This window comes from Rhizobium freirei PRF 81 (assembly GCF_000359745.1).
GTDB lineage: Bacteria > Pseudomonadota > Alphaproteobacteria > Rhizobiales > Rhizobiaceae > Rhizobium > Rhizobium freirei.
Window position 1 is genome coordinate 56,868 of the sequence record NZ_AQHN01000054.1, and the last position, 114,420, is coordinate 171,287.

101 protein-coding genes and 1 riboswitch (2 of these 102 running past the window's edge) are annotated in these 114,420 nt (G+C 60.4%); of the genes, 49 read left to right on the forward strand and 52 right to left on the reverse strand.

Annotation, left to right across the window (positions count from 1 at the left end; translation table 11 throughout):
- Positions 1-2,017, forward strand: the 3' portion of a protein-coding gene (locus RHSP_RS08985; RefSeq protein ID WP_004115152.1) for a fimbria/pilus outer membrane usher protein. It extends 398 nt beyond the left edge of the window; only the last 2,017 of its 2,415 coding nucleotides appear in the window; its start codon lies beyond the left edge, outside the window; it ends in the stop codon at positions 2,015-2,017.
- A gap of 15 nt (positions 2,018-2,032) precedes the next feature.
- Entirely contained in the window at positions 2,033-2,995 is a 963-nt protein-coding gene (locus RHSP_RS08990) for a Csu type fimbrial protein (RefSeq protein WP_004115154.1), read from the forward strand.
- A gap of 80 nt (positions 2,996-3,075) precedes the next feature.
- Here the strand turns inward: RHSP_RS08990 and RHSP_RS08995 are convergent, their stop codons facing one another.
- From RHSP_RS08995 to RHSP_RS09005, 3 genes are all read right to left on the reverse strand, one after another.
- The gene (locus RHSP_RS08995; protein ID WP_081615302.1) at positions 3,076-4,797 is read right to left on the reverse strand and encodes a diguanylate cyclase; all 1,722 of its coding nucleotides are present in this window, start codon (positions 4,795-4,797) and stop codon (positions 3,076-3,078) included.
- 384 nt (positions 4,798-5,181) lie between these two features.
- Positions 5,182-5,418 carry a hypothetical protein gene (locus RHSP_RS09000; protein WP_004115157.1) on the reverse strand — a complete coding sequence of 79 codons (237 nt, stop codon included), beginning with the start codon at positions 5,416-5,418 and terminating at the stop codon, positions 5,182-5,184.
- A gap of 96 nt (positions 5,419-5,514) precedes the next feature.
- Entirely contained in the window at positions 5,515-5,793 is a 279-nt protein-coding gene (locus RHSP_RS09005; RefSeq protein ID WP_004115159.1) for a hypothetical protein, read from the reverse strand.
- A gap of 256 nt (positions 5,794-6,049) precedes the next feature.
- On the opposite strand from RHSP_RS09005, the gene RHSP_RS09010 reads away from it, so the two are divergent.
- The 3 genes from RHSP_RS09010 to RHSP_RS09020 all read left to right on the forward strand — a co-directional run bounded on the left by RHSP_RS09010 (position 6,050) and on the right by RHSP_RS09020 (position 8,348).
- A complete protein-coding gene (locus RHSP_RS09010; protein WP_004115161.1) occupies positions 6,050-6,595 on the forward strand; it encodes a GNAT family N-acetyltransferase in 546 nt (181 codons plus the stop codon).
- Between the two features lie 68 nt (positions 6,596-6,663).
- A complete protein-coding gene (locus RHSP_RS09015) occupies positions 6,664-7,623 on the forward strand; it encodes an acetylxylan esterase (RefSeq protein ID WP_004115164.1) in 960 nt (319 codons plus the stop codon).
- Positions 7,620-8,348 (forward strand): esterase family protein, encoded by a 729-nt coding sequence (locus RHSP_RS09020; RefSeq protein ID WP_004115167.1) that lies wholly within the window; start codon positions 7,620-7,622, stop codon positions 8,346-8,348. Before RHSP_RS09015 ends, RHSP_RS09020 begins: the two co-directional genes overlap by 4 nt.
- Before the next feature lie 39 nt (positions 8,349-8,387).
- Here RHSP_RS09020 and RHSP_RS09025 read toward each other — a convergent pair whose 3' ends face one another.
- From RHSP_RS09025 to RHSP_RS09035, 3 genes are all read right to left on the reverse strand, one after another.
- Complete coding sequence (locus RHSP_RS09025) at positions 8,388-8,576, reverse strand: hypothetical protein (RefSeq protein WP_037150750.1); 189 nt, start codon at positions 8,574-8,576, stop codon at positions 8,388-8,390.
- A 265-nt stretch (positions 8,577-8,841) separates the two neighbouring features.
- Entirely contained in the window at positions 8,842-10,128 is a 1,287-nt protein-coding gene (locus RHSP_RS09030; RefSeq protein ID WP_037150911.1) for a DUF763 domain-containing protein, read from the reverse strand.
- Between the two features lie 102 nt (positions 10,129-10,230).
- Positions 10,231-11,367 carry an aminotransferase class I/II-fold pyridoxal phosphate-dependent enzyme gene (locus RHSP_RS09035; protein ID WP_004115171.1) on the reverse strand — a complete coding sequence of 379 codons (1,137 nt, stop codon included), beginning with the start codon at positions 11,365-11,367 and terminating at the stop codon, positions 10,231-10,233.
- Between the two features lie 172 nt (positions 11,368-11,539).
- Here RHSP_RS09035 and RHSP_RS09040 point away from each other — a divergent pair, with 172 nt between their 5' ends.
- Positions 11,540-12,163: a helix-turn-helix transcriptional regulator gene (locus RHSP_RS09040; RefSeq protein WP_037150922.1), complete on the forward strand. Its 624-nt coding sequence runs from the start codon at positions 11,540-11,542 to the stop codon at positions 12,161-12,163.
- Positions 12,164-12,196: 33 nt separating this feature from the next.
- On the opposite strand, the gene RHSP_RS35095 is transcribed toward RHSP_RS09040, so the two are convergent.
- Positions 12,197-12,337, reverse strand: coding sequence for a hypothetical protein (locus tag RHSP_RS35095; RefSeq protein WP_167332647.1), 141 nt, complete (start codon positions 12,335-12,337; stop codon positions 12,197-12,199).
- A gap of 429 nt (positions 12,338-12,766) precedes the next feature.
- The gene (locus tag RHSP_RS36015) at positions 12,767-13,021 is read right to left on the reverse strand and encodes a hypothetical protein (RefSeq protein ID WP_004115177.1); all 255 of its coding nucleotides are present in this window, start codon (positions 13,019-13,021) and stop codon (positions 12,767-12,769) included.
- A 204-nt stretch (positions 13,022-13,225) separates the two neighbouring features.
- Here RHSP_RS36015 and RHSP_RS09050 point away from each other — a divergent pair, with 204 nt between their 5' ends.
- The 7 genes from RHSP_RS09050 to RHSP_RS09080 all read left to right on the forward strand — a co-directional run bounded on the left by RHSP_RS09050 (position 13,226) and on the right by RHSP_RS09080 (position 20,492).
- Positions 13,226-13,921, forward strand: coding sequence for a FadR/GntR family transcriptional regulator (locus RHSP_RS09050; RefSeq protein ID WP_004115179.1), 696 nt, complete (start codon positions 13,226-13,228; stop codon positions 13,919-13,921).
- Entirely contained in the window at positions 13,918-15,084 is a 1,167-nt protein-coding gene (locus tag RHSP_RS09055; protein ID WP_037150752.1) for a PLP-dependent transferase, read from the forward strand. Before RHSP_RS09050 ends, RHSP_RS09055 begins: the two co-directional genes overlap by 4 nt.
- A gap of 39 nt (positions 15,085-15,123) precedes the next feature.
- Positions 15,124-16,383: an ABC transporter substrate-binding protein gene (locus tag RHSP_RS09060; protein WP_004115185.1), complete on the forward strand. Its 1,260-nt coding sequence runs from the start codon at positions 15,124-15,126 to the stop codon at positions 16,381-16,383.
- Between the two features lie 88 nt (positions 16,384-16,471).
- Positions 16,472-17,404, forward strand: coding sequence for a carbohydrate ABC transporter permease (locus RHSP_RS09065; RefSeq protein WP_004115187.1), 933 nt, complete (start codon positions 16,472-16,474; stop codon positions 17,402-17,404).
- A gap of 3 nt (positions 17,405-17,407) precedes the next feature.
- A complete protein-coding gene (locus RHSP_RS09070; RefSeq protein ID WP_004115191.1) occupies positions 17,408-18,238 on the forward strand; it encodes a carbohydrate ABC transporter permease in 831 nt (276 codons plus the stop codon).
- Positions 18,239-18,242: 4 nt separating this feature from the next.
- Positions 18,243-19,301, forward strand: coding sequence for an ABC transporter ATP-binding protein (locus RHSP_RS09075; RefSeq protein WP_004115200.1), 1,059 nt, complete (start codon positions 18,243-18,245; stop codon positions 19,299-19,301).
- 141 nt (positions 19,302-19,442) lie between these two features.
- Positions 19,443-20,492 (forward strand): DUF2278 family protein, encoded by a 1,050-nt coding sequence (locus tag RHSP_RS09080; RefSeq protein WP_004115203.1) that lies wholly within the window; start codon positions 19,443-19,445, stop codon positions 20,490-20,492.
- Between the two features lie 68 nt (positions 20,493-20,560).
- Here RHSP_RS09080 and RHSP_RS09085 read toward each other — a convergent pair whose 3' ends face one another.
- Positions 20,561-21,700 carry a M24 family metallopeptidase gene (locus RHSP_RS09085; RefSeq protein ID WP_004115207.1) on the reverse strand — a complete coding sequence of 380 codons (1,140 nt, stop codon included), beginning with the start codon at positions 21,698-21,700 and terminating at the stop codon, positions 20,561-20,563.
- Positions 21,701-22,165: 465 nt separating this feature from the next.
- On the opposite strand from RHSP_RS09085, the gene RHSP_RS09090 reads away from it, so the two are divergent.
- Positions 22,166-22,804, forward strand: coding sequence for a hypothetical protein (locus RHSP_RS09090; protein ID WP_037150924.1), 639 nt, complete (start codon positions 22,166-22,168; stop codon positions 22,802-22,804).
- 869 nt (positions 22,805-23,673) lie between these two features.
- Here the strand turns inward: RHSP_RS09090 and RHSP_RS09095 are convergent.
- From RHSP_RS09095 to RHSP_RS09115, 5 genes are all read right to left on the reverse strand, one after another.
- The gene (locus tag RHSP_RS09095; protein ID WP_037150757.1) at positions 23,674-24,939 is read right to left on the reverse strand and encodes an ATP-binding protein; all 1,266 of its coding nucleotides are present in this window, start codon (positions 24,937-24,939) and stop codon (positions 23,674-23,676) included.
- Positions 24,936-25,667 carry a response regulator gene (locus RHSP_RS09100; RefSeq protein ID WP_004115226.1) on the reverse strand — a complete coding sequence of 244 codons (732 nt, stop codon included), beginning with the start codon at positions 25,665-25,667 and terminating at the stop codon, positions 24,936-24,938. Before RHSP_RS09100 ends, RHSP_RS09095 begins: the two co-directional genes overlap by 4 nt.
- Positions 25,668-26,164: 497 nt before the next feature.
- Positions 26,165-26,410: a helix-turn-helix domain-containing protein gene (locus RHSP_RS09105; protein WP_004115228.1), complete on the reverse strand. Its 246-nt coding sequence runs from the start codon at positions 26,408-26,410 to the stop codon at positions 26,165-26,167.
- Between the two features lie 309 nt (positions 26,411-26,719).
- Entirely contained in the window at positions 26,720-27,220 is a 501-nt protein-coding gene (locus RHSP_RS09110) for an NUDIX hydrolase (RefSeq protein ID WP_338059889.1), read from the reverse strand.
- Between the two features lie 324 nt (positions 27,221-27,544).
- Positions 27,545-28,873 carry a dicarboxylate/amino acid:cation symporter gene (locus RHSP_RS09115; RefSeq protein ID WP_004115231.1) on the reverse strand — a complete coding sequence of 443 codons (1,329 nt, stop codon included), beginning with the start codon at positions 28,871-28,873 and terminating at the stop codon, positions 27,545-27,547.
- Between the two features lie 233 nt (positions 28,874-29,106).
- Between RHSP_RS09115 and RHSP_RS09120 the strand changes: the two genes are divergently transcribed.
- Together RHSP_RS09120 and RHSP_RS09125 are read left to right on the forward strand one after the other, a co-directional pair.
- Positions 29,107-30,969, forward strand: a complete 1,863-nt coding sequence (locus RHSP_RS09120) for a sensor histidine kinase (RefSeq protein ID WP_157385329.1) — start codon at positions 29,107-29,109, stop codon at positions 30,967-30,969.
- Positions 30,966-32,342 (forward strand): sigma-54-dependent transcriptional regulator, encoded by a 1,377-nt coding sequence (locus RHSP_RS09125; protein ID WP_004115239.1) that lies wholly within the window; start codon positions 30,966-30,968, stop codon positions 32,340-32,342. The genes RHSP_RS09120 and RHSP_RS09125 overlap by 4 nt, the downstream gene beginning before the upstream one ends.
- Positions 32,343-32,414: 72 nt before the next feature.
- Here RHSP_RS09125 and yghU read toward each other — a convergent pair whose 3' ends face one another.
- Positions 32,415-33,290, reverse strand: coding sequence for a glutathione-dependent disulfide-bond oxidoreductase (gene yghU, locus RHSP_RS09130; protein WP_037150930.1), 876 nt, complete (start codon positions 33,288-33,290; stop codon positions 32,415-32,417).
- A 493-nt stretch (positions 33,291-33,783) separates the two neighbouring features.
- The gene (locus RHSP_RS33525) at positions 33,784-33,930 is read right to left on the reverse strand and encodes a DUF1127 domain-containing protein (protein WP_081615303.1); all 147 of its coding nucleotides are present in this window, start codon (positions 33,928-33,930) and stop codon (positions 33,784-33,786) included.
- A 235-nt stretch (positions 33,931-34,165) separates the two neighbouring features.
- A riboswitch (TPP riboswitch) is annotated at positions 34,166-34,262 on the forward strand.
- Between the two features lie 44 nt (positions 34,263-34,306).
- On the opposite strand from RHSP_RS33525, the gene thiM reads away from it, so the two are divergent.
- From thiM to RHSP_RS09150, 4 genes are read left to right on the forward strand one after another with little or no spacing between them, the layout of a single operon-like run.
- Complete coding sequence (gene thiM, locus RHSP_RS09135; RefSeq protein ID WP_004115245.1) at positions 34,307-35,110, forward strand: hydroxyethylthiazole kinase; 804 nt, start codon at positions 34,307-34,309, stop codon at positions 35,108-35,110.
- Positions 35,107-35,742, forward strand: coding sequence for a thiamine phosphate synthase (thiE, locus tag RHSP_RS09140; RefSeq protein WP_004115248.1), 636 nt, complete (start codon positions 35,107-35,109; stop codon positions 35,740-35,742). Before thiM ends, thiE begins: the two co-directional genes overlap by 4 nt.
- Complete coding sequence (thiD, locus tag RHSP_RS09145; protein ID WP_004115250.1) at positions 35,739-36,560, forward strand: bifunctional hydroxymethylpyrimidine kinase/phosphomethylpyrimidine kinase; 822 nt, start codon at positions 35,739-35,741, stop codon at positions 36,558-36,560. Before thiE ends, thiD begins: the two co-directional genes overlap by 4 nt.
- Positions 36,557-37,321, forward strand: coding sequence for a 3-oxoacyl-ACP reductase (locus tag RHSP_RS09150; RefSeq protein WP_004115252.1), 765 nt, complete (start codon positions 36,557-36,559; stop codon positions 37,319-37,321). Before thiD ends, RHSP_RS09150 begins: the two co-directional genes overlap by 4 nt.
- A 176-nt stretch (positions 37,322-37,497) precedes the next feature.
- On the opposite strand, the gene RHSP_RS09155 is transcribed toward RHSP_RS09150, so the two are convergent.
- From RHSP_RS09155 to RHSP_RS09170, 4 genes are all read right to left on the reverse strand, one after another.
- Positions 37,498-38,370 (reverse strand): undecaprenyl-diphosphate phosphatase, encoded by an 873-nt coding sequence (locus RHSP_RS09155; RefSeq protein WP_004115257.1) that lies wholly within the window; start codon positions 38,368-38,370, stop codon positions 37,498-37,500.
- A gap of 542 nt (positions 38,371-38,912) precedes the next feature.
- On the reverse strand, positions 38,913-39,290 hold the full coding sequence (locus tag RHSP_RS09160) for a hypothetical protein (RefSeq protein ID WP_004115265.1): 378 nt from the start codon (positions 39,288-39,290) through the stop codon (positions 38,913-38,915).
- Positions 39,291-39,637: 347 nt separating this feature from the next.
- Positions 39,638-41,680, reverse strand: coding sequence for an NADH:flavin oxidoreductase (locus RHSP_RS09165; protein ID WP_004115267.1), 2,043 nt, complete (start codon positions 41,678-41,680; stop codon positions 39,638-39,640).
- Between the two features lie 181 nt (positions 41,681-41,861).
- Positions 41,862-42,770 carry a DMT family transporter gene (locus RHSP_RS09170; RefSeq protein ID WP_037150762.1) on the reverse strand — a complete coding sequence of 303 codons (909 nt, stop codon included), beginning with the start codon at positions 42,768-42,770 and terminating at the stop codon, positions 41,862-41,864.
- 115 nt (positions 42,771-42,885) lie between these two features.
- Between RHSP_RS09170 and RHSP_RS09175 the strand changes: the two genes are divergently transcribed.
- Entirely contained in the window at positions 42,886-43,761 is an 876-nt protein-coding gene (locus RHSP_RS09175; protein WP_037150932.1) for a LysR substrate-binding domain-containing protein, read from the forward strand.
- Positions 43,762-43,856: 95 nt separating this feature from the next.
- Here the strand turns inward: RHSP_RS09175 and RHSP_RS09180 are convergent, their stop codons facing one another.
- The 14 genes from RHSP_RS09180 to cydD form a co-directional block, all read right to left on the reverse strand.
- On the reverse strand, positions 43,857-44,255 hold the full coding sequence (locus tag RHSP_RS09180; RefSeq protein WP_004115273.1) for a (R)-mandelonitrile lyase: 399 nt from the start codon (positions 44,253-44,255) through the stop codon (positions 43,857-43,859).
- 242 nt (positions 44,256-44,497) lie between these two features.
- Complete coding sequence (locus tag RHSP_RS09185) at positions 44,498-46,129, reverse strand: FGGY-family carbohydrate kinase (protein WP_004115274.1); 1,632 nt, start codon at positions 46,127-46,129, stop codon at positions 44,498-44,500.
- Positions 46,129-46,857, reverse strand: a complete 729-nt coding sequence (locus RHSP_RS09190) for an SDR family oxidoreductase (protein WP_004115275.1) — start codon at positions 46,855-46,857, stop codon at positions 46,129-46,131. Before RHSP_RS09190 ends, RHSP_RS09185 begins: the two co-directional genes overlap by 1 nt.
- Positions 46,858-46,882: 25 nt before the next feature.
- On the reverse strand, positions 46,883-48,133 hold the full coding sequence (locus RHSP_RS09195) for a sugar ABC transporter permease (protein ID WP_004115277.1): 1,251 nt from the start codon (positions 48,131-48,133) through the stop codon (positions 46,883-46,885).
- Positions 48,130-48,951: an ATP-binding cassette domain-containing protein gene (locus RHSP_RS09200; RefSeq protein WP_037150766.1), complete on the reverse strand. Its 822-nt coding sequence runs from the start codon at positions 48,949-48,951 to the stop codon at positions 48,130-48,132. The genes RHSP_RS09195 and RHSP_RS09200 overlap by 4 nt, the downstream gene beginning before the upstream one ends.
- Before the next feature lie 87 nt (positions 48,952-49,038).
- Positions 49,039-50,124: an ABC transporter substrate-binding protein gene (locus RHSP_RS09205; RefSeq protein WP_037150769.1), complete on the reverse strand. Its 1,086-nt coding sequence runs from the start codon at positions 50,122-50,124 to the stop codon at positions 49,039-49,041.
- A 205-nt stretch (positions 50,125-50,329) separates the two neighbouring features.
- Positions 50,330-51,214: an AraC family transcriptional regulator gene (locus tag RHSP_RS09210; RefSeq protein ID WP_004115285.1), complete on the reverse strand. Its 885-nt coding sequence runs from the start codon at positions 51,212-51,214 to the stop codon at positions 50,330-50,332.
- Between the two features lie 619 nt (positions 51,215-51,833).
- Complete coding sequence (locus RHSP_RS09215) at positions 51,834-52,238, reverse strand: DUF983 domain-containing protein (protein ID WP_004115288.1); 405 nt, start codon at positions 52,236-52,238, stop codon at positions 51,834-51,836.
- A 190-nt stretch (positions 52,239-52,428) separates the two neighbouring features.
- A complete protein-coding gene (locus tag RHSP_RS09220; protein ID WP_004115290.1) occupies positions 52,429-53,832 on the reverse strand; it encodes an aminotransferase-like domain-containing protein in 1,404 nt (467 codons plus the stop codon).
- A 259-nt stretch (positions 53,833-54,091) separates the two neighbouring features.
- Positions 54,092-54,217, reverse strand: coding sequence for a cytochrome bd-I oxidase subunit CydX (cydX, locus tag RHSP_RS33530; protein WP_004115294.1), 126 nt, complete (start codon positions 54,215-54,217; stop codon positions 54,092-54,094).
- Between the two features lie 18 nt (positions 54,218-54,235).
- On the reverse strand, positions 54,236-55,390 hold the full coding sequence (cydB, locus tag RHSP_RS09230; protein ID WP_004115296.1) for a cytochrome d ubiquinol oxidase subunit II: 1,155 nt from the start codon (positions 55,388-55,390) through the stop codon (positions 54,236-54,238).
- Positions 55,391-55,395: 5 nt separating this feature from the next.
- Positions 55,396-56,994 carry a cytochrome ubiquinol oxidase subunit I gene (locus RHSP_RS09235; protein ID WP_037150773.1) on the reverse strand — a complete coding sequence of 533 codons (1,599 nt, stop codon included), beginning with the start codon at positions 56,992-56,994 and terminating at the stop codon, positions 55,396-55,398.
- A 78-nt stretch (positions 56,995-57,072) separates the two neighbouring features.
- Positions 57,073-58,764: a thiol reductant ABC exporter subunit CydC gene (gene cydC, locus RHSP_RS09240; RefSeq protein ID WP_004115301.1), complete on the reverse strand. Its 1,692-nt coding sequence runs from the start codon at positions 58,762-58,764 to the stop codon at positions 57,073-57,075.
- Positions 58,761-60,485, reverse strand: a complete 1,725-nt coding sequence (gene cydD / locus RHSP_RS09245) for a thiol reductant ABC exporter subunit CydD (protein ID WP_081615304.1) — start codon at positions 60,483-60,485, stop codon at positions 58,761-58,763. The genes cydC and cydD overlap by 4 nt, the downstream gene beginning before the upstream one ends.
- A 756-nt stretch (positions 60,486-61,241) precedes the next feature.
- Between cydD and RHSP_RS09250 the strand changes: the two genes are divergently transcribed.
- The 6 genes from RHSP_RS09250 to RHSP_RS09275 all read left to right on the forward strand — a co-directional run bounded on the left by RHSP_RS09250 (position 61,242) and on the right by RHSP_RS09275 (position 68,535).
- The gene (locus tag RHSP_RS09250) at positions 61,242-61,676 is read left to right on the forward strand and encodes a universal stress protein (protein ID WP_004115305.1); all 435 of its coding nucleotides are present in this window, start codon (positions 61,242-61,244) and stop codon (positions 61,674-61,676) included.
- A 95-nt stretch (positions 61,677-61,771) separates the two neighbouring features.
- The gene (locus RHSP_RS09255; RefSeq protein WP_004115307.1) at positions 61,772-63,028 is read left to right on the forward strand and encodes an arsenic transporter; all 1,257 of its coding nucleotides are present in this window, start codon (positions 61,772-61,774) and stop codon (positions 63,026-63,028) included.
- A gap of 56 nt (positions 63,029-63,084) precedes the next feature.
- On the forward strand, positions 63,085-63,687 hold the full coding sequence (locus tag RHSP_RS09260) for a TetR/AcrR family transcriptional regulator (protein WP_037150775.1): 603 nt from the start codon (positions 63,085-63,087) through the stop codon (positions 63,685-63,687).
- 42 nt (positions 63,688-63,729) lie between these two features.
- A complete protein-coding gene (locus RHSP_RS09265) occupies positions 63,730-64,707 on the forward strand; it encodes a zinc-binding dehydrogenase (RefSeq protein WP_004115310.1) in 978 nt (325 codons plus the stop codon).
- 190 nt (positions 64,708-64,897) lie between these two features.
- Entirely contained in the window at positions 64,898-66,094 is a 1,197-nt protein-coding gene (locus tag RHSP_RS09270) for a GGDEF domain-containing protein (RefSeq protein WP_004115312.1), read from the forward strand.
- A gap of 125 nt (positions 66,095-66,219) precedes the next feature.
- Entirely contained in the window at positions 66,220-68,535 is a 2,316-nt protein-coding gene (locus RHSP_RS09275; protein WP_004115313.1) for a heavy metal translocating P-type ATPase, read from the forward strand.
- Between the two features lie 83 nt (positions 68,536-68,618).
- On the opposite strand, the gene RHSP_RS09280 is transcribed toward RHSP_RS09275, so the two are convergent.
- The gene (locus tag RHSP_RS09280; protein ID WP_004115315.1) at positions 68,619-69,413 is read right to left on the reverse strand and encodes an AraC family transcriptional regulator; all 795 of its coding nucleotides are present in this window, start codon (positions 69,411-69,413) and stop codon (positions 68,619-68,621) included.
- A gap of 118 nt (positions 69,414-69,531) precedes the next feature.
- Here RHSP_RS09280 and RHSP_RS09285 point away from each other — a divergent pair, with 118 nt between their 5' ends.
- Both RHSP_RS09285 and RHSP_RS09290 read left to right on the forward strand, forming a co-directional pair.
- Positions 69,532-70,704, forward strand: a complete 1,173-nt coding sequence (locus tag RHSP_RS09285; RefSeq protein ID WP_037150778.1) for an FAD-dependent oxidoreductase — start codon at positions 69,532-69,534, stop codon at positions 70,702-70,704.
- A gap of 10 nt (positions 70,705-70,714) precedes the next feature.
- Complete coding sequence (locus RHSP_RS09290) at positions 70,715-71,134, forward strand: hypothetical protein (protein ID WP_004115318.1); 420 nt, start codon at positions 70,715-70,717, stop codon at positions 71,132-71,134.
- Positions 71,135-71,189: 55 nt separating this feature from the next.
- Here the strand turns inward: RHSP_RS09290 and RHSP_RS09295 are convergent, their stop codons facing one another.
- From RHSP_RS09295 to RHSP_RS09345, 9 genes are all read right to left on the reverse strand, one after another.
- Positions 71,190-72,230, reverse strand: a complete 1,041-nt coding sequence (locus RHSP_RS09295; RefSeq protein WP_004115321.1) for an LLM class flavin-dependent oxidoreductase — start codon at positions 72,228-72,230, stop codon at positions 71,190-71,192.
- Positions 72,231-72,242: 12 nt separating this feature from the next.
- The gene (locus RHSP_RS09300) at positions 72,243-73,181 is read right to left on the reverse strand and encodes an ABC transporter substrate-binding protein (protein ID WP_037150781.1); all 939 of its coding nucleotides are present in this window, start codon (positions 73,179-73,181) and stop codon (positions 72,243-72,245) included.
- Between the two features lie 77 nt (positions 73,182-73,258).
- Positions 73,259-74,203, reverse strand: coding sequence for an ABC transporter substrate-binding protein (locus tag RHSP_RS09305; protein WP_004115330.1), 945 nt, complete (start codon positions 74,201-74,203; stop codon positions 73,259-73,261).
- Positions 74,204-74,294: 91 nt separating this feature from the next.
- Positions 74,295-76,073, reverse strand: coding sequence for an amino acid ABC transporter permease/ATP-binding protein (locus tag RHSP_RS35840; protein WP_004115333.1), 1,779 nt, complete (start codon positions 76,071-76,073; stop codon positions 74,295-74,297).
- Between the two features lie 40 nt (positions 76,074-76,113).
- A complete protein-coding gene (locus tag RHSP_RS09320; protein ID WP_004115336.1) occupies positions 76,114-76,662 on the reverse strand; it encodes a GNAT family N-acetyltransferase in 549 nt (182 codons plus the stop codon).
- Between the two features lie 8 nt (positions 76,663-76,670).
- Positions 76,671-77,870: a M20 aminoacylase family protein gene (locus RHSP_RS09325; protein WP_037150803.1), complete on the reverse strand. Its 1,200-nt coding sequence runs from the start codon at positions 77,868-77,870 to the stop codon at positions 76,671-76,673.
- A gap of 15 nt (positions 77,871-77,885) precedes the next feature.
- The gene (locus tag RHSP_RS09330) at positions 77,886-79,235 is read right to left on the reverse strand and encodes an LLM class flavin-dependent oxidoreductase (RefSeq protein WP_037150805.1); all 1,350 of its coding nucleotides are present in this window, start codon (positions 79,233-79,235) and stop codon (positions 77,886-77,888) included.
- A gap of 25 nt (positions 79,236-79,260) precedes the next feature.
- Positions 79,261-80,253 (reverse strand): MsnO8 family LLM class oxidoreductase, encoded by a 993-nt coding sequence (locus RHSP_RS09335; protein ID WP_004115345.1) that lies wholly within the window; start codon positions 80,251-80,253, stop codon positions 79,261-79,263.
- 728 nt (positions 80,254-80,981) lie between these two features.
- Positions 80,982-82,916 carry a methyl-accepting chemotaxis protein gene (locus RHSP_RS09345; RefSeq protein WP_004115347.1) on the reverse strand — a complete coding sequence of 645 codons (1,935 nt, stop codon included), beginning with the start codon at positions 82,914-82,916 and terminating at the stop codon, positions 80,982-80,984.
- 556 nt (positions 82,917-83,472) lie between these two features.
- Between RHSP_RS09345 and RHSP_RS09350 the strand changes: the two genes are divergently transcribed.
- The 4 genes from RHSP_RS09350 to RHSP_RS09365 all read left to right on the forward strand — a co-directional run bounded on the left by RHSP_RS09350 (position 83,473) and on the right by RHSP_RS09365 (position 87,903).
- Positions 83,473-84,783, forward strand: a complete 1,311-nt coding sequence (locus RHSP_RS09350) for an Nramp family divalent metal transporter (RefSeq protein ID WP_004115348.1) — start codon at positions 83,473-83,475, stop codon at positions 84,781-84,783.
- 98 nt (positions 84,784-84,881) lie between these two features.
- Positions 84,882-85,331 (forward strand): manganese-binding transcriptional regulator MntR, encoded by a 450-nt coding sequence (gene mntR, locus RHSP_RS09355; RefSeq protein WP_004115351.1) that lies wholly within the window; start codon positions 84,882-84,884, stop codon positions 85,329-85,331.
- Positions 85,332-85,511: 180 nt separating this feature from the next.
- Positions 85,512-86,972 (forward strand): sensor domain-containing diguanylate cyclase, encoded by a 1,461-nt coding sequence (locus RHSP_RS09360; RefSeq protein WP_051074060.1) that lies wholly within the window; start codon positions 85,512-85,514, stop codon positions 86,970-86,972.
- A gap of 121 nt (positions 86,973-87,093) precedes the next feature.
- The gene (locus RHSP_RS09365) at positions 87,094-87,903 is read left to right on the forward strand and encodes a mechanosensitive ion channel family protein (RefSeq protein ID WP_004115356.1); all 810 of its coding nucleotides are present in this window, start codon (positions 87,094-87,096) and stop codon (positions 87,901-87,903) included.
- 184 nt (positions 87,904-88,087) lie between these two features.
- Here the strand turns inward: RHSP_RS09365 and RHSP_RS09370 are convergent, their stop codons facing one another.
- Both RHSP_RS09370 and RHSP_RS09375 read right to left on the reverse strand, forming a co-directional pair.
- Positions 88,088-89,179, reverse strand: coding sequence for an LLM class flavin-dependent oxidoreductase (locus RHSP_RS09370; protein WP_240535400.1), 1,092 nt, complete (start codon positions 89,177-89,179; stop codon positions 88,088-88,090).
- A 112-nt stretch (positions 89,180-89,291) separates the two neighbouring features.
- Complete coding sequence (locus tag RHSP_RS09375; protein WP_037150813.1) at positions 89,292-90,215, reverse strand: LysR family transcriptional regulator; 924 nt, start codon at positions 90,213-90,215, stop codon at positions 89,292-89,294.
- A 103-nt stretch (positions 90,216-90,318) separates the two neighbouring features.
- On the opposite strand from RHSP_RS09375, the gene hglS reads away from it, so the two are divergent.
- The 4 genes from hglS (at position 90,319) to ydiJ (ending at position 97,831) form a co-directional block, all read left to right on the forward strand.
- Positions 90,319-91,713 (forward strand): 2-oxoadipate dioxygenase/decarboxylase HglS, encoded by a 1,395-nt coding sequence (gene hglS, locus RHSP_RS09380; protein WP_004115372.1) that lies wholly within the window; start codon positions 90,319-90,321, stop codon positions 91,711-91,713.
- 60 nt (positions 91,714-91,773) lie between these two features.
- Positions 91,774-93,306, forward strand: coding sequence for an L-piperidine-6-carboxylate dehydrogenase (gene amaB, locus RHSP_RS09385; protein WP_004115374.1), 1,533 nt, complete (start codon positions 91,774-91,776; stop codon positions 93,304-93,306).
- A 5-nt stretch (positions 93,307-93,311) separates the two neighbouring features.
- Positions 93,312-94,547, forward strand: coding sequence for a pyridoxal phosphate-dependent aminotransferase (locus RHSP_RS09390; protein WP_004115376.1), 1,236 nt, complete (start codon positions 93,312-93,314; stop codon positions 94,545-94,547).
- A gap of 248 nt (positions 94,548-94,795) precedes the next feature.
- Positions 94,796-97,831 carry a D-2-hydroxyglutarate dehydrogenase YdiJ gene (gene ydiJ, locus RHSP_RS09395; RefSeq protein ID WP_037150814.1) on the forward strand — a complete coding sequence of 1,012 codons (3,036 nt, stop codon included), beginning with the start codon at positions 94,796-94,798 and terminating at the stop codon, positions 97,829-97,831.
- 183 nt (positions 97,832-98,014) lie between these two features.
- On the opposite strand, the gene RHSP_RS09400 is transcribed toward ydiJ, so the two are convergent.
- Entirely contained in the window at positions 98,015-99,118 is a 1,104-nt protein-coding gene (locus RHSP_RS09400) for a saccharopine dehydrogenase family protein (RefSeq protein WP_004115379.1), read from the reverse strand.
- Positions 99,119-99,256: 138 nt separating this feature from the next.
- On the opposite strand from RHSP_RS09400, the gene RHSP_RS09405 reads away from it, so the two are divergent.
- From RHSP_RS09405 to RHSP_RS09425, 5 genes are all read left to right on the forward strand, one after another.
- Positions 99,257-99,688: an Lrp/AsnC family transcriptional regulator gene (locus RHSP_RS09405; RefSeq protein WP_004115381.1), complete on the forward strand. Its 432-nt coding sequence runs from the start codon at positions 99,257-99,259 to the stop codon at positions 99,686-99,688.
- A gap of 245 nt (positions 99,689-99,933) precedes the next feature.
- A complete protein-coding gene (locus tag RHSP_RS09410; protein ID WP_004115382.1) occupies positions 99,934-100,596 on the forward strand; it encodes a hypothetical protein in 663 nt (220 codons plus the stop codon).
- Between the two features lie 111 nt (positions 100,597-100,707).
- Complete coding sequence (locus RHSP_RS09415; protein ID WP_004115384.1) at positions 100,708-101,202, forward strand: hypothetical protein; 495 nt, start codon at positions 100,708-100,710, stop codon at positions 101,200-101,202.
- A 181-nt stretch (positions 101,203-101,383) separates the two neighbouring features.
- The gene (locus RHSP_RS09420; RefSeq protein ID WP_004115387.1) at positions 101,384-102,406 is read left to right on the forward strand and encodes an LLM class flavin-dependent oxidoreductase; all 1,023 of its coding nucleotides are present in this window, start codon (positions 101,384-101,386) and stop codon (positions 102,404-102,406) included.
- A 133-nt stretch (positions 102,407-102,539) separates the two neighbouring features.
- Positions 102,540-104,042, forward strand: a complete 1,503-nt coding sequence (locus tag RHSP_RS09425; RefSeq protein WP_004115389.1) for a globin-coupled sensor protein — start codon at positions 102,540-102,542, stop codon at positions 104,040-104,042.
- Positions 104,043-104,150: 108 nt separating this feature from the next.
- Here RHSP_RS09425 and RHSP_RS09430 read toward each other — a convergent pair whose 3' ends face one another.
- Positions 104,151-105,029, reverse strand: coding sequence for a LysR family transcriptional regulator (locus RHSP_RS09430; RefSeq protein WP_004115391.1), 879 nt, complete (start codon positions 105,027-105,029; stop codon positions 104,151-104,153).
- A 170-nt stretch (positions 105,030-105,199) separates the two neighbouring features.
- Between RHSP_RS09430 and bla the strand changes: the two genes are divergently transcribed.
- The 3 genes from bla (at position 105,200) to RHSP_RS09450 (ending at position 108,338) form a co-directional block, all read left to right on the forward strand.
- On the forward strand, positions 105,200-106,093 hold the full coding sequence (gene bla, locus RHSP_RS09435) for a class A beta-lactamase (RefSeq protein WP_037150815.1): 894 nt from the start codon (positions 105,200-105,202) through the stop codon (positions 106,091-106,093).
- A 126-nt stretch (positions 106,094-106,219) separates the two neighbouring features.
- Positions 106,220-107,398, forward strand: coding sequence for a class C beta-lactamase (gene ampC, locus RHSP_RS09440; RefSeq protein ID WP_037150953.1), 1,179 nt, complete (start codon positions 106,220-106,222; stop codon positions 107,396-107,398).
- A gap of 547 nt (positions 107,399-107,945) precedes the next feature.
- Positions 107,946-108,338: a hypothetical protein gene (locus tag RHSP_RS09450; protein ID WP_004115398.1), complete on the forward strand. Its 393-nt coding sequence runs from the start codon at positions 107,946-107,948 to the stop codon at positions 108,336-108,338.
- 321 nt (positions 108,339-108,659) lie between these two features.
- Here the strand turns inward: RHSP_RS09450 and RHSP_RS09455 are convergent, their stop codons facing one another.
- The 4 genes from RHSP_RS09455 to RHSP_RS09470 are packed head-to-tail and all read right to left on the reverse strand — an operon-like array spanning position 108,660 to position 112,088.
- Complete coding sequence (locus RHSP_RS09455) at positions 108,660-109,643, reverse strand: branched-chain amino acid ABC transporter permease (protein ID WP_004115400.1); 984 nt, start codon at positions 109,641-109,643, stop codon at positions 108,660-108,662.
- The gene (locus tag RHSP_RS09460; RefSeq protein WP_004115403.1) at positions 109,640-110,548 is read right to left on the reverse strand and encodes a branched-chain amino acid ABC transporter permease; all 909 of its coding nucleotides are present in this window, start codon (positions 110,546-110,548) and stop codon (positions 109,640-109,642) included. The genes RHSP_RS09455 and RHSP_RS09460 overlap by 4 nt, the downstream gene beginning before the upstream one ends.
- Entirely contained in the window at positions 110,545-111,294 is a 750-nt protein-coding gene (locus tag RHSP_RS09465) for an ABC transporter ATP-binding protein (RefSeq protein ID WP_004115406.1), read from the reverse strand. The genes RHSP_RS09460 and RHSP_RS09465 overlap by 4 nt, the downstream gene beginning before the upstream one ends.
- Positions 111,291-112,088, reverse strand: coding sequence for an ABC transporter ATP-binding protein (locus RHSP_RS09470; protein WP_004115408.1), 798 nt, complete (start codon positions 112,086-112,088; stop codon positions 111,291-111,293). The genes RHSP_RS09465 and RHSP_RS09470 overlap by 4 nt, the downstream gene beginning before the upstream one ends.
- Before the next feature lie 123 nt (positions 112,089-112,211).
- Here RHSP_RS09470 and RHSP_RS09475 point away from each other — a divergent pair, with 123 nt between their 5' ends.
- The 4 genes in view from RHSP_RS09475 to RHSP_RS09490 are tightly spaced (at most 5 nt apart) and all read left to right on the forward strand, a layout consistent with a single transcriptional unit that may run on beyond the window.
- Positions 112,212-112,946, forward strand: a complete 735-nt coding sequence (locus RHSP_RS09475) for a GntR family transcriptional regulator (protein ID WP_037150832.1) — start codon at positions 112,212-112,214, stop codon at positions 112,944-112,946.
- The gene (locus RHSP_RS09480) at positions 112,943-113,431 is read left to right on the forward strand and encodes a DUF3830 family protein (protein WP_037150834.1); all 489 of its coding nucleotides are present in this window, start codon (positions 112,943-112,945) and stop codon (positions 113,429-113,431) included. Before RHSP_RS09475 ends, RHSP_RS09480 begins: the two co-directional genes overlap by 4 nt.
- A 1-nt stretch (position 113,432) precedes the next feature.
- On the forward strand, positions 113,433-113,786 hold the full coding sequence (locus RHSP_RS09485) for a TIGR04076 family protein (RefSeq protein WP_004115415.1): 354 nt from the start codon (positions 113,433-113,435) through the stop codon (positions 113,784-113,786).
- Between the two features lie 5 nt (positions 113,787-113,791).
- On the forward strand, positions 113,792-114,420 hold the 5' portion of the coding sequence (locus RHSP_RS09490) for an aldo/keto reductase (RefSeq protein ID WP_004115420.1). The gene runs 427 nt beyond the window's last position; 629 of the gene's 1,056 nt are visible here — the first part of the coding sequence; the start codon lies at positions 113,792-113,794; the stop codon falls past the right edge of the window.

The window sequence follows — 114,420 nt, forward strand, 5'->3', positions numbered from 1 at the left end:
CAGGCAACAGGAAGAGGGTAAGGACCAGACACCCCAGGCCGGCTATGGCGCCGTGCTCAACTATTCTCTCTACGCAAGCTCCAATAGCCTTTTCAAAAATGACTCCAGCCTATTCCAGGGGATATCCGGATCGTTCGATGCCCGGCTTTTCAGTCCCTACGGCACGCTCAGCCAATCTTTCATCGCCGGATATTCCAACGGCAGCCTCGACGGCGTGACCCGCCTCAATACGACCTGGAGCTATTCCGATACGAAAAATCTGATCACCTATCGCGCCGGCGATCTGACGACCGGCGGTCTTTCATGGACGCGGCCGGTTTATTTCGGCGGCATTCAATTCCAGCGCAATTTCTCTCTGCGCTCGGATCTGGTAACCCAGCCCCTTCCGGCATTCGCCGGAAGCGCCGCAGTCCCCTCGACGCTCGAGATCTATACTCAGAATGTCAGAACCTATTCTGGCGACGTCCCCGCAGGGCCGTTCGAAGTGACCAATCTGCCTGTCTTTTCAGGCGGCGGACAAGCAACCGTCGTGCTGCGCGACAGCCTTGGGCGGGAGACGACCCAGACATTGCCGTTCTATTCCTCTAACCGGCTTCTGCGGCGCGGCCTCCTGGACTTCTCCGCTGAACTTGGCGTTCCTCGCCGAAATTTCGGAACAGAATCAGACGATTATGACAATCGCATTATGGGCGTTGCCACTGCTCGCTATGGCTTGACCGATTGGCTGACGCTGGAAGGCCATGTCGAAGGCGGAACGGACCTATTGAACGGCGGTGCAGGCGCCGCCTTCCCGTTGGGTGCCTGGGGCGTGGCCTCGGTTGCGGCTGCCGCAAGCAAGAGCGGAGAGCGGTCCGGCGCGCTCGTCAATGCCTCGCTCGAACTGAACCACGACAGATGGGCCCTCTATGCGCGCATGCAACGCGCCTTTGACGACTACGATGATATTGCCTCCGTATCCGCCAAACCGACGGCCAGCACTGCGGGCGAATTCACGATTTTTAGTACCGGCGTGCCGCGCGCCATCGACCAGCTCACTTTGAGCGTGCCGACACCGCTGGATCTTTCGAGCCTCAACCTTTCCTACACCAGGCTTGAAACCGCTGACGGCACGAAGAGCAATATCGCCAGCCTCTCTTACAGCCAGACCTTCAAGCACGCGACGCTTTATGCCACCGCTTTCACCGATCTCGACGAGCGGCGCAACTTCGGCGTCTTTGCCGGTCTCTCTATCCCGTTTGGGGGTAATATCACCGCGAACACGGGCGTTCAGAGCGGGCCTGACGGTCTCACCTTGGTTGCGGACGTTTCCAAGTCGCAACAGCAGGAGAATGGCAGCTTCGGTTGGCGGCTGCGCACATCCGAAGGTCAAGACACGAACCGGGAAGCGGCGATCAGCTACCGAGCGCCCTTCGGACAGGTCGAAGCCGGCGTCCAGCAGCAAGATCGGGACGCCCGCGCCACGGTTCGCATGGATGGCGCCATCGCGACGGCCGGCGGCGGAATCTTCGCGACGAATCATATCGACGATGCCTTTGCCGTCGTCGACGCCGGCGCCCCCGATGTCGAGGTCCAGCAGCAGAACAGGCCGGTTGGCAAAACCAACCAAAGCGGCCGTATCCTGGTGCCCAACCTCAATTCCTACGAGCCGAATACCGTCTCCATCGATCCCAAGAACCTTCCCGTTGATGCCGATGTACCGACGACGAAGGAAGTCGTCGTCCCCGCGGATCGCAGCGGTGTCGTAGTCAAATTCGGCGTGGCGGAGGCCCCGCAGGCGGCACTTGTGACGATCGGAGACACGAATGGCGCACCTCTGCCCGCCGGTCTCACCGGCAAATTGCGCGGATCGGATGAGGAGTTCGTTATCGGCTATGACGGTCAGGCCTATATACGGGGCCTGCACGAGCAAAACTCGGTCGAAGTATCGCTCGAAGATGGAAGCAAATGCCACGCCCAGTTCACCTACAAGGCAAAGCGTGGAGAGCAGGTCGCAATCGACAATGTGAGATGTTTCTGAGAGGAGGTTGAAAAAGTGTTTCGCTCCATTGCTTTTCTCCTCGTCGCGCTGCTGCCATCGCTGGCCTTTGCGCAGACTTGCAATTTCACCGTCACCAACATGAATTTCGGCGCCGTCGATACATTGTCGGGCAATCCCGTGACCTCGACCGCCACATTGAACATCAGCTGCACCGGTGGGCTCCTCGACGGCGGCAGGCGCATTCTCATCTGCCCGAACCTGGGAGCGGGCAGCGGCGGCGCTTCCTCGGCAACGGCCCGACAGATGGTGAGCGGAACCAATCCATTGAATTATCAGATTTATTCTGATTCCGGCCGAACCGTAGTCTGGGGATCGAGCACCTGGTCCTACCCGTCCCGGGCGCCTGCCTATGCCATGACCATGACCATACTCGGAGGCATTTTGAGCGCGGCGACCGGGAGCATGACGATGTACGGGTCGGTGCTGGGCTCTCAACCTACGGCAGCGACGGGGGCTTTCGCATCGAATTTCTCGACCACCGACACTTCGTTCTACTACAGCTACAGCAGCGCCACCACTTGCGACTCCCCTTCCGGTTCGGTGGGAACGGCTCCGTTCAGCGTCAGTGCCAGTGTCGCGGCCAATTGTCTGGTCAACATCCAGAACGTCAATTTCGGGACACAGGGTGTCTTGCACACCGATGTCGATGCGACGGGGTCGGTGACCGCGACCTGTACGCAAGGCACAACCTATACAATCTCGCTGAATGGCGGCAACGCGAGCGCTGCACCGACGGCGCGAAAAATGTCCAAGGGGACGGAGACTGTAACCTACGGCCTCTACAAGGATTCGAGCCGCTCGCAGCCCTGGGGCGACACCAATACACCGGGCAGCACAGTGGCCGGGACCGGCACGGGAACGGCTCAGCTTTTGACGGTCTATGGTCGCGTGCCACCCCAGACCACGCCCTCTCCGGGCAGCTATACCGACACAGTGGTCGTCACGCTTACCTACTGATCGAGATTGTGGCTAAGCGGCCGGCAATAGCGGTGCGGGATACGTTACTGCACCTTCGGGCAACGGGATGGGCTAATCCGTCACGCCGCATCCGCATCGTCTGCGCCATATGGCCGGTCTTCTTCCACCGGCATATCGGAGAAACAGACCATATTGCGACCGTTCCGCTTGGCTTGATAAAGCCGCCCGTCAGCAACGGCCGCCAGTTCCTCCCATTGCTCGGCTGCGCATTGCGCTCGCCAATCGACGCCGAAGCTGGCAGTGACCGTCAGCTCGTACGCTTCGCTGATAACAGCGTGCCCAAGGGTTTCACACAGCCGCTTTGCAGTGGTACGGGCCGATGTCTCGGTGACATCGACCAATACGATGACGAACTCCTCGCCGCCATAGCGCGCGAACAGATCCTGCGGGCGCAAATGAGGAGTCAAAATCTGCGCCGTTCTTTGAAGCACAAGGTCTCCGACGGCATGTCCATAGCGATCGTTGATCGACTTGAAATGGTCGATATCGAGCATGATGACGGCAATTCCGCCGAGATCGGCTCCGGGCGCAGTAAGCTCCCTCATGGCCTCGCCAAGTGCACGGCGGTTGAGAAGACCGGTCAGTGCATCCGTTTGCGAGAGGCGCCTCAGCTCCTCGGTCATCGACTTGCGCTCTATCTCCAGATGCCGCTTGAGGCGCTGCTGCTCCCGCAGCAGATCGAGCCGCTGAAACATCTCGCGCACCTCGCGCCCGGCGTGAGGCATCGATGGTGGCTGCGTGAGATTGCCGGCGGCGATATCGTCGATCTGCCGCATGGCGACAAGCATCGGCCGGAAAAGCGATCGTCCAAGCACGTAAGCCAATCCGAGCATCACCGATATTGCCGTACCGGCCAGCAGGGTCGAGATCAGCATGATGGCGAAAGCCTTCTCCCGCATTTTCTCCAGGGAGGTCAGCGCGCCGTTCTCAATCTGCTCGCGCAGCGTCTCGGTTGACCTCATGCCTGGAACGTATTTCGCGCTGAATTCGACCGGTGTCGGCGGGTTGCCGGCATTGAGTTCAAAAACCACCCGTTGCGCGTAGGGCAATGAGCCGGCGAAGTAGTTTACCGTCACTTGATCCAGTAGCTGGGCGACGTCTTTGGATTGGAGGGCGTCAGGCGCGTAGGTTCTCAGAAGTGCATTCACCTCGAGAAGCCGGTTCAATTCGCCTTCAAATGCGACGCGATAGTGCCAGCGCGCTTGCCCCTGGGAGGTCAGCATCATCACGACATAGGATCCCACCCTGCCGGCACGCTCCCTCAGTGTTCCGGCCAGAGAGGTTAATATGACCTCAGCACTCGTTTCGGGCGCCTGAGCAATGATCGATCGTCCAGCCACGTCGCGATAATCCTGGGCGCGATCCGCAGCGCGGAACATCGCCTGGATGGCTTCGGCAATTCTTGCTCCATTTCGCTCGCTGTACGGCAATGCCGCGACTGCGTCCACGGCACTTCTGCCAGCCTCCAACTGAGCTCTGACGGCCAGGAATGCGTTGCGCATCTCCGGCGACGCGTCGATCTCTGTCCGAAAGAGCGTCTCTATGGCAGCGACATCCCGGTCGGTTTCTTCCCGGCTCTTCTTCAGGGCTGCCGCGAACGGCGGCTGTTGCTCTTCCGGAGCACTCATGAGGCTATTTGCCGGCCCCCGCTCCCGTGAGATCGCGGCCGCCGCATGCAACGCGACATGGAATCGATCGAATTCCGTCACGCCTCGCTTGTAATTGATGTAATCCGACAGGCTGAAGGCAATTGTCGAGCCGGCCATCATCAAGCAAACCATGATAACAGCTATGGCTCCGATCCACTGCAGCTGTTGAATTCTAAGCCGCGACAAGAAATGCACTCCACAAACAATCAGCTGATCTAAATTACACCAGATTAGGTGGAATCTTCACTTAACGAACAGGCTTAAATATTTCTCACGGTCGAACGACCAAGCCGCAGTGATCGCTGGCACTCAGGACAGGCTTTCACCGGAGGTGAGCGCAGACGTCGCCCACGCCGCTTCGCGCAGCAAACAGATGCCATTGTTATGCCGATCGAAGGCCATAGGCAGGAAAAGTGCCGGAATTACGTCGTCAGTCGCGGCTTTCTTGCCAGGTTTGGCTCGCCGTGAAACCTGGAGCGCGATCTGCGCCCTGCATCAAACATCGTGCGAGAAAGCCTAGTTCTCCACAAAAACCGCGGGCATAAGGTTGGCGCGGGCCGAATAATGCGGCTGTCCGACAGCATGAGAGATCACCAGCGCGTAGAAGAGGACCGTACCGAGCAGAATGGCAATGCCGTGCAACGGAAGGCCCTTCTTGGGTGCATCGCCCAATGCCTTAAGCTTCGGCGAATTGGCATGGGAGTGCCTTGGCGCCTCCATCTTCGTGAAGGGCAGCAGCAGCTCCTTTTCCATGCGAGCCTGCTCGTCAAGTCGCTTATTATGCCTCGTCGTGGGCCTAAACGGGATGATATCGCCCATTTTTCACGCGGTCCCTTTTACCACTCGCAGCTATTGGCCATTCTCTTGGTTAGGATCGGCATCGATGTAGTCAACGCGAACCACGACCTTTTCCGGCCGTTGCTCGCCATGCCGGACAATCACGGTCACGATGCAGCGGTTGTCGCGTGGCCTGACGGACAGCAGGCGCCCTTTTGTCTTCGATAAAACCTGATCGGCAGCATTCGAGCAATCCTGGATCTTGCCGGTGACTGGAACAACCTGGCCCTGCCCTGCCAGTGCCGAGCCCGCAACCGAGATTCCGACGAGTGCTGCTAAAATCCTGATCATGGACGCAGCATACTCCAAGAGGCGCGCGCAGGCGACCTCGCTCCGCAAGAATACCAGCCTATTTGCGTCATCTTTTCGTTGGGTGTCACCAACTCACAAAGGATGAAAGGCGGCGCATTGGCGAACGACACCGGTTGCACGCTGCGGTAGACTTTCTAAGCAGACTCATGGAGGAAAATGCCGCGAAACTGCTCTGTGCTGGAAGAGCGGCGCAGCTGGTGGCGTAATATCGAATGTTTTTGCTGCAAGAGGCATGATGCTTATTCTGGAAACCTCCCGGCTCATTCTCCGACCCTGGCAGGATCGGGACCGCGCGCCGTTCGCCGCCATCAACGCCGATGCCAAGGTGCGGCGATATTATTACCCGAGTTTGCTGACGGCGACGGAAACGGATAAGCTGATCGACGAGGCCAATGAACGATTGATGCAGGACGGGTTTGGATTCCTTGCCGTCGAGCGCAAAGCCGACGGTGTGCTGATTGGGGGCGCAGGTCTGTCGCGTCCCGGACCGGAAGTTCCAGGCAGTTTCCCACTTGAGATCGGCTGGATTCTCGGTCAGGCCCATTGGCGGCAAGGCTATGCCACAGAAGCCAGCCATCGTTGTCTCGATTTCGCGTGGCAGCAATTTGGTGCCGAATGCGTGATTGGCTACACGTCGAGCGTCAACCTGCCATCCCGGCAGGTAATGGAAAAGATCGGCATGGCGCGTGTGGAAAATGGCGACTTTGACGACGTCACCGTGCCGCCGGGGCATATCTTGCGACCGCATGCACTCTACCGCGTCGATAGACCGGGGCAATAGACCTCGGAAACGCTGAGGAACGGGATCGCGGCCTTGCGCCATCGGCACATTCACGCGAAAACGCGCATATGAGTATCCCGACAGTCCATCCATTCGCCTTCGATCCCACCTATGGCATGAAGCTCGAACAGCTCCGCGCTATCGAACCGCCGGAAGCGCCCGACGGCTTCGACGAGTTCTGGCAGAAGCGCTACAGGGCTGCCATCTCAGTCGATCCACAGCCCAGGCTCCGTCACAGCGAGCTGCGCCACGATAACTGGCAAGTCTTCGATATCGGCTACACATCGACCGGATCGTTTCCAATCAACGGCTGGCTTCTTATTCCCCGCAAGGGGCAGGTACGGCGGGGACTGGTCGTCGGGCATGGCTATGGCGGCAGAGACCAACCCGATTTTGATCTGCCGCTGGAAGAGACGGCAGTACTGTTTCCCTGTTCCCGCGGCCTGTCGCTCAGCGGCTGTCGGCAAATTCCAGCGGATGCTTCGGACCACGTCATTTGCGGCATAGAGAGCCGCGACACCTACGTCATCGGCGGCTGCGTCGAAGATCTCTGGCTCGCGGTATCAACCCTGGAGACCCTCTATCCGTGGATCGCCGGTCGCATCGGCTATAGCGGCATCAGTTTCGGCGGCGGCATTGGCGCTCTGGCAATTCCCTTCGACGCCCGCATCGACCGTGGCTATCTCGTGGTCCCGACATTCGGCCATCGGCAGCTTTGGCTGACGTTGCCAACCGTGGGCAGCGCCCAATCCGTGCAGATCTATCAGGAGAAACACGGCAGCGTGCTCGAAACCCTGCGCTTTTTCGATGCCGCGATCGCAGCAAGCCGCATCAAGGTGCCGATGCTCATTGCGCCCGCCCTTTTCGATCCCGCCGTGGCGCCGCCCTGCCAGTTCGCCGTCGCAAATGCGACGCAGAAATTTAACGAAATCTTCATCCTGGACGCCGGCCATTTCGAATACGATGCTATGGATAGGCAGAACGCAATTCTGCGAGACAAGGTGGGGCGTTTTTTCAAGGTGCTATGAACCGCGAATATCTGCGCTGGTACAGCCCGAGGCTGGAACGAGACATGGAGCTTCTGGTGTTCGGCCATGCCGGCGCCAAAGTGCTGATGTTTCCGACGAGAGACGGGCGGTTCTGGCAATATGAGCAGATCGGCATCGTCGCCAGCCTCGCGGAAAAATTGAACGCCGGACATCTTCAGCTCTACTGCATTGAAGGGCTCGCCGGGGAAACCTTTTATGGTGCCGGCCGGCATCCGTCAGAGCGCATTCGCCGCCACAGAGCTTTCGAGGAATATATCCTGAATGAGGTCCTGCCGCTGATGGCGCAGAAGAACGATCATGAATGCACGATCGTCCACGGCTGCAGCCTTGGGGCCTTCCAGGCCGCCAGCCTGGTGTTCCGCCACCCTCACCTCTTTCGCAAGCTCGTCGCCTTCTCGGGCCGCTACGATCTGACGATGCAGGTCGAATCCTTCACCGATCTGTTCGACGGCTATTACGACGACGACATCTATTTCCATACGCCGACCCATTTCCTGCCGGGACTGGCCTGCGAATTGCAATTGGACAAGCTGAGGCAGGTCGATATCGTGCTGACGATCGGCGACGCCGACCCATTCGTCGACAACAACAGGTATTTGAGCCGGCTGCTTGCCGACAAGCAGATCAGCCATCATTTGCATGTCTGGGACGGGCGTGCGCACAGGGCCGGCGCATGGCGCAGAATGGCCCCTCTCTATATTTGAGCTACCCAAAGCTTGAGCGGCGCCGGGCCGCGAGCGAGATTAGACCAGACCGAGCGGAACGGGCCTGATCGCCTTGCGCGCGCCATAGTCGCGCTCGTGGGATTTGCGATGCTGCTGTTCATAGCTCGTTGAGAAGTCGATCAGCATGCGCTCGACCATACCGTCCGGATAGGTTCCGGTATCATCGGTCTCCACTTCCGACTGCGCGGTGACGATCTTCAAATTCATCTCTAATCCTCCGGCCTGGCTCGGAAACTTTCGAATCCATGTTCCGTTCCATCAATATCAGCGGAATTGTTAAAAAATTAACTACGTCCGTTAATCTGCTCGGGTGCCGCGATTGCGGATCGCCTGCGGGGCGACGACGTGACGAGGGCTTGTGAACGCGGCTCCGCCGGCACCAAATCTGGAAATGGCGTGGGCCGCCATATCTCGCCAGACGTTAACGTCGAAGCTGCCTCGGCGAGCAGCCTTCTTCCGCCAATTTGTCGGCTCATTGCCCGGACGACCGGACGCTGTCCGCTGCGCTGTCGTCTTCGGAACTCGCCGGAGGCTCCCAGCCAAAGACGCTGCGGCCACCGTAGGAGAAGGATCTGTCGAACTCGCCGGCAACGATTTCCTTGAGATCGGGGCCTGTGACGTAGCGCTCCAAAATGCGTGACTGGTCGTCCAGCCGCTTCAGCGCCGCCAGCTCCTCATCGCGGCCGAGGCGTCCCTTCCGGACGGCCGATTTCATCACGTTGATGGTCTCGTCATAGACCTTCAACGGCACAGGAAAGGGATGACGATCCTTGCCTCCATGAGCCAGCGAAAAGCGCGCAGGATCGGAAAAGCGGCAGGGCGCGCCGTGCACGACCTCGGCGACCATCGCCAGTGCCTTCACCGTACGCGCGCCGACGCCGGGCGTGAGAAGCAACTCTTCGAAATCCAGCGGGCCGCGGTCCGCTGCCGCCGCGAGATTTCCATGCAGGCGGCGCATGTTCACATCCTCCTCGCGCACATCATGGTGCGCGGGCATGATGAGATATGGCAACATCGGTTGTGCACCCTGTTCGCGAACGACTGGAGCCTCGCCACTCAGCGCCTTGAATTCACGAATGATTTTATCAGGCCCCAACGACGCGAGTAAATCCAGCTGGCCATTGCGGGAACGCTTGGCCCGCCGATCGGCAAGATTGATGATCTCGCCCTGCTCCCGTCCCTCAATCGCCGCATGAGGCGAATTCAGAAAACCGGTTAAACCCTCGGAAAGCCAGTGATATCGCCTGGCCTGCCGCCGCTCGCCGTTCATGCCCTGCTGGATAACAACCCATTTGCCGTCATCCGCCACGATGAAGCCGTGCAGGTAGAGATCGAACCCGTCTTGCACTGCGGCGCTGTCCACCTTGGCGATCAGCCGGCTTGTGCTGGCAAGCGATGCCCCGTCGATGCCGACCCGATCGCCTATATGGAGCAATTCGTCAGGGGTCTTGCGCGACTGTGCGCCGCGCCCGCCGCAAACATGGATGCCAAGCTCGCCGGAAAGCGGCGTGAGGCCGCGCTTCAATGCTCCGAGCACGCTTGTCGTGATGCCGGAGGAATGCCAGTCCATGCCCATGACGGCACCGAAGGACTGGAACCAGAAGGGATTGGCCAGCCGACGAAACAGCTCGTCGCGCCCGTAGTGCTGCACGATGGCCTCGGTGATCACGGCGCCCAGCCTTGTCATCCGGTCGCCGAGCCACCGCGGCACGCGGCCGCCATGCAACGGAAGGTCAGCTTTGCCAGCTCTTTGCGCCAATATCGTCACTCTTTATCTTCAGTGACCGCATTGTAGTACCGGCGACTGATTTGCGCCATCCGCTCCGTCTTCGTCAACCATACGCTACGGAACAGCCAAGGATCAGACGCGATTGCGCAGCAGATAGGAACGCATGGCCGCAATGCCTTCATCGATATTGGCGCGGCCGAAACCTATGCGGAAACGGTCGGCCGGTGTCTCGCTCAGATCCGATCGATAGAGGCTGGCGGGCAGCAATAGCACGCCTGCCTGCTCGACCAGTTCCCGCGCAAAGGTTTCGACACCGTCCGAGCCTTTGTAACGCGGATAGCAGACGCAACCGCCATCGGGCGTGTACCAATCGAAAAGATGGTCGAACTCGGCAAACAGCGATTTCAGCTTTGTCAGATTGGAGGCGATCAGCCGGTTGTTGCGATCCAATATCCTGTCGGCATTGAGCAAGGCGATCTTGGCCAGGCTTTCGCTCGGACCGGCATTGCAGATGGAGAGATAGTGCTTCATCCGCTCCATCTGCGAAAGCAGGCCGTGGTCGCGGCAGGCGATCCAGCCGATGCGCAGCCCCGGCAACCCATAGGCCTTTGACATGACGCCCAGCGATACGCCGCGCTCATAGACATCAGCGGCGGCCGGCAACATGGCCTGACCTTCGACGGTAAGACCCCGATAGACCTCGTCGCTGAAGAGCCAGATGCCATGCTGTCGGCAAAGATTGACCAATGCGTCGAATCTCTCCCTTTCCAGGACCTTTCCGGTGGGATTATGGGGAAAATTGATCGATATCAGCTTCGTATTGGGCCGGATGGCTGCGCTGACGGCATCGATATCAAGCGACCAGCCGTCCTGCGGATCGAGAGCCACGGCAGAGACGTCGCAGATGCTCAGCGGTATCGTTTCGGACGATTGGTAATTGGGCGTCACGACGATCGCGTGGTCGCCCCCTTCGAGAAGCGCATGCATGGCGATGTAGATGCCCTCTTCCGCGCCCGCGAAGCAGAGAATGTCCGCCCGCTGTATCTGCTGATAAAGACCGGCGATGATATCGCGCAGCTCCGGAGAGCCGAAGGTCTCGGTATATCCCAACCACAGGTTCTCATGGGCTTGCCGCTGCTCCGGCGTTGCCATGTCGAGCAATTCCGCCATAGTCATGCTCTGCGCGTCAGATGCGGTCATATGATAGCGTGCGCTGAACTCCCATTTCGAGAAATAGGTTTCGAGCTTGAAATCTGGCAGGACCGGCATGGGTTGTTTCTCCGAAAATGATCAGCACATCCGCGCCGACGCTTATTGGCTCGAAACTAGTGGTGCATTGACAATTTGTCAAATATATACTTAATGTAAATAGCGCAGACGGAAAGAAGCGATGCCGAGAGAGATTGACCCGATTAGCGAAGCACCACCTTGCCAAGACGGCATGCCACAATTCATTCCCGTCGCCGAAGCCATCGCGATCCTGCTCAAGCCGCATGCCGAAGTCGTCATTCACGACCTGAGAACCCAGACGATCGCTTATATCGCCAACAATATCTCAAGGCGTGACGTCGGCGGCTCGTCGCTTGCCGATTTGAAGGATATCGGATTGCTTGGCGCCGATGTCGTCGGACCCTATCGCAAGACAAATTTCGATGGGCGGCAGCTCAAGTCGATCACCGCGGTGCTGCGGAATGGGGCTGGCGAACCATACGGGCTGCTGTGCATCAATTTCGATATTGCGCCGATCGAGGCCGCTCGCGACGCGCTGAACCTGCTGGCAGCCTTTCAAGGCGCCGGGGCGCAGCCATCCGCGCTTTTCAACGCCGATTGGCAGGAAACCGTTAACGCCGCAATCGCTGATTTCCTCGGCGAACGAGGGCTGGCGGCCTCAGCGCTTGCCAAGGAAGATCACGCAGACCTCGTCGGGCGGCTGGAGCAGGAAGGCTATTTTTCGATCCGCAATCTGGTCCCCTATCTCGCGCGCGTGCTCGGCATTTCGCGAGCAACCGTCTACAAGCATCTGCGAGAAGCCCGGCAAAAGAAGCTGCAGGCGACCGAAAACTAGACACGAGACCGGCGACGCAGGAACGCTGCAGCTTTAGCGCTTCAACTCGCGTTCGAATTTTTCGATCTGCTGCAGGACCCAGGGGTCATCGGCCGAATATTGAATCGTCTCGCGCTCCCGCCGCAGTTGACGGCGGCGACGAATCCAGTCGACGAAGGCGAGAAATAATCGCATGCGAATATCCAAATTCTTTAAGTATCTGCGAGGCCCGACGACCGGATCGGAAAGCCGCCTGGAAGCCGGGCCTCGACGACCGCAAGGCGTTGCGGCAATTGCCTTTTTGCCTCCACCTAAATGAACGGTAGCTGAACACGGATGCACGCCAGGATGGTTTTGGCGATCATGCTCCTGCACCTCTCGGAAGAATTTTCCACATATGCGATCATGCAGCGACCCGAAGACATTGAGCCGAGAGATGCAACCGGTGAGCAAGCCCGAAAACGCGCCGAGCTTTTTTATGCGAGCGTACCGTAATCGCGCAAACTGACCTAGCCGGAATGAACAGTCGCGACTAAACCACGCCGCGTCGCTTCCGATTTCCCCGGAGCGGCACAAGCTTAGCCTCGCCTGCGCGAGGCTTTTTTCTTTTCTGGACGCAGTCTGTCATCGACGCGGCTCGCCGCCGGGCGCATAGACCGTATCCTGTTCGAACCGGAAGACGGCTCCGCAGCGGCACTTCATCATATGCTTGCGCGGATCGGGCGACTGCCGCTCCGTGGAAAAGCCGCGGGGCATGTCGTCGATCTTGAAGTCGCGACCGGATGTGCGGCGGTCATCGGTTTCCGAAACCTCGGCAAAACCCGTGTGCCCGCATTTCGCGCATTCCAGTTTCCGTGAATATCGATCTCGCGCAGCCATTCTTTTCCAATCCGGGACTCATATTGCGCTCCTTTTATCAGCGCAGCCGGTGCTCTTGAAGACTAAGGGCAAGCTCACCCTCCTCCTTCCGGCCCCCGAAATTGCCGGCGGCAAGATATCGACCACAGAAAAATCGTATCTTTTGCAAAAAGAGATTGACCTGATGGCAGATGTCAGACCAATTTAATATCCATGACCAAGACCATGCTAACGCCCCTTCCTTCCATCGACCGCACGCAGCAAGTCATCGAGGCGCTGTCGAGCTTCATCGAGTCGTCCAAGCTGCAGGCAGGCGACCGGCTGCCGACGGAACGCGAACTGATGACGGCGCTTTCCGTCGGACGTTCGACGATCCGCGAAGTGATCACCTATTTCCAGGCGTTGGGGGTCATGGAATCGCGAAAAGGCAGCGGCACCTTCCTGCTGAAGCCGGTTTCCAAGGCGACCATCCATATGCCGCTTTCGCTCGATCCGTCGCATTTGCGCGACGCGCTGCTGCAGACGCTGGAGGTCCGGCGCGGCATCGAATGCGAGGCCGGCATGGTAGCGGCAAGGAAGCGCACCGACGAAGATATCGTCATTATCGAGCAGAAGCTCAACGAGATGGAACGCGTCCACGTCGCCAACGGCACGGCCGGACCGGAGGACCTCGCCTTTCACTTGGCGGTCTACGACGCCACGCACAATCCGCTGTTCAAGCAACTTCTCGAGCAGATGCGCGAAACCTTCGAACGCTTCTGGTCCCATCCTTTCGCGCGGCAGGACTTCGCACGCCGATCCTTTCCCTTTCACCGAACCCTGTTCAACGCGATCGTCGACCAGGATCCCGAAGCGGCGCGCGCTGAAACGCTAAAAATTCTCGACGTGGTCGAGGAAGATATCAAGGAAATGTCCAAATGACTGACGGGCTAGAGCCGTTCGAACTTGCATCCCTCATCACAGCCCATGACGACGGCAATTTCGCCGAAGCCGTGGTGCCGCCGATCTTCCAGACATCGCTGTTCACCTTCTCCAGCTATGACGAGATGATCGCCTCCTATCGCGGCGAGAAGGTGCGGCCCATCTATACGCGCGGCCTCAACCCGACGGTGCGCATGTTCGAGGAAATGCTGGCAAAGCTCGAAGGCGCGGAGGACGCGCTCGGTTTCGCCAGCGGCATGGCGGCGATCTCGTCGGCCGTTCTGAGCTTTGTCGAGCCGGGCGACCGGATCGTTGCGGTCAAGCATGTCTATCCCGATGCCTTCCGCCTCTTCGGCACCGTTCTGAAGCGGATGAAGGTCGAGGTGACCTATGTCGACGGTCGCGACGAGGAAGCCGTCGCCAAGGCGCTTCCTGGCGCCAAGGTCTTCTACATGGAAAGCCCGACGAGCTGGGTCATGGAAGCGCACGACGTCGGTGCCCTGGCCGCGCTCGCCAAGCAGCATGGCGTCGTCTCGATGATCGACAACAGCTGGGCCACCCCCTATTTCCAGCAGCCGCTGAAGCTCGGCGTCGATCTCGTCATCCATTCCGCCTCCAAATATCTCGGTGGTCATAGCGATGTGGTCGCCGGCATCGTTGCAGGCTCGAAGGAGATGATCGCGCGGCTGAAGGCCGAGGCCTATCCCTATCTCGGCGGCAAGCTTTCGCCCTTCGACGCATGGCTTCTGATCCGCGGTCTGCGCACCTTGCCGATCCGCATGAAGGTGCATGAGGCTGCGGCGATGACGATCGCAAAGCGACTGCAGGAGCTCGACGTCGTCGAGCAGGTCTGCCATCCGGGCCTCGCCAATCGCCTGCCCGCAGGCCTGAACGGAACCTCGGGTCTGTTTTCCTTCATCTTCCGCGAAGGTGTGGATGTCCGCGCCTTCGCCGACCGCCTCACGCTCTTCAAACTGGGTGTGAGCTGGGGTGGACATGAAAGCCTGATCGTGCCCGGCGAAGTCGTGCTGCAGCAGAAGGCTCAGCCGAATTCCGCCCACACATTCGGCATCAACGCGCGCTCCGTGCGTCTCCATATCGGCCTCGAAGGAACCGAGGCCCTGTGGAAGGAACTCGAGGAGGCAATCGCCGCCGCCTCGTGAATTAAGCAACCTGTGAGGAAAACCTAAAAGGGGAACAACATGAAAAGACTGATAACCGCAGCACTCTTTACCGCCATGATGGCGGGCACAGCCTTTGCCGGTACGACTTTGAAGCTCGTGGAAGTGATCACGAGCCCAGAGCGCACCGAGACGCTCAAGTCGATCGTCGCAAAGTTCGAAGCCGCCAATCCAGGCACCAAGGTCGACATCATCTCCCTGCCCTGGAACGAAGCCTTCCAGAAATTCGCCACCATGGTTTCGGCCGGCGACACGCCGGACGTCATGGAAATGCCCGACACCTGGCTCTCGCTTTACGGCAATAACGGCATGCTCGAAAGCCTGGAGCCGTATCTGGCGAAATGGGAGCATACCAAGGAACTGACGCCGCGGGCACTGCAGCTCGGCCGCGACGTGAAGAATACGGCCTACATGCTGCCTTATGGCTTCTATCTGCGCGCCATGTTCTACAACAAGAAAATCCTCAAGGACGCCGGCGTCGCGGCGCCGCCGAAGACGATGGACGAGTTCGTCAAGGCATCCGAAGCCATCTCCAAGCTGCCGGGCAAATACGGCTACTGCATGCGCGGCGGTCCGGGCGGTCTCAACGGCTGGATGATCTTCGCCGCCTCCATGGCCGGCGACAACAAGTACTTCAAGGATGACGGCACCTCGACGATGAACAGCGCCGGCTGGGCCAAGGGCATCGAATGGATGGTCGATCTCTACAAGAAGGGCTACGCGCCGAAGGATAGCGTCAACTGGGGCTTCAACGAAGTCGTCGCCGGTTTCTATTCCGGCACCTGCGCCTTCCTCGACCAGGATCCGGATGCTTTGATCGCCGTCGCCGAGCGCATGAACAAGGACGATTTCGGCGTGGCACCGCTGCCCAAAGGCCCGGATGGCAAATCCTTCCCGACCATCGGTTACGGCGGTTGGTCGATGTTCTCCAGCAGCCAGAACAAGGATCTCTCCTGGAAGCTGATCGAAACGCTTGAGGGACCGGAAGGCAACCTCGTCTGGAACAAGAAGATCGGCGCGCTGCCGGCCTATACCGCGGCCGAAAAGGACCCCTTCTACGCCGGCGATCAGTTCAAGGGCTGGTTCCAGGAATTGGCCGACAAGGACACCGTCCCCACCGTCATGCCGACCTATCTTGAGGAATTCGCCTTCTTCAAGGATTCACTCGCCATCAAGACCTCGCAGCAGGCGATGCTCGGCGATATCTCCGCGAAGGACCTTGCCGCCCAGTGGGCGGACTATCTGACCAAGGCGCAGCAGAAATTCCTCGCCAAGAAATAATCCGCATGTTCGGCGGCGGAGCAATCCGCCGCCATTCCTGCCACTGAAACAGACGGCGTCCGAACGCCGCGAACGGGAACTCTTGCAGATGACTTCGATCGCCGACACGCTCGACGGGCGGCACGACCGCAGACCGTGGCTGAAGCGCCTCGCCGACGCCTCGGAACCCTATCTCTATAGCGCGCCTGCCCTTATCCTCATCATCGCTGTGATGCTGGTGCCGCTGGCGATCGGCGTTTCCTATGCCTTTCGCGATATTCAATTGCTCAATCCATTTTCCGGCGGCTTCATCGGCCTCCAGCACTTCCGCGACCTTGCGAAAGATGGCGCCTTTTACTGGGCTTTGAAGAACACGCTGTGGTGGACCGGTGCTTCGGTCGCGCTGCAATTCATTTTTGGGCTCATCCTGGCTCTTTTGTTGGACAAGCCCTTTGCTGGCCGGTCGATCGTGCAGGCTTTGGTGTTCCTGCCCTGGGCGGTTCCCTCTTTCCTCGCGGGGCTCAACTGGTCCTGGCTGTTCAACCCGGTCATCGGCCCGATCCCGCATTGGCTTTACGCTCTCGGCCTGATGAGCGAGCCGACCAATATCCTGTCCGATCCGCAATATGCGATGTGGGGACCGATCGTCGCCAATGTCTGGTGGGGCATTCCCTTCTTTGCGATCACGCTTTTGGCCGCACTCCAGGCGATCCCGCGCGATCTCTATGAGGCCGCTTCGATCGACGGCGCCGGCTGGTTCGAACGCTTCCGCTCGATCACGCTTCCCTTCCTTGCGCCGACGATCGCCATCACGGTGCTCCTGCGCACAGTCTGGGTGTCCAACTTCGCCGATCTGATCATCGTCATGACGGGCGGCGGCCCCGCGGACCGCACGCAGATCGTCGCCAGCTACATCTTCACGCAGGCCTTCAGGCGGCTGGATTTCGGCTATGCCTCGGCCATCGCCCTGGTTCTGCTGGTGCTGCTACTTGCCTATTCCATGTTGATCATCCTGCTGCGGCAGACCCTGCTGAAGGATTGAGCCATGAGACGATCCATCATCCCCACCATTGCACATCGGCTGGCGATCCTCTGCTATGTCGTCTTCGCGCTCTTTCCGCTCTTCTGGCTGCTCAAGGTCTCGGTGACGCCGAATGACCTGCTCTATACGGAAGGCGTGCGCATGTGGCCGTCGCGCACGACCTGGGAACACTACTCCTTCGTGCTGCAGCACAGCGACTTTCCGACCTTCTTCAAGAACAGCCTGATCGTCTCCGCCTCGACGGCGATTACGGTCACCATCTGCGCTTCGCTGTCGGGCTATGCGCTCTCGCGCTTCACCTTCCGCGCCAAATACTGGATCGTGGCGCTGATGCTGCTGACGCAGATGTTCCCGCTGGTCATGCTCGTCGCGCCGATCTTCAAGATCCTGACGCCGCTGCACCTGACGAACAGCCTGACCGGCCTCGTCATCGTCTACACGGCCTTCAACGTGCCCTTCGCCACTTTCCTGATGCAGTCCTTCTTCGACGGCATTCCGAAGGATCTGGAAGAGGCGGCCATGATCGACGGCGCAACGCAGTTTACCGCGTTCAGGCAGATCATCCTGCCGCTCACCCTGCCCGGCATCGCGGCGACGCTCGGCTTCGTTTTCACCGCGGCATGGAGCGAGCTGCTCTTCGCGCTGATGCTCATAAACGGCAATCAGGCTGCGACCTTCCCGGTCGGGCTTCTCACCTTCGTCTCGAAATTCTCCGTGGACTTCGGGCAGATGATGGCGGCGGGCGTCATGGCGCTCATTCCGGCAGCCCTCTTCTTCCTGCTCATCCAACGTTATCTCGTGCAGGGTCTCACGGCCGGCGCGGTCAAGGGTTAGTCAAATGGCATCGATCGATATTCAGAACGTCAAGAAAGCCTACGGCCACGTGCAGGTGCTGCACGACATCGACCTTCGCATCAAGGATGGCGAGTTCGTCGTTCTCGTTGGTCCCTCCGGATGCGGCAAGTCCACCTTGCTCAGGATGATTGCCGGCCTCGAAGACATCAGCGGCGGCGAAATCCGCATCGAGAAGAAGCGCGTCAACGAGTTGCATCCGAAGGATCGCGACATCGCCATGGTGTTCCAGTCTTATGCGCTCTATCCGCATATGAATGTGGCCGGCAACATGAGCTACAGCCTGCGGCTTCGGAAGATGGCGAAGGAAAGCATTGCCAAGGCCGTCGCGAACGCGGCAGCCAAGCTCGGCCTCGATCCGCTGCTCGAACGCCGGCCGAAGGCGCTCTCCGGCGGCCAGCGTCAGCGCGTCGCCATGGGCCGCGCCATCGTACGCCAGCCGAAGGCCTTCCTCTTCGACGAGCCGCTTTCGAACCTCGACGCCCGCTTGCGCGAGCAGATGCGCGCCGAAATCAAGAAGTTGCACGGCGATCTTAAAGCAACGTCGATCTATGTCACCCACGACCAGATCGAGGCCATGACGCTGGCGGACCGCATCGTCGCCATGCATGGCGGCGTGGTGCAGCAGGTCGGCAGCCCACTCGAACTTTACGACCATCCCGCCAATCTCTTCGTGGCCGGCTTCATCGGCTCGCCCGGCATGAACTTCCTCGAAGCGATCTATGAGGGAAATGGCGTCAAGCTCAAGGACGGCACTCTCGTGCCGCTTTTGAAGCCGTTGAAACTGACGGCGGGGACAAAGGTGACGCTCGGCATTCGTCCGGAGCATGTCGTGCTATCGTCCAATCCGTCCGACATGGCTGCCAATGTCGAACTCATCGAACCAACCGGCTTCGGCATCATCCTGCATCTTTCGCTGCATGGCTTGCCCTTCAAGGTGTTCACGCTGGATCGCAGCGCACTGAGTGCCGGCAAGCAGGTCAATGTCGCATTCCCGGCGCAGCACCTGCATGTCTTCGATGAGGAAGGAAAAAGGGCGGCGTAAGCGCCGTCCTTTATATCACAGCACCTTGCGCGGTTAGTGAACCGATGGAACCTTGGCGCGCGTATTTGCCGGCCTTCACTGTCGCAGAAGTTTCATTCTGATGCGACACTATGAACTCCTCTTTAGCTCCGGGAGGATGTCATGCCGCTCAACAATTACGCCGTGCTCAAAGGCAGACCCATCAACAATCGCTTGGCAACCGGCTCGAGCCCGCATTACCAGGTGCTGGTCTCGGAAAACGGAACATTGTACCGCATTGCGATCAATGTGCGCTCGCAGGATGGAAGCGAGGTCGAATTCCTCGTGCGCTCGCGCTTCGAACATCCGATCACGGCGCAGTTGGCGGAGCTGCCGGAGGGATTGCATCCGACCCCGAGCCAGCCCGGCGGAGTGGCGCTCGATTTCATCCGTGGCAACCTCATGCAGCCCTGGGAACTGAAGCCGCTTCCGATTTCCGCCGCAGGCCCGGACAATGATCTCAACGAAAAGATCGATAGCTACATTCAACGCGCCATGTCGGACGAATTGGCGATGATCTATGCTTTCGGCGAGACCTGGGGACCTGAGAGCGATAAGGCAGACCAATATTTCGGCTTCAAGCCCGGTCGCGGCATTCATGACATCCATTTCAACCAAGGCAATCCGCCCGGCAAATATGCCTCTCAAAATGGCCCCTGGCAGGATGGCGGCCTGATACTGGAGTTTCCCCGCGAGAATCAATGGGTCGCAGTCTTCATGAAATTCCAGACGCAGGCATGGCATTCGGACGACACGGATGGCTCGGTCATCGTTCAACAGAATGAGGGTCATCCGAACCTGCCGCACGCGCCAATCGATCGCGATGCCATTCCCGCCTTCGACGTTCCGGATGGGCTGGTGCGCATCGTCGCAGCCTATGTCAACGACGTGAGAACGCCGGAGCGAGAGACCGTTACGCTGCTGAATACGGCCGATGTACCCGTCGATCTCACGGGATGGCAAATCAAGGACAAGCAGAAGAATACAATGACCTTGAGCGGTTCGATTGCTGCAGGCGCGACGGAGGTCATCGAAATCCGGCCGCCCGTCGCGCTATCCAACAAAGGCGGGATCATCACCCTGCTCAACGCACAGGGCCTCAAGGTTCACGGCGTCTCCTATACGAAGGAACAGGCCAGACAACCCGGACGGACCATCCCATTCCAGGGGTGAGAGTTTCGGCAGCAATAGAGGCCAATGTCCGGCGTTGCCCGGCGCGCGAGCGCCGGGCTGATCCGTCATCAGGCGAAAGGTTCGGTCGGCCCTTTGGATGGCTGAGTGAACCAGCGCGGCCCCTCTTCCGTCGTGTAGATATGATCCTCGAGACGGATACCGAATTTCTGTGGGAAGACGATCATCGGCTCGTTCGAGAAGCACATGCCGGCGGCAAGCGGCGTCGCGTTGCCGCGGACGATATAGGGCTCCTCATGGATTTCCAGTCCCAAGCCATGGCCGGCGCGATGCGGCAATCCCGGCATCTTGTAGTCCGGCCCCAGCGAATGCTTCGCAAGGACCGCACGGGCCGCATCATCAAGGCTTGAGCAGGCAGCACCGAGCTTGGCTGCATCGAAGACGGCCTGCTGCGCCTCACGCTCGATTGCCCAAGCGTCTTCGAAAGCGGTATCGCCAGCCTTCAGCTTGTAGGTTCGCGTCAGGTCGGAGTGATAGCCGTCGAGACGGCAACCGGTGTCCACCAGGATGACATCGTCTTCGCCGAGCGTCTGGTCACCGTCGGCGCCGTGGGGCAGCGACGTTGCCGCACCGAAGGATACGATGCAGAAGGTCGAGCTTGAAGCGCCGGCTTGGCGATGCTGCCTGTCGATGAACTCCACGACTTCGGAGGCGCGGATGCCAGGCTTCAGCAGCGCGTGAGCCTGCTTGTGGACATCGAGCGTCAGGTTCATCACATAGCGAATGAGCGCGATCTCGGCCGGAGATTTGATCCGGCGAAGACGATTGATGATCGGCCCGCCATTCGTCAGCCTTTCGGCTCCGAGCTTCGCCGCCAGCGCATGGTAGTAGAAAAGCGGCATGCTGTCGTCGAGTGCGAGAATGCCGCTGTCGCCGAGCAGACTTGCGACGAGAGCGGCACTGCTTTCCTCTTCCTGCCATACGAGGATTTCGGCCGGCAGATGCGGCAGGGTCTCGACACGGCTGCGCTCGAAGCCGGGGACGATGTAGTAGAGCGCAGTCGGCGTCACCAATGCCCCGAGAAAGCGTTCGCTCGCGTGCCAGACGAGGCCCGTGAAATAGCGCAGGCTCTCGCTTGGCCCGAGCAGCATGCCCGCGAGGCCCTCCGCTTCAAGCACCTGGCGAAGGCGCGAAAGGCGCGCCTGTCTTTCTTCCTCGGCGATCCTGGGAACTGGATGTTGCCACGACATTCTTCAACTCTCCTCAATATTCTCGGCCGAATGCGTTCTGCGCCGTGCACGACGCGATGAGATCGACACTAATGATCTTGTGGGCAAAATGTCGACAAGGAAATTGTCTTTGCCGGAATCACCCCTGCAATCGGCAAATTATCTAGCAGCGCCAATGGCAGGTTGTCTCTATTGAAGAGGCGGATCGAGGATTGCAAACGCAAACCTCAGGCTCCACCCATGTCCGCATAGTCTATCGTCTTCGGCGGATTTTGGCGTGAGCCTGCTCCATTTTCGAGGATCAACCTGCGTCTTGGACACGCAACCTCTTGCTGGAAAATTGTAATGAAATATTGCTCGACGGCTTCCAGCAAACTTGGTTCGCAACATTCCCTTTCCGCGAAATATTGGGAAATACCGAGACCTATAGCGTTCACACGGCCTCCTTAGCTTCAGCGCCAGTCGATTGTAATGAAGGCACTGAACATGAGGCAACGACACATCGTCGCAACTTTGTTGATAACAGCGATCGGCGGCATGGCCGCTTCTGCTCTTGCAGCCGAGCCGGCAGCGGCACGGGAGGCGCAATCTCCGGCCGGTATCGAAGCGCCGCAGCCGGCGCCAGACCGGATGCCACCCGCCGGTTGGCCGGGGCCTGGTCCCCATTTCGGAGCACCGATGATGGGCTTTGGTGACGGTAGACCCATGCCTCCTTTCGGCCCGCCCGGTGGTTTTCCTCGCGGGCTGAATCCGGCACTGGAGCTTGCCGGCAAGCTGTCGGCCATGGAAACGCTGATCGGAGTTCGCAGCAACCAGCTCGATGCCTGGAGGGACTATACCAACGCGCTGACGGATTTTCTGGCGTTCCCGCGGCATAGGCAGCCCGGCCCACCGCTCCCCAATGAGGGTGCAGCACCGCCATCCGGCCGGGAGGTCGACGAGCGAAAGGAACTCTTTGGCGAGCGCATGGCCGACTTCGCGTTGGATCACGCTGCCAAGGCAACCGTCCTCAAGGACAAAGCCGCTGCCCTGCGTAGCATCCTGACCGCCGATCAGCTTGCGAAGCTGGAGGATGCCGAGCGATCCCTCGTTCCCGGGCCACATGCATTTCCTGATCGACGCTAGACGGCCAGTTCGGACCGAACTCGCCGCATAACCAAGATCATTTCTCTCCTCTTCCAACCAAGCAAGATCCCCCCGGACGCCCTTGTCGGTTGGAAGGAGCGGCCCGTTAAAGGGCCGAATGGTCCGGGAGCGCCCCGCCCGGCGTTCCCGGACCAATGAGGCGCGAGCCTAGCACGCTTTCCGCAGTACCCGCGACTTGCCATCACATTGAGGCGGCAAGGCAGCGGCCAAGCCCGCGAAGACCTTGCGATCCTTCGATTGGCAGAGGCGGTGCTGGCTCCAGTTACCCCGCGCTCAACGCGAGATAGCAGCCGATACTCCCTCCTTATGCCGCGGTGATCAAGGCAGGGGCCGACAAGGTGCAGGCTATTCTGCACTATTCTAAAATGATCTATCCAGGGATTTTCATTGTACCGCGGTTATAATCCGGCTTCGCCATTCGTGTTGGGGGCGCCATGGCGAAGCCGGGTACGCGGGGCGATCAAAGCCTGATTGAGCCAAGCAAGTGATCGATTGCAATTCTACAGGAGTCGATGCCTCAAATATTTCTGAATGTTTCTCAAATAAGGCATTTTGGCGAAATTTGGTGTCTTGTCTTTTCTACTTGAGTATTACCCTTTAATAAGTTCCGCAAACTTAATTTGATATTGCCATCTTCTGAAATATCAAAAACTTTACATGATAAATTTCTTCGGCACAGAACTTCCGAGATGAATTGAGGTGCGCCGATTTGTCAAAACCGGGCGCCGAGGCGCGATAGTGCCCTCGTTTCTACCCATCTGCGGGAAAACCAGGTCACGTCCCGCATGCGCCTCAGCCTTTGCTTCAACGAGGGGCGGCCTGCATTTTATAGCAATCGGGCTTTCGGCTCAGCTTGCTGATCGGCCGTTGGCGCTCTTGAATGACACCACCTGCTCCAGCCCTTTGGGTTGTCGGTTGCGTACGGTGATCTCGCCTCCGAAGCGGGTGACGATTTCACGCGCAATAGCCATGCCGAGACCGGCGCCGGGAAAGGACTTTTGTCTGGCGATGTCGATGCGGAAAAAGGGCTCGAAGACCTGATTGAGACGCTCCTCGGGAATGCCGGGGCCGGTGTCGGTGATCCTCACCACCGACCTGTTGCCGAGATGCGTAACCGTCACCATCGCCGATTGGCCATGCGTGGCAGCGTTTATCAGAAGATTGCGCAATGCTCTTGTGACCGCCAGCGGCCCTGCGCTGATCGTCGCAGGCTCCAACTCGCCGCTCTCGACGTTCATATCGATCGCCCTCAGCTCCGTGACGATATCCTTCACGATCGCATCGAGCCTGACCTGCTCCAGGCTGTCGCTGGAAATTTCCTCTCGCACCAGTCCGATCGCGCTATCGGCAATCCTGTCGAGCTCCTCGAGGTCGGCAAGCCATTTCTGCCGCTCCTCATCGTTCTTGATGAATTCCGCCCGCAAGCGCATCCGCGTCATTGGCGTCCTGAGATCATGCCCTGCGGCCGCTACGAGCCGCATCCGGCTTTCCGTGGCGGCCTTGACCCTGGCCGACAGGCCGTTGAGCGCCTGTGCGGTCACGCGAATTTCGCCAGGCCCGGTTTCCGGAATATGCGGCAGCGTGCCGTCGGGGTTGACGGCAGCCACCGCCTGCTCCAGCAAACGCAGCGGCTTCATGAGCTTGGATGCGGCAAAGATCGAAACCAGCACGCTGCCGATGATGATCAAGCCGAGCCATTCCGCAAGGATCTTCCAGCCCCCCGGCGGTGGGCCGTGCTGCGGCAGCGGCATGATGAGCCATTTCCCGTCGTCGAGCTTCAGCGATGCGATCATCTCGCCCGTCGACTGGTGGGATATGATCGCCTGACGCATACCGGAGATGCGAAGCAGCGCCTCCATGAGAAAACGCGACAGTTCTTCATCGCGCGGGCCATCGGCAGGAACGGGCGCGACCACCAGTCCGGCCGACGTCGCCGAGGCCCTATCCTTCTCGGCAAAAGTCGCAAGAATGGCGAGCTGACGGGCCGTGGGCTGGATCATCATGTCCGGGCGCGGGCCTCGCATGACGAGGCTTGCCACGAAGGACGAGGAAATGACGACCAGAACGATGGCCGTCAGCAGGAGCAGCGCCAGACGCGCACCCAGCGATCTCATGAATCGCCCTTTATAGCGGTCACCGGTACGACGAGCTGATAACCGCCGTTGCGGACCGTGCGGAAGATCGGCTCGTCGGTGGTTTCGGAGAGCTTGCGACGCAACCTGCTCATCAGGACGTCGATCGAGCGGTCGGCGGGATCGCGGTCGCGCCCCTGCGTCAGATCGAGCAATTGATCGCGCGACAGCAACCGGCCGGCGCGCTCCAGAAATGCCTTGAGCAGATCGAATTCGGCCCCGGTCAGCGAGACCACCTCGCCATTGCTTCTGGTCACGCGGCGAAGCTGCGGATCGAGCATCATATCCCCGAACTGGAATCGCCTTTGTTCGGGTTCGATCGAGAGGTCTTCGGTCGTACGCCGCAGGACGGCGCGAATACGCGCCGCCAATTCGCGCGGATTGAACGGCTTGCCGAGATAATCGTCCGCGCCGATCTCAAGCCCGAGAATCCGATCGATGTCTTCCTTCAGCGCAGTCAACAGGATGACCGGCACCCGGGGGCGACGGTTTCTGAGGTCGCGGCAGAGATCGAGGCCGGACCCGTCGGGGAGCATCACATCGAGAACCAGTAGATCGGGATGGCGGCGGTTGAGCGCATCGTTGCAGCCGCGAAGATCACTTGCGGTCGACACGCGAAAACCTTGCTCCTCCAGATACCGGCTGAGGAGCGAGCGGATTTCGTGGTCGTCATCGACTATCAGAATATCCGGCGCAGCTGTCGCAGTCATAGATTTCATCCCGTTTTCCAACCGTTATACAAACTATCGATCCCCTGAAAAGAAGGGTTTTGCGGCACGAATACGGAAATTCCCGAGCAGGAAACGTTAGTTTACAAAATTCCCCGCGCCAGAAACGTTGAGCAATGAAATAATGCCTCCAAGTAAAACAAGGGCACTGGCTCACTATATCACGCCACGCTCAGCGATTCGACGCTCCTGCCCGATTGAACAGGCGCCTGAGGGCGGACCCGCCGCATTCCAGCAACCAGTCGGCAGAGGAAGATGGCACCGCGGGCGAGGCACCGTGCGTCGCCCGTCAAGCCGAAAGTGCCGCCGCCGCTTTCAGATCCGAACATATGAAATGGAAGGCGTTCTGACCAACCGCCGGCAATCGGCTTTAGTTTGGAGGTATCAAACTCAAACGAAATACGGGCGCTGAACCGATGGCGGAGTTGCCGCCAAAAGCGCTGCAGAGGCGCACCCCGCGTCGGGGCGCGCCCTCTAGCTCAAACGACGAAGAAGGTCGAAGGGGGGACCTGTAACGCGGCCGCGACGCGCCGAAGTTTTGCCGGATCGGCATCGGCGCCGGCTTCGATTTCGACGATTTCCTCACTGGTGAGGCCACAGGTTTCAGAGAGATCGGCAATCGTATAGCCGATGGCTTCCCGCGCCTGTCGCACAGCGGCAGCGATTTCACCATGCGGAACGGTGGAAGCTTTTGAACTATCGATATTATTCTGAGTAATGGACATGAAATTTCTCCTTCCAAAGTCCACCGGCAAAACGATGCCGGGTGAAGGCAGCTATTGCAGCCATGGAGCATAGCGACCCAAGCAAATGTGGCCGAACGCTGGGTCAATATAGGCATCGATGCGACATAGACAAGCGTCGATGTGCTTGGCAGCCGAGATCCGGGGTTGTCGCCCGGTTGATGCAGTCAAGGTGAGCAGAACATCCGGTTGCATCGTCACAAGTCGATAGCGAGGGATGCGTTCATTCAGGCCCCCAGTGTCGCCACAAATGAGAAGACATGGCCTTATCCGAAAGCATATATGGCTCGGCTATCTTTTGCCGCTCGACTTGGATATTTTTCGTTCGGCTGAAAGCAGAAGCCCTTTCAGCTCCGGTTCGCGCACGCGACTTGCCGCTTCGATGAAGGAGACCCATTCGCAGCGGCGCTGACCTCTTTCGGGAAAATCCTGAAAAACCTGCTCGACTTCGAGCAGATGCAATTCGACGACGCAGGGAACACAATTGCCGTCCGCGAGGTGCTTCAGATAGGTGAAGTAGCCGAAAGGCTTCTTCTTGACCTTGCCGCGTACGCCGGCCTCCTCGAAGGCCTCGATCGCCACCACCTCGTGCGGCTTCTTGCCCTTGATCGGCCAGCCCTTGGGCACGATCCAGCGACCGCTTTCGCGGCTTGTGACGATAAGAACCTCGGCAGTACGGTGCTCCGCCACCCTTCTATAGCAGATGGCAGCATATTGTTCGTAGACGCGGCCATGAAGCAGCGCATCCGCATGCAATGCCAGTTCGGAGAGAAAACTTTCCGAACGCCTCAAGGCCTTTTCCTGCGCTGACGATGAAGACGCCATTCTGCCGACTACCCGCGATCCCGACGCCTGCTGCAAGGCCGCCGCGAAATCCACAGACGCGGGTTCATTGAAGCCGTTTGCGCCACGCTGCCCTCCTGTCCCTTCTGCGGCTCTGCCGAAATTCGCAATTGTCAGCGTCATGCTGTGAGCCGTTGTAATGACAGTATTATGAAGACAGCTGTTGATCATGGTCTTGTGATCAGAACCGGAGCCGTCAATCCGATCAGGTGCCGAAACTGGAAACGGCCCCGAGAGGAGCCGCTTTGCACTTTGGAGGGATCGATGGGAGGCTTATTCCGCCGCCTGCAACGCCGGCATCTCGATCTCTTCACTCAATTGCCCCGCCATGGCGGCGGCAAACTTGGTCTGGTCGAGCTCGTTTTCCCAGCGAGCAACCACGATCGTAGCGACGGCATTGCCGATGAAGTTGGTCAGGGCACGGCATTCCGACATGAAGCGATCGATGCCGAGAATCAAGGCCATGCCGGCGATCGGCACCGAAGGCACGACGGCAAGCGTCGCGGCGAGCGTGATAAAGCCCGCGCCCGTGATGCCGGCAGCCCCCTTGGAGCTCAGCATGGCGACAAGTAGCAGCAGGATCTGGTCGCCGAGCGACAGGGGCGTATCGGTCGCCTGGGCAATGAAGAGTGCCGCCAGCGTCATATAGATATTGGTGCCGTCGAGATTGAAGGAGTAGCCCGTCGGGATGACGAGGCCGACGACGGAGCGCTTGCAGCCGGCACGTTCCATCTTGTTCATCAGGCCGGGCAATGCGGCTTCCGAAGAGGAGGTGCCGAGAACCAGCAGCAGCTCTTCCTTGATGTAGCGGATCAGCGCCAGGATCGAGAAGCCATTGTAACGGGCGACTGCGCCGAGCACGACGAGCACGAACAGCAGCGACGTGGCGTAGAAGGTGCCGATCAGGAATGCGAGGTTGGCGATCGTGCCGATGCCGTATTTGCCGATCGTGAACGCCATGGCGCCGAAGGCACCGATCGGGGCGAACTTCATCAGCAATGCGACCATGCGGAAGATCGGGGTGGTCAGCGCCTGCAGGAAATCGGTGACCGGACGGCCGCGCTCGCCGGCAGCGCCGAGCGCGATGCCGAAAATGACCGAGAAGAACAACACCTGGAGAATATCGCCCTTGGCGAAGGCGCCGACGATCGTGTCGGGAATGATGTTCATCAGGAAGCCGACGACGGAGGCATCATGCGCCTGCGCCGCATAATTGTTGACCGCCTTCGTATCCAGCGTCGCCGGATTGATATGCATGCCGGCGCCCGGCTGCAGGACATTCGAAACGATCAGGCCGACGATCAGCGCTAGGGTCGAGAAGGTCAGGAAGTAGATGAAGGACTTGCCGACGACGCGGCCGAATTTCTTCAGATCCGACATTCCGGCAATGCCGGTGGTGACCGTCAGGAAGATGACGGGTGCAATGACCATGCGCACGAGCTTGATGAAAGCATCGCCGAGCGGCTGCAGCGAAGCGCCGAACTGCGGATAGTAGTGGCCAAGCAGAATGCCGGCTGCGATGGCGGTCAGGACCTGCACATAGAGGTGCCGGTAAAAGGGAAGTTTGCCACGCGTTTCGGCGGCAGCGATGGGAGCAATCATGATGTCCTCCGTTAAGCCCAACCGATCTCTCGGCCCTCCGGGCGACGACTAGAATTCAACAGCCTCCGACTGTTCCGTCCTCCTTTGCAACGAGCGTGCCAGATGAATTGCGCGGAGACATCCCATTGATTTATATGGATTTAAATTCTCATAGGTGAAGTTCACTTCTCGACTTGTGCGAAAATCCGCACAGACTAAATTGCAATATGCGCGAAAACATGCACAATGCGGGAATGCTACAGCAGCCGGCGACGGGACGATTTTTGACACCAGAGCAGCTGGGACAGCGATCCCGGCGGGTCTGGCTTGTCTTTGCGCTGCTATGCGCAGCCATCATCTCCACCGCCTTGTACGGCGCCAGCTACTACGGCCGCCTCACCGCCCTCGAAACGCTGCAAAGGCAGGGGCATACGGATGCGAACCTCAAGGTTGCTCTCCTGCGGGCGGTGCTCGAGCGTCCGCGCGCACTGCCGCTATTGTTGGCGGATGATCTGCAGGTACGCGACGCACTAGCAAGACGGCAGGACGATGCCGTCGTTGCCCTTGACCGCAAACTGGAGAGCCTGGTCTCCGGTACGAGCGCTTCGGTTCTTTATGTCGTCGGCAAGGACGGCATCGCCATGGCTTCGAGCAATTGGCGCGAGCCGCTGAGCTTCGTCGGCAATGACTATTCGTTCCGCGACTATTTCCGCAAAGCCATGGAGGCGGGAACGGCCGAACATTACGCGCTCGGAACGGTCAGCAATCGCCCAGGGCTTTATATTTCCCGTCGCGTCGGCGACGCCGATTCCGCCTTGGGTGTCGTCGTGGTAAAGATGGAATTCGATCAGCTGGAAGCCGATTGGAGCGAAACCGGACGTCCGGCTTACGTTATGGACGAACGCGGTATCGTGCTCATTACCAGCCTTCCCTCCTGGCGCTTCATGGCGGCAGGACCGCTTTCGCGCGAGGAAACAGCCGCTATTCGAAAAAGCCTGCAATTCGGTGCGGCACCTCTCTCGCAGCTGCCGATCAGCCGACCGGCGCCAATAGGCCCCGATGCGACCATCGTACGCGCCGTTTTGCCGGGCAGCAGCGCCGCAGAATATTTGCAATTGACGACCGCGATCCCATCGACCCCCTGGCGGCTCGGTTATCTGATACCGACAGACGAGGCGATTGCATCCTCGCTGCGCGAGACACGCTTCCTTACCTTGACGGTGCTGCTGCCGATCCTGGCATTCGCCGCTTTCCTGCTGCGCAGGCGTCATGTTTCTGCGATGCAGATCGCCGTCAGCAGGATGGCCCGCGAGGAGCTGGAGCGGCGCGTTCTGGAGCGCACCGAAGATCTCAGCCTCGCCCGCGATCGCCTTGAGGCGGAGATTGCCGATCACCGCGCGACGGAGGCGAAGCTGCAGGGCGTCCAGCAGGACCTCGTGCAGGCAAACCGCCTTGCCATTCTCGGCCAGGTCGCAGCCGGCGTCGCCCATGAAATCAACCAGCCTCTCGCAACGATCCGCGCGTATGCGGAAAATGCCAGCGTCTTCCTTGAAAGGCAGCAGACTGAACCGGTCAAAGAGAACCTGTCCACCATCACGACGCTGACCGAGCGGATCGGAACGATCACTGAGGAGCTCAAAGCCTTTGCTCAGAAGGGACGAACAGCGCCGGAACCGGTGGACCTGAAAAGCGCCATGGAAGGTGCCGTCGTTCTGCTCAGAAGCCGGTTCGCCGGCCGCCTCGACGCTCTCAAGATCGAAGTGCCGTCGACGGGGCTCAACGTCGTCGGCACCCAGATCCGGCTCGAGCAGGTGTTGATCAACCTGTTTCAGAATGCGCTGGAAGCCCTTGAAGGCAGGGATGGCGCGAGGGTGGAAGTGTCGACGCGAGAAACATCGGATGACGTCGAGATCATCGTCTCCGACAATGGGCCCGGCATTCCAGCTGCAATCCTCGACTCGCTGTTCACGCCGTTCAACACGTCCAAGGAAAAGGGTCTTGGTCTCGGCCTTGTCATTTCCAAGGACATCGTCGTCGATTACGGCGGTCGCATCGAGGTGGAAAGCAGCGGCAACGGCACTCGTTTCACCATTCATCTGCGCAGGGCGAGCACATGAACGACAGTTCCCCGGTTTTTCTCATCGACGATGACAAGGATCTATTGAAAGCGACGAAACAGACGCTTGAGCTTGCCGGCTTTGCCGTCTCCGCTTTCTCGGCGGCGGGCGATGCCTTGCGCGCTCTCGAGCCGGATTTTGCCGGCGTCGTTGTCTCCGACATCCGCATGCCGCAAATGGACGGACAGCAGCTGTTCGCCTGCATCAAGGAGCGCGACGCCGATCTGCCCGTCATCCTGATGACCGGGCATGGCGATATTCCGATGGCGGTACAGGCCATCCAGGATGGCGCCTATGATTTCATCGCCAAGCCGTTTGCCACGGACAGGCTGGTGCAAAGCGTGCGGCGCGCCACAGAAAAGCGCCGGCTTGTTCTTGAAAACCGTTCCCTCCGCGTCGCCGTCGAACAGGCGCAGGGCGATCTGCCGCTGATTGGCCAGACCCCGGCCATGGAGCGGCTGCGCCATACTTTGCGGCAGATCGCCGATACGGATGTCGATGTGCTTGTCACCGGAGAAACCGGCAGCGGCAAGGAAGTGGTGGCAAGCCTGCTGCACCGCTGGAGCCGGCGCGCAAAGGGGAATTTCGTGGCGCTGAACTGCGGTGCGCTGCCCGAAACCGTGATCGAGAGCGAACTCTTCGGCCACGAGCCGGGCGCGTTCACCGGCGCGCAGAAGAAGCGCGTCGGCCGCATCGAACATTCGAGCGCCGGTACGCTGTTTCTCGACGAGATTGAAAGCATGCCGCCGGCGATCCAGGTGCAGATGCTGCGCGTGCTGGAAATGCGTGAGGTAACGCCGCTTGGCACGAATGAGGTCCGCCCCGTCGATCTGCGCGTGGTGGCGGCGGCCAAAGTCGACCTCGGCGACCCCGCCCAGCGCGGCGATTTTCGCGAAGACCTCTATTATCGTCTCAATGTCGTTACCCTTTCCATCCCGCCGCTGCGCGAGCGGCGCGACGATATTCCCCTGCTCTTCAGCTATTTTGCCGAGCGTGCCGCCAATCGCTTCAAGCGCGAGGCGCCGGCCATCTCCTCCACCGTACGCCACCATCTGCTGCAGCACGACTGGCCGGGAAACGTTCGCGAACTCTCCCATTTCGCCGAACGCCTGGTACTCGGCCTCGAAACCGCGGCCACCTCGAAACCCGGTGAGGCGCCTGCCATGGATACAGCGCTATCCCTGCCCGCCCGCGTCGAACGCTATGAAGCCGACCTCATTCGCGAGACGTTATCGCAGAACAATGGCGATGTGCGCCGCACCATCGAGGCTCTGGGGATTCCGCGAAAGACCTTCTACGACAAGCTGCAACGCCATGGCATCGTCAGAGGCGAATTTGCGGGCTTCGAGGAAAGCGACCGCCGCGGCCCATAAAACGGCCCCTAAAACGAAAACTCGCGGCCTTTCAGCCACGAGCTTCTCTGAAGAAACGCAGGGATGTGAACGTCAGCCCACGGCTTCGATCTTGTCCTGCGTCCTCATGTCGAAATCGCTGGCATCATGACGTTCGCGCAGCTGTTCGGACGGATCGCCCGACATGCGGTTGACCATGCGGCCACGCTTGACGGCGGGACGCGCGTAGATCAGATCGGCCCAGCGCTGGACATTCTTGTAATCCTGCACCTGCAGGAATTCGCCGGCACCATACTGCCAGCCCTTGGCGAGACCGCCGTACCAGGGCCAGATGGCGATATCGGCGATCGTGTATTCGCTGCCCGCGATATATTCGCTTTCCGCCAGGCGACGATCGAGCACGTCGAGTTCACGCTTCACTTCCATCGCAAAGCGATCGATCGCATATTCGATCTTCGTCGGTGCATAAGCATAGAAGTGCCCGAAACCGCCGCCGAGATAGGGCGCGCTGCCCATCTGCCAGAACAGCCAGGACAGGCATTCGGCACGAGCAGGCTGCTCCTTCGGCAGGAAGGCGGCGAACTTTTCGGCGAGATAGGTCAGGATCGATCCCGATTCAAAAACGCGGATCGGCTTGGGGCCGCTGCGATCGAGCAAGGCGGGGATCTTCGAATTCGGGTTAATCTCGACGAAGCCGCTGCCGAACTGGTCGCCGTCACCGATCTTGATCAGCCAGGCGTCATATTCGGCGCCGCTATGACCAAGCGCCAGCAACTCCTCGAGCAGGATCGTGACCTTCACGCCATTCGGCGTGCCGAGCGAATAGAGCTGAAGAGGATGGCGGCCGACCGGCAGTTCCTTTTCATGCGTCGGCCCGGCGATCGGACGGTTGATATTGGCGAACTGGCCGCCATTCGCCTTGTTCCAGGTCCAGATCTTCGGCGGCGTGTATTCGGCAGAACCGTTCATAAGCATCGTCCTTTTGGGGTGAATCAGTTTTGGAGTGATCTTCGATGTAACGCGCTACGCCTGTGGCACATAGTGGCGCCCGTTCATTTTTGCGAGAGGCGCCGCGCCGCTTTTCGGATGCTCCTGGCTGAAACGAAAAAAGCCTGCCGCGGGAGGAGGTGCGGCAGGCTTTCATCAATAAATGAACAGTGGACGGGAGGAGGAGAGCCACTGTTCGCGCAGACGACCTTGGGAGGAGGAGAAGGGCGTCCGCAAAGCGAAGGGATGCGGGAGGAGATGCATCGCTTCGATGGGTTAAACATATCAGTCTTTTGCTCAGTTGATAGGCATTTCTTTGCAAGACAGCTATGCGCTATGCGAAAAGCAGAAAACTCAACTGGAGCATTTTTCGGCAGAGAGCACGGTGAACTGACATCCGAACAAAACAAAAGCGCCTGCTCGGGAGGAAGCAGGCGCTGACAGAATGCAGCTTGTAACTCAGCCGACGCGACTGTTAGCCGGCAACTGCGGCGCGGGCAACATTGCGGATTTCACCGCGATCAATGCCCAGGTCGTGCAGCTCACGGGCAGACATACGGCCCAGTTCGGCGACCGTCTGACGATACTTGCGCCAGTTGTTGAAAGAGCGTGCTACGTTCATGATGATCCCCTTTCCTTGGGTATTCGAAGCTGAGCTGCCGTGCTTGGCGCTCCGTTCGCTTCGATGAGCAATATATAGTTCAAGACCCTCACATTTTGCAGAGCAAAGGTATCACCGCACCCATGCGCTGGACGCATGGATCGCAGAGGCATCAGCAAATTCCGCATCGGTCGCTCCGTCGTCTCTCCCGCAATTTGCTGATGACAGAAGAGCCGTTGTCTGCAACAAGGAAAGGATTGAGAGACAGGGGCGTCCGCTGTTCGGCGGGCTGAGAAGCACCCTTTGAACCTGAACCAGATCATGCTGGCGGAGGGAGTCGCTCGGGGCCGGCAGCGCTGCATCCGCCCCCGCGTCTCGCCCGTCTGAAAGGGGCGATATGCAAGACCAAACGACTGTCGGCACTCTGCTCGGCGCCATGCGGGCGAACCCGCCGCTGGTGCAGTGCATCACCAATTTCGTGGCAATGAATATCGCCGCCAACGTCATGCTTGCGGCCGGAGCTTCACCCGCCATGGTGCATGCAGAAGAAGAAGCCGGCGAATTCGCCGCCATCTCCGGGGCACTGACGGTGAATATCGGTACGCTTTCGGCTGGATGGCTTGCCGGCATGCTCGCCGCCGCGCAATCGGCAACGCAGGCGGGCAAACCGTGGGTTCTCGATCCGGTGGCACATTATGCAACGGCGTTCCGCCGCAAGGCCGCCGCGCAACTGCTGGAACAGCAGCCGACGATCGTTCGCGGCAACGCCTCGGAGATCATCGCGCTTGCGGGCGGCGCCAGCCATGGCCAAGGCGTCGACAGCCGCGATCCCGTCGAATTGGCCGAGGTTGCGGCCAGACAACTCGCCGAACGGCACGGATGCGTGGTTGCCGTGACCGGCGTCACTGATTTTGTCACCGATGGTCCAAGGGCGCGGCGCATAGAAGGCGGCTCTTCGCTGATGCCTCAAGTCACGGCACTCGGCTGCTCGCTGACCTGCCTTGTCGGCGCATTCGCAGCCGCCGTGCCCGACAATCCCTTCGATGCGACGGTTGCGGCACTTGCCGTCTTTGCCGTTGCGGGAGAACAGGCGGGAGCGGCAGCCGATGGCCCCGGCTCCTTTTCCTGGCGCTTTCTCGATGCTCTGGCCGCCCTCGACGCCGACACCCTGTCCGCCAAGGCGAGGATCATGACGGCATGAAGAACTTCGACCTTTCACTGTATCTCGTTCTGGATCCAGTCCTGTGCGCTGATATCGGCATGGTCGAGACTGCGCGTGCCGCTGTTGCCGGTGGCGCAACGATCGTGCAGCTGCGCGACAAACATGCCGCGACCGCGGCGATGATCGAGACAGGCCTTGCCCTCAAGCAGGTGCTGGCGGGAAGCAATGCCCGCCTCATCGTCAACGACAATGTCGATGCCGCTATCGCAATTGGTGCCGATGGCCTGCATATCGGGCAGGAAGATCTGGACGCCCGCGCGGCACGCCGAATGATCGGCCCGGACATGATCCTGGGTCTTTCGGTGGAGACCGAGGCCCTCACTGCGGCAATCGACGCCGGGATCGTCGACTATGCAGGGATCGGTCCGGTCTTTGCAACGCCGACCAAGCCGGATCACAAGCAGCCAATCGGCTTTGATGGCCTTAAACGCATCATCAAGCTCTCCCCGGTTCCGACGGTGGCCATCGGCGGCCTGAAAGCCGAGCATGTTGCCGACGCGCTGGCGGCAGGCGCGGATGGATTGGCGGTGGTCTCGGCCATATGCGGCAGACCCGATCCCGCGGCCGCTACAGCCCTAATCGCCGAAGCTATCAAGGAGGCGCGCAAATGATCCGCAACGTCCTGTCCATCGCCGGCTCCGATCCCTCCGGCGGCGCCGGTATCCAGGCCGACCTCAAAACTTTTTCGGCTCGCGGCGTTTATGGAATGGCTGTTTTGACCGCCCTGACCGCTCAAAATACTCGGGGCGTTTCCGGCGTTCATCCGGTGCCGCCGCAATTCGTCGCCGATCAGATTGCGGCGATTTTTGCCGATATCCGCGTCGATGCCGTCAAGATCGGCATGATCGCCAACGCGGAGATCGCGAGCGCCGTTGCCGACATTCTGGCAAGACGCCGCGATGTCCCTGTCGTGCTTGATCCCGTGATGATCGCCAAAGGCGGCGCAGCCCTTCTCGCCGCCGATGCCGTCGATGTGCTGACCAGGCGCTTGTTGCCTCTGGCGACGGTCGTGACGCCGAACCTGCCCGAGGCGGCAGCCTTGCTGCACGAAGCCGAGGCAGCAAGCCGCGACGATATGGCACGTCAAGCAAATGTCCTGGCCAGTCTCGGCCCGGCCGCAGTTCTTGTGAAGGGCGGTCATCTCGAAGGCGATGAGAGCCCCGATGTGCTGGCAAGCGCAGGCATCGTCACCTGGTTCGAAGCCGACCGGCTGCCGACAAAGAACACGCACGGAACCGGATGTACGCTCTCCAGCGCCATTGCCGCCGAGATCGCCAAAGGCCTGCCGCTTCCGAAAGCCATCGCCTCGGCCAAGAATTATCTCGCCCGCGCGGTCGCCGCCGCGGGCGAGCTCTCGGTCGGTAGCGGCCACGGACCGGTGCAGCATTTCCATGCGCTATGGGCAGATAATGAAGGAGTAGATGGATGAGCCTGCCAATCAAGGAGCAGATCGTCATCGTATCAGGTGCCGGGCGCGGTCTCGGCTCAGCAATCGCGGCAGCCTTTGCGCGCGAAGGCGCGAAGGTCGCGATCAATTATCGAGCCAGCTGCGCGCAGGCGGAAGCGCTTGCGACGCAGCTCGGCGATCGTGCAAGGGCTTTCCAAGCCGATATGCGCAGCTCCGCCGACACGGAACGGCTGGTGGAGGAGGTGACGGCTCACTTCGGAGCGCCGACGACCATAGTCCATAATGCGCTTGCCGATTTCAGCTTCAACGGCGATGCGCGCTCGAAACTGGATGCCTTGAGCTGGGCAGAAATGGCAGCGCAGCTAGAGACGGCCCTTCGGGGGGCCTTAAACCTCATTCAGGCGGCGCGGCCTGCGATGGCGCGGGCGGGCTTTGGCAGGGTCATCACGATCGGCACCAACCTCTTCCAGAATCCGGTCGTGCCCTATCACGACTATACGGCAGCGAAAGCGGCTCTCCTGTCGCTGACCAGAACAGCTGCCGCCGAGCTCGGGCCGCTCGGCATTACCGTCAACATGATCTCGGGCGGCCTGCTGCGCACGACCGATGCCAGCAGCGCCACGCCGGAAGCCGTTTTCGACATCATCGCCGCCAATACGCCGCTTCGTCGCGTCACGACACCCGAAGAAGCCGCCGATGCCGTTCTGTTCTTCGCCAGCCCCTGGGCCCGCGCCGTTACCGGGCAGAACCTGATCGTCGACGGCGGACTGGTCTTCGGCTAGAGCAATTCTAGCAGCAGCGCGCAGCGGTTTTGCGTACGGAATTACGCGAAAACAAAGAGATAGGGCATTTCCGTGACTCCGTTTGAAACGGAAATGCCCTCGGCAGAACGACAAGGAGGCGCCGACCATCGGTCGCCGCCTCCCGTTTTGTCGCAGCAATCGGCTGAGCCGGTCGATCAGGCCCAGCCCATGGTCAGCACACCGAAGAGGATGACCACGCCCAACACGATGCGGTAGACCACGAAGGGCCAAGTGGAAAACCGCTCCAGAAAGCGCATGAGCCCCCAGATGGCCACGAAGGACGAGATACTGCCGACAATCAGTCCGACGATCAGAATGGACCAGGCTTCCATGGGAATATGGGCCTTATAGAGCGTGAACAGTTCCTTCAAACCGGCAAGCGCGATCGCCGGCAACCCGAGCAGAAAGGAGAACCGGGCCGCTTCCTCGCGTTTCAGGCCGAGAAAGAGCGCTCCGGTCAGGGTCGAACCCGAGCGTGAAACGCCGGGCACGAGAGCACCAACCTGCGTGATGCCGACAAACAGGGCATCGATCAGGGTCATTTGCTCCATATTCTTTTTGTGGCGGCTATAAAGTTCCGCAACGGCCAGAAGCACGCCCATGACAACGCAGGCGCTACCGATGACCCACAGGCTGCGCAACGACGTACCGCAGGCATTCAGCGAAGACGACAGAAGCAGGCCGGCTATGACGATGGGGATCGTCGCGATGACAATGGCAATCGCAAGCCGCATGGCGGGCGACCGCCAATCCCGGCGCTTGATGGCGTCGAGCGATCCGAAGGTGACGTAACGGACGTCGCTCCAGAAATAGGACACGATCGCCGCCAACGCGGCAAGCTGCATCGCTGCCGAAAACGCCGAGCCGGGATCCTGCCAGCCGAGCAAAGCCGGTACGAGGCGCATATGAGCGGTGGACGAGATCGGCAGAAGCTCGGTCAAGCCCTGCACGACGCCCAGAAAAGCAATTTTGGCGTAGCCCAGGGCGACAAAGCCCGTGTCTACGCCTTGTGTACAAACATCAGCCACGTTTCGAAATCCTCAGTTCTCTTTGGGGGCTTTGCACCGTAGCGGTGCGATGAACTTTGCTGCGAAACCGTTTTCCGACACGTTACCGACGATACTTCTCAAGGGCTTCGCCGATCTCGCGTTCGGAATCGAGGGCGAAGATAATTGGGCAGGCTGAACTCTATCTGAAATTGCCAGCCTTGTTTTTAGGTTTCATGACATTCAGCCATCGCCCGCAGGCAAGGCTTGCCGGCGGCGGCGATGACGGATGGAATGCGATGAGGGCCCAATACCCTGAGCATCAAGGGGAACTGCGACGGTGGCTGCTTCGCGGCAGGGCTGATATTGAGCGTACGCCGGCGAGACAAGAAAATGGGAGGCTAGCCCGAGATCACTCGGAGCGCGTGCTGGTTTCCCTGAAAGCCGAATCCGGACGGAGGTGCTGGAGCTTTTCCGCTTTAAACGGAGTTGTGGAAATGCCCTATCTCTTTGTTTTCAAGCAATTTCCAACGCAAAACCGCTTCGCACTTTCGCAGGAATTGCCCTGAGCGGGCCGGCCAAGGCTAGCGTGGCAACGGTCCGCGCGCTGCGCGTTTATGGGCATCGCCCATGACCATGAAAATCCGCTTGATGAATGCATCGCCGTCGAACTGCCGTGGCGCACCTTCAGCGGCATGGTCGGGACGCTCGAAGATGAAAGCTTCCAGGTTGACGATCGGCAATTTCAGCCGGGTGCGTATCTGGCCGATCATCGCCGTATGCGTGACGACCACCTGACAGCCATTCGGCTCGAACCACGCCTGAATGCCGGTCGCTGGTATGGTCGCTACCGTCAGGCCCCGTTCAGACAGAACAGACCCTATACGCGTCGCGACTTGCTGATTGTCCAGGCAGATCAACACGTCGGTTTGCGAAAGGGTCGGCGAATTGTCTGAATGCATCAAGCAGCCTCTCGTTCAAGATGAGGCGAATATATCGATTCGGACGTAACGCAGTGTTTTAAGTTGTTACATTTTGTTTCAGGACCATGATGGATCCAAGGCGCATCCTCGCATGTGAAATCCTCGAAAGAACCACAGAATTATCATTTAATCTATTGATATTTATGGATATTATTATCCAACCTCAAACCTTATGATATAGGATCAGGCGCTTCGGAAAAGCGCTCACGCCCAAATCTCGCTATCGGCATCGTGAGTGCACCGGCTCAGACTGCTGTTGAGGTTCCGCGGATAAGGCGGTCGACAACGGTTATCGAAGGGCAACCGAAGCGCGTGCGAGAACAGCCTCACAGCAGCGAGCAATAGCGCAGCGCGTCATAAATGGCCGCGTGGATATTGCGGCTTGAGATGGCATCGCCGATGCGGATCAGATCGAAGGCGCCTGCCGCATACTTTTCCGGCAATGGCGCACGACGCGCAATGAGGGCCTGATAGTCGACGGCTCCGAGATTGCGTGAGAGCGGCTTCAGCTCGAGATAAAGCTCATCATTCGCCATGGTGCCGTGCTCGACCACGACCTGGGAAACCCGGCGCTCCCATTGCGTATGCTCGGAAAAGTCGGATCCCAGCACAGCAACCAGCGCATTGCCGTCGCGACGCACCGATTTCAGCCGGGTATTGATGGTCACCCGGACATTTTTCTCGGCGAAGGTCTTCGCATAGGGAACATGGTTCATGCCGCCCATTTCCGGCGCGAAGAAACGCTCCGGCGAGACGAGTTCCAGTTCGGCGCCGCTATTGGCGATCACCTCGGCTGCTGACATGCCCGGATGTCCGCCATTGTCGTCGTAGAGCAGGACCAGACCCTCGGGCTTTACCGCTCCGGCCAGGATATCCCAGGAGGATGTGACGAGGCTGTCGCCGCCCTCGAGTTCGGGCGATTGCGCGATGCCGCCGGTCGCCACGACGACGATATCGGGTTCAAAGGCCAGAACCTCATCCGCCCCGGCATAGACATCATAATGGATCGCGACACCCAGGCGCTCCAGTTCAGACAGCCGCCAATCGATGATCCCGATCATTTCTTTGCGGCGTGGGTTGCGAGTGAGCAGATTCACCTGCCCGCCGGCCTTGCCGCTCGCTTCGAGCACATCGACTTTATGACCACGCTCCCCGAGCACACGCGCGGCCTCAAGCCCCGCGGGACCGGCACCGATGACGACCGCCTTTCGGAACGTCGGCGCCGGCTCGATCTGGTGGGGCATCTCGGCCTCGCGGCCGGTCGCGGCATTGTGAATACAGAGCGCCTCGCCGCCCTCATAGATGCGGTCAAGGCAGTAGGTCGCACCGACGCAAGGACGGATATGGGCTTCCTGCCCCGACATGACCTTGTTGACGATGTGCGGATCGGCGATATGGGCGCGCGTCATGCCGACCATATCGAGTTTGCCCTCTGCGATCGCATGCCGCGCCGTGGCAACGTCGCTGATGCGGGCAGCATGGAAGATCGGGAACTTGGTCGCCGCCCTCACCTCGCCGGCAAAATCCAAATGCGGCGCCGACGCCATTCCCTGGATCGGAATGACCTTGGTGAGCGCCGCGTCGCTGTCGATGTGACCGCGAATGATGTTGAGAAAGTCGATGGTGCCCGAGGCGGCAAGCCGCTTGGCGATCTCGACGCCCTCCTCCCGCGAGAGCCCCTTTTCCCAATCCTCATCGGCGACGAGCCGGATACCGACGATGAAATCCGGGCCTACCGCCTTGCGAATTGCCTCGGTCACCATCATCGAGAAGCGCATGCGGTTGTCGAGGGAGCCGCCGAACTCGTCCTCGCGCCGGTTCGTCGCCGGCGACCAGAAGCCGTCGGTCAGATGGCCGTAGGCTTCGAGCTCGATACCATCGAGGCCTGCATCCTGCATGCGTTGGGCGGCTGAGGCGAAATCGCCGACGATGCGCTCGATATCCCAATCTTCGATCGCTTTGGGGAAAGCCCGGTGCGCAGGCTCGCGGAGCGGCGACGGCGCCAGCACAGGCAGCCAATCGCCCTTGTTCCAGCCGGTGCGGCGACCGAGATGTGTCAACTGGATCATCACGGCGGCACCGAACTCGTGACAGTCGTCGGCGAGCCGCTTCAACCATGGCACGATTTCGTCCTTATAGGCATGCAGATTGCCGAAGGCCGGCGGCGAATCCGACGAAACGACCGCTGAACCCGCTGTCATTGTCAGAGCGATGCCACCCTTCGCCTTCTCGCGATGATAAAGCCTGTAGCGGTCCGTCGGCATACCTTCTTCCGAATAGGCAGGCTCGTGCGCGGTCGACATGATGCGATTCTTCAGCGTCAGGTGCTTGAGCTGATAGGGCTGGAGCAAAGGATCGTTGGACGTCATGTCGTTTTCATCGCTTCTTGAGAAACCGGGGGTCGAGGCCTGCTATCTTTGCCGAGATGGGGGCCGATGGCTATAGTCTTCTAGAGTGCTTCCGGTTTTCTTCGAATCGCTAAAGTGCTCTATGTTCTTGTTTTTTCGCATTCCGGACGGAAAACCGCTTCACACTTTTCCTGGAAATGCGCTAGACCGACACGCGCGTGCGGCGGCTTTGACGGAGATCGACCGCCGTGTGCCAGACGATCGTGGCAAAGATGATCATGCCGCCGATGAAAGTCGCGACCGGCGGTCTCTCGGAGAAAATGAGCCAGACCCAAAAGGGGGTCAGCACGATCTCCATGGAACTGATGAGCGCGGCATCCGCTGCGGGCATTCGCCGCGACCCGAACAGGAACAGGACGAAAGCAAGCGCGAAATTCGTCGCCCCGAACGCCGCAAGCAGGAACCAATTATGGGTATCGAGCGAGGCCGTGGATGCGAAAGGAACGAAAATCACGAATGTGAGGAAGCCGCTGACGATGCTCGAAGGCAGGATCGGCACGCTGCCGTCCATACGCGGGATGACGATGATGAGCGCGAAGGTGACCGTCATGCCGAGCGCCAGCAGATCGCCAACACCGGTGCCGCCGCCGATCGATGAGGCGACGATGACGGCCACGCCGATCAGGCAGATGGCGCCGGCAATCAAGGTTCGCTTCGCAACGCGCTCCTTCAGCATGGTCCAGCTGAGGAAAGCGGCGATGAATGGCGCAGTCGCATAAATCATGGTCACGTTTGCGACCGTGGTCATATAGAGAGCGCCGATGAAGCACGCCTGGCTGATGGTCTGGCAAGCAGTCATCGCCAGACCGGCAGGGCGAAAGACCGAACTCCACTGGCGCCACGAAAACCCGCCTTCGAGAAAGAAGCTCGGGATAAACAGGAACACGCCGCCGAACAGCGATCGCCAGGCGATCGCCGTCCAGATGTCGGTAGTCAGAAGCCGCGCATAGATGCCGCTGCAGCTCCAGGCCAGCGTTGCGATCGCCACAAGAATGACACCCCTCTCGTAATCGCCGGTTAGAGCGGAGCGGGCCGGAAGCTGGAAGGTCATTTGAGAGGACTCTAAGGATTAAATAGGAATCGAATACCATCTGTGTGCGCCGATATTTGACATCAGGCAAACGAATAGTAGAGATAGTAGCTATCAGAAATATTTGTGGTGGTTCATGCGCGAACCCATCGAAAGCGATCTGCTCCGGACGTTTCTCGTCATAAGCGAGACGCTCAACTTTTCCGTCGCCGCACAGCGCATCGGGCGCACTCAGTCCGCCGTCAGCGCCCAGATCCGGCGCCTTGAGGAGACGATCGGCGAGACGCTTTTCGAGAGAAATGCTCGTGGAGCGGTGCTGACCCGGGCGGGAAATCAGCTGTTGCCCTATGCGCAACGGGTTATCGAGCTTCTGAACGAGGCGGCCGCGACGATCCGCACCAAACCGCTCGACGGACCGGTACGGATCGGAATTCCCGAGGAATACAGCCAGACCATACTCCCGGCGGCGCTTGCCGCCTTCGCGGTAAGGCATCCGGCTGTGGAGGTGACCGTTTCCTGCGACTACACCGCCCCCAATCTTGCAGCCCTGGAGCGGGACGAACTCGACCTCGCCGTTGTCTTCGACTGGAGCAATCAGACGACAGGTGAAATTCTCTGCGTCGACCCCACGGTCTGGGTCACCTCCTTGGTGCACCGCCTGCACGAGGCAAGACCGCTGCCCATAGCGGTCTACCGGAATTCGACATGGTGTCGTGATTTTGCGCTGCGTTCGCTGGAACAGGCCGGCCTGCGCTATCGCATCGCCTTCATTGCCGACACCGGCTCAGGCCTGAAGAGCGCCGTCCTCGCCGGCCTTGCCGTTTCGACGCTATCGCGCAGCAACATCCCCCACGGCTGCAGAGAGCTCACGCTCGAGGATGGTTTTCCCCCGGTCGATTCATCCCGCGTCGTGCTTCGCCGCAACCCTTACCATTCGAGCCCGGCGATCCGGGAGCTTGCCGAAATGGTCAGGGAAGCGTTTCGGCCCATGTCGAACCTGCTGCAGCCGTGAGGCTTCAGGACGCCTACGCTACGGTAGAAAGCGCCTGCCTCAAGCTGTGGCTGCTGCGGCAGACGCCAATCACACCTCCATCCTGATGAAAGGCGTCACCTTCCCTGATATTGATCGTCGGTGACGTGCTCCATCCAATCCACCACCTTGCCATCGAGGTGTTCGTGGATGGCGATATGGGTCATGGCAGTCGTCGGCGAAGCGCCGTGCCAGTGCCTTTCGCCCGGCTCGAACCAGACGACATCTCCCGGGCGGACTTCCTCAACCTGGCCGCCCTCCCGCTGGACGCGGCCGAGGCCTGCGGTGACGATCAGCGTCTGGCCGCGCGGATGGGTATGCCATGCGGTGCGGGCGCCGGGTTCGAAAGTCACGCTGCCGGCCGCGGCCCGGCGTGCCTCATTGGCAGCGAACAGCGGGTCGATGCGCACCGTGCCGGTGAACCAGTCAGACGGTCCTTTTCCCGAGGGCTGCGCGCCGTTCTTGTTAATGTCCATGATGACGTCCTTCCTTGACTTGAGCCGCGATCGCGCGACTGGTCGGCGCTAATTTAACGCCTGTTCCGCGAAACAGTAGTGGGTCGTCGATGCATAAACTTATGAGCGATGATGATAAATGTCTCTGCAGACAATGCCCGCGCAACACCAAGTTTTCGCTTCAGGAGGCGCAAGTGGCTCACCCCTGCACCCGCGCGCTAAATTGTCCCGCTACGCGGCTGAGCGGCAAATCGCCGTGCGTCCTACGACGCCATCAGCGCGCGAATACTGCGATCTGCCGATTGCAACAGCTCGAAAGCTTCGTAACGCCGTTCATGCAGCGCCTTGATCGCGCCAGCCGCCGGCTCGAACCTTTTCGCCAGCCGCGACATGGCTGCCATTGCCTCCACAAGAGAGCCGCAATGTCCGCCTGCCGTTGCGCCTAGCATGGCTGCGCCAAGAAGGACGGGCTCCTCCGTATCAGCGACGGCGACGGGCCGCCCTGTCGTATCTGCCAGCAGTTGACGCACGAGGCCGCTCTGGGCGGCACCGCCGCTCGCAATGATGAGATCACAGGCAATGCCATCCTGGGCCAGCTTTTCGAGCAACTGCTTGAGGCCATAGCCGATACCGCAGAGGCCGGCGACATAGAGGGCGACCAGATCGTCGATGCCGGTTTCCAGCCCGAGGCCGGAGATGACGGCGTGGGCATCCGGATCGGCATAGGGCGATCGGTTGCCAAGGAATTCGGGAACGACCTGGATGGATTGGGCAAGCTTCACGGCATCGGACGCGTTCTTACTTGCCTTCATGGCCTGCCGGTCGAGCCATGCGACCAGCGATAGGCCTTCCGCCTCGGCCTTCTGACGAGCCTCGCCAGCCGCCGGATGCATGGTGACGAGATGATCGATCGCAGCTCCTGCCGCAGATTGCCCGCCTTCGGTCAGCCAGAGGCCGGGCACCATGGCCGAATAATAGGGGCCCCAGACCCCATCGACGAATACAGCCCCTTCGCTCGATGCCATCGAGCAGGCCGAAGTGCCGAAGATGTAGGCGAGCCTGTTTCTGACATCAGCCTTGCCATCTTCTCCCTGCCCGCCCAGCGTTCCGACGCCGCCTGCATGGGCATCGATCAGCGATGCGCCGACCGGCGTACCGGTGGCAAGACCAAGATCCAGCGCGGCAGCCTCGTTCAAGCCCTCACCAAGTGCGGTGCCCGGCTCGACAATGTCGGTGCCGATCCGTACGAAACCTTCGTCGGCAAGTTCGCCGAGGCCAATATCCTTGAAATACTGCGCGTCCCAGCGCTTCTCATGGGCGAGATAAGTCCACTTGCATGTGACCGTGCATACCGATCTTTGCAGTGAGCCCGTCGCCCGCCAAGTCAGATAATCGGCGAGATCGAAGAAATGGTCCGTCGCGGCAAAGGATTGCGGCAGGTTTCGCTTCAGCCACAGGAGCTTCGGCGTTTCCATCTCGGGCGAGATGCGGCCACCGACATAGCGAAGCACGGCATGATTCCCGACATTGATCTCCGCCGCTTCGCCGGCGGCGCGATGGTCCATCCAGACGACAATATTGCGGTCGGCGTCTCCCGATGGTCCCACAGCCACTTGGCTGCCATCCGCCTTGACCGCGACCAGCGAGCATGTCGCGTCAAAGCCGATGCCGGCGACATCGACGGCCGCGATCTTCGCCGTGGCGACAGCCTCTTTGACGCTGTCGCAAACCGCCTTCCATATCTGCTCGCTCGACTGTTCGACGATGCTGCCGGCCTCGTGCCAGATGGTGATCGGCCGCTTGGCGGCAGCGAGCAGATGGCCATGCGCATCGAAAATTCCGGCCCGGGCGCTGCCGGTGCCGACGTCGATACCGATGAAATAAGGTGCCGTCATCAGAGATCCGTACTCAAGGGCAGGATCACCAGATCCCGGATTACGATGTTACGCGGTCTCGATAGCATGAAGACGACCGCTTCCGCCACTTCCGTCGCCTCCATGAGGCCGCCTGCGGCAATTGCCTCGTCGAGCTTTGCCTGCGGCCAATCACTGATCAATGCCGTCACAACCGGCCCTGGCGCCACGGCACCGACGCGGATGCCATGTTTGGCAACCTGGCGCCGAACCGTATGCGTGAATGCTTGGATGGCATGTTTTGATGCGGTGTAGATCGGCTCCCAGACCACCGGCACCAGACCGGCGATCGAGCTCGTCATGATGATATCGCCGGTCTTCCGTTCGATCATGTGCGGCAATACCATGCGGACCGAACGGAAGGCGGCGTTGATATTGAGATCCAGCATCCGGTCCCAGGCATTGGGATCACCTTCCGCAACCTCGCCGCCGATATAGGCGCCGGCATTGGCATGGAAGATGTCGAGCTTGCCGAACTTGCCGAGGATTTGCGGCATCATGGTCGCCACGCTCTCGGGGTTCAGGAGATCGACGACGACGGGAAAGGCATTCGGTCCCAGCTCAGCGCAGAGGCTTTTCAGGCTATCTTCCGCCCTGTCGACGAAGGCGACACTGGCGCCCTCGTTCAATAGCGATTTGGCGCATTCCAGGCCAATTCCTGACGCAGCCCCGGTGATGGCGGCGACCTTGCCGGCAAAATCCTGTCTCATAACAACCCTTACCTTTTTGAAGAAATCAGCCGCGCCCATGCGAGGCGCGGGAACGACGGGCGAGTGAGTCGACGATGACGGCAATGGCAAGAACCGCGCCTGTTATCATGTAGCGAAGCGCCGACGACAGATCGAGCATCGTGAGGCCGCTCGCAATCGACTGGATGACGATGATGCCAAGCAGTGCGGAATAGGCACTGCCACGGCCACCGAAGAGGCTGGTGCCGCCGATCACTGCCGCGGCAATCGCATTCAGATTGACGTCGCCGGTGCCAGCCTGCTGGCTGGCCGAAGCCAGGCGCGCTGCCGCCAGCACGCCACCAAGGGCTGCGAACATGGCGCAGAGAACGAAGGCGCTGGTATATATCCGCCGCACATTGATGCCGGCACGGCGCGCCGCCTCGCGATTGCCGCCGACGGCGGACATCGACCGGCCCCATTGCGTGCGCGTCAGCGCATAATTCATGACGATCGCCAGCACTACGAACAGGGCAAACATCCACGGAACGCCGCGGTCCTGATTGAGATAGAAGGCCACGAATTCCAAAGCCACGGTGATGGCGGCCGCCTTCGCCAGCAGGCCGCCGGCAGAAGGCGCCGATAGGTTCGCTTGTTTGCGCCGCCGCACGGTGCCCAAGCCGGTCACCAGCATCGCCACACCCGGAATGAGCGCCAAGACATAGGCGAGCGGGCGGGGAATGACGAGGAGCTGGCCAAAATTCACGATCGCCGAGCCATAGGGCAGATTTATGGAACCCGTCGCACCGAGCAGATAGAGCTGCATGCCCAGCACGGCGAGAAGACCCGCCAATGTGGCAACAAAGCTCGGCATGCCCAGCCGGTTGAACAATACGGCATAGATGGCACCGATCACGCCGCCGACGACGAGAGCCGCCAGAATCGCCAAGGCGACGGGCCAGCCCTCGTTCACCCAGAGCATGCCGACCATGGCCGAGGCGAAGCCGCTGATCGAGCCGACGGAAAGATCGATTTCGCCGACCATCAGTACGCAGACGATACCGAGCGAGATGATGCCGACGGTCGAGGCGTCGAACAGCAGATTGGCAAGATTGTTGCTGGAGAGGAACGTCGGGTTGAGCGTGCCGAACACCGTCCAGATGATGACGAGGCCGACGATGACGGGCAGCGAGCCGAGATCGCCGGAGCGAACCTTGTCGATCGACGAGCGGATCGTGGCCGCAAGGCCGGTGTCATGGTTGACGCGGACATCGCTGCGGTCGAGCAGCACGGCCGATTGCTTGCTGTCCTGGCTCATGGCTGGCCCCCTTCTCTTACTTCCTGCTGGGCCTGACGCCGCACTGCACGTCGCGACACGGCGTTTTCGGTTGCGCCGGTGATGGCGCTGACAAGCTCTTGATTTGAAGTGTCGGGATAGAAAATCCCGTTGTTGCGGCCGAGGCGCAGAACGACGATACGGTCGGCGACGGCGCGCACGTCCTCCATATTATGGCTGATCATGATCACGCCGAGCCCCTTGTCGCGGACGCGTTCGATGAGGTTCAACACCTCGGCGGTCTGTGCCACGCCAAGCGCCGCGGTCGGCTCGTCGAGCATGATGAGCTTCGGCTCCAGCAGCAGCGAGCGGGCGATCGCCACCGTCTGCCGCTGGCCGCCCGAAAGCGATGCGATCGGGATGCGAACGCTCGGGATTCGTGCGGCCAGCTCGTTGAGCAAGGTCCAGGCGCGAACCTCCATTGCTGTTTCGTCGAGCTTTATCGGGCTCAGTTCCCGGCCGAGAAAAATGTTGGCGACGACATCGAGATTTTCGCAAAGCGCCAGATCCTGAAAGACGGTGGCGATGCCGAGATCAAGCGCGGTTGCGGGGTCGCTAAGCGTGACCTGCTTGCCTCGGAATGTGATCGTGCCTGAACTCGGCTGGTGGACGCCGGCCAGAACCTTGACGAGCGTCGATTTGCCCGCGCCATTGTCGCCGACAAGTGCCACGACTTCGCCGGCATGCACATCGAGGTTGATATCCGTCAGTGCCGAGACGGCGCCGAAGTGTTTGGAGATCCCTTTGAGGCTGAGCACAAGCTCGCCATCCGGGGCTCTATGATCGGAAGCGTCACTCATGACTCGCCACCTTCTCGGGTTGAGATGCTATCGGATGCGTTTGGTTTCCGGCCGCCGAAGCGGCCGGGTTCAGAGAAAGAGCAGAACTCAGCTGCCGATGCCAAGCTTCTTGCAGCCGTCGGCATAGCGGTCGATGCAGAGCTGGTCCGACGTCTGGATCGGCTTGCCATTGACGGCCTTGTCGATGATCTCGGCCTTGAGGTTTTCAGACGTGACCAATGCTGGCGTGAAAAGCTTGGTCGGCGTATCGAAGAGCTTCGTGTCGGCCTTCGGTGCCGAGCCGGAGAGCAACTCGATCGCGACATTGGCTGCTGCAGCTGCCACGATCTCGCTCGGCTTGGAGATGGTATTATACTGGTCGCCGGAAATGATGAGCTGCAGGCCGGCGATGGTCGCGTCGTTACCCGTCACCGGTGGCACCGGATCGAAGCCGGCAGCCTTGAAGGCCGCGACGGCGGCACCACCCGTACCGTCATTGGCGGCGACGACGCCGAGGATCTTCTTGCCGAAACGGGTGATCTGGCCGCTTGCCCATTGCTGCGCCTTCGGCGGCGCCCATTCCGGCGTGTCGAATTCCGCCAGCACCGGATAGCCGCCTTCGGCGAGACCGGCATGGATACCCTTCTTGATCAGGCCGGCGGCAGCATCGGTCGGCGAACCGTTGATTTCAAGGAGACCGCCGTCGCCAGCCTTCACACCTTTCGCTTTCAGGTGATCGACCAGCGACTTGGCGATCATCTTGCCGATCTCTTCATTGTTGAACGAGACATAGTAGTCGGCAGCAGCCGACGGGATCGGACGGTCATAGGCTATGACCTTCACGCCCTGGCTCTGCGCGAGCTTCACCAGCGAGGCGGCGGCCGTCGAATCCACCGGATCGAGCACGATTGCCTTCGCGCCCTGCGAGATCGCCGAGTTGAACTGCTGCTGCTGACGCGAGGCGTCGCCGTTGGCATTCTGATAGATGACCTTGCAGCCGGCGCAGAGCTTCTTCATCTCGGCCTGGAAGCCAGGGAAATCATGCTCTTCATAGCGAGTGGAACTCTGATCGGGCATCAGGAAGGCCACGGTCGCGTCAGTCACCTTGGCGGATTGCGCAAAGGCGGAGGTGCCGGCCAGAAGGCCAGCGGCAAGCGCGGCTGCGCCGGCGATTTTCAGTGCGAAATGGTGCATTGGAATTTCTCCGTTCCAAATGGTAATGGTTTCCCTCGATCATCACGGCTGTCCGCACGCGATGCTCTTGTTTGATGCGTCGCCGGGAACGGTCGCCAGACCGAGGCGGCGGTAAATTTTGGACAAGCCTTCTCATTCGAGCGGCAAAAATGCCTGCCCGTTCGCTTGCCCTGAATTCTGTCTCTCCTCCCTGCCCTCCCTTTTGCTAGGCGGCCTCCACCGCGCGTGCGTGCTGTGCCAATAGCGATCTGAACCGGGAGGGCGCCATGCCCTTCTGATCCAGAAAACGCCGATTGAAGTTCGAGATATTGTTGAAGCCTGCTGCAAAGCAGATGTCGGTGATCGTCATCTCAGCCTTGCTCATCAGCAGATGACAGGCGAAGTTGACGCGCAGTCGATTGACGTATTGCACCAGCGCCATGCCGGTATGGCGGCGAAAGCTGCGCGAAAAGGCGCTCGGGCTCTGGCCGGTGAGGTCAGCAAGATCGCCTTCACTGAACGGCTCGGTCAGATGCGCATTGATGTAAGCCAGCGCCTGGTTGACGCCCGCTGACATGAAGCCGGAGGGGTCCGGCTGATAGCCGGCGCTCGCGAGCGTGCACGTACCCTGAGCATTGCTCATTGCACTGAGAACGCTCATGAAGCGTTCGATGCGGCGAATACCCGTCGCCTCGACCAGTTCACCGAGGATGGGACCAACGATAGCAGCGGTTTCAGGCGTGAAGAGTGCGCCTCGGCGGCTCGTTTCCAACATGGGCGCGCAAGCCGACAGCTCCGGAAAGACACGGCTCGCCTCCGCCAGGAAGGATTCGGAAAATTGCAGAACGCGGCAACGCAGGGGAAGCGTGACACCGGCCGGCACATCACTCACCCAGTTATGTGGCAGGTTGGGACCTGTCAGGACCAGATTGCCCGGTTCGAACTCACCGATGAAGTCGCCGATGAAATACTGGCCGGTCGTCGCCACCACATGATGGATCTCGTACTCGGGATGAAAGTGCCAGCGGACCGTGCGATAGGGATAGCCGTGTTCCCAGGCCTTGAAGGACTCGCCGCTGCCGATCGCAACCACTTCCAAATCGGGATTCATCAGCCAGCCTCCTTTCGCCCGTCCGCACGCTACTAGGGCTGCGGCGCCTCCTCCCAGAGGCCATAACGTCTTCTATGAGGCCAAATCTACGCCTTGCAGCACCCTGCCGCTACTACGCCTTGTACGCTCAACCAATACTTTTTTGACAAGAGGGGCGGCTTATTTGGTCGAATGTGCAGTGCGGGATGGGCACTGCGATGCGGAAGCATTGATATCCGGCGCAGAGCGCAGAGAGTTCGGCCTGGAACTGACGAGGACCTACAGCCGACGCACCGCTGGTCAGCCGCCAGTATCGGTCCGCTGGTTTCGTTATTTCTTCTTCCCTTGATCGTGATGCCACTTGATGGCGAAGAACATGCCCGTGCCTAACACGAGAACCTTGAACAGAATGAAGACTATAGGGAACCAATCCACCATTTTGAATATTTCCAGGCTATTACTTGACACTATCTATCGTGAGGAGCACCACCTCAAAACTGCTGCTTCAGCAGCTTCATTTTTTGTTCAAACCATCGTCGAATCCAACTTCGGTCATCACATTCCCATCCATACGGTATGAGTGGTGCCATCATCCATCTCGCCGCAGCCGTCATCAATTCAAGATGAATCCCCACAGACCTTAGCTCGCTGAGTGCGGCGCCCCGGTTTCCGGCAGGCGGACGAGCTTGCCTTCCTCGGCCTTGTAGAAATATTGGCTCGCAACCAACCAGCCTTTGAGCGGCCGCAACGGTGGAATGCAGGTCGCCAGCATGAACGGCCCCGTCACCAGGAACTGAACCCAGACCGGAGCGGAGAACGCAACCTCCAGCCAGACACCGAGCAGGACGCTTGGAATACAGGCAAAGCAGATGACGAAGAATGCGGGTCCATCGGCCGGATCGGCGAAGGAATAGTCCAAGCCACATGCCTCGCATTGTTTGCGCAAAGTCAGAAATCCATCGAACATGCGCCCCTGGCCGCAGCGCGGGCAACGGCAGCGAAGGCCGGTCTGCAACGGGCTTAGCGGAGGATAGTCGGTATCCATGGCGATCTCGCTTTCAAATGAAGACCATCGAAGATGCATTCAATGGTCATATTGCTTGCATTCAATATAGATACAATAGAAGCAATATGCGAGTCCATTCGCCAGAATGACGCAGCAGATTAAGACCAGATGTGTCGATGCAGAAATGCAGTCATTATGCATACAATATGAGCGCCGAACGTCGTAGCACCTAGAAGACGGAGGCGGCCATCTCCGGTGGGCCTTCCAGCGCATGCGCCATGAAGTCCAGAGCACCTTTCAGCCTGTCGCGGCCAATAGGCCCACCGAGGCAAATCCGGACGGCCTCGGGTGCAGGACCCTCGACGGTAAAGGCGTCGCTTGCCACGACGCCAATGCCCGAATTGCGTACATGGTTGGAGAAGGTAGATCGGGTCCAGCCATCGGTCAGCGGCAGCCAAATATTGAAGCTGATCGGATCGGCCTGATAGCTGCCGGCTGGAAATGCGCTTGCGACCATCGACTGCCGCACCGCAGCCTCCGTCCTTATGAAACGCAGGATAGCATCGGCCGTGCCATCTTCAATCCAGCGCGTCGCCAGCGCCATAGTAACGGGCGACGCCATAACATTGCCGGTCCGCATGGCGCTGACGAATGGCCAGACCGCCTTGCCTTCCGGCACAACCGTACAGGCGAGACGGAGGCCTGCTCCGATGCATTTGGCAAGGCCTCCAATATGCCAGGTCAGATCCGGAGCGATCGCCGCAATCGGCTGCGGCCCATGCGAAGGAATAAATCCATAGGCATCGTCCTCCACGATGGGCACCTGATATCGACGTGCAACCGCGGCAATCTCCCGTCGACGCCCCTCCGGAATGGTCAATGTCAGTGGATTTTGCAGTGTCGGATTGAGGTAAAGCGCCTTCGGGCGCGTCTTTTCACAGGCCGCGGCAAAGGCATCCGGCAAAATGCCCTGCTCGTCCATCGCCAGGCCGACAAGATTGAGACGCAGTTGCGCGGCGATCGAACGCATGCCGGCATAGGTGACATTTTCGGAAAGCACCACGTCACCCGGCCTTGCGAGCAAGCCGAAAATCGCAAGCAACGTCGGATGCGCTCCTGGCGTGATGAAAATACGCTCCGGCGGCGGCGTCAGACCGCGGCGACCGAGCCAGACGGCGGCGGCCTCCCTGTCCATGCCCGAGCCGCCAAAATCCTGATAGCGCAGCAGCGAAACGAGATTGGCCGCCACGGCCGACATACCTTCGCGCATACGGGCGATGATCTCCGGATCCGTGACATCAGGTGGCAAATTCATCGAGAAGTCGACTGCCGATGCGCGGCGCGGATCGGGCGTCAGATCGGAAACGAAACCGCCGCGCTCCGCGCCAGTGCTACCGGTCACGAAGGTACCGCGACCGACATGCGAGTCCACCAGCCCGCGCTTCTGGGCTTCGACATAGCCCCGCGCCACCGTGGTGAAATCGACACCGAGGCGTTTGGCAAGCTCGCGCTGCGGCGGCAGCCTGTCGCCGGCAACCAGGACGCCGCTGCGCAAATCCATCTCGATCAAGTCGGCGATGGCGATATAGCGGGGATTTGCGGAACGGCTGAGGTCGGGATGCCAGTTCTTCATTTCAATGCTCCGGAATCGGGATCGGACGGGAATGAAACCTATCCAACATTGATGGTATATTGTTGCACACCGCTCAAGTCATATAAAATGCCATCTGCAGTTTGATCACGGCACGACCATTTTCCGCGGCAGAGGTCGCGCTGGCGAAAATTGAATGCAGCCAATCCGGGATTGATTGTCCTAATCTGAGAGCTTGAACAAGACGACACGCCGGGGAAAAGCGGCGTGTCGTATTCTCAAGCAAGGCCGGCAGCAGAAATCATTTCCCCTGCTTGCGGGCAGCCTTCTCTTTGGCTTGATCGTCGACGAGCTCGTACCACATGGCATTGAGGACGGCGAAAGCCGCGGCCAGCGGGAAACCGAGGAGCCAGGCGAAGTACCACATGCGAAATCTCCTTGAAGGTTAGTAGGCGTGGCCGCCCTTGTCGTTGACCATCTCCGCATCGACCTTGCCCCATAGCACCCGATAGACCCAGGCGGTGTAGGCGATCACGATCGGCAGGAAGATGATGGTGACGACGAGCATGATGAACAGAGTCATGTGACTGGACGACGCATCCCACACCGTCAGGCTGGACCGCGGGTCCAAGGACGATGGCAGGATGAAGGGAAACATCGACAAACCCACCGTCGAGATGATGCCGAAGATGGCGAGCTTGCTGGACAGCAGCACTGCAATCTCACGCCGGCCCAGCGTGGCGAGCAAGGCCGTTGCCGCGCCGACAAAGCCGAGAACCGGCGCGATCACCATCCAGGGATGCGCGCCATAATTGACAAGCCAGGCCCCATGGCTGTGCTCGGCCGTCTTCAACAGCGGATTGGAAGGTCCGGCCGTGTCGATGGCGCTGGAAATACGGTAGCCGTCGATCCCCATCCAGAGAATGAGACCGCCAAGGGCAAAGAGCGCGATCACGATGAGCGCGGCAAGGCTGCCATAGCGACGGGCACGCTCCGCAACGATCCCTTCGGCCTTGACCTGGAGCCAGGCCGCGCCGTGCATGACCAGCATGGCAACCGATAGAAGGCCGCAGAGAAGCGCATAAGGGTTCAGCAGCGCGAAGAAGGATCCTTCGTAATAGATGCGCATGTCGTCGTCGAAGCGGAACGGCACGCCCTGCAGCACATTGCCGACCGCCACGCCGAAGATCAGCGAGGGAACGAAACCGCCGATGAACAGCGCCCAGTCCCAGCCGGCCTTCCATGCAGCGCTATCGCGCTTGGAGCGATATTTGAACGCCACAGGCCGCAGGATCAGCGCGAACAGGATGGCAAACATGGCGAGATAGAAGCCTGAGAAGGCGACCGCATAGAGCGGCGGCCAGGCGGCGAAGATGGCGCCGCCGCCGAGGATCAGCCAGACCTGATTGCCTTCCCAGGTCGGGCCGATCGAGTTGATGGCGATGCGGCGCTCCGTATCCGTCTTGGCGACAAAGGGAAGAAGCGTGCCGACGCCGAGGTCGAAACCATCGGTCACGGCAAAGCCGATCAGCAGCACGCCGAGCAGCAGCCACCAGATGATGCGCAGGGTCTCGTAGTCGATCAATTCATGCAGGATCATGGTAGTCACTCCGCAGCCGGAACGAGGTTTTCGGAAATCAGCTTGGCCTCGGGCTCTTCGTCCGGTCCCGGCCCCTTGCGGATCGCCTTGATCATCAGCGTCATCTCGATGACGATGAGGGCGGTGTAGAGTGTCGCAAAGCCGAGAATGGTCAGGAGCACGGTGCCGGCGCCGAGATTGGAGACGGCCGCCGCCGTCGGCAGCACGCCTTCAATGACCCAAGGCTGGCGACCGAATTCGGCAACCACCCAGCCGAGCTCGATCGCGACCCAGGGCAGCGGGATCGCAAGGACAGCAATCCTGAGCAGCAGAGGATATCGGTCAAGCTTCCGCCGCGCCGAGAGCCAGAAGAACACCGTCATCAGCAGGATGAAGAACATGCCGAGCCCGACCATGGTCCGGAAGGACCAGAAGAGCGTCGGCACATGCGGAATGGTGTCGCGCGCGGCCTGTGCGATCTGCTCTTCGGTCGCCTGACGTGGATCGTTGACATAGCGCTTGAGCAGCAGCGCATAGCCGAGCTGATGGCCGATATCCTCGAAAGAGGAGCGCGCCTCGGCGGCGACATCCTGTGACGTCGAGTTGGGCGCTGCCTGCTTTGCCGCGCGGATCTTCGTCAGCGCATCATAGGCCTTGATACCCTGGCGGATATTGTCCTTGGCTTCCGCTTCGAGCTTGTCGATGCCGGGGATCTCGGTCGTCAGCGACCGGGTGCCGATCAGGCCCATGACCCATGGAATATGCACGGCATAATGGGTTTCGCGCGCCTGCTGATCCGGGAAGCCGAAGGCGGTGAAGGCGGCCGGCGCCGGCTCGGTCTTCCACATGCCCTCGATCGCGGCGAGCTTCATTTTCTGATGTTCCGTCGTCAGGTAGCCGCTCTCGTCGCCGAGCACGACCACAGACAGCGCCGAGGCGAGGCCGAAGGAGGCTGCAACCGTCATCGACCGCTTCGCCAGCTCGACGCTACGGCCCTTGAGAAGATACCAGGCAGAGACGCCGAGAACGAAGACGGAGGCACAGACGTAGCCGGCAGAAACGGTATGGACGAATTTCGCCTGTGCCACCGGGTTGAAGACGACATCGAAGAAGCTGACGATCTCCATGCGCGTGGTCTGCGGGTTGAGCGCCGAACCCACCGGGTTCTGCATCCAGCCATTGGCGATCAGGATCCAGAGCGCCGAGAAGTTCGAGCCGAGCGCAACCGCCCAGGTGGCGACCAGATGCCCGACCTTCGACAGCCGATCCCAGCCGAAGAAGAACAGGCCGACGAAAGTCGCCTCCAGGAAGAAGGCCATCAGACCTTCGATCGCCAGGGGCGCGCCGAAAATATCGCCGACATAATAGCTGTAGTAGCTCCAGTTCATGCCGAACTGGAATTCCATCACAAGGCCGGTGGCGACCCCGAGGACGAAATTGATGCCGAAGAGCGTCCCCCAGAACTTCGTCATTTGCCGCCATATCTGGCGGCCGGTCATGACATAGGTCGTTTCCATGATGGCAAGCAGCACGGACAGGCCGAGCGTCAGCGGCACGAACAAGAAATGATACAGCGCCGTCATGGCAAACTGCAGGCGCGACAGCGCCACGATATCGAGTTCCATAGTCTTTCTCCCACCCCTACGGTGTGTCTGACGGGAATGCGGCGCCATTCGACGCGCCGCGGGCATGCTGCTCACTCCTCAGTCGGGCCGAAGCCGATCGAGGAGCATTTCGAATTCAAGAGTGCCGCGCAGCGTGTCGGCGACGATGCTACCGCCGTCGAGAAGCAAGATACGGTCGGCCAAAGCGGCCTCGCGACGGATATGGGTGGCTATGACAAGGCTGCGTCCGCCTGCTGCCAACGCCAGCCTTTCGAGCACGGCGCGGGCGGTATCCGCATCGAGGCCTTCCGTCGGCTCGTCGAGCAGCCACAGCGGCGTGTCGCGCAACAGCAGCCTCGCGAGCGCCAAACGGCGTAATTGGCCGCCGGACAGACCAGCTCCGCCCTCGCCAAGCCGCGTCGAAAGACCGTGCGGCAAGCCTTCGATGTCATGGACGAGCCCAGCGGTCGCCAACGCCTCGCGCAAGCGATTATCGTCTGCGTCCGGCGCTGCCAGCTGCAGGTTGCCGCGCACCGTGTCTTGAAACAGCTCGCTGCGCTGCGTCAGCCTTGCAGCCGGCAGACAGGCGGCCGATCCATCCGCTGTGGCGATTTCACCGGCCAGCAGCGCAAGCAATGTCGATTTTCCGACGCCGCTAGGGCCGACGACAGCCAACCGCCCGCCAACGGCCAGCGAGAAGGACAGGCCTTGCAGGATCGACCGCGTGTCATCTTCATATCCCGCAAAGGCATTCGTAAGCTGGAAGGCATAGCCGGCATCCGGTCTGGCAATTACCCGCACCGCAGCATCGGGCTTCAGCCGGGGCGCAATGCGCCTGGCCGCCAGCAGAGTTCGCCCAAATTCCAGCGTCCCACGTCGCATCGCAGCGAATGGTTCCGTGGCGGCGAAGGCGACAAGCAACGCGAAGGCTGCCGCGGGTGCACCGATCGTTCCCTGTTTGGTGAGCCAGGCGACGATCAACAAAGTGGTGGTCAGCAGCAATGTGGAAGCCAGCGAGAAGCCGGCCGCGGCGATGCTGTCTATTCTATTCAGGTCATCATCCGCCTGCGCCAGGCGTCTATCCGCTTCGGCAACGGCCCTCCGCTGCGCCCGCAACTGGCCGACCATTGCCAGTTCCGTCTGGCCGGCAACGAGATCGATACTCCTGGCCCGCAGGGCCTCCATCGCATGGGCACGCCGCCGCCCCGGCTTCAAAGCCATTCGTCCGGCGACAAACGAAAGACCAACGCAGATGACCACGAGCCACAATCCGGCAAGGCCGCCAAGGATCGGGTTGATAAAACTAAGTGCGATGGTGACGGCAAAGGCCGCCAGGACGGCGACGACGGCCGGCACCAGTACACGCAGGTAAAGCGAATCGAGCGCATCAACGTCGTTCGTCAGCCGAAACAGCAGCTTTGCCGGCCGGCGGATCATCATCGCGGCGGCGGCAGGCTCCGCCCAGCCGCGAAACAGCCGTTCGCGCAGCGCCGCGAGCACCTTGAGCGTCGCATCATGGGTAACGATCCTTTCGCCATAGCGAGCCGCCGTGCGCCCGATCGCAAACAGGCGTATGCCTGCAGAAGGAACAAAGACGTCGAAGACTATAGCGCTTGCAGCCGTCAGGCCGGCAAAGGCCGAAGCGGTGATAAACCAGCCGGACAGCCCGAGCAAACCGCCGCCGGCCAGCATCGCCAAGGCCGAAAGACCGGCGCCGAGCGCAAGGCTTGCTCCACGCTCGATCCAAAACAGCTTGATCACCGGAAGAAGCGTTTTCAGCGAACCCCTCATGCCGCCGCTCTCCGGGTCGGGGCATCCAGGCGGACGATGCGGTCCAGGCGTCCGGCCAGCACGGGATCATGCGTTGCGACGATGAGGATGCGTCCCTTGGCGAGTGCAAGCAGCGCATCCGTTACGGCAGATGCGGTCTGTGCATCGAGATGGGCGGTCGGTTCGTCCGCGAGAATGATGTCGGCCTGTTCATCGACCATCATTCGGGCCAGCGCCAAACGCAGCGCTTCGCCGCCGGAAAGGCCAAGCCCGCCTTCCCCGACCGCCGCCACCCGCTCGGACGTAAAAAACTGATCGAGCGCAACGCTGCCAAGCGCGCCGGCAACCGTATTACTGTCGATGCCGCTGCGCCCGAGCGCAACGTTGCGCTTGACGCTGCCGGCAAAGACATGCGGCGACTGGCCGATCCAGGCCATGCGGCGGCGTAGGCCATCCGCCGTGTCATCGCGCAGCGGCATGCCGCCGATACGCACCACGCCCGCCTCGTGCCGCGCCAATCCGGCTATCAGCGACAGGATGGTCGTCTTGCCGCAACCGCTGGCACCCCAAAGCGCTACGTGCTCTCCCGGCGCGACCGAAAGATCGAGATGATCGACGACGGGTTTGCGCTCCAGCCCGTGGCGGAAAACGAGACCCTCGATCTCGATCGAAGCAGGACCAGCCGACGGGCATGGCTTCGCATCGCCGCCACCGAGAATGGTGTTTTGCGCCGCCGCAAGCTCCTTCAGCGCCGCAAGTGCGGCCTCGCCGGAAGCGCGGTCATGCCAAACGGCCGACAATTCGCGCAGTGGTTCGAAGAAGGCGGGAGCGAGCAAAAGGATGAAGAGCCCCTGGGGAAGCGTCAAACGGCCCTCCCAGGTGCCGACCTCGATCGATCCGAGCAGGCTGAAGCCCACATAGACGGCCGTGGCGGCGACGCCGAGGGCGGCAAAGAATTCGAGCACGGCCGACGAGAGAAAGGCGATCCTCAGCACGGCCATGGTGCGAAACCGCAGCGACTCGGCGTCCGCCCGCAGCCGCAGCACCGTCGCATCAACCGCATCGAGCGCGCGGATGGTCGCAAGGCCGCGCAGCCGGTCGAGCAGGAAGGCGTTGATACCGCCTGTTTCTGCGAGATGCTTTTCGCTGGCTTCCTTGGCACGCCATCCGATCAGCGCCATGAAAATCGGGATTAGCGGTGCGCAGAAAGCCAGAACCAACGCCGCGACCCAGGAAATCGGCAGGATGCACAGGAGCATGACCAGCGGCACCACGCTTGCCTTCATCCGGGCAGGACGGAAGCGTGCGAGATAGGGAACGATCGCCTCGGCCTGTTCCCCCAGCACGCTTGCTGCCAAGCCGGAGGCCGACCTGCCGCTATCGATGGGAGAGCGCTTGGCGAGCACCGCTGTCGCGGCGGAGCGATGCACACTCAGTTCCCGCCGAGCCGCATGAAACGCCAGGCGGCCGCCTGCGGCATCCAGGGCCGCGCGGAGAATGCCGAGAGCCGCAACGATCGCGGCGGCGACGGCGACATCGGCCAGCCCCCCGCCATTGCTGATCGCACCTACGCCGATTGCCAGCATGGCGGCCTGGCCGATCCACATCAGAGAGGAAAGACAGAGGATAGCCGACGCAAGACCCAAACCCGCATTTCGTCCGGCGGGCCGGCGAGACGCGGCCTGGCGAGCATCTGCGCCTTGCGACGTGCTCGATCCCAGAACCTCACGTCGCTCCAACATCCCGTCGCTGGCGGAGGAAGCACTCACCTTGGCCCATCCTTTCCAATTCGCGTCATCAAGGAAGGCCCGTCGGTGGATGGACGCTGAATGATCTGCATCGCAGATACATCTATCCCGCGCCGAACCTGGAACACACTTGCCGCAATCGACCGCACCGGAGCGCTAATATGACCGGCTTTTCACCTCTTGTCAGCGACAAGAATAGCATAGCCGGCCTCGCCGAAGGGTTGATTTCTTCGCAAGCTATTCGCGACATGGTTCTATGCACATTGTGCGCTGCGCAAAAGCACACAGGATGTCGCAGGCACGTCCAAAACCATGGCAGATTGACGCAGACGCCCATAGTCGGGCCTCTAAAGTGCCAATTCTACCCAGCTATGGGGTCGATGCGCCGATCGCTTCGATGATCAAATTGCTTTTGCGTCGCAACATTTTCCACCATTCAAGTGCCTTGCCTTGCGCTTGGCTAGACTCTCTACGCATGGCTCGCACCGCTGATCCGGGCGGGGATCGCCGAATCGCTCCCCCACGGCCATAATTGTCGTCGAGGTACGGTGGGCGGCGGCAAGCGCCAGTCAAGCCAGTTTCGAGCGCCCATGGCTTATGTCACGCAAGCGACGAAACTTGACGGGCAGACGCGTTGTCGAAGTGCCGGACAGACGTATACTTGTGTATACTTGCCCGGACAAATACAGCCTGAGATCGTAACCGGACGTGGCAGATTGTGCGGGCATTGACGGGCTTAAGGAGATTGAGATGTATGACAGGATTATATGTGCGATCGGATTAGGATCCCGCGAGCGCGCCGAGCATTTGCTGCGCACCTCCCACGCGCTCCTGACGCCCGGCGGCGAACTGAGCGTGGTGCACGTTATCGAACTTTTTCCGTCCGGACACGCCAACCCGGATGAGCGGGCCGTATCCATGATCGGCGAGGCAGAGGAAAAGCTCGAAGCGCTGTGCAGGCGTCTCGGCATCGACGCCACTATCGATGTGCGGAACGGCACCGCATCGAAAACCCTCCTGCTTGTCGCCAAGGAGAAGAAGGCGGACCTGATCGTGCTGGCAACACACGCTTCGGATATCTTCGATCGGATTTTCGGCTCGACGACGGAATATGTCATTCGGCATGCGGAATGTTCCGTTCTCGTCGATCGGGCGGAAAGATCGATCGCGGCGGACAAGAAGTAGCAAGGAGCACAATGAGCCGAGCGCCGTCTGGGCGCTTGCTTTGCCATGCGAGAATGCTACATATCCGCCTCCATCCCGCCTTCAAGACGAGTTGAATGACCGAATCCGCCATTACCTGGGGTATCGCCGGGCTGACTGCCCTAGGTGTCGTCGCGCGCCCGTTCCGATGGCCGGAAGCGGTCTGGGCCGTTTTCGGAGCAGCTCTTCTGCTTGCCTTCCGGCTGATCGGCCCCGCTGATATCTGGGCGGGCATATCCAAAGGCTTCGATGTCTATCTGTTCCTCATCGGCATGATGCTTCTGTCGGAGCTTGCCCGCAAGGAGGGCCTGTTCGACTGGGTGGCGGCAATCGCCACTTCTCACGCCAAGGGATCGCCTCGCCGGCTGTTTCTGCTCGTCTATATCGTCGGCGTAGTGGTGACGGTGTTTCTGTCGAACGACGCCACGGCCGTCGTTCTCACCCCGGCCGTCTATGCGGCTTGCCGCGCAGCCAGGGTCAAGGACCCAATGCCCTATCTGCTGGTCTGCGCTTTTATCGCCAATGCCGCCAGTTTCGTGCTGCCGATCTCCAACCCGGCGAACCTGGTGATTTTCGCCGGCGGTGAAATGCCGGCGCTGTCCCGCTGGATGGCAACGTTCCTGCTGCCTTCGATCGTTTCGATCGTTGTCACCTTCGCTTGCCTCTATTGGACGCAAAGACATGCGCTCGCGAAAGACACGATCGCGCGCAATGTCGAAGAGCCCGCCCTTTCGCACAGCGCCAAGCTCGCTGGATGGGGACTTCTAGTGACGGCGCTGATCCTGATCGGCGCGTCGGCCATGCATCTGGATCTCGGCATCCCGACCTTCGCCGCGGGCGTTTTCACGACCATCATCGTCCTTGCGCTGACACGGCAAAGCCCGATCGAAACCATGCGCGGCATAAGCTGGAGCGTATTGCCGCTGGTCGCCGGCCTGTTCGTCATCGTCGAAGCAGTCAATCACACCGGTTTCACCGCTCTTTTATCCGAGCGGCTGGCGTTGCTGGCCGCCCACTCGCAAATGCAGGCGGTCGGAGTGTCCGGACTTTCGGTCGCGATCGTCTCCAACCTCGTCAACAACCTGCCGGCCGGCCTCTTCGCCGGCAGCGCGGTACAGGCGGCGCATGTTCCCGATGCCGTTGCCGGGGCCGTGCTGATCGGCGTCGATCTCGGCCCCAACCTCTCCGTCACCGGTTCGCTCGCCACCATTCTATGGCTTGCCGCCCTGCGCCGCGAAGGTCTGCATATGGGCGCCTGGGCCTTCCTGAAACTCGGCGCCGTTGTCATGCTCCCGGCGCTGATCCTCTCGCTGGCGGCCCTTTCGCTGACATAGCGAGAAAGAACGACCGCCTTGTAGACGACCGGTCGATTATTTGTTATCGGACGGCCATGGCGACCAGAAAGAAATCCGATCTGACACGCACCCATATCCTCGAGATCGGGCGAGAGCTCGTGCTGCGCAAGGGTTTCGGCGGCGTTGGGCTCAAGGAACTGCTCGAACAAAGTGCCGTTCCGAAAGGATCTTTCTATTATTATTTTGCTTCCAAGGAGGCGTTCGGCTGCGCCCTGCTCAAGGAATATTGCGCCGACTACGCACAACGCCTCGATACGCTTTTCGGCTGGAAGGGAACCGGCCGGCAGCGGTTGATGCATTACTGGAACGCATGGCTTGCCGACGGCAATGCCAGCAGTCTTGCCGATCGATGCCTCGTGGTGAAACTCGCCGCCGAAATCTCCGACCTTTCCGAAAGCATGCGCGTCATCCTGCTCGGCGGTGTCGACGATCTCCTTCGGCGCATTGCCACCACCCTGACCGAGGGTCGCGAAGACGGCTCGATCGCCCCTTCCTGCGTCCCGGAGAAGATGGCCCGCTCGCTCTACAGCCTTTGGCTCGGCGCGGCGATCCTCGCCAAACTTGGAAAAGACAAGACACCGCTCGATCAAGCCATGTTTGCCACCGAGCAGGCCCTTTCCGCCCCCGGCAGCCTTTGAGCAAAGCCAGCACAAGCACATCAAACACGCAAGGAAACCATGATGCGTAGCGCCATTCACGAAGTCTTCGGCGACCCGGCTGCAGTTCTTCGTCTTGCCGAGATGCCTTTGCCGCAGCCGGTCGCCGGACAGGTGCGGATCCGCACGATTCTGTCGCCCATCCACAATCACGACCTCTGGACCGTCCGTGGCGCCTATGGCTACAAGCCGGTCCTGCCGGCGATCGGCGGCAGCGAGGCGGTCGGGATCGTCGATGCCGCCGGCGCTGGCGTCGATAGCGCGCTCATCGGCAAACGCGTCGTTGCAGCCGGCGTTCACGGCACCTGGGCCGAACAGTTCATCGCGCCCGCTGCAAGCCTCGTTCCCGTGCCCGATGCGATCACCGACGAAGCCGCAGCACAGCTTATCGCCATGCCGTTCAGTGCCATTGCGCTCCTCGAATTCCTCAATGTCGAGAAGGGCGACTGGATCATCCAGAACGCAGCGAACGGCGCCGTCGGCAAGACCCTTGCCATGCTCGCGCATAGCCGCGGCGTGCATGCGATCAATCTCGTACGGCGCGACGCCGGCGTCGAGGAACTGGCTGTATTTGGCATCGAAAACGCCGTCTCGACGGCATCCCCGGATTGGAAGGCCAAAGTGCGTGCCTTGGTTGACGACGCTCCGATCCGGGCTGCCGTCGATTCCGTTGGGGGCGTCGCAAGCAACGACCTTGCCGACCTTCTGGGCGAAAACGGGCTTCTGGTCTCCTTTGGCACTGCGGCCGGCAAGCCGATGCAGATCGCGTCGGGCTCGGTCATTTTCAAGCAGCTCACCATCAAGGGCTTCTGGGGCAGCAAGATCAGCGCCGCCATGCCCACCGAGGAGCGGCGGCGGCTGATCGGCGAACTCATCACGCGCGTTGCCTCCGGCGACGTCAAGCTGCCGGTGGAAGCGGCCTATGACATGACGGAGATCGCCCAGGCGGTAAAATCCTCGCTGGCACCCGGCAAGGCAGGCAAGGTGCTGCTGAAGCCGTAATCGATACCGACACGCGCCCTATCAGGGGCCGCCTCCGCCGCAGGCGCCAGGCGGTCCAAGGCGCGTGCCTCCAAAGTGTTTTGCCGACCCGGCACGCATATGGCTGCACTGGCGTCCGCGTTCTTTAGATCCTGATCAGACTTTTGCTTTATCAAGCACAAATCTGCCTCATCAGTTCGGAGCGATATCGGTGGACGCCGTGACATTGGAAGAAGTTAACCGCCAAATCCGCAACGGATTTCGGTTCCTTCGTTTCCAGCCGGCGATCGAAAAGCTCTTCCTGCAGGATTATGCGGCAAACCGGGTGAGACTGGCGCCGATCTGGGCCGTGGTCGGCACGCTGATCTACGATCTGGTCTATTTCGGCGACCGTACCATGATGGCGAATGTCTTTTCACAGCTATTGCTGGTTCGTTTTGGAATCTTTACCCCCTTCGCGCTGTTTAGCGTCGTGGCATTGAAACGCTGGCCGAGTGCGTTCAATTACGATCTTCTCGCAATCTGCGTGGCTGTGCTCGGCGTCTCCCTGCCCATGTCGGTCGCCATGCACAGCGGCAGCCCGTATCTTTTCGTCTACCAGAACGGCAATGTCGCGGCCTTTCTGTTCTTCGTCATCGCGCTCAGCCCTCGCTTCCCTACGATTCTCATCGGGCTCGTCTTGATGTGCGCCGTACAGTTCACGACCACGAAGCTCAGCGGCGCCTTCGACGATGTCGTCTATACCGGCATCATCACCTTCTATGTCACGCTCACGATCTTTCTGGTCCTCAGCGCCTATTTTGCGGAACATAAGGACCGGCTGAACTTCCTCAACCAGCTTCGTGGCACCCTGCTGCATACCCAGCTGGAGCAGAAGTCGGAACGGGACGAGCTCACCGGCCTCTTCAATCGCCACTCCCTCGACCGCGTGCGCTCGTCGATCTGGCGTGCGAATGGCGAAGTTGCGTCGGTTGCCGTCATCATGCTCGATATCGACAGATTCAAACTGTTCAACGATGTCCATGGGCATGTCGAGGGCGACGAATGCATTCGCGCCGTTTGCCAGTGCATCTCCCGGGAGATCGGAGCCAATGGGACATCCTTCCGCTTTGGCGGTGAGGAAATCCTCGTCTTGCTGCCCGATACCAATTGCGAAGTGGCCTTCGCCATCGCCGAAAGAACGCGGCGCTCCATCGAAGCCCTCGCAATTCGCCATCGCGGCCTCGACGGTCATGTCACGGCCAGCCTTGGCGTAACATGCGGCAAGCCCTCGCAAGACACGCTCGAGGATCTCCTGAAGAGCGCCGACGCCGCGCTTTACGAGGCGAAACGGGTCGGACGAAACACGGTGACCGTGGGTCGCGCCTCCACGAGACAGCTGCAATGCGAAGCCGGAATGCCAGGGTAGCATAGGGTTTCATCGAACTGCCGCCACTTGTGAGCGCGATCCGCAAAAATCTGCAAAACTGCTCTTGTCCCTCTAGTGGCTAGAGGATGTAGCAATGGCTCCGACATCGAAATCGGAACCTGAACATGACTTCGACAACACAACAGAGCCGCTATCGCGTTGAGGGCATGGACTGCGCGTCCTGCGCTGCGAAGATCGACACAGCCGTTCGCCGCCTGCAGGGGGTCGAAGACGTCTCCGTCTCGGTCACTGCTGGCACGATGACGGTCAAGCACCAGGGCGACGAAGCCCTCGCCCCGGCCATCGCCAAGCGCGTTACAGGATTGGGCTATAAAGTCATTCCGCTTCCGCAAAGCAGCGCACCGATAGCCAAGACCGAAGACGAAAGCCATGCCTGCGGCTGCGGTCACGACCATCATGATCATTCGTCGCATGACCATGACCACGAAGGGCACGACCATGACAATGGATCCGGCGGTCATCGACACGATCATGCAGGGCATAGCCACAAGGCGCAGGTCGAAGTCGTCGCCGGTCTCCATGGTCACGATCACGGACCGACCAGCGGTCCATGGTGGAAATCTGCCAAGGGTCGCCTGACCATCGCCAGCGGTGTGGCCGTTGCAGCGGCCTGGGCTATCGGCAAGATGGTCCCGGAACTGGATGCCTGGATCTTCACCGTCGCCATGCTGGTCGGCCTTATTCCGATTGCCCGGCGCGCATTCATGGCCGCAATTGCCGGAACGCCTTTCTCGATCGAGATGCTGATGACGGTAGCCGCGATCGGCGCCGTCATCATCGGCGCCAGCGAAGAGGCAGCGGCCGTCGTCTTTCTGTTCCTGATCGGCGAGCTGCTGGAAGGTGTCGCGGCGAGCAAGGCGCGGGCCAGCATTCAATCGCTGACCGACCTGGTGCCGAAGACGGCTCTTGTCGAAAAAGACGGCAAGATCAGTGAGGTGCAGGCAGAGAGCCTGCCGGTCGGCGCCATCATTCTCGTGCGCCCTGGTGATCGTATCTCTGCCGATGGCGTGATCGCGTCCGGCGAAAGCGCGATCGACGAAGCACCCGTCACCGGCGAGAGCACGCCCGTTCGCAAGGGCGCCGGCTCTGTCGTCTTTGCAGGCACCGTCAACGGCGATGCGGCGCTGCGCGTCCGTGTCACGGCCGCAGCCGCCGACAACACAATCGCACGCGTCGTCAAGCTGGTGGAGGAGGCGCAGGAATCGAAGGCGCCGACCGAGCGCTTCATCGACCGCTTCTCGCGCTATTATACACCCGGCGTCGTGGTGGTTGGCGCGCTCGTCGCCATCATCCCTCCGCTGTTTCTGGGCGGCGCCTGGGGCGAATGGGTCTATAAGGGTCTGGCGATCCTGCTAATCGGCTGCCCCTGCGCCCTGGTCATTTCGACGCCGGCGGCAATCGCGGCCTCCCTGTCTTCTGGCGCCAGACGCGGCCTGCTACTCAAGGGTGGAGCCGTACTGGAAAATATCGGCAAGGTGACGGCTGTTGCTTTCGACAAGACGGGCACGCTGACGGAAGGCAAGCCCAAGGTCACCGATCTCGTCGGCCTCGGCACGGCTGATGCTGAAGTGCTGCGCCTGGCAGCAGCCCTTGAAACCGGCTCCAGCCATCCCCTCGCCCGAGCGATCCTCGATCGCGCTTCTGCAGATGGTATCGAAGTCCCATCGATCCTCGATGCGAAGGCGATCGGCGGCAAGGGCGTCAGCGGCACGGTCGATGGCCTTGAAGTTTTCTTCGGCTCGCCGCAGGCCGCAGCCGACAAGGTTTCGCTTGCGCCGGAACAGTCCGCACGGATCGCTGCGCTCAACGACGAGGGAAAGACGGTTTCCGTTCTTCTCGCCAAGGGAAGCGTTGCCGGGCTGCTGGCAATGCGCGACGAACCGCGCGCCGATACTGCGGCGGGCCTGAAGGCGCTCACGGATGCCGGCATCAAGACGATCATGCTGACCGGCGACAACAAGCGGACCGCGCAAGCGATCGGCAAGACCCTCGGCATCGAGGTTCGGGCGGAATTGCTGCCCGAGGATAAGCAGCGCATCGTCGGCGAGTTGAAACGCCAAGGCCTTCGCGTCGCCAAGGTCGGCGACGGCATCAACGATGCGCCTGCACTGGCCGCCGCCGATGTCGGGATCGCCATGGGCGGCGGAACGGATGTTGCACTCGAAACTGCTGACGCCGCGGTGCTGCATGGCCGTGTCGGCGACGTCATCGAAATGATCGACCTTTCGAAACGGACGATGAGCAATATCGGCCAGAACATCACGATCGCGCTCGGCCTCAAAGGCGTCTTCCTGGTCACCACCATCATCGGCATCACCGGCCTCTGGCCTGCGATCCTTGCCGATACCGGAGCAACCGTGCTGGTCACCATGAACGCCCTGCGCCTGCTCGGCGGCAAGCGCCGGCAGATAGCGGCCTGAAGACAGAAGAGAGACCACCAGCGGGCGCCGAACGATATTCGGCGCCCGTTGCTATGTCGGTTGAATGCGATGTACCGTCCGCTTCAGCTCGTTCTTACGGAAAGATAGCGACGCGGTGACAAACCAAATGCCTTTTTGAACATCGCAATGAAGCTGCTCGCGCTCGCATAGCCCAGGCTTTCGGCCACCTCGATGATCGTGCTACCGGCGGTCAGATGTTCGAGCGCAAGCAGCAATCGCGCCTGCTGCCGCCAATTTGCGAAGGACATGCCGGCTTCCGCATGGAACAGACGCCGCGCCGATCGCTCGGAAATGCCGGCCTGCTGTGCCAGCGCATGAAATGTCTGCTCGCACGCAGGATCCCGCAGCACGGTCTCGGCGATACGAAGGACGCGCCGGTCGGCCGGCATGGGCAGATGCAGACTCTCGGTCGGCGCTGCGCGAACCTCATCCAGCAAAACGGCCGCAAGACGGCGCTGTTGCGGCGAGAGCTTCTCCTCCCAACGCCAGGTCGTCGCTCTGCGCACGAGTGCGCGCAACACATCGCTGACACTCAGTACGCATGGGCTTTTCGGCAGGCTGGCACTGGCATCCGGGGTCAGGAAGATGCCCCAGCCGCTCAGCACGCCATTGATGCTCGCCTTGTGCATCACATTGGGCGGAAGCCAGCCGGCCCGCTGCGGCGGCAACAGCCAGGAGCCCTCCGGCGTGCGCATATGCACAAGGCCGCTCTCGATGCAGAAGAGCTGCCCGCGCGCATGGGAATGCCAATCATACTCCTGCGTCCCGAGGCGAAAGGCGCTGCCGGGTTCATCCGACCCCCAAAAGGCGATGAGGGGCGGTCCGTCGGCGCGATCGTCGAAGTCTTCGAGGTCCATAGTCGTTTGGCCGCTTTGCGATATTCTTCGTCCGAATGTCGTTATCACGTCCGGGTGCCCCTGCGCTATCGTTCCGCTCGGTTTTGAAATCGGCAACAGGGCAGAACAGAAGATTTTCATGCGAGACTTTCAAGTCATCATCGTCGGCGCAGGCCTTGGGGGCCCGTGCCTTGCACAGGGATTGAAGCGTGCCGGTATCGGTTTCGATGTTTACGAGCGCGATGCGGCGCCCGATAGCCGCGTCCCGGGATATCGCATCCGGATAGACGCCGGCGGGCAAAGGGCACTGTCCGCCTGCTTGCCTCCCGGGCTCTTCGGCCTGTTTAGAGCGACAGCCTCGGTCAGCCCGTCGGCCGGACGCTTCCTGACACCGCAACTCTTGCCCGTCACGGGGCGCACGCCGGAGAGCTGGGATACGGACGAAGAGGAGGATGCGGGCGACCTGAGCGTCAACCGCCAGACCCTGCGTGAAATCCTGCTAACGGGAATAGAGGAACACGTTCATTTCGGACATGGCTTCACCTTCTACCGCTGCATGGATGACGCCTCCGTGGAAGCCTCATTCGAAGGTCTGCCGCCGATATCCTGCAGCCTGCTGGTCGGCGCGGACGGTGTGAATTCGCAGGTACGTCAGCAGCTGGCACCCTATGCCGTGCCCACGGATACGGGGTCGATATGCCTCTACGGCAAGATCGAGCTGCCGCTGGCGGCCGGTTCCGACCATTTCTGCGACGGCACCACCGTTGTATTTGCCGATGGTTGCACTGCGATCTTCGATCCTATGCGTTTCCAGGAGGATTTTCCCAGTCTTGCCGCTCGTTTCGCTCCGGATTGCAATCTCACGCCAATGGTCGATTACCTCTATTGGGCGCTGATCGGCCCTCGCCAACGGTTCGGCTTTGAGGAATACGATCATGTACAGGACCTGCCGATCCTATTGCGAACGGCAATGCGCGGCTGGCACCCGGATCTCAGGCAGGTCATCAGCCGAAGCGAGCCCTCAGCCGTGGCCGCGCTGCCCATCCGCAGCGGCCGTCCAGAGGTTTTATGGCCATTTGGCCCGGTCACGCTTCTGGGGGATGCGATCCACGCCATGAGCCCCGCCGGCGGGCTTGGGGCAAACACGGCGCTCGAAGATGCCCGCGTGCTCTCAGAAACTCTCGGCAACACCAGGGCGCAACCGGTGAATGTCGCGTTGCTCGACTACGAGGCCAACATGCGTGAGCGGGCCACCCGCGCGATCGCCGCCTCCGAACGTGGCGCTGCGATGCTATTCGAAAATCTCGCCTGAGGAAAAGACCATGACAATCGACGCAACCACCTTCACCTTTCACGACGTTTCCCTGTGGCCGATCGTCCGTCAGAGCGCCGGGTCTGTACGGCCGGGCTATGCGGAACAATGGGAACGGGAGATGGATTCCCTCCTCGCCATCTCCATGCCCTTCGTCGTGATCATGGAGGGTGGTCAACCGGACGAGGACCACGAGGATCGCAAGGCGAGAGGCATCTGGCTCAAGAGGAACAAGACGGCTCTCGTTACGGTCTGCAGGGCCGTCATCGGGATCGAGGCCAGCGCCATCAAGCGGGCGGCGATCCAGGTGCAGATGAGCCTCGCGACCAAAGCGTTCGGCACAAGGATGGAGATCGTTGCCTCACAACAGGAGGCTTTCGAACTCGCCGTGCAAATCCTCCAGGGAAAGGAAGGCGGTGCGGATAGCTGATCTCTGCCCGCTCGGCGATATACTCGCCCCCAAAGGCGTGCGGCCTTTGCGATCGTCATGATGCGGAGCGACGCCAGAGCGGCGCAGCCGTCCATCCCAGTTCCGGCGCTATCTTCGTCACGAAGTCATGGAGGATCTGCCGGTATTCCTCGTCGTGAAACTCATAGGGCAGCTCCAGTCGAAATTCACTGACATAGGGCAGGATCGGATCCGCATATAGACGTTCGAGAATTTCGTCCGACGTGCCGACAAGATCGCGGGCAAAGAGCGTTCGCCGCTCGCCTTGCGGCGAAAGCGTGCGCTCATAGCGGCCTGCGGCATAATCCGTGTAGCGCTTACGCGTCACGGCATCGGCGCTGTCGAACGGCACGATGACGCGGCCGAGCGCCACCCGCCTCGCATCGCCGCCGGAGGCACGGTAGGCGTCGAGTTGCCGGGATTGGGCCACGAAGAAATCGTCGGTCTCCTCACCGGTCGTCACATTGCCGATCAGAAGATTGAAGCCGTTGCGGCCGGCCCATTCGGCCGAGCGCAGCGATCCGCCGCCATACCAGATGCGGTCGATCAGTCCTTTTGCGTAGGGCTGAAGCCGCGGGCGCTGCGGGCCGAAGGGCGTCTTGATGACCGTATGCTGATCGCCGACATAAGCCCCCCGAAGATTATCGGCGAACCTCAGCACCCTCTGATGGGAGAAATCATGGTTCTCCCAATCGCCATCGAACGCGAGCGGACCGATGAGGTCGGCATGCAAGGGACGCCCCGCGCTCAGCCCGATATTCAGCCGTTCGCGCGAAAGGACATCCACCGTCGCAAGATCCTCCGCAAGCCGATAGGGGCTTTCGTAGCCGATCGGAATGACGGCGGTGCCAAGCTCGATGTGGCGCGTGCGCTGCGTTGCCGCCGCGAGAAAGGCGCTCGCCGAGGAAATACCTGGTTCGAGATGCCGCTGTCGAACCCAGGCGCTATCGAACCCTGTCAGCTCGCCATGCTCCAGAAGCTGAAGGGTCTGTTCAAGGCCGACTAAAGGATCCTCATCGGGGTAGTTGCCCGGCGTGAGGAAGCCGATATGGCTGATCGATGGGGCGGGATGGCTCATCGCACTGTCTCCTCAAAACTTCGGCAAGCCGGGCGGGTTGGTTTCCGATTGCGGCAGCGCTTCCTCCGCGAGGTGCCAGTGATCGAGGATCCTGGCATAGGTGCCGTCCTTGATCAGTCCGTTCGTCGCAGCCGTGAGCGCGGCCGCAAGGCCGCTTCCCTTGCGGGTGGCGATCGCAACATCGGAGCGATCCGGCCAGCCGGCGCTCAGAGTGCCGACGCGTTTGATGTTCTTGTCGCGCTCAGCGATATAGACGAGTTGTGCGTGCGGCTGCACGATGACGTCGGCACGATCCGAACGGAGCGCCAACAGGCTCGCTGCATCGTCGTCGTAATATTGCAGCTCTATCGGCCTCAGCCCGGCTTTGACGTCCTCATCGCTCCACTTTACCAGGATGCGCTCCTGGTTCGTGCCTGCGCCGACGATGATCCTCAGTCCCGCCGCATCCTTCGGCTCCCTGATGGCGGCGATGGTGCTGTTGGTCCTCACGAAAAACCCGTGCAGGCCCTGGCGATAGGTGGAGAAATCAAACTTCTCCTTGCGCTGTTCGGTGACGCCGACGTTGGAGATGACGGCGTCGTATTTGCCCGATGTCAGGCCGAGCGGCCAGTCGATCCAGGCAACGGGGACGAGTTCCAGCGTCAATCCGAGCGCATCGGCAACGGCGGAAGCATAATCTGGGTCAGCACCGACGACCGTCTTTGCGTCTGTCGCGTAAGTGGCAAGCGGCGGTCCGCCGGGAGCGACGGCCACGGTGAATTTGCCCGGCGTTACGAACTTGAAGTCCTTGGAGATGGCGGCAATCGCCGCCTCGTTCTTGGTCGCATGGACACGTCCCGGCTGTTCGGGACTAAGATCAAAGTCTTCGGCCGCTCCCGCGGGAGCAAAGCCGATCAAGGCGGCCGCCGCAAACGCTGCAAGCGTGGTTCTGAAGGCAGGAAGGATCGTCACTGAAATTGTATCTCCATGGCAGAAGGATGGGAGCGGACCGGCACAGGCCCCACCGGCGCCGATCCGCCCGGCCAACATCACGAACCGCTCTTCGGCAGGCCCGCAGGGTTGGTCTTGGATTGATCGACGGCTTCGGCATTCAGGCTCCAGTGCTTCAACACCTCGCCATACTTGCCGCTCTTGATCAGATCGTTGAGGGCAAGCGTCAGCGCATCGGCAAGCCCGGCCCCCTTCTTCGTCGTAACGGCGATTTCAGCTGTTATCGGCCAACCTCCCGAAACGGTGCCGACAAGCTTCCTTGTGCCGTTGATGGCGGCTTTATAGGCCTGTGTCGCATTCGGATTGAACTCGACATCGGCGCGACCCGATTGCAGGGCTAGATCGGCGGCGGCGCGGTCATCGAAATACTGCACCTCGATCGGCTTCAGGCCGGCCGCCACGTTCTGCCGGTCCCATTCGAGAATGATCTTCTCCTGGTTCGTGCCGGCTCCCGTGATCACCTTGAGACCCGCGACATCCTTGGGCTCCTTGATTTCGGTGATCTTGCTGTCGGCCTTCACGTAGAAGCCGAGCACATCCCTTCGGTAGGTGGAGAAATCGAATTTCAGCTTGCGCTCCTCGGTGACCGTCACATTGGAGATGACGGCATCATACTTGCCGGAAGAAACGCCGAGTGGCCAATCTTCCCAGGCAACCGGCACCAACTCAAGCTTCAGGCCGAGGGAGTCGGCGATCAACTGCGCGATATCGGGATCGGCGCCGACGACGGTCTTCGCATCGGTGGCGTAGGTGGTGATCGGCGGATCCCAAGGATTGATGGCCACCGTGAACTTGCCGGGATTGACGAACTTGAAGCCGGACGCAATGGCCTTGACGGCGGCTTCGTCCCTCTCTGCCCTGACACGATTGGACGTATCGGGGCTCAGGTTGAATTTTTCGGCCGCACCGGCCGGCGCGCAGCTCATGGCGACTGCCGTGATAACGCCCGCCAGCACATATTTCGCTATATCAAAGAATGCCATGTCCCTTCTCCATTTCATCTTTAGGTTGTTGCGATTGTCGTTATTGTCCGAATGCCGCCGGGGCTCGGCATTTTTCACCAGCTTGGGTCTGCTAGAGAACCTTGGCGAGGAATTCGCGCGTACGCGGATGCCTCGCATCGTTGAGGATCTGCGCCGGGGCGCCGGCCTCGATGACATGGCCGCCCTCCATGAAGACGACCGTGTCGGCGACTTCGCGGGCGAAGCCGATCTCGTGCGTGACGATCACAAGGGTCGTACCGGTGCGGGCAAGCTCCTTGATCACGTCGAGCACCTCGCCGACCAACTCGGGATCGAGAGCCGAGGTCGGCTCGTCGAAGAGAAGAACCTTCGGCCTCAGCGCCAAGGCGCGGGCAATCGCGACACGCTGCTGCTGGCCGCCGGAAAGCTGACGGGGATAGGCGTCGATCTTGTCGCCGAGGCCGACCCGGGCGAGCAGTTCCTGCGCGAAGGCGACCGCCGCCTCCCGGCTGACGCCACGCACCTGGATCGGCGCCTCGATGAGATTTTCCAGAACGGTCAGGTGCGGGAAGAGATTGAAGCTCTGGAAAACCATGCCGATGTCGGTGCGGCGCTTCAGAATGTCCTTCTCCTTCAGCTCATAGAGCACCTCGCCCTTCTGGGTGTAGCCGACAAGCTCGCCATCCACCGAGATGAAACCGCTATCGACGCGCTCGAGATGATTGATGGAACGCAGCAGAGTGGACTTTCCCGAACCCGACGGGCCGATAATGGCCGTCACGCTGCCGGCCGTTAGGTTGAGTTCGATATTGTCGAGAACTTTCAGCGTGCCGAAGCTCTTCGAAATTCCATGGATGCGCACGGCTCCACCCTTGGCACGAAGACCGGCCGCACTCCGAAAGGTCGCAAGCCTCGAACTATCGGCCGCGACGGCAGCCACGGGCAGCGGTCGGCGGAAGCGCTGGAAAAATGCCTGGAAGGGCAACGGCGTCGGATTGCGCACCGCGCCCTTGGAAAAATAGCGCTCGATATAGTGCTGGATGACCGACAGGACCGTCATGATGACGAGATACCAGACCGTCGCCACCATTAGCAGCGGAATGACTTCCAGATTGCGGCGGTAGATGACCTGTACCGTGTAGAAGAGTTCCGGCAGGGCCAGCACGTAGACCATGGATGTACTCTTGGCGAGACCGATGATCTCGTTGAAGCCTGTGGGAAGGATCGAGCGCATGGCCTGCGGCAGCACGATGCGGGACGCCTGGCGCCGGCGCGGCAAGCCGAGCGCGGCGGCTGCTTCCAGCTGCCCTTGGTCGACCGAGAGGATGCCGCCGCGAACGATTTCCGCAAAGAAGGCCGACTGATTCAGCGTCAGCCCGAGAAAGGCCGCTGCAAAGGGCGTCAGAAGCTGCGTTGTCGGGTAATTGAACAGGACCTTGTCGGTAAACGGCACACCGATAGCAATAGTTTCATAGAGATAGCCGAGATTGTTGAGAACCAGAAGCAACACGATCATCGGGATCGAACGCAGCAACCATATATAGCCCCAGGAGAGACTGGACAGCAGCGGCGATTTCGACACGCGCGCCAGAGCCAAAACCGTTCCGAGAACGGAGCCGAAAACGGCCGCAAGCGCCGTCAGAAGCAGCGTCCTGCCGAGACCAACAAGCACCGGTTCGGCAAAAAACCAATCCGCGAACACACCCCATCCCCAGCGCGGATTGGTGAAGGTGGAATAGAGAACGGCGGCGAGAACCAATGCCGCAAAGATCGTCCCCGCGGTACGGCCGGGATGCCGAGCCGCCACGATGCGATAGCGTGCGTAATCCGTCTTCGCTTCACTTGTTTCAGCGGCCGGTTTGATATCAGCAAAATCCGTCGTCAGTGCCATGATGCTTGCCCCTTATGATTGTCGTTGCTTCATTCCGCCGTCATCTCCCGGCGACGGCCAACCGCTGCTGCGACCCGGACGTCTCGGGGGAATAGGACAGCGCCAGATGGCTGACGTCCTTTTCGAAAGGCAGGCTCTTGTAGATTTCCGGATCGACCGATGTGTCGAATAGCGCCGTGTATCCATTGTTCAGATAAAGGCCCACGGCCTCGGGCTGGCGAAAACCGGTGGTCAGATAGATGCGCTCATAGCCCTGGCGCGCGGCTTGCAACTCCAGCTCCACGAGCAGCTTGCGCGCCAGCCCCTGACGCCGCAGATCGTGCCGCGTCCAGATACGTTTGAATTCCGCGGTCCGGTCGTCATAGTGCTTGAAAGCGCCGCCACCGATTGTCTCCCCGTCGCGCAGCAGAAGCAGGAAGTTGCCGTGCGGTGGCGCAAAGGCTTCCGGCGGATAGCGGTTCAGCTCAGCGGCCGCACCGTCGGCGTTGAAATAGGTGCCGTAACGGCTGTCATATTCGAAAATCAGCTCATCGATCAGCGGCTTGGCGCGGGGATCTAACGTGGTCGTGTAGAGAAACGTATCGCTCATGTCGTTCGTCACCTGTGGTCATCCGCAAGGAAAGTTTCGGCGAGCCGCACCCAGTAGCGGGCAGCGGGCGCGATGATGGCGTCGTTGAAATTGTATTGGGCGCTGTGCAGCGGGGCGCTGTCGCCATTGCCGACGAAGAGATAGCTGCCGGGCTTCGCCTCCAGCATGAAGGCGAAATCCTCGCTGGCCGTCCGCGGCCGGAAATCCGCGACCACGGCCGCTGGCCCGAGCGCCTGCAGGGCGACGCTTCGCGCGAAGTCGGTCTCATCGACATGATTGACTAGGGCAGGAAAGCCGAGGCGGTAATTGACGTCGGCCACAGCACCAAAGCTCTCGGCCTGCGCCTGGGCGAGCGCCGGTATGCGCTCCTGAAGCTTTGCCCGCACCTGTTCGCTAAAAGCGCGCATGGTGAGCTTCAGCTCGACACTTTCGGGAATGACATTCGACGCGGAACCCGCATGAATGGAGCCGACCGTTGCAACGGCCATGTCCTGCGGATCGATGTTGCGGGATACAACGCTTTGCAGCGCCGTGATGAAGGAGGCAGACGCCAGCACGGGGTCTACTGCGCGATGCGGCTCGGCGCCGTGCCCGCCCTGGCCGACGATCTTGATGACCGCCTGGTCGACCGAAGCCATCGCGGGGCCTGCAACGAAGCCGAACTGCCCCGTTGGGACTCCGGGCCAATTATGCAGACCGAAGACAGCATCGACCGGAAAGCGCTCGAAAAGCCCTTCCGACAGCATCTTGCGGGCACCTGCGCCTATCTCTTCGGCGGGTTGGAAAATCAATCGAAGCGTACCGCTGAAACTACCGCTTTCGACGAGATAGCGGGCAGCAGCGAGCAGGATCGACGTGTGCCCATCATGGCCGCAAGCGTGCATGACGCCGGGATTGCTGCTGGCATAATCGAGCCCGGTCGCCTCCTCAATGGGCAGCGCATCCATATCGGCACGAATGCCGAGGCTGCGCTGCCCATCGCCCCGCTTAAACGTTGCGACAACGCCGGTTCCGGCGATGCCCGTTGCGACCTCATAGCCCCAATCCGCAAGCAGCGACGCTACTTTCTTGGCAGTCCGATGCTCCTGAAAGGCGAGCTCGGGATATTGGTGCAGGTCATGGCGCAGCGCGATGATTTCATCGAGATGGACGGCAATGCCCCTCTCGATAGGGTCGTTGATCAAATCAGCCTTGATGATGGCGTTCATCGTGATCGTCCGGGCTCAGGCGCCAACGGCCTTTGCGGGTTCGATCTGATCGGATTGCGCCGCATAGCGGCTTTCGCGGAACGGCAAGCCAAGGTGGTCGCGGAGCGTCTCGCCCTTCAGCTGCGGATCGAAATAGCCGCGCTCGGTGAGGATCGGCAGGACATGCTTGGAAAAATCATCGAAGCCTTCGCCGATGACCGGAAAGCCAAGGATGAAGCCGTCAGCACCTTCCTCGTCCACCCAGCGGATGATTTCATCGGCAATATGCTGGGCGGTTCCGATGAAGGAGGTGCGCGGCGTTGCCGCATCGAGGGCGACTTCACGCAAGGTGAGGCCCTTTTCCCGCGCAGTCTTCTTGATGCGATCGGTCGTGGCGCGAAAATTGTTGCGGCCGATATCGCCGAGATCGGGGAACTGTTCATCCAGCGGATAGGCGCGGAAATCGTGATGATCGAAGAAGCGGCCGAGATAGGCCAATGCTTCGTCGATGGTGACGAGATCGCGGATTTGCCGGTATTTGGTATCCGCCTCCTCCTGCGTCGCACCGACGATCGGACCGATGCCCGGGAAGATGCCGACGTCGGCCGCGCTGCGGCCATGCGCGATCGCGCTCTGCTTCACCTGTTTGTAGAACACCTTGGCATCTTCGAGCGGTCCGCCATTGGTGAAGACGGCATCGGCGTGCTTGCCGGCGAGCCGGATGCCGGAATCGGAGGCGCCGGCCTGGAACACGACCGGCTGCCCCTGCTTGGAGCGGCTGATGTTCAAAGGGCCTTCGATGCGGAAGAAACGCCCCTTGTGGTTCAGGCGATGCAGCTTGGTCTTGTCGGCATAGACACCCGCTTCACGGTCCCGCACGAAGGCATCGTCGTCCCAGGAGTCCCACAGGCCCTTGATGGCATCGAGATATTCGTCGGCGATCTCGTAGCGCAGCTCATGCTCGGGATGTTCGCGGCTGTAGTTGCGGCCGGAACCTTCCAGCGGCGAGGTCACGGCATTCCAGCCGGCGCGGCCGCCACTGATAAGGTCGAGCGAGGCGAATTGGCGGGCGATGGTGAAGGGATCGCTGTAGGATGTCGAAACCGTACCAACCAGACCGAGCTTCGTCGTATAGGCGGCAAGCGCCGAAAGGATCGTCAGCGGCTCGAACCGGTTGAGGAAATGCGGGATCGACTGTTCATTGATGTAGAGCCCGTCGGCGACGAAGGCAAAGGCAACGCCGGCCTCCTCCGCCTTGCGGGCCGTCCTGACGAAAAAGTCCAGATTGGTGCTGGCATCGGCCGGGACGCTCGGATGCTTCCAGGCGTTCATATGACCGCCCGGACCCTGCAGCATGATACCGAAAGTGACGTGTTTCTGAGCCATGATTGATCCTCCTGGGACAGGCCGTTCAGGCAACGAGGGAAAGACGCTCTTTGGCGAGCAATTCGATCGAGGCGAGCCGCTCGGCCGCTGTCAGCGCCGGTGTGTCGAGTACGAACTCCTCAACGCCGTAGCTGCGATGCAGCGTGTCGAGTTCGGCGCGAATCTGAGCAGCCGTGCCATGCAGGACGCTCGGCACCTTCTCTTCGGTGCGATAATCAGTGACGCCGGCCTGGCGGGCGTATTCCGCCGCCTGTTCCTGACTGCCGACATTGACAGTCTGGCCGTTCGGCAGGAAAAGCCTGACTATGCGAAGCTGGCCGACACGCTCGCGGGCATGGGCCTCGCTTTCGGCAGCAAAGGCAGCCAGCGCCAGGATCGGAACCTTGCCACCCGTCGCACGCTCATAAGCTTCGAAGGTCTTACGCAGGTTTTCAGGATCGCCGTTCAGATGACCGGCAAAAACCAGCGTCCAACCTTTTTCGGCCGCAAGCTCAGCGCTCTCAACGCTGGCGCCGAGAAGGAAGCGCTCTGCCGGACGGGGCGGAAAGGGTGCCGCAAGGACACCTTCGGAGTCTGAATCGGCAGCGAGATAGCGATTGAGATCGGAAAGCTGCTCGGCAAAGCTCGGCTTTTTTTGGGGGTCGATGGCGACCTGTAGCGCACGCGTCGACAATGGGAAGCCGCCCGGCGCCTTGCCGACACCAAGGTCGATGCGGCCAGGCGCGAGCGAGGCCAGAAGATTGAACGCCTCGGCAACCTTGTAGGCGCTGTAGTGCTGCAGCATCACGCCGCCGGAGCCGATACGGATCTTCGAGGTTCTGGCGATGAGATAGGCGATCAGCACTTCCGGCGCCGAACTCGCAAGGTTCGCCATATTGTGATGTTCGGCAACCCAGAAGCGGTGATAGCCGAGCTCTTCGGCTCTGACGGCCAATCGCGTCGTGACACCGAGTGCATCGGTGGCGCTAAGCCCCTGCCCGATCGGGCTCTTGTCGAGAAGGCTGAGAAGATAAGACATGCCGTTCCGTTTCATTCCTATTTGCGCCAATGCCGACCATTGACGCTATAGTCTATAAAAAGCATAGATTTTAAGGAATTTAAGAAACAGTGTTCTTTTTGTTCGGCCGCAAGCGGAAAAAATAAGCAGTTGATCATATGAGTGGATGGGGCGGCAACAAATGTCACCAGACTGGGGTTAGGCGACAACTTGCGCCTTTAGAAAGGTCACATATCGCCAAAAGGCCGCATTTTGATGGCTCGCAGCCAAAGCGGCCGACAACTACGCACCAATCACTAGACGGGCGATTGCGCCGCTCACTCGGTTCAAGCTCGAAGATTCAATTGCCGAGCGCGGTCTCGATCTAATCGGGAAGAAAGACGCGATCCGGGAGCGCGATCTGCGGGCGCAGTTTCAAGGGCTTCTGAGAGGTTGTGAAGTCCTGCAGGGGCATGATCCGGAGATCGCCCGCAGTATGGCTCGTCTTCTCGGCTACGGTCCCCTCCGCCGTACCTGGCCTCCTAACGAAAACGCCAAGGAACCTGCGTACGGACATTATCCATGGGTTGCAGCCTCATCGCCGGTGACGGGCATTCCGATTGCGGCGGTAAAGATGAGAGATTGAGAACTCGTGCAGTCCTCCACCGAAGGTGGAGGTTTATCTTGCTCGCAAAAATCGCGGCCACTCTGGCCGCGATCTCAGATTTTCGGTCGGCCAATTGCTTATTGGCCGCTCTGCATGGGCAAGATCAAAACTCTTCCCACGACGTCGTTGCCGCCGCAGCTCCACCGGAGCCTCCGAAGGCGCCGGCAATCCTGGCCCGTAGCGAACGCGCCGGCGAAGCGGCGGGGCTGGACTGCTCCGTCACGGCGGCGGGCCGCGCCTGGCTGCGGCTGCCTTGAACAGCGAACTGACCAAGGAGGTCGTTCAATGCCGAGACTTCCTTGCCAAGACTGTAGCTGGCGGCGGTGGATTCCTCGACCATGGCAGCATTCTGCTGCGTTCCCTGGTCGATAGTGTTGACCGCAGTGTTGATTTCCTGCAACCCGGTCGCCTGCTCGCGCGCAGCCTCGACGATGGCGCGGACATTGCCATCGATCTCTTCCACCTCCTTGACGATCTGCTGAAGCGATTGCCCCGTTCTGGTGACAAGATCGACGCCGCTGTCGACCTGCTGGCCGGACGTCGAAATCAGCGCCTTGATCTCCTTGGCCGCCTTGGCCGAACGTTGTGCGAGTTCCCGCACTTCCTGGGCGACAACGGCAAACCCCTTGCCGGCTTCGCCTGCGCGGGCCGCTTCCACCCCGGCATTGAGGGCAAGCAGATTGGTCTGGAAAGCAATATCGTCGATGACGCCGATGATGTTGCTGATCTCGCTGGATGACTTCGAGATCGCTTCCATGGCGGCAATCGCTTCGCGCATGACTTCACCGGACTTCTGGGCACCGATCCGCGCGCGCCCAACCAACGAGCTCGCTTCCTCTGCCCGGCGGGTGGAATCCTTGACGGTGGTGGTGATTTCCTCCAGCGCTGCAGCGGTCTCCTCGACGGAGGCTGCCTGCTGTTCGGTACGCTTTGAGAGATCGTCGGCCGCAGAGCGGATCTGGCTGGCGCCAGCTGCAATGGCCTGGCCGCCCTGCCCAACGGCGCGCAACGTTTCCTCGAGCTTTGCCATCGACGTGTTGAAATTCGTCCTCAGCTGGTCGAGATGAGCCACGAAGGACTTCTCAATGCGATACACCAGGTTGCCGTTCGAAAGCTCGGCCAAGCCGCTCGCCAAGCTGTCGACGGCGAATTGCGCATCTGCAGCGTCCTTGGCCTTCTGCGCTTCGCGCTCGAGCCTTTCCTTCTCCGAGAGGCTCCGGCCAGCGGCGGTTTCCTGCTCCAGCCGGATGCGTTCGATCGCGTTGTCACGGAAGACCGAGACAGCGGCGGCCATCTGGCCGACTTCGTCGTGACGCCCGATGCCGGCGATCTGCTCATCCGTGTTGCCATTGGCCAGAGACGCCATGCGGGCACGCAACCGCTCGATGGGAGTGGTGATGCCACGGGCGGAAACGAGAATTGCGATGAGAATTGCAGCGGCGAACAAGACGCCGAGCGCAATCAGCGCATCGGTAATGGTATTGGCCGCGCGCTGGTCGAGCATATCGCTCTTAGCATTGATGGTCTTGTTGAACGTATCCAGCCACTGGCGAACCGCGACAACCTCGGCGTCGATCAGCGGATCCGCCTGCTTCAGGAGCTTGGAAGCTGTGTCATTTTCATCGACCAGTCCTGCCTTCACCGCCTTGTCCGTCAGTGCGATGATATCGTTGGCCTTGGTCGCAAGCTTATCCACGGCATCCGCTTCCGCCGGCATCATCTGCTTGACGTTCGCGAATCGCTCGAGAAGAACCTTCCTGTTCTCCTCATAGTTCTTCGAGAACTTCGCCATTTCCGGATCTTTCGAGCTATAGACCAGGATCTGGTAGGCATTATAGCTCAGTGCCGTTACCCGCTGGCTGGCCCTCGACATCTCCACAGCCGCCGCGCTGTCCTTCGAAATAAAATCCGAATAGGTGGCAACAGTGTCCTTGTACTGGCTCGATACAACAAGGACACCGGCGATCCCGATCAAACAGATCGGGATTATGATGGAGAGTACTTTCGTCCTGATTTTGGCATTTTGCAGAAATGACATGAAGTGCCTGCCCTTGATGAAGAGCCGACAATCGCGCGCACGCTGAAATGAGCGCCAGCGTCGATGATTGCCTGCCTTGGGATCGGGAGCATCGCAGAAAAAGAGCGTCCTGCTCACCGCTAACAGCGCTGCGACAAGAGAACACCACGATAGCCTGACGAAACGGTTAATATAGTTAGATATTACATAAATTTATTTATGATAAAAACTGAATATTAAAAGAAATAAATAAACGATAATCGCTGATTGCATTTAAATGCAAATTCAATTTTTACGATAAATATTCGACCTTGGCGATAAAATACTATACTTTAGGATGCTATATTGCGCAAAAACAATCAAGAAGTAAATAGTTATACTTTATTCAAACTCAACCTGAATTTATTTTTCCACTCATCCATTGAGACGCAAGATCGCCCAACTTGCGCCTTCGCACAGCCAACGACCCTCTTCAGCCTTTGCCGATCGTACTGAAGATTAGCAGCAACTCTCAATAATGGCATATTGACATAAATTTAGCCCAAGCTATGTTTTCTCGACGAGCTGGAGAAGCCCCATGACAGACTCGCTTGTCCGACAGACACTGTCGGAACGTACGGATACGCAGATCAGGGAAGTTTTGGCCGGACGGCGCAAAGGTTTCCGGTCCTTCCTTCTTTTTGCCGGTCCGGCGGTCATTGCCTCCATCGCCTATATGGACCCGGGCAATTTCGCGACCAATATCCAGGCAGGCTCCGGCTATGGCTATTCCCTGCTGTGGGTCGTGCTGGCGGCAAACCTGATCGCCATGCTCTTCCAGGCACTTTCGGCAAAACTCGGCATTGTCACCGGCCGCAATCTTGCCGAGCTCTGTCGTGACCAATTTTCGGCGCCCATTCGCTACGCGATGTGGGTCGTTAGCGAAGTCGCGGCCATGGCAACGGATCTTGCCGAATTCCTGGGCGGCGCGATCGGCTTGTCGCTGCTCTTCCACATGCCGCTTATCGTTGGTATGATAGTTACGGCAGTGGTGACATATGGCATTCTGCTGATGGAGAAACGCGGCTTCCGACCGATGGAACTGATCATCGGCGGGCTCGTTGCGATCATCAGCCTTTGCTACATCGCGGAGATGTTCATCGCGCCGGTTGCCTGGGGACAGGTAGCCCTCGGCACGATCCTGCCCTCGATCCCGGATTCCACGGCATTGACGATCGCCGTCGGCATTATCGGCGCGACGGTCATGCCGCATGCCGTCTACCTCCATTCCGGCCTTACCCAGCATCGCGCTCCGGGGCGAAACGACAATGAGCGGCGCAAGCTCGTGTTCTTCTCCAATTGGGAATGTGTGATCGCGCTTGCCGTCGCAGGCGCAGTCAATATGGCCATGGTGATCATGGCTTCGGCCGCGTTCCACACCGGCCATTTCGACGTTGCAGAGATCGAAAGCGCCTATCACACCCTCACCCCCCTGCTCGGCGGCGCCGCCGCGAGCATCTTCCTCATCTCGCTGATGGCCTCCGGCATCTCGTCTTCGGCGGTCGGCACCATGGCCGGGCAGATGATCATGCAGGGCTTCGTCGGCTTTCGTATTCCCGTCTGGCTGCGCCGGCTGGTGACAATGCTGCCGGCGTTCGTCGTGGTCCTCATGGGCGTCAATACCACCGAAGCGCTCGTCTACAGCCAGGTCGTCCTCTCCTTTGCACTGCCGATTCCGATGGTCGCTCTCGTCCTGTTCACCCGCAGCCGCGCCATCATGGGCAATTTCGCCAACGGCCGGCTGACCGACATCGCCGCCATCGTCGGGACGATCGTTATCCTCGGTCTGAACGCGATCCTGCTTCTGCAGACATTCGGCATTCCGATCCCAGGGCTCAGCAACGGCTGACCGCTAAGGCTATTGGGATTTCATAACGGTGTTGCATTATTTATAGGCGAGGCTAAATATCAATCACACGACTCTTAATCATGTGAAGGTATACAGCCTTGACGAAACCACCTGCCGCCCCGGAAAGCCGACTCGCTTCGACAGAGGTCGAGACGCATGTCGAGGCGTTTCAGAAAAGCCGCGATGACCGACGTACGGAACTCATGGAGGATTACGTCGAGCTTATAGCGGATCTGATAGAACACGCCGGCGAGGCGCGTCAGACCGATATTGCGCAGCGGCTGGGGGTAACCCAACCGACCGTCGCCAAAATGCTCAAGCGGCTGGCTGAGGAAAATCTGATCACCCAGCGCCCTTATCGCGGAGTCTTCCTGACGGACGAAGGACACCGCCTGGCCATGGCCACGCGGCGGCGCCACCAGGTCGTGGAAGCCGTCCTCTGCCGTCTCGGGGTAGACCCCGACACGGCGAGAAACGACGCTGAGGGCATCGAACATCATGTCAGCGAGAAAACGCTGGAAGCCTTCGAGCGCTTTCTGAAGGCCTAAAGCGCCATTTTTGGCACATTCTCAACAAGAGTGAACTGAAAATAGCGCGCCGGCAACGGTCTGGCTTGACCGACCAGCCAGTATCAACGCAAGCTTTACAAATCTTCGCTAAGCAGACTTTAGCGAACCGCCGGTGTTGTGTTTGGCATACTGATTTTATTACCGGCGCAGGGAATCATGATGAACGCCCAGGAATTTAGTTCCACCGTATTCGACCTCGCCCCGGTTGCCATGTGGCTGGAAGACTTCAGCGGCGTCAAAGCGCAGTTCGAACTCTGGAAGAGCGAAGGGGTAACGGATTTACGTTGTTTCCTGGCCGCGGATTTGCAGCGCGTCGCAGCCTGCTCGCAGAAGATCCGGGTTCTCGCCGTCAATGCGAAGACGCTGGAACTTTTCGAGGCGCAATCCTTCGACACGCTGGTCGGCGGACTTTGCAACATTTTCCGTGGCGAGATGCTCCAAAGCCATGTGAATGAACTGGCCGCCCTTTGGGACGGACAGACGGAATTTTCCGGCACGGCAATCAATTATACGCTGGGCGGCCGCAGATTGGATATCCAGCTTCGTGGCGTCATCCTGCCGGGGCACGAAGCCTCCTGGGACCGATTGCTGCTGACCACGGAAGACGTGACGGCGCGCGAGGAAGCGCGGCGACAGGAGGAGCGCCAGCGCCGCTATGCGGAGGGAATGTTCGAACATTCGCCGGTGTCGCTGTGGGTCGAGGATTTCAGCCGCATCAAGATCTTGCTCGACGGAATACGGCAGCGAGGCATCGTCGATTTCCAGGTCTTCCTCGACGTACACCCGGAATTCGTCCAGCAATGCATGAGCGAGATCAGCGTGCTCGATGTCAACCAGGCGACACTTGATCTGTTCTGCGCACCGGATCGGCAAACTCTGCATCAACGCATCGGCGAAGTGTTTCGCGACGATATGGAGAAGCATTTTCGCGGGCAGCTGCTGGAACTGTGGAACGAGCGGCTGTTCCATCAGCGCGAAGTGCTGAACTATGCTCTCGATGGGTCCGAACGTCACGTTCTCCTGCAATTCTCGGTCTTCCCCGGCTACGAACATGACTGGTCGCTGGTGCAGGTGGCGCTGACCGATATTACCGCCCGAAAGAAGGCCGAAGCCTATCTCGAATATCTCGGCAAGCACGATGTCCTGACTAGGCTCTATAATCGCGCCTTCTACATGGATGAGATCAACAGGCTGGAACGCAAATCCCTGCGGCCGGTTTCGGCCATCATCATCGATCTCAACGGCCTGAAGGAGGCCAACGACGAGAGCGGGCACGATGCCGGCGACTCCCTGCTGCGACGCATGGGAGAGGTGCTGAACAGCGTCGTGTCCCAGCCAAATCATGCCGCCCGGATCGGTGGCGACGAGTTTGCCGTCCTCATGCCCCGGGCGGATGAAATCGCCGCCGCCGCCATGGTCGACACCATCAACGAACTGCTGAAGATCAACAATCAGTTCTATTCCAGCTCCCCGCTGAGCGTTGCGATCGGCGTTGCGACAAGTCAGCAGGGAGAAACCATCGAAGCCATGGTCAAGCGGGCGGATCTTGGAATGTATGAGCACAAGAAAGCGCATTATGCCGCCAGCGTCGGCGCGCTTCACGCAAGGCATCGTGTCTGACGGCAGAGCCCTATATTTCTGTCGCTACGGCTGACTGAACAACCCATCCCGGAGCGTATGCCAAGCGGGAACAAAAGCTGCGGCTTCTCATTTGGCCTCCCGGAAAAGATGGAGTTTTGAAATGGAAGATCAAGCGACCAACGTCGTCGTCGCCACTCGAACCGCACTGGATCAGGCCTCCACACTTGCGGTTCACTATGGCTTTACTATCCTCGGCGCGATCATTCTCTTGATCGGCGGCTGGATCCTCGCCAGCATCGTCAGCCGCTCGGCCTATCGCGTCATCTCGCGCATCCGTGGCATCGACGAAACACTGGCAAGTTTCTTTCAGAATGTCTTGCATTACAGCTTGCTTATCCTGGTATTCATTACCGTGCTTGGGCAGTTCGGCGTCCAGACAGCCTCCATCATCGCTGCTTTCGGCGCTGCCGGCCTCGCAATCGGCCTGGCGCTCCAGAAAACGCTTCAGAATATTGCCGCCGGTATCATGCTGTTGATATTGCGGCCGTTTCAGGTCGGCGAATATATCGAAACGACCAATGCTGAAGGCTTCATCAAGGAGATTGGGCTCTTTGCAACGGAGATGAGGACGGCGGACGGCCTCTATCTCATGGCGCCGAACTCCACGCTTTGGAACACGCCTATCCTCAATCACAGTCGCGAGCCCGATCGACGGCAGGAACTTTCGATTACCATCGGCAGCAGTGCCGACCTGGAGCTTGCACGCAAGACCATTTTCGACGTGATCAAAGCCGATCAGCGCGTCAAAAGTGACCCGGCGCCCGTCGTCTATCCGGACGATCTCTCAGCCGACCAGGCCGTGCTGAAGATCGAATATTGGACGGCAACTTCGTCGTGGACGGCAACCCGTCGTGACGTCATCTCAAAGCTGTTGACCCAGCTTGCCGAGGCCAATATCCCGATGAAGTAACGGCCGCACCGACGGGTTCATGCTGACAGTCGTTTGAACCTCAATGAGGCGCACGTCCCACTCTACCATCCGACACGCAGATTGCCGCTGGCAGATACGGATGTCCCGTTCCAGGGAACGGCAACCGTCACGATCTGCGTTGCCGTGATTAGGGTCGGTTCGTTACTTGCGCCCTATCGTCCTGTCACTCCACTCGAAGCCCGGCCTTTTTCAGTAGCGGGAGCACCCGATCGCAGAAATAGGGGAGCTCCTGCGTGTAGTTGACGAACGACAAGGCGATGCCGGCATAGCCTTGTTCGGCGATCGCGATCATCTCGTCCGCGATCCGCCGAGGCGTACCGATCAATGGGTAGCTTCCCGCCCCGCCCGCAAAGCGCTGCCGATAGCGGTCATAGGCGTCGCGATCATGGGACTGCGAAAATTCCTTCTTGCCGGCCATGTGCTGGTCGACGGCAGCGTGATCGGCCATGGTGACGGCATAGCGGGTGTAGTAATCCTCCGCCTCCGCCTGCGTTTCACGGCAGACGACGTGGCATACGGTATAGGCTCCCACCTGCCTTCCGTTCCGTTCCGCCCGCTCGCCGATATCGGCGACGTGCTTTCCGGCCTCGGCGATCTCGGTAAAGGTCGTGAAGAGGTAGTCGCAATGGCCGGCGGCAAAATCGCGGCCGGGACCGCCGAATGCCGCATTCATGGTCACAGGGCGCGGCGCCTGCAGGCTGGCCGGCCGGCTGACGGCTTCCTTCAAATTGTAGTAGGTTCCGGCATAATCGAGCGGCTCATCGGAAGCATAGAGCCTTTCGACGATCTCGAGCCATTCCGCCGCCTGGTCATAGCCCTTCTCGACCAGCGGCACGCCGAACATGCCGAATTCCTTGGGGTTCCAGCCGCAAACGATATTGAGCCCTGCCCGTCCCTGGCTGATGTGATCGACCGTGGCGAGCGACTTGGCCGCATAAAGCGGATGGACGAGCGGCACATGCACCGTCATGAACAGACCGATGCGGTCGGTCGCCGCCGAAAGAGCTGCGGCCCAGGTGAAGGTCTCGAACGACCATTCGCGCACCCGGTTCTTGCCGCCGAAGCCGCGCCAGCGGGCGATCGGCAGGAAGAATTCGAGACCCGCACGGTCGGCGATCTGTGCCGCCGTCAGATTGTCCTGCCAGCCGGCCGTCCAGCGCTCCGGCACGTCGGTAATCGCCAACCCACCATCCGCATTGGCGGAGAAAACGCCGAGCTTCAGCCGGTTCGGTCCCTTCAGCGGATGCGTCTTCATGATGGCTTGCTCCTCCCCGAGTTCACCTTGCACCTGTCCCGCACCGGAGATGCAGCAACGCGATAGAGCAATGTGTGACGCTCGCGAGAAAGAATTTCAAGCTTAAAATTTATCAATCGACATCGGTCGCTGCATGCGATTGAGGCGTAACCTCTTTCAGAAGCCAGTTTTGGAACAATGTCGCTGTCTCGTTCGTCTGCTTCTTTTCCGGCATGACGACGTAATAGCTGTTCTCGGTCGGCATCGGCAGATCGAATAGCGGCAGAAGAGTGCCCGATCTCAGCTCATCTTCGATCAGATAGGTCGGCAGAAGCGCGACGCCGAGCCCGGCAATGGCTGCAGCGATGATCATGGAGAACTGGTCGAAGCGCGCGCCAGGGTAAGCATTCTCGCTTGGCAGGTCCTGCAAATCGAACCACTGCGCCCAGAGCTTCGGACGGGTCGTCAGATGAAGCAGCGGCGCATCGGCCAGCTCTTCCGGCAAGCGTAGATCCAGCCGCGCGGCAAGCGCCCGGCTGGCAACAGGCAGGACTGTCTCGCTGCAGAGAAAGGTCGCGACAGCACCGGCCCAGGCCGGCAGGCCGTAGTGAATGGCCAGATCGAAATTATCCTCGTCGAAATTGAAAGGCTTGGAGCGGGATTCGACGGTAACGGCGACGTCGCAGTGTTCTTCGAGAAACCTGCCGAGGCGTGGCACCAGCCAGCGCGTACCGAAGGTCGGCAGGGTCGCCACTTTCAGCGACAGCTTCATCTGGCCCGCCGCTACGGCGCCGATCATCAGCCGCTCCGAACGCAGCAGCAGATCCTTGACCTCCGGCAGCAGGCGAAGGCCGGCTTCGGAAAGCACGACGCGCTGCCTCACGCGTTCGAAAAGCTTCAGTCCGGTCTGCTGCTCCAGATCGCTGATCTGACGGCTGACGGCACTTTGCGTCAGGTTGAGTTCCTCGGCGGCGCGCGAGAAATTCTGATGGCGCGCGGCGCATTCGAACGCCTGCAGATTGACAATGTCGGGGATGAGGCGTCGACGCATAGTCATTCCATTTCAGCATCAAGTTAGGATTTTCTCTCACAAGACCTGCGCGTCAGCAAGATATATTCTGCATTATAGGAATGATGTAACCTTTCAGGAAGAGATTACCATGAAGTCCGATCACATCTCGACCAGCGATATACGCAGCGCCTTTTCGGCCGCTATGTCCGCCATGTACCGCGAAGAAGTACCCGCCTATGGCACGCTCATGGAGCTGGTCGGCCGCGTTAACGACGAGACGCTGGCCGCGCAGCCCACCTTGAAAGAGCGCCTGCAGGCGATCGACTATCTCGATCGCATCTCCGAGGAACGGCATGGCGCAATCCGGCTCGGGACGGCAGCCGAACTTGCCATGATGGCGCGCGTCTTCGCCGTCATGGGCATGTATCCTGTCGGCTACTACGATCTCTCGACGGCAGGCGTGCCGGTGCACTCCACGGCGTTCCGCCCGATCGGCGATGCCGAGTTGAAGCGCAATCCCTTCCGCGTCTTCACCTCGCTGCTGCGCCTTGACCTGATCGCTGACGAGGAGCTGGGCGAGGCATCTGCGCAGATTCTCTCGAAGCGTCAGATTTTCACCACGGGCGCTATTGAGCTCACCGAGAAGGCCGAGCGCGATGGCGGCCTCGGCAAGGAGGATGCCCAGCGTTTCGTGAACGAAGTGCTCGAGACCTTCCGCTGGCACGATGAAGCCAATGTCGACGCCGCCATGTATCACCGTCTGCATGATGCGCATCGCCTGATCGCCGATGTCGTGTCGTTCAAGGGGCCGCACATCAACCATCTGACGCCGCGCACGCTCGATATCGACCAAGTGCAGTCGCTGATGCCCGAATACGGCATTGCACCCAAGGCCGTCGTCGAGGGCCCGCCGACGCGCGCCTGCCCAATCCTGCTGCGCCAAACCTCCTTCAAGGCGCTGGAAGAGCCTGTCTCCTTCTGCAATGCCGACGGCGCCTGGGAAACCGGGTCGCACACCGCACGCTTCGGCGAAATCGAACAGCGCGGCGTCGCTCTCACGCCCAAGGGTCGTGCGCTCTATGACACGCTGCTCGATAACTCGCGCAAGATCGTGCGTCCCGCGGCCGATGGGTCGAACGCCCGTGATTATGAAGCCGCGCTCGCCCAGAGCTTCGCAGAATTCCCCGATGACTGGTCGACCATCCGCGCCGAGGGCCTGGGTTACTTCACCTATTCGCTGACGGCCAAAGGTAAGGCTGCCGCAACCATCCGCGGCAATATCGAAACACTGATCGATCAGGGTCTCGTTCAGTTCGATCCGATCGTGTACGAAGACTTCCTTCCCGTCAGCGCCGCCGGCATATTCCAATCCAACCTTGGCGACGGCGCCCAGCAGGAGTTTGTCGCAAGCCCGAACCAGAAGCGCTTCGAAACCGACCTTGGAATGAAGGTCCTGAACGAATTCGACCATTATGCCGGCATAGAGCAGGCATCGATCGACGCCTGCCTGCAGGCGCTGTCCAAACAAGACGCAGCCGAGTGATGCGACGCGGCCAGGCGCGCCGCTCGCAGCTTCGACCAAAGACAAGTGGAGTTTGATAAGATGAACATCGCAGCAAAGAATATCTCCGTCGCGGCCGAAGCGGCCGCCATCCTCGAAAAGCTCGGCGTCGACAAGGCGCTCTACACGCAGGGCGACATGCCTTCCTATTCTCCGGTCACCGGCGAGAAGATCGGCAGCCTCAAGACGGTTTCGGCGGCAGAAGCGGCTGAGCGGATCGAGAAGGCCCATGCGGCATACCGCGCCTGGCGTCTGGTGCCCGCTCCCAAGCGCGGCGAACTGGTTCGCCTGCTCGGCGAAGAGCTTCGCACTGCCAAGGACGACCTCGGCCGCCTCGTCTCGATCGAAGCCGGCAAGATCCGTTCCGAAGGCCTCGGCGAAGTCCAGGAAATGATCGACATCTGCGATTTCGCCGTCGGTCTCTCCCGCCAGCTCTACGGCCTGACGATCGCCACCGAACGTCCGGGCCATCGCATGATGGAAACCTGGCATCCGCTCGGCGTCGTCGGCATCATCTCCGCCTTCAACTTCCCGGTCGCCGTCTGGTCCTGGAATGCGGCACTGGCCCTGATCTGCGGCGATTCCATCGTCTGGAAGCCTTCTGAAAAGACGCCGCTGACGGCGCTTGCCTCGCAGGCAATTCTCGACCGTGCCCTTGCCCGCTTCGGCGATGCGCCGGAGGGTCTGTCGCAGCTGCTGATCGGCGACCGCGCTATCGGCGAAGTCCTGGTCGATCATCCGAAGGTGCCGCTCGTTTCGGCAACCGGCTCGACCCGCATGGGCCGCGATGTCGGACCGCGGCTTGCCAAGCGCTTCGCACGCGCCATCCTCGAACTCGGCGGCAACAATGCCGGCATCGTCTGCCCGTCGGCCGATCTGGACATGGCACTGCGCGCCATCGCTTTCGGCGCCATGGGCACAGCCGGCCAGCGCTGCACGACGCTGCGTCGCCTCTTCGTCCACAGAAACGTCTACGATCAGCTCGTGCCGCGCCTGAAGAAGGCCTACCAGAGCGTCTCTGTCGGCGATCCCCTGCAGTCTTCCGCGCTCGTCGGCCCGCTGATCGACAAGGCGGCATTCGACGGCATGCAGAAGGCGATTGCGGAAGCAAAGTCGCATGGCGGTACGGTAACCGGCGGCGAGCGCGTCGATGTCGGCCATGCCGATGGCTTCTACGTCAAGCCGGCGCTTGTAGAAATGTCGAAGCAGGCAGGCCCGGTCTTCGAAGAGACCTTCGCGCCCATACTCTACGTCATGCCCTATGACGATTTCGATGCTGTCCTTGAAGACCACAATGCGGTAGCCGCTGGCCTGTCCTCGTCGATCTTCACCCGCGACATGCAGGAATCCGAACGTTTCCTCGCGGCTGATGGTTCCGATTGCGGCATCGCCAACGTCAATATCGGCACCTCAGGCGCTGAAATCGGCGGTGCATTCGGCGGCGAGAAGGAAACCGGCGGCGGCCGTGAATCCGGTTCGGACGCCTGGAGAGCCTACATGCGCCGGGCGACCAACACCGTCAACTACTCCAAGGCCCTGCCGCTGGCACAGGGCGTTTCCTTCGACATCGAGTAATCTCCATGACGATCGCTACCACCATCGAGGAAGCGGGCTTTCAGCCCGCTTCGCGCATCGCCTCCATCGGCGTGTCGACAATCCTGCAGATCGGCGCGCGCGCCAATGCGATGAAGCGCGAGGGCCTTCCCGTCATCATCCTGGGCGCCGGCGAACCGGATTTCGATACGCCTGATAACGTCAAGGAGGCAGCAAAGGCCGCCATCGACCGCGGAGAGACGAAGTACACGGCTCTTGACGGCTCGCCCGAACTCAAGAAGGCGATTGCCGGCAAATTCCTGCGCGAGAACGGCATCGACTACGCCGTCGACGAGATTACGGTCGCAGCCGGTGCAAAGCAGATCCTGTTCAATGCCTTCATGGCATCGCTCAACCCGGGCGACGAGGTCATCATCCCGACGCCCTACTGGACGTCCTATTCCGACATCGTCGAGATCTGCGGCGGCGTACCCGTGCTGATCCCATGCGATGCTGCGGCCGGCTTCCGCCTCAAGGCGGATCAGCTCGAAAAGGCCATTACCCCGAAGACGCGCTGGCTATTGCTCAACTCGCCGTCGAACCCATCGGGTGCTGCCTATTCGCAGGCCGACTACCTGCCGCTGATCGAAGTCATGCTGCGGCATCCGCATGTCTGGCTGATGGTCGACGACATGTACGAGCACATTGTCTATGACGGCTTCCGTTTCACGACACCTGTCGCGATCGAGCCGCGCCTCAAGAGCCGGGCGCTGACCGTCAACGGCGTCTCCAAGGCCTATGCGATGACCGGCTGGCGCATCGGCTATGCAGGTGGTCCCAAGGCGCTGATCAAGGCCATGGCCGTCATTCAGAGCCAGGCGACATCCTGCCCATGCTCGGTTAGCCAGGCGGCCGCCATCGCAGCGTTGAATGGCCCGCAGGATTTCCTTCGGGAACGCACGGCAAGCTTCCAGAAGCGTCGTGACCTTGTCGTTGGCCGCTTGAATGCCATCGAAGGCCTGGATTGCCTCGTGCCGGAAGGTGCCTTCTATACGTTCTCGGGCTGTGCAGGCGTTCTCGGCACGACGACACCATCGGGCAAGACCATCGCAACGGATGCGGACTTCTGCGCCTATCTGCTTGACGAAGCCCATGTCGCCGTCGTGCCAGGCTCGGCCTTCGGCTTGTCGCCGTACTTCCGCATTTCCTATGCGACATCGGAAACGGATCTCGTCGAAGCCCTTGATCGGATCGAAAGGGCCTGCGCGGCTCTCCGGCGCTAGAGCCGGATGATTTCAGGTCGAAACGACCTAAAATCTGAATCCGCTCTAGAATCAAAGAAGTAGAGCATGATGTCGTCCGGAAACCGCCTGCACTTTTCGGCATCATGCTCTATGGCAACTCCAGCAGGAGCGCAAATCCGCCATACGCCCGGAATTGCGTGAAAACAAAGAGATAGAGCATTTCCGTAATTCTGTTTAAAAGCGGAAATGCTCTACTCATCGAATAAAAAGCCGGAAGCCTTCACATCATGATACCACGCCTTGTTTCGGCGAAAGACAGTTTGCAACAGCAGATCGGTGCCTTCGCGCGCCGGCTGGCGGCACTCGGCTTTCGCGGCGATGTGGAGACGGATGAAGGCGCGAGGACGGTCGCTTCGACCGACAACTCCATCTATCAGCTCAAACCGGCGGCCATTCTCTATCCGAGCGGCGCCGATGATCTGAAGGTCATCGCGACGGCCATGTCGGAACCAGCCTTTTCCGATATCACGATTGCGCCTCGCGGCGGCGGCACCGGAACGAACGGACAATCGCTGACCTCGGGCGTCGTCGTCGATTGCTCCAGACATATGAACCGCATTCTGGAGATCGATCCAGTTCGGCGGATCGCCCGCGTCGAAGCAGGCGTCGTCAAGGACCAGCTGAACAAGGCGCTCAAGCCCTACGGCCTGTTCTTTGCGCCGGAGCTTTCCACCTCCAACCGCGCCACCATTGGCGGGATGATCTCGACGGACGCCTGCGGCCAGGGTTCCTGCCTTTACGGCAAGACGAGCAACCACGTTCTCGGCCTTCGCGTCGTGCTCTCGGATGCCAGCGACTGGTGGTCGCGTCCGCTCGATAGCGCCGCTCTCGAAGAGGTCAAGGCACGACCGGATCGTGTTGGAGAGGTGCACAGAGCCGTAGACCGGATCGCAAACGAGAAGCGCGACCTCATCGAGGCGACCTTCCCGAAGCTCAACCGCTACATGACCGGCTACGATCTCGCCCATATCAGGCGGGAGGACGGCCGCTTCGATCTCAATGCGGTGCTCTGCGGCTCTGAAGGCACGCTCGCCATGATCGCCGAGGCCGAGCTCAATGTCCTGCCACTGCCGGCGCAAGCCGCGCTCATCAATATCCGCTATGACGATTTCAACACGGCGCTCGAAGATGCGCGGCTGCTGGTGGCGATGAAGGTCGCCTCGGTCGAGACGATCGACGAGAAAGTGCTTGGTCTTGCCAAGGGCGACATCGTCTGGACCGGCATCGCCCGCTTCTTTCCGGAGGATACAGCAGGCTCGGCCAATGGCATCAACATCGTCGAGGTTCTGGCCGACGATCGCGAAGAACTGGAGCGCAAGCTCGCAGAGGTGACGACGATTCTCGATGCCGGTCCGCCTGCGCGCCACAAGGGCTACACCATCGCCCGGGAGCGGTCCGAGATCGAGGCGATCTGGTCGATGCGCAAGCGCGCCGTCGGCCTGCTCGGCAATGTCGAAGGCCCGGTCAGGCCGGTGCCGTTCGTTGAGGACACGGCCGTCCCGCCCGAGCATCTTGCAACCTATATCCGGGAATTTCGCGCCCTACTCGATGCAGAAGGCCTGGACTACGGCATGTTCGGCCATGTCGATGCCGGTGTGCTGCATGTGCGTCCGGCCCTCGACCTCACGCGTGACGATCATCAGCCGCTCGTTCGCAAGATCAGCGACGGCGTCGTTGCTCTCACCCGCAAATATGGCGGCGTGCTCTGGGGAGAGCATGGCAAGGGCGTGCGCTCGGAATATGTGCCCGATTACTTCGGCGATCTCTATCCAAGCCTGCAGGAGATCAAACGCGCCTTCGATCCCGGCGACCGGCTCAACCCGGGCAAAATCGCCTCGGGCTCATCGCGGCCGCTCCTCAAAATCGACGAGGTGCCGCTGCGCGGCGATCTCGACCGCATCATCGGCAACGATATCCGCGGCGCCTTCGACAATGCCGCCTACTGCAATGGCAACGGCGCCTGCTTCGATTTCGATGCCGCAAGCCCTATGTGCCCATCCTTTAAGGCGACAGGCGACAAGCGCTACTCGCCGAAGGGGCGCGCGGCGCTGATGCGCGAATGGCTGCGCCTGCTTGCGGAGCGACATGTCGATCCCCGGCGCGAAGCCGAGGCCCAGCGTCGCTCCAACGGCCTTGCCAGTCTCTTCCGGCGGATGGTCAACTCGCTCAATCCGGCGAATCGAGACGACTTCTCGCATGAGGTGCGGGTGGCGATGGATACCTGCCTCGCCTGCAAGGCTTGCGCGGGGCAATGTCCAGTCAAGGTCAGTGTTCCCGCCTTCCGGTCTAAGTTTCTGGAGCTCTATTACGGCCGCTATCTTAGGCCGTTGAAGGATCCGATCGTCGCCGCGATCGAAACGACCCTCCCGCTGATGGCGCGCGTCAAACCCGCCTACAATCTGTTGACCGGTTCCGGTGCCGGCCAGGCCCTGATGCGACTTGCCGGTCTCACCGCGCTTCCGGCCATGCCCGCGATTTCGCTCGAACGGGAAGCGGCCCGTCTTGGCGTGAAGATCGCCACTCCAACCCTATTGGAGAAGCTCTCGCCGGAGGAGCGCGCCCACGCAGTCGTTGTCGTCGCCGATATCTTCTCCACTCATTTCGACCCGGCCGTCGTCATCGCGGCTCTCAAGCTCGTCCTGAAGATGGGCTTCAAACCTTGGCTTGCAGCCTCCCAGCCAAACGGCAAGGCCCTGCATGTGCATGGCTATCTCGGCCGTTTCGAAAAAGAGGCGGCGAAATCGCTCGACTATCTCGACCGCATCTCGCAAATGGGCATTCCGCTCGTCGGCATAGACCCGTCGATGACGCTGACCTATCGCAGCGAATATGCCGCCCTGCCCTCTGCGCGGCTGCAGCGGCCGGTATTGCTGCTTCAGGAATGGCTCGCATCCAATCTGGAACGCCTGCCACAGCAGCGAAACGCGCCCCAGGAGCGCTTCACGCTGCTGCCTCATTGCACTGAGCGGACGAATGCGCCGGCAGGTCTCAAGCAATGGTCCTTGCTGTTCGAGAAGTTGGGCATCAAGCTCGATATTGCCGACGTCGGCTGCTGCGGCATGGCCGGCACCTTCGGCCACGAGGTGCGCAATCGGGCCATATCGGAAAAGCTCTACGCCATGAGCTGGCAAGGCAAGATTGCCGAGAAGGGCGATCAAAACGTCGTCATGGCGACGGGCTTCTCCTGCCGTTCACAGATCGCCAAGATGGATCGCCAAACCACCCCGCATCCCGTCGAGGTCCTGAACGGCTTGATCGACTGAAACGCCGCGCAATCTCTAGGATTCGGCCTTCGCGCCTAATTCCTGGTTTTATCAACGTTTTTATCGCAAGCCGCTCGCTGTGCGCCATGCTCCGGCGGCCGCTGCAAACACCAGCCGCAAGACAAATGTGGCGCCCAAGGGCGCCACATCTCAAAAGCTGTAAGTTGTAAGTATGCTCTTTACTTAGCCCGCTTCTCTCATGCGAATCTTCTCCAGGCTGTAAACTTGGCCGAAGCGATTGGCGAGGAAATCGCCGAGGTCAATTTCTTCCTGGCAGACGAAGCCCTTGGCGGGCAGCTTGCCATTCGAAAGCAGGTCGAGAACGGTCGTGATGCCGGCAGCCGTGGTGATCTGGATGGCGCTCATCTTCTTGCCGGCGACGATGCCTGCATAGACCTTGTTGGCATAGGTTTCCTGCATGTAGCGACCATCGCGCCAGCCGCAGACCGTCACGAAGATAACGACAACGTCCTGCATGGTGGCCGGCAGTGCGTTTTCGAACAGATCCTTCAGCACATCGCGGCGGTTCTTGAGGTTCAGGTCGTTGAGCAGCGCCTTGATGATCGCCTGATGGCCAGGATAGCGGATCGTGCGATAGTTCATCGTGCGCACGCGGCCGGAGAGCGTCTTGGCGAGCGTGCCGAGGCCGCCTGAGGTGTTGAAAGCTTCATAGGTGATGCCGTCGAGCGAGAACTCCTCGCGCTCTTCCATGGCCGGAACGGTAACGAGCTTGCCTTCGACGATGGCTTCACATGGCTCGATATATTCGTTGATCAGGCCGTCCGTACTCCAGGTCAAGTTGTAGTTCAGGGCATTCGACGGATACTGCGGCAGCGCGCCGACGCGCATTCGTACGCTGTCGAGGCTGTCGAAATGCTTGGTGAGATCGTTGGCAACGATGGAGATGAAGCCCGGTGCCAGGCCGCACTGCGGAATGAAGGCGGTGTTCGCCCCTTGGGCCAGTTCTTCGACCTTCTTCGTCGTGGCGACGTCCTCGGTGAGGTCAAGGTAGTGAACGCCGGCTTCGAGCGCAGCTTCGGCGACAAAGCCGGTAAGATGGAAGGGGGCGGCCGACAAAACGGCGAACTTTCCGGTCAGAACGCCCACGAGCGCAGCGCGGTCGGTAATATCGACGGCCGCAGTGGAAATGGCGGCGTGGCGGTCGATCTTGGCAAGCTGCTCCGGGCTGCGGTCGGTGACGACAACCTTGTAATCGCCGGTTTCGGCGAGCATCAAAGCGATCGCTCCACCGATTTTGCCCGCTCCGATGACCACTATGTCTTTCATATTATTCCCCTGCGTTTCATTGATAAGATTTTTATAAGTGTAGACAGGGACTGGACGATTCATAGCGACAAAAAACGCGTTTCGCTGTATAAATCTGTGCAATATGACGACTGATTTTTACAAAACGCAGGACAAGCCATGCAGGTAACGGGGAAGGATCGAGAGTTGTTGGCGCTGTTGGGCGAAAATGCCCGCATGCCGGTGGCGACGCTGGCCAAGAAGCTCTCGCTGTCACGAACGACGGTCCAGGCCCGGCTTGAGCGGCTGGAAAGGGAAAGTGTGATCGCCGGCTATGGCGTGCGGCTCTCGGAGGCCTATCTTTCCGGCCTCATCCGAGCACATGTTCTGATCACCATTGCGCCGAAGGCGCTGTCCGCCGTGACGGCTTCGCTGGATGCGATCCATGCCGTGACGACGCTTCACTCCGTCAGCGGCTCCTTCGACCTCATCGCCATCGTCGCAGCACCCTCGATTTCCGAACTGGATCAGTTGATCGATGAAATCGGCAAGATCGGCGGCGTCGAGAGAACGTTGTCTTCCATCATCCTCTCGACGCGAATCGCGCGCTGAACAGCCATTCCGTTCTGGGCCGGATGTGCTCTCTTTCGATGCCGAAATCGGGCAAGTTCGCTGCCCGCGGACGTTCGCAATTGCGCGCCGCCGGCGCTTCATTCATCGCCGACGCAGTTCCTCATCCTCGAGCAGAAGTTTCGACCCAAAAATGGGCCTAGCGCGGCGCGCAATATTTATGGCTCTCGCCCATCGAAAGACTTAGAAGAACTACGTCATATCTTTTTCGTAAGGGCCTAATTCCAATGCCGAAATTTCGCTTCGCCCTGGCGACGCCGGCAGGCGGGTGGGGAGACGTAGATACAACGACCTACGACGTCGTGGTGTCTCCTCTCCCATCCGGCATCTCCTTCATCAACGACATGCTAAATGGATCGAAGAACGCCATGCGACGAGCTCTTGGACTGATACTCGCAGCATCCCTTGCAACCGCAGCACATGCCGATCCGCTGGCAGATCTTGCGGCAGCACAAAAAGCCACAGTCGAAGCCTGGAGCAAGGTTGCCTTTTCGCAGCAGAATGTGACCTTCGTCACCGAGCCTTCGGAGGGCTACGGCGTCTACAAGCCGCGCGGCTCGAATGTTTTCAAGCCCGGCGAGCCGATCATCACCTATGGCGAGCCGATCGGCTATGGCTGGAAACAACTTCCCGACGGCCTTTATGAAATGCACCTGATGGCCGATCTCGACATCGTCGATACGAGCGGCGAGGTTCTATGGGGCAAGCAGGGCTACATGGATACACACCTTCGCAGCCACAAGCAGAACATGGAGTTCAAGTTCGACATGACCTTGACCCTGGATGGTTTATCCGCCGGAAAATACAAGCTTCATTACACGCTGCACGACATGACCTCGGGCAAGACCTCGTCCTTCGACGAGGATTTCGAGCTCGCCTCGGGCAGCTGAAATCGGCGACCATCCTTTCCGCCGCCATGATGGCGGCCGGCAACGACATCATGCCCGTGCACCCAACGAAAACAATCCAACGCCACAACTAGTCGACGAATTGGAGCCCCCATGAAAAAGATTATACTCCTCGCCGCTGCACTCGCTGCGTTCCCGATGCTTGCAAATGCCAAGACACTCGCCTTCCCGAGCGACGAGCCGGTTGCCAGCGTGAGCATCCCCGATAACTGGAAGCCGCAGGAAACCGAAACCGGTATCGATTCGACCTCGCCGGACTCCGCCATCTACTTTTCCCTCGATGTCGCCACCGGCGATAACATCGACAAGATTATTGACGACGCGGTCAATTTCCTCGCCAAGAACGGCGTCAAGGTCGATGCCAGCACCCGCAAGGACGATGACAGCAACGAAGTCAACGGCATGAAGCTCTCGCTTCTCAACTGGCAGGGCAACGACAACGACGGAGCCGTTAACATCACCCTCGGCGTCCTTTCTCCGGCGCCGAACAAGATTCTCGTCCTGACCTATTGGGGTTCCAAGGAAAACCAGGACAAGCATAAGGAAGAAGTGCTCGATATTATCGGCTCCATCAAGCCAGCGAAATAAGGATCTCTAGCCGGAGGCTGCGGCGCAGCAGCCTCCGAGGCTGAAGCCTTCCGGGCCCGCTCAGCTGCGGGCTCTTTTGTATGGAGCCGCGCAGGCGAGATACCTTCACTCCGCTTGTATCTTTCGCCGAAATCATGCCATGACATGGAAACGAGCGCAGCAGACCTTACGGAGCGAGCCCATGAAGAAGATCGGATTCCTTTCATTCGGCCACTGGACGCCCTCGCCCCAATCGCAAACGCGCTCGGCCTCCGACACGCTTCTGCAATCGATCGATCTTGCCGTCGCCGCCGAGGAGCTTGGCGCGGATGGCGCCTATTTTCGCGTCCATCACTTCGCGCGCCAGCTGGCCTCGCCATTTCCGCTGCTGGCGGCGGTCGGTGCCAAGACCAGCCGCATCGAAATCGGCACCGCCGTCATCGACATGCGCTACGAGAACCCGCTCTACATGGCGGAAGATGCCGGCTCGGCGGATCTCATCGCCAGGGGCCGTCTGCAGCTCGGCATCAGTCGCGGCTCTCCCGAGCAGGTGATCGACGGGTGGCGGCATTTCGGGTACGAGCCGACCGAGGGTGAAAGTGATGCCGATATGGGCCGGCGGCATGCGGAAGTCCTGCTCGACATCCTGCGTGGCGAAGGCTTTGCCCAGCCCAACCCTCGGCCGATGTTTCCCAACCCACCCGGCCTATTGCGCCTCGAACCGCATTCCGAGGGCTTGCGCGAGCGCATCTGGTGGGGCGCCGGCTCCAATGCGACGGCCGCCTGGGCCGCAAGGCTCGGCATGAACCTGCAGAGCTCTACCCTCAAGGACGACGAGAGCGGCCTGCCGTTCCATGTCCAGCAAGCCGATCAGATCAGAGTCTATCGCGAGGCATGGAAAGAGGCCGGCCACAAGCGTGAGCCGCGGGTTTCGGTCAGCCGCAGCATTTTCGCGCTGGTCGACGATCGCGACCGCGCCTATTTCGGCAGCAGCGGCAAGGATGCGGACAAGGTCGGCTTCATCGATGAGAAGACGCGCGCCATCTTCGGCCGCAGCTATGCCGCCGAGCCGGATATGCTGATCGAGGAACTGGCGAAAGACGAGGCCATTGCGGCAGCCGACACGCTGCTGTTGACAGTCCCCAATCAGCTCGGCGTCGAATACAATGCGCATGTGATCGAGGCGATCCTCAAGCACGTTGCACCTGCTCTGGGATGGCGTTGAGTTGCAGCCGCCCAAGCGCCGGTGGGTGCGCTGAAATGCGCAGGTCCGGGACCCCAAAATAACCGGCCAATCTAATGAATTCTTAACCATGACTGTGGCCTAACTGCTTGTAATTTCTTCATTGGAGCAGATCATGGTGCGTGCATCGAAAGTGAACGAGTTGGACGATCGTCTCGACTTCGTAGGACTGGGGCAGGATGCCCGACAGGCCCTTACGGAGTTGCAGCCGATTATCGAACTTGCCGTCAAAGGTTCCCTCGACGTCTTCTACGAGAAGATCGTCAAGCACCCGGCAATGTCGAAGTTCTTTTCGTCGCAGCAGCATGTGGCGCATGCGAAATCCAAGCAGCAAGACCATTGGAAGACGATCGCATCGGGCAAGTATGGTCCGGACTATGTCGAAGCGGTTTCGGCCGTCGGCCGCACCCATGCGCGCCTCGGGCTCGAGCCGCGTTGGTACATCGGCGGATATGCAGTCATCCTCGAAGGCATGGTGCGCGCAATCGTCGCACAGCAGCTCAAAGGCATGCTGCAGCGCAAGCACGAACAGGCCCTGTCGCGCCGCTTGTCGGCCATCATCAAGGCAGCCCTCGTCGACATGGACTACGGCATCTCCGTCTATCTTCAGGTCCTCTCCGACGAACGGGACCGCGCGGAGAGCGAACGGGCGGCAGCCCAGCAGGAACAGGAGCGTGCTCTCAACGCGCTTGGCATTGCTTTGAACGGCCTCGCCAATGGTGACTTGACGGCCGATATCAGCGAGTCTCTCTCGGCGGAGTTCGAAGCTCTGAAGAGCAACTATAATGCGTCGCTTAGCTCTCTCGGCACAGCAATGCAGCACATCGAGAATTCGGTGACCCGCGTCCGCGACGAGGCCGGATCGATCTCTTCGGCCGCCGACAACATGGTCCGGCGCACCGAGCAGCAGGCATCCGCGCTCGAGGAAAGTGCAGCCGCGATCGAGCAGATCACCACCATCTCCGAGCAGACGGCGGAGCGCACACGCGAAGTGCAGGCGATCGTCAAGGAATCAGCCTCCGAAGCCGAGCGGTCCCGGCAGGTCGTCCAGCAGGCCGTCTCGGCCATGGACGATATCGAGACCTCCTCACGCAAGATGACCGATATCATCTCCGTCATCGATGACATCGCCTTCCAGACCAATCTTCTGGCATTGAATGCTGGCGTCGAGGCTGCAAGAGCCGGCGAGCAGGGCAAGGGCTTTGCGGTCGTCGCCCAGGAAGTGCGCGAGCTGGCGCAGCGCTCGGCCAGCGCCGCAAAGCAGATCAAGGATCTGATCGATCGTTCGTCGAACGACGTGCGCCGCGGTGTCGAGCTGGTCAACCGCACCGGCGAGGCGTTGGAACTCATCGGCAATCAGGTCGCCTCCATCGACAGAAATGTCGGCGCCATCGCTCGCTCGGCGCAGGAACAGGCCGTCGGCATCAGCGAGATCAACTCCGCCGTCCGCAACATGGATCAGATGACGCAGCAGAACGTTGCGCTGATGGAAGAGACGAATGCCTCGACGCGGCACCTTGCCGATATCAGCAACGAGCTCGCCGGCCTTGTCGGCCGCTTCAAGACGGTACGCTCTGGCACGCGGACCGGCGCGGTGCGGCTCAAACTCGCCAGCTGAGGCGGCTACTACCCGCCATTTTCAGCCGCTTGAAGGCTCGCCACGCTTCAACGGCTTCGTGTTGAATGGCTCCAGATCCAGGTCTGGGGCCGTTTCCGGCTGCGCGTCCTATCCCGGCATTTCCTCGATTTCCGCAAGCAGCCACTGGCGAAACGCCTTCATCGATGCCGTCTCCGCCCGCGATTTCAATCGCGTCAGCCAATAGCTTCCTGTCATCGCGGTGATCCGGAACGGCTGCATGATTCTCCCTGCCTCGATGTCGTGCGTAAACATCGCAACGGGAACGAGGGCGACGCCGACGCCGCGAGCTGCGGCCTCCACCAGCGTCAGCGACGAATCGAACATCCAGCCTCGCAGATGAGGAGGCGGCAAGCCCGCGGCTCGGAACCACAGCGACCATTCATCGATCCGGTAGGATCGTAATAGCTCGACATCGGCAAGGTCGGCAGGAATGCGCAATCGCTCGCCAATGGCGGGCGTGCAAACAGGCGACAGCGGCGCATCCATCAAATGGATCGCTTCGGTTCCATGCCAGGCGCCGTCGCCGAAGCGCAGGAAGAAATCCAGCCCGTCGAGCACCATGTCGGCGCGGTTATTGTTGGTCTTCAGGCGCAGGTCGACATGCGGATGCCGCGCCTTGAAGATGCCGAGGCGCGGCAGGAGCCAGCCGATGGCAAAAGTGCCGACGACGCCGACCGTCAGTATTTCGGCAAAATTCCCCTCCTCCAGCTGACTAAGCGTGGCGCTCATGCGGCGAAAGGCGTCGGTCAGCACCGGCAGCAGCGCATGTCCTTCATCGGTCAGTGCCAGGCCGCGCGGCAGGCGCTTGAAGAGCGTCACCCCCAGCACATCCTCCAGCGCCTTGACTTGATGGCTGACGGCGGTCTGCGTCACCCGAAGCTCAAGACCCGCCCGCGTGAAGCTACAATGCCGCGCCGAGGCCTCGAAGACGCGCAGGGCGTTCAGCGGGAGCTGCGAGATATCCATTGTGTCCTAAGCCCAAGTTTTTCTCATGCCTAAGCCCAAAATTGATCGTTTGTCTAGGGCACGAAGCAGCGGCATAGTCCGCCTCGCAAGGTGATTTGCCGGGTCTCTATGGCGTCCACGGGGCCTGATATGCAAGCCCTCTGCTCAACAAAAATCGAATTGGAACCACGATGACGATCTTATTGTCACGCCGGCAGAGCCTTGCCGGCAGCTTGCTTGCGCTCCCCGTTTTGGCCGGGATAAGCGGGATTGGACGCGCTGCGGACAATGTTTCAGGGGAAGCGCAGCTTGCGGCGCTTGAAAGCAAGCACCCAGGACGCATCTGCGTCAGCATTCTCGACATGGCAGGCGGCAAGCGCATCGAACACCGCGCCGGCGAGCGCATCCTGATGTGCAGCACTTTCAAAGCGCTGGTAGCAGCCCTGGTGTTGGCGCGCGTCGACAAGGGCGAGGAAAAGCTCGATCGGCGCATTCGCTATACGAAAAGCGACCTCCTCGGGAACTCGCCGGCAACCGAAGCGAATGTTGGTAATACCGGCATGACCGTCGCGGAACTCTGCGCCGCTGCGGTGACGCTCAGCGACAATGCGGCAGCAAACCTGTTGCTTGCCAGCTTTGGCGGTCCGAAGGCATTGACCGCCTTCTGCCGCAGTCTCGGCGACGAGATCACGCATCTCGACCGCGTAGAACCTGAATTGAACTATCACGATACGCCGGACGATCAGCGCGATACGACGACGGCGGCGGCCATGCTGGAGAATCTGCGGCGCCTCTTGTTCACCGACGTGCTTTCGCTGGCATCGCGATCGCAGTTGGCCGCGTGGCTGATCATGACGAAGACGGGAGACGCCCGTCTGCGCGCCGGCCTTCCCAAGGATTGGCTGGTGGGCGACAAGACGGGAACGAGCGACGACAAGGTCGGCAATGCCAACGACATCGCAGTGCTATGGCCGTCGGACCGCGCCCCCATCATCGTAACGGCCTATTGCGAGATACCCGGAATTTCAGCGGCCGAACGCAATGCCGTCATCGCCGAGATCGGCCGCATTGCTGCGGCGATCTGAAACTGCAGCCATACGGGGACGGCAGACTTCCTCGCCATTCGTCTGAATTCCCTCCCAACCAGTCCAGTCCCACGACAGCCGCGCGACTGGCTTCTCCAGAAGGATATCACCTTGAACACGCATTTCATTCCGCTGCCGAAGCTCGGCATCGTCGCCGGCTGCCTTGCCTATGGCGTTGCGGCCCATGCTGCTGATGGCGGCGACCAGGGCCGCCTGGCGCGGGCGGTCGACGCAGCCATCCGCCCGCTCATGAAAGAAAACGACATCCCCGGCCTTGCGGTTGCGATTAGCATTAAGGGCAAGCGCTATGTCTTCAACTATGGTGTCGCCTCGAAAGAGGCCGGCCAGAAGATTACTGACGATACGATCTTCGAAGTGGGCTCCGTCAGCAAGACCTTTACGGCCGCGCTCGCCTCCTATGCTCAGGTCAGCGGAAAGCTGTCCTTCTCGGACAAGGCGACGAAGTATATGCCTGAACTCGCGGGGAGCAGCTTCGACAAGATCAGCCTCCTCGATCTCGGCACTTACACAGCCGGCGGCTTGCCCCTCCAATTCCCGAAAAACGTGACCGATCAGGACAAGATGGTCGCCTATTATCGCAGCTGGCATCCCTCCTATGCGCCCGGCACCTATCGGCTCTATTCCAACCCCAGCATCGGCCTGTTCGGCTATCTGGCGGTACGGGCCATGGGCGAGCCGTTCGATGCGCTGATGCAGGACAAGATCCTTGCCGGCCTCGGGCTCAGGCACACCTATATTCATGTCCCGGCCACAGAGATGCGCAATTATGCCTATGGCTATTCAAAGCAGGGCAAGCCGATGCGGGTAGGCCCCGGTGTTCTCGACACGCAGGCTTACGGCATCAAGACGACGGCCTCCGATATGCTCAGCGTCGTCGAAGCCAACATGGATAGCTCGGGGCTGAAAGGCGGCACCTTGCAGCGCGCGATCGCTGCAACCCATGTCGGCTACTATACTGTGGGGAATATGACCCAGGCCCTGGGCTGGGAGACTTACGCCTATCCGACGACGCTTGCCCGGCTGCTCGCCGGCAATTCATCCGATATGGCGCTCGACCCGCATAGGATCGAACCTCTGGATCCGCCACAGCAATCGAAAAAAGACGTCCTTCTCAACAAGACCGGCTCGACGAACGGCTTCGGCGCCTACGTGGTCTTCATTCCCGCGCGGCAGATCGGTATCGTACTGCTGGCAAACAGGAACTACCCGAACCCGGAACGCATCAAGGCCGCATACAAGATCCTGACGGCAATCGAGAGCCAGCCAAGCTCCGGCGCGCAATAGCAGACAGAACCTCCGGCTCACGCTTCATCTGTTAAACGGCCGGCCTTCGATGAAAACCTCGAGGGCCGGCCTGTCATTCTACCTGTTGATTGTTATCGGCTATTGGACGCCTGGCGCGGAGCAGCATCTGCCTGGGAGGCTTCCGGCCCGTTGAAGAATTCTTGCAGGAGCCGTGAAATCCGCTCTGGCGAAGTGCCTTTGGCATATTCTTCCTGCATCCGGCGTCTGACTAACATTTCCAAGACTGACATGTCTTTCACCTCATCATTCCGGCGCAAGGCAAATGTCGCGCTCAATGGCACAGGAGACAAGTTACAGTTTTTTCATGGTCCTGGCTGACTGATGCCAAGACGTCCAGGCTTCGCTTGGACACCGCGGGAGGACATCGGATTCTAACCCAAGCGTGATCGCCCTGCCACTTGCCAAAAGTCCACACATCGTAGATTTGAAAGCGGCCAAACGGTCGGTTGTTTGCGCTTCGTTAATCTTCGTGCTTTAGCGGGCCACACCCCGGCCTTTGGATAGGGTCGCATGCAAGGAATGAATAATGCCCGTAAAGAAAAATTCTGCCTCCGATGTTTTCCAACGCAAGATTTCGGATTTCTGTGATCTGAGGCTCGCGCCGCTGTTGCAACCCCGCAGCTTCGAAAACCTCAAGGGCTTCATGATCGGGCTCGTCGTCTTCCAGTCGCGCCCCCCGCTGAGGGCTGGGCGTGTGGACTTTCAGGAAATCGCGACGCTCTGCGGCATGGATGCTGAAATGAGCCCGGAGGTCAAACGGGCGGCCCAACCCGGTTTTGACGCGATTCTTCGCTGGCTCGGAGTGACTAAGGGCAAAACGGCCAACATCTCCCCTGCCGCCTCCAAAAGCCCTCTGCGCGTCGTCGGCAAGACCGGCATGGTTAGGCAGGTGGAGCGCCGCCGGGCGCTCGCCTCGTAAGAGCCACCCTTTCCGCCTCTGCATCGCTCCTGCCCTCTCTCGACAGATCACGAAAAGCCGCTCAAATAATACCGGTAGCGAACAGGATGAAATTTCTTCCGTGCTTGCGCCTGGGAAGAAAATTTTGCTGTGGCGACTGATATTTTTGAGTTGGTCAGGAGCGAATTCACCGCGGCCCGCCGAGGGAGTACCCCTTTAGAACAGCTCAAGACGGCAAATGAAAACCTTCAAATCGGGCTCCTTTCTACCCGATGAATGGTCATTGGCCGCCGTCAAAGGCTGATTCGGCGTCTGTATCTTTCCGGCGCTTACCTCGTGCGGTCAGGAGGCGCTTCCTTCATCAGCCACAGGCAATGATGGCTTCTGCGCGGGCGGACGTCGCCGAGGCATGTCGCCTAAAATGCCGCCCGGACGCACAAGCAGGATAACGCAGAGCATGACGCCGATCGCGACGATCTGCAGGGAAGCGGCGCGAGCCTGTTGTTCGGGCGAAAAGAGCACGCTTGTCAGCGCACCGGAACCGGCCCATATCGCCCAGACCAATAGGCTGCCGACGATGGCACCCTTGTTGCTGCCCGAGCCGCCGACGATCAGCATCACCCAGATCTGGAAGGTCAGGATCGGAACATAGTTGTCGGGTGCAATGAAGCCGATGAAATGTGCCTGTATGGCGCCCGCCAGCCCCATGATGGCGCCACCGACGGCGAAAGCCTGGACGCGATAGAAACGGGCACTCTTTCCGAGCGAGACGGCGGCGCGCTCGTCCTCGCGCAGAGCCTTCAAGACGCGGCCCCAAGGACTGCGCGCCAGATGCTCCAGCGCGAAGTAGACGATCAGCAGCACTGCAACCACGACGCCGAGATTGGCGAAGTTGAAGAGCAACGGCGTCTCGGCAAGACTTGCGAAAGGACGCGGAATGAAACCGATGCCGAAGGGGCCGCCAGTCAGCTTCTGCGCGTTCAGAGCGACGAGCTGGACGACGACAGCGACACCAAAGGTAGTGATCGCCAGGTAATCGGATTTCAATCGCAGCGTCGCCATCCCGATGATGGCGGCAGCGAGACCGGCAACCACCATCGCGCCCAGCCAGCCGACGAGGATCGGCAGGTCGAACCCGCCGAACCGCCCGGCCGTATCGGGCGTCGTCAGCAAAGCAGAGGTATAGGCGCCAATGGCGACGAAGCCGGCAAGACCGACATTGAACAGGCCTGTGAGCCCCCATTGCAGGTTCAGGCCGAGCGTGATGAAGGAGAAGATCAGCGCCGTCGTCAGGAAGAAAGCGCCGTAGCCAATAATGTCCATCATCGCTCTCTCACTCCGAAAAGGCCGATCGGCCGGATGAACAGCACCGCCATCAGGATGAGGAAGGAGATGGCGGCACGCCACTCAGCACCGATCAGTTGAACCGCAGCGGCTTCGGCAAGGCCGATGATCAGGCCGCCGAGAACCGCCCCCGGCACGCTGCCGATGCCGCCGAGAATGGCAGCGGCAAACATCGGCAGCAGCATGTCGAAGCCCATCAGCGGGCGGATCTGCACGAGAATGCCGATCATGACGCCTGCAACGCAGGCCAGCCCCCCGCCGATCAGCCAGGTGACGCGCACGACCTTGGCGACATCGATGCCGACGACACGGGCTAGAGCCGGGTTCTGGCTCAGCGCCTGCATTGAGCGGCCTGTCTGCGTCCTCGTCATCAGCATATGCACGCCGAAGACAAGGAGGGCTGTGACGATCAAAAGCGCGATCTGATCAGGCGTGATGCGGATGCCGAAACCGATGGGCATGGCGATCTGGATGGCGCGGCTGAAATAAGCGGGGCGCGAGGTGAAGAGGAATTCGAGCAGACTGCGCAGCGCCATGGAGGCGCCGAAGCTCGCCATGACGACGATGATCGACTGGCCTTTGGCTCGCAGCCTGGCAAACAGGACCTTGTCGAGCGCAAGCGCAAGAACGCCGGTAAAGCCCATTGCGGCGATAACGGCGACGACAAGCGGCCAGCCGAAGGAGAGCGGGCCGATCGGCGCGACCTTGCCGAAGATTGCGCCGATGGCGCTGACGACCGCGAGCGTCGCATAGGTGCCCCAAGCCATGAAATCGCCATGGGCAAAGTTCGAAAAGCGCAGGATCGAATAGGTCAGCGTCACGCCGATGGCGCCAAGGCCGATCATGGACCCCGTCAGCAATCCGTCGACGATGAATTGCAGGTTCATGCCGCACCTCCCTTTACTGAAGCCGCGGGTCGCTGGCCAAGATAGAGCTCGGCAACGACAGGGTCATTCCAAAGCTCCGATGCAACGCCTTCATGCCTGTCCTTGCCTTCGACGAGCACATAGGCGCGGTCGCCGATCGCAAGTGCTGCCTTGGCATTCTGCTCGACAAGCAGAATGGTGACGCCCGATTTGCGGATGTCGGTCAGCATGTCGAAAACCATCGAGACGAATTTCGGCGAGAGACCCGCCGAGGGTTCATCGAGAACGAGGAGCTTGGGGTGAACGATGAGAGCCCGAGCAACGGCCAGCATCTGCCGCTGGCCTCCCGAAAGATTGCCGGCCGCAATGCGACGATGACGGGCAAGATCCGGAAAGGTCGCATACATTTCCTCGATGCGACCGGGAACCTCCTTCGGCTTCAGAATGCCACCTGCAACCTTCAGATTGTCTTCGACGGACATCAGCGGAAAGACGTTTTCCGTCTGCGGCACGAAGGCGAGGCCGAGCCGCACCATATTGTGCGCCGGCGCGTGCGTAATATCCCGCCCGGCCAATTGCACCATGCCGCTTTCGACCGGAACGAGACCGGCAATCGCCTTGATGAAGCTCGATTTTCCGGCGCCGTTCGGACCGAGCACGACGACAATTTCCTTTTCTGCCACGGCAATCGAAGCGCCGCGGACAATCGGCACGCCCGGCTCATAGCCTGCAACGAGATCGCGAACGACGAGAACGAGTTCGCTCATGCCGCGCCTCCCAGATAGGCTTCGATGACGCGCGGATCGCGGGCGACCTCCTCCGGCGTGCCCTCGCAGAGAAGCTGACCGCTCGCCATGACGAGCACGCGGTGACACAGGCGCGTCACCATATCGATATTGTGCTCGATGAGCAGAAAGGTGACGCCGCGCTGATTGATATCGCGGATACGGTCGATGATCGTCTCGAGAAGCGTGGCGTTGACGCCCGCGGCGGGCTCATCGAGCAGGATAAGGGCCGGGTCGGCCATCATGACACGGGCAAGCTCGAGCAGCTTGCGCTGGCCGCCCGACAGGACGCGTGCCGGCTCATGCGCCAGGCGCGTCAGGTGAACGAGATCGAGCAGTTCCATCGCCTTTGCATGCGCGACCCTCTCCTGCTCGGCCACTTTCCACGGGCGCAGGAAATTCGACAGCAGGCGTTCGCCAGCCTGACCCTGGGCTGCCAGCATCACATTGTCGAGAAGCGTCAGATTGGGAAAGGGGCGTGGAATCTGGAACGTGCGTCCAAGACCGCGACCAATCCGGCGATAGGCACCCTCGCCTGCGACGGCAACACCGTTCAGGATGATCTCGCCGCTGCTCGGCGCGACACTGCCGGCCAGAAGATCGAACATCGTCGTCTTGCCGGCGCCGTTGGGGCCGATCAAGCCGAGAATCTCGCCCTGGCGCACATCGAAGGACACGTCGTTGACGGCCATCAGGCCGCCGAAACGCCGCACCACGTTTCTTGCCGTCAGAACGGGCCGGGCTTCCTCCCCATGCCGTTCAGTTGTCGTACTCATGAGATCCCTCTGGCCGGAAAGCGATCGTTGCCGCTTCACTGATTATTTGATTTGTGATCACACTTGCATTGATCACGCTAATCAGCTTTAATCTTCTTCGCAAGCCGAAAAAAGGGATTTCGAATGCAAAAGGCCACCGCCGAGAAGAGCGATCCGATTGCCGCACAGCTTGCGCCCGTGGGTCGCGAAACGGTTCAGGACCGGGTCTATTTAGAGCTGCGCCGCGCCTTGATCGGCGGCCTGTTCGAGCCGAGCCAGGTGCTGACGATCCGTGGCCTGGCCGATGCGCTGATGACCAGCACCATGCCGGTGCGCGAGGCGCTGGGCCGGCTGATTACCGAAAAGGCGCTGGAGGCCCTCCCCAACCGATCCGTTCGCGTGCCGCCGATTACGCTGGAGCGCATGGACGACCTTTTGCGTGCCCGCACCCTCATCGAGGGCGAGGCGATCGCGCTTGCAGCCACCCGCATGACGTCGCGCCAGATCGCCACCATCGAGGCCATGCTTGGCGAATGGGACGAGATGCGCGCACTGAAGCACAAGAAGGACGTCGACCGCGAAGTCACGCTCAACCAGGCCTTTCATTTCGAGATCTACCGGGCCTGCGGCTCGGCCGTGCTGATCCCGATGATCGAAAGCCTGTGGCTGCAGTCCGGCCCCTGTATCCGCGTCGCTATCTACGCTTTCTCGGATGCCGGCGAGGTCGACACGGCCCATTATCACCGCACGATCGTCAAGGCGATCGCCGCGCAGGATGCCAAGGAAGCCCGCGATGCGCTGGTCGCAGACATCAGTCGGCCGTTCGCCTTCCTGCGCAGCAAACTGGAAGCAGAAGCCAAGGAGGGTATGTCCGTATGAGCCAACTCGCCGTCAAGATCTCCGAACCACGCTCCGGCCTCAGCGTCCTTGCGCCGCTGCTGGACGCAAAGGCGCCGGACAATGCCGCCTTTCTCTGGAGCTACCTCAGCGAACCGCACGTGGTCGGCGGCATCCATGCCATGTGGACCGGCCCGGAAATCTCCTGCCCGATCCCGCCAGCGCATCTTAGAGACACTTCCTATGCGAGCGCCCTCCCTGCGGAGAACGCAACGCTGACACCCCAGCCCGGCGATATCGTACTGAGCTATGTGCCGCCGCGCATGTGGGGCGGCAATCCCGATGCGATTTTCGATATCGGTCTGTTCTATGGACAGGGCGCCCGCCTGCTGTTCCCGATCGGCTGGCTTGCCGGCAGTGTCGTCGCGCAGGTACGCCCGGAGGAGCGCGAGCACTTCGCGGCGGCTTGCGGCGTTATCCGCCGCAACGGCGCCTGCGACGTCACCTTCGAACGCGCGGAGATCTGAGATGACAGCCGCAGCCGATGACAGTTTCGAGCTGTTCGATCTCAGGGTCGAGGCCGTCATTCCCGAGGGCGGGCCGATCTATTGCGGCGCAAAGCCTGGTGACTATTTCGAACTCAAGGGTGAAATGCTGTCCCTGCCACCAGGCCAAGGCTTTTCGATTTACTCCATTTCAGCCGTCCTGCCGCTGCTCGCGGCGAAGCAGCGGCCGACCCACAAGAACGATTGGATGACATCGGACGCGGAGATCGCCTGCCCCGACCCGAACTGCGCAAGCAGGCTGCGGATCGTCAGGACGGGCAAGCGGCGGTTCAGCCATGCCCAAACGACGGCCGTGCCGTTGCCTGAAGGAGAATGAACCGCATGACCGCCAAGACCTTTGAGCTCAGCCCCGGATACCATATCTCCCGCGTCATCCGCGGCGGCTGGCAGCTTGCCGGAGGGCACGGCGCCATCGATCGCACCCAGGCCGTGACCGACCTGATCGCCGCTTTCGACGTCGGTATCCGTACCTATGACTGCGCCGATATCTACACCGGCGTCGAGGAGCTGATCGGCGAAGCGCGCGAGCGGCTTCGCAACGAACGCGGAGCCGAAGCGGCTGGGGCCATGAAAGTCCACACCAAGCTGGTTCCGGATCTGGAAAAGCTCGCCTCGATCAATCGCGACTACATTCGCGGCATCGTCGACAAGTCTCTGCGCAAGCTGAAGACCGAACAACTCGACCTGGTGCAGTTTCACTGGTGGGACTATTCGCTGTCGGGCTATCTCGACGCGCTCGGCTGGCTTGACGAGATGCGCCGGGAAGGCAAGGTTCGGAATGTCGGCACGACGAATTTCGATACGCCGCATATCGCCGAGATCCTCACCGCCGGCATCCCCCTGGTCAGCCAGCAACTGCAATATTCGGTTCTCGACCAGCGGCCAACGCATGGGCTTGCGCAGCTGGCAGCCAAGAACGATGTGAAATTCCTCTGCTACGGCTCGGTGGC

Excerpts from the sequence above, each read along its gene's own strand:
- RHSP_RS09150 (WP_004115252.1), top strand. The coding sequence starts at position 36,557 with ATGAGCCTGCCAATCAAGGAGCAGATCGTCATCGTATCAGGTGCCGGG.
- RHSP_RS09320 (WP_004115336.1), bottom strand. The coding sequence starts at position 76,662 with ATGAGCGATACGTTTCTCTACACGACCACGTTAGATCCCCGCGCCAAG.
- RHSP_RS09005 (WP_004115159.1), bottom strand. The coding sequence starts at position 5,793 with ATGATCAGGATTTTAGCAGCACTCGTCGGAATCTCGGTTGCGGGCTCG.
- thiE (WP_004115248.1), top strand. The coding sequence starts at position 35,107 with ATGAAGAACTTCGACCTTTCACTGTATCTCGTTCTGGATCCAGTCCTG.
- RHSP_RS09015 (WP_004115164.1), top strand. The coding sequence starts at position 6,664 with ATGAGTATCCCGACAGTCCATCCATTCGCCTTCGATCCCACCTATGGC.
- RHSP_RS09075 (WP_004115200.1), top strand. The coding sequence starts at position 18,243 with ATGGCATCGATCGATATTCAGAACGTCAAGAAAGCCTACGGCCACGTG.
- cydX (WP_004115294.1), bottom strand. The coding sequence starts at position 54,217 with ATGTGGTACTTCGCCTGGCTCCTCGGTTTCCCGCTGGCCGCGGCTTTC.
- RHSP_RS09350 (WP_004115348.1), top strand. The coding sequence starts at position 83,473 with ATGACAGACTCGCTTGTCCGACAGACACTGTCGGAACGTACGGATACG.
- RHSP_RS09160 (WP_004115265.1), bottom strand. The coding sequence starts at position 39,290 with ATGCATTCAGACAATTCGCCGACCCTTTCGCAAACCGACGTGTTGATC.
- RHSP_RS09065 (WP_004115187.1), top strand. The coding sequence starts at position 16,472 with ATGACTTCGATCGCCGACACGCTCGACGGGCGGCACGACCGCAGACCG.
- RHSP_RS09430 (WP_004115391.1), bottom strand. The coding sequence starts at position 105,029 with ATGGATATCTCGCAGCTCCCGCTGAACGCCCTGCGCGTCTTCGAGGCC.
- RHSP_RS09180 (WP_004115273.1), bottom strand. The coding sequence starts at position 44,255 with ATGGACATTAACAAGAACGGCGCGCAGCCCTCGGGAAAAGGACCGTCT.
- RHSP_RS09450 (WP_004115398.1), top strand. The coding sequence starts at position 107,946 with ATGCCCGTAAAGAAAAATTCTGCCTCCGATGTTTTCCAACGCAAGATT.
- RHSP_RS09295 (WP_004115321.1), bottom strand. The coding sequence starts at position 72,230 with ATGAGCCATCCCGCCCCATCGATCAGCCATATCGGCTTCCTCACGCCG.
- RHSP_RS09470 (WP_004115408.1), bottom strand. The coding sequence starts at position 112,088 with ATGAGTACGACAACTGAACGGCATGGGGAGGAAGCCCGGCCCGTTCTG.
- RHSP_RS09055 (WP_037150752.1), top strand. The coding sequence starts at position 13,918 with ATGACTGACGGGCTAGAGCCGTTCGAACTTGCATCCCTCATCACAGCC.
- RHSP_RS09425 (WP_004115389.1), top strand. The coding sequence starts at position 102,540 with ATGGTGCGTGCATCGAAAGTGAACGAGTTGGACGATCGTCTCGACTTC.
- RHSP_RS09420 (WP_004115387.1), top strand. The coding sequence starts at position 101,384 with ATGAAGAAGATCGGATTCCTTTCATTCGGCCACTGGACGCCCTCGCCC.
- RHSP_RS09095 (WP_037150757.1), bottom strand. The coding sequence starts at position 24,939 with ATGAGATCGCTGGGTGCGCGTCTGGCGCTGCTCCTGCTGACGGCCATC.
- RHSP_RS09025 (WP_037150750.1), bottom strand. The coding sequence starts at position 8,576 with ATGAATTTGAAGATCGTCACCGCGCAGTCGGAAGTGGAGACCGATGAT.
- RHSP_RS09365 (WP_004115356.1), top strand. The coding sequence starts at position 87,094 with ATGGAAGATCAAGCGACCAACGTCGTCGTCGCCACTCGAACCGCACTG.
- RHSP_RS09125 (WP_004115239.1), top strand. The coding sequence starts at position 30,966 with ATGAACGACAGTTCCCCGGTTTTTCTCATCGACGATGACAAGGATCTA.
- RHSP_RS09205 (WP_037150769.1), bottom strand. The coding sequence starts at position 50,124 with ATGCACCATTTCGCACTGAAAATCGCCGGCGCAGCCGCGCTTGCCGCT.
- RHSP_RS09050 (WP_004115179.1), top strand. The coding sequence starts at position 13,226 with ATGCTAACGCCCCTTCCTTCCATCGACCGCACGCAGCAAGTCATCGAG.
- RHSP_RS09220 (WP_004115290.1), bottom strand. The coding sequence starts at position 53,832 with ATGAAGAACTGGCATCCCGACCTCAGCCGTTCCGCAAATCCCCGCTAT.
- RHSP_RS09090 (WP_037150924.1), top strand. The coding sequence starts at position 22,166 with ATGAGGCAACGACACATCGTCGCAACTTTGTTGATAACAGCGATCGGC.
- thiM (WP_004115245.1), top strand. The coding sequence starts at position 34,307 with ATGCAAGACCAAACGACTGTCGGCACTCTGCTCGGCGCCATGCGGGCG.
- RHSP_RS09275 (WP_004115313.1), top strand. The coding sequence starts at position 66,220 with ATGACTTCGACAACACAACAGAGCCGCTATCGCGTTGAGGGCATGGAC.
- RHSP_RS09120 (WP_157385329.1), top strand. The coding sequence starts at position 29,107 with ATGCTACAGCAGCCGGCGACGGGACGATTTTTGACACCAGAGCAGCTG.
- cydB (WP_004115296.1), bottom strand. The coding sequence starts at position 55,390 with ATGATCCTGCATGAATTGATCGACTACGAGACCCTGCGCATCATCTGG.
- RHSP_RS09070 (WP_004115191.1), top strand. The coding sequence starts at position 17,408 with ATGAGACGATCCATCATCCCCACCATTGCACATCGGCTGGCGATCCTC.
- RHSP_RS09325 (WP_037150803.1), bottom strand. The coding sequence starts at position 77,870 with ATGAACGCCATCATCAAGGCTGATTTGATCAACGACCCTATCGAGAGG.
- RHSP_RS09390 (WP_004115376.1), top strand. The coding sequence starts at position 93,312 with ATGACGATCGCTACCACCATCGAGGAAGCGGGCTTTCAGCCCGCTTCG.
- RHSP_RS35840 (WP_004115333.1), bottom strand. The coding sequence starts at position 76,073 with ATGGCACTGACGACGGATTTTGCTGATATCAAACCGGCCGCTGAAACA.
- cydD (WP_081615304.1), bottom strand. The coding sequence starts at position 60,485 with ATGTTGGAGCGACGTGAGGTTCTGGGATCGAGCACGTCGCAAGGCGCA.
- RHSP_RS09280 (WP_004115315.1), bottom strand. The coding sequence starts at position 69,413 with ATGGACCTCGAAGACTTCGACGATCGCGCCGACGGACCGCCCCTCATC.
- RHSP_RS09480 (WP_037150834.1), top strand. The coding sequence starts at position 112,943 with ATGAGCCAACTCGCCGTCAAGATCTCCGAACCACGCTCCGGCCTCAGC.
- RHSP_RS09175 (WP_037150932.1), top strand. The coding sequence starts at position 42,886 with ATGCGCGAACCCATCGAAAGCGATCTGCTCCGGACGTTTCTCGTCATA.
- RHSP_RS36015 (WP_004115177.1), bottom strand. The coding sequence starts at position 13,021 with ATGGCTGCGCGAGATCGATATTCACGGAAACTGGAATGCGCGAAATGC.
- RHSP_RS09410 (WP_004115382.1), top strand. The coding sequence starts at position 99,934 with ATGCCGAAATTTCGCTTCGCCCTGGCGACGCCGGCAGGCGGGTGGGGA.
- RHSP_RS09460 (WP_004115403.1), bottom strand. The coding sequence starts at position 110,548 with ATGAACCTGCAATTCATCGTCGACGGATTGCTGACGGGGTCCATGATC.
- RHSP_RS09185 (WP_004115274.1), bottom strand. The coding sequence starts at position 46,129 with ATGACGGCACCTTATTTCATCGGTATCGACGTCGGCACCGGCAGCGCC.
- ydiJ (WP_037150814.1), top strand. The coding sequence starts at position 94,796 with ATGATACCACGCCTTGTTTCGGCGAAAGACAGTTTGCAACAGCAGATC.
- RHSP_RS09335 (WP_004115345.1), bottom strand. The coding sequence starts at position 80,253 with ATGTCTTATCTTCTCAGCCTTCTCGACAAGAGCCCGATCGGGCAGGGG.
- RHSP_RS09345 (WP_004115347.1), bottom strand. The coding sequence starts at position 82,916 with ATGTCATTTCTGCAAAATGCCAAAATCAGGACGAAAGTACTCTCCATC.
- RHSP_RS09165 (WP_004115267.1), bottom strand. The coding sequence starts at position 41,680 with ATGACGTCCAACGATCCTTTGCTCCAGCCCTATCAGCTCAAGCACCTG.
- thiD (WP_004115250.1), top strand. The coding sequence starts at position 35,739 with ATGATCCGCAACGTCCTGTCCATCGCCGGCTCCGATCCCTCCGGCGGC.
- RHSP_RS35095 (WP_167332647.1), bottom strand. The coding sequence starts at position 12,337 with ATGCGATTATTTCTCGCCTTCGTCGACTGGATTCGTCGCCGCCGTCAA.
- RHSP_RS09405 (WP_004115381.1), top strand. The coding sequence starts at position 99,257 with ATGCAGGTAACGGGGAAGGATCGAGAGTTGTTGGCGCTGTTGGGCGAA.
- RHSP_RS09195 (WP_004115277.1), bottom strand. The coding sequence starts at position 48,133 with ATGAGCCAGGACAGCAAGCAATCGGCCGTGCTGCTCGACCGCAGCGAT.
- amaB (WP_004115374.1), top strand. The coding sequence starts at position 91,774 with ATGAACATCGCAGCAAAGAATATCTCCGTCGCGGCCGAAGCGGCCGCC.
- RHSP_RS09040 (WP_037150922.1), top strand. The coding sequence starts at position 11,540 with ATGCCACAATTCATTCCCGTCGCCGAAGCCATCGCGATCCTGCTCAAG.
- RHSP_RS09010 (WP_004115161.1), top strand. The coding sequence starts at position 6,050 with ATGCTTATTCTGGAAACCTCCCGGCTCATTCTCCGACCCTGGCAGGAT.
- RHSP_RS09190 (WP_004115275.1), bottom strand. The coding sequence starts at position 46,857 with ATGAGACAGGATTTTGCCGGCAAGGTCGCCGCCATCACCGGGGCTGCG.
- RHSP_RS33525 (WP_081615303.1), bottom strand. The coding sequence starts at position 33,930 with ATGAACGTAGCACGCTCTTTCAACAACTGGCGCAAGTATCGTCAGACG.
- RHSP_RS09235 (WP_037150773.1), bottom strand. The coding sequence starts at position 56,994 with ATGGAACTCGATATCGTGGCGCTGTCGCGCCTGCAGTTTGCCATGACG.
- RHSP_RS09370 (WP_240535400.1), bottom strand. The coding sequence starts at position 89,179 with ATGAAGACGCATCCGCTGAAGGGACCGAACCGGCTGAAGCTCGGCGTT.
- RHSP_RS09400 (WP_004115379.1), bottom strand. The coding sequence starts at position 99,118 with ATGAAAGACATAGTGGTCATCGGAGCGGGCAAAATCGGTGGAGCGATC.
- RHSP_RS09170 (WP_037150762.1), bottom strand. The coding sequence starts at position 42,770 with ATGACCTTCCAGCTTCCGGCCCGCTCCGCTCTAACCGGCGATTACGAG.
- RHSP_RS09250 (WP_004115305.1), top strand. The coding sequence starts at position 61,242 with ATGTATGACAGGATTATATGTGCGATCGGATTAGGATCCCGCGAGCGC.
- RHSP_RS09290 (WP_004115318.1), top strand. The coding sequence starts at position 70,715 with ATGACAATCGACGCAACCACCTTCACCTTTCACGACGTTTCCCTGTGG.
- RHSP_RS09360 (WP_051074060.1), top strand. The coding sequence starts at position 85,512 with ATGAACGCCCAGGAATTTAGTTCCACCGTATTCGACCTCGCCCCGGTT.
- RHSP_RS09455 (WP_004115400.1), bottom strand. The coding sequence starts at position 109,643 with ATGATGGACATTATTGGCTACGGCGCTTTCTTCCTGACGACGGCGCTG.
- RHSP_RS09060 (WP_004115185.1), top strand. The coding sequence starts at position 15,124 with ATGAAAAGACTGATAACCGCAGCACTCTTTACCGCCATGATGGCGGGC.
- RHSP_RS09415 (WP_004115384.1), top strand. The coding sequence starts at position 100,708 with ATGAAAAAGATTATACTCCTCGCCGCTGCACTCGCTGCGTTCCCGATG.
- RHSP_RS09080 (WP_004115203.1), top strand. The coding sequence starts at position 19,443 with ATGCCGCTCAACAATTACGCCGTGCTCAAAGGCAGACCCATCAACAAT.
- RHSP_RS09115 (WP_004115231.1), bottom strand. The coding sequence starts at position 28,873 with ATGATTGCTCCCATCGCTGCCGCCGAAACGCGTGGCAAACTTCCCTTT.
- RHSP_RS09375 (WP_037150813.1), bottom strand. The coding sequence starts at position 90,215 with ATGACTATGCGTCGACGCCTCATCCCCGACATTGTCAATCTGCAGGCG.
- RHSP_RS09265 (WP_004115310.1), top strand. The coding sequence starts at position 63,730 with ATGCGTAGCGCCATTCACGAAGTCTTCGGCGACCCGGCTGCAGTTCTT.
- yghU (WP_037150930.1), bottom strand. The coding sequence starts at position 33,290 with ATGAACGGTTCTGCCGAATACACGCCGCCGAAGATCTGGACCTGGAAC.
- RHSP_RS09255 (WP_004115307.1), top strand. The coding sequence starts at position 61,772 with ATGACCGAATCCGCCATTACCTGGGGTATCGCCGGGCTGACTGCCCTA.
- RHSP_RS09465 (WP_004115406.1), bottom strand. The coding sequence starts at position 111,294 with ATGAGCGAACTCGTTCTCGTCGTTCGCGATCTCGTTGCAGGCTATGAG.
- RHSP_RS09330 (WP_037150805.1), bottom strand. The coding sequence starts at position 79,235 with ATGGCTCAGAAACACGTCACTTTCGGTATCATGCTGCAGGGTCCGGGC.
- RHSP_RS09260 (WP_037150775.1), top strand. The coding sequence starts at position 63,085 with ATGGCGACCAGAAAGAAATCCGATCTGACACGCACCCATATCCTCGAG.
- cydC (WP_004115301.1), bottom strand. The coding sequence starts at position 58,764 with ATGAGGGGTTCGCTGAAAACGCTTCTTCCGGTGATCAAGCTGTTTTGG.
- RHSP_RS09000 (WP_004115157.1), bottom strand. The coding sequence starts at position 5,418 with ATGGAAAAGGAGCTGCTGCTGCCCTTCACGAAGATGGAGGCGCCAAGG.
- RHSP_RS09105 (WP_004115228.1), bottom strand. The coding sequence starts at position 26,410 with ATGTCCATTACTCAGAATAATATCGATAGTTCAAAAGCTTCCACCGTT.
- RHSP_RS09035 (WP_004115171.1), bottom strand. The coding sequence starts at position 11,367 with ATGCCGGTCCTGCCAGATTTCAAGCTCGAAACCTATTTCTCGAAATGG.
- RHSP_RS09475 (WP_037150832.1), top strand. The coding sequence starts at position 112,212 with ATGCAAAAGGCCACCGCCGAGAAGAGCGATCCGATTGCCGCACAGCTT.
- RHSP_RS09215 (WP_004115288.1), bottom strand. The coding sequence starts at position 52,238 with ATGGATACCGACTATCCTCCGCTAAGCCCGTTGCAGACCGGCCTTCGC.
- RHSP_RS09085 (WP_004115207.1), bottom strand. The coding sequence starts at position 21,700 with ATGTCGTGGCAACATCCAGTTCCCAGGATCGCCGAGGAAGAAAGACAG.
- RHSP_RS09305 (WP_004115330.1), bottom strand. The coding sequence starts at position 74,203 with ATGGCATTCTTTGATATAGCGAAATATGTGCTGGCGGGCGTTATCACG.
- hglS (WP_004115372.1), top strand. The coding sequence starts at position 90,319 with ATGAAGTCCGATCACATCTCGACCAGCGATATACGCAGCGCCTTTTCG.
- bla (WP_037150815.1), top strand. The coding sequence starts at position 105,200 with ATGACGATCTTATTGTCACGCCGGCAGAGCCTTGCCGGCAGCTTGCTT.
- RHSP_RS09020 (WP_004115167.1), top strand. The coding sequence starts at position 7,620 with ATGAACCGCGAATATCTGCGCTGGTACAGCCCGAGGCTGGAACGAGAC.
- RHSP_RS09200 (WP_037150766.1), bottom strand. The coding sequence starts at position 48,951 with ATGAGTGACGCTTCCGATCATAGAGCCCCGGATGGCGAGCTTGTGCTC.
- RHSP_RS09210 (WP_004115285.1), bottom strand. The coding sequence starts at position 51,214 with ATGAATCCCGATTTGGAAGTGGTTGCGATCGGCAGCGGCGAGTCCTTC.
- RHSP_RS08995 (WP_081615302.1), bottom strand. The coding sequence starts at position 4,797 with ATGGTTTGCTTGATGATGGCCGGCTCGACAATTGCCTTCAGCCTGTCG.
- RHSP_RS09285 (WP_037150778.1), top strand. The coding sequence starts at position 69,532 with ATGCGAGACTTTCAAGTCATCATCGTCGGCGCAGGCCTTGGGGGCCCG.
- RHSP_RS09100 (WP_004115226.1), bottom strand. The coding sequence starts at position 25,667 with ATGACTGCGACAGCTGCGCCGGATATTCTGATAGTCGATGACGACCAC.
- RHSP_RS09485 (WP_004115415.1), top strand. The coding sequence starts at position 113,433 with ATGACAGCCGCAGCCGATGACAGTTTCGAGCTGTTCGATCTCAGGGTC.